Source organism: Stenotrophomonas sp. GD03930, from assembly GCF_029839665.1.
GTDB classification, from domain to species: domain Bacteria; phylum Pseudomonadota; class Gammaproteobacteria; order Xanthomonadales; family Xanthomonadaceae; genus Stenotrophomonas; species Stenotrophomonas forensis.
Window position 1 is genome coordinate 57,454 of record NZ_JAOCAV010000003.1, and the last position, 111,248, is coordinate 168,701.

Below are 111,248 nucleotides of genomic sequence, written 5' to 3' on the forward strand. Positions count from 1 at the left end.
CACCCCACATCGAGAAGTTGCCGTTGGCCACCTGCATCGACGCCAGGCGGCCGAACGCGCCTTCCATGCGCTCGCGGCGGGTCTTGGCGTCCAGGCCGTCGGCGCCAAGCATCGACGACGTGGCCTGATCCAGGATCAGCGCGGCGTAACCCTTGCTGGTGGTCTGCTCGGCACAGCCATACGGGTAGTTCAGCGCGCCCTGCAGCGCACTGGCGAACGGGATCGGTGGCAGCGGGCTGACCAGCAGGCGTGCATTCACCGACTCGGACATCAGGCCATCGGTCAGGCTGTTGTCGAGGCTGACCGCGGCCAGCGGATCGAGCGTGCGCACCTGCGAGCGCAGCACCTGCGGCCACGCCGCACGCACCGGCAGGTCATAGCGGCGATCGGCCTTGAAGCCGTTGCCGTCCACGCGTACCCGCACCCTGGCCACGCTGTGGCCCTCGCGTGCCGACAGCGGGAAGCTCAGCGTGGTCTTGGCATCGGCATTCAGCTGCACGCTGCGGCTGCCCTCGCCCAGGTTGAGCGGCCCCTCGCTTTCCACCTTCACATTGAACTGGCCCGGCTTGCCGGTGAAGTTCTGCACGTCCAGGGTCACGGTGCTGCGGTCGCCCGGCGCCAGCACGCGCGGCATGCTGGCCTCGGCCAGGATCGGCGCACGCACCACGGTTTCCACGTCACGCTTGCCGTACTGGTCATCGCTGTAGACCAGTGCCGACACGCGCAGGGTGCCGTTGAAGTCCGGCACCTTCAGGCGGATGCGGGCGATGCCCTTGGCATCGAGCTGCACCGGGCCGGAGAACAGGTCCACGGTCTGCACGCGGGCGGTGGGGCGCTTGGCCTGCGGCAACGCCTGCAGGGCCATGTCACCGCCGAACTTCAGCTTGCCGGCGCCACCGTCGAAGCTCTCGATCACCCGGCTGTAGATGTCGTAGGCATCAATGCCGAGGCGACGCTGCGCGAAGAAGTGCGCGCCGGCATCCGGCACCGGGAAGCGGGTGATGTTGAGGATGCCCACATCCACCGCCGACACGGTGACGTGTGCGGTCTTGCCCGCCAGCTGCGGTGCGCTGACCGTTACCGGCAGGTCCTGCTCCGGGCGCATCTGCTTGGGCGCGACCAGGCCGACGGCCACGGTGCGGCCCTTGCGGTCCATCGGCACATGCACCACGCCCACGGCACGGGCCGGGGTGATCTTGCTCGGCGCACTGCCGCCGCGGAACACCAGCGCGGTGATGTAGACGTCGTGGCGCTCCCAGTCGGCGGTGACCGGAATCTTGAAGGTCGAACCCGGCTTGGCCTCGATGTCCTGCACGTACAGCATGCGGTCGGTCTCGACCATCAGGATGCCCTTGCCGGCGTGCGGCGGGGTCACCGTCACTTCCAAGGTGTCACCGGCCTTGTAGCCGGTCTTGTCCAGGCCCAGCTTGACCTTGTCCGGGCGCGCGTCCAGGCCGCGGTTGTCATCGCCCCAGCTCCAGCCGGCGCGGAACGGGTAGCGGCTGGTCAGGCCGGTGGACGGATCGAACACGTCCACCCGGTACTCGCCCCACTCCACCGGGAAATCGAAGGCGACCGCGCTGCTGCCGGCATCGACGGTACGGGTTTCCTTGTTCTCGAAGCGGCGGGTGAAATCGTAGTCCCAGCGGTTGTCGTTGAAGGTCCAGTGGTAATCGCGCAGTTCGCGCACCAGGGTGACCTTCAGGCCCTTGGCCGGCTGCGGGTTACCGGCGGCGTCCACGCGCATCAGCTCGAAGCGCGCATTGCCGTTGGAATCGGCACCATCATCGGGGTTGAACAGCGGGCGCACGCCGACCAGCGCGTTGGCCGGCCACATCACCCGCTTCAGGGTACGGGTGACCGTGCGGCCACCGGTCTCGTACAGGCTGCCGGACAGCACCACCGCGATCGGCGCCTTGGCCTTGGCCGCCTCTTCCGGCAACGCCACGTCCTCGCGCAGCTGGCCATTGGCCGGCAGCGTGGTATCGATCACGTCCTTGGCTTCGCGCGGCAGCTGCAGGGTCGGGTCGCCGAAGAAATACCCCGGCAGGCCGTCCACCGGCTTCTGTTCGGCCGCCACCGCCATGCGCGCGGTGAAGCGGTTGCCATCGGCCGGCGCGCCATACAGGTAAGCGCCATTGGCCTGCAGGCGCAGCGCCTCGCCCGGCTTCAGGGTCTTCTGCGCGCTGTCCAGGTCCAGCTTCATGCGCTCGGGCAGGAACTCCTCGATGCGCAGGGTCATGCCCTGGATCGCTTCCTTGCTGGCCGGGTCGGTGCGGAACTCGACCTGCCAGCGCCCGGTCGGCGCCTCGGCCGGAATCACCTGTTCGAAGTTGATGTAACCCTGGTCGCCCGGCTGCAGGCGGGTCTCACGGAAGGTCTTGCCGTCGGGCTGCTTCAGGCGCAGGAATACCGGCTGAGCCTTGACCGGCTTGCCATCGTTGTCGCGCAGCAGTACGGACAGGCGCACGGTCTCGCCCGGGCGATACAGGTCACGCCCCGACCACGCGTAGACGTCGAACCAGGCATTGTCACGACCGGCCACGGCGAATTCGCTCAGGTCCAGCGCCGGCTGGTTGAACGGCAGGAAGCTGGTGTCCTTGCCGCTGCTGGCGACCAGCACGTGGGTCGCATCCAGGGTGTAGTTCAGCAACGCGTTGCCGTTGCCGTCGGTGCTGCCCTTCAGGACCACCTCGCCCTTGGCATCGAGTACGCGCAGGTCGATGCCCTTCAGCGGCGCGCCGTCCTTCAGGCCGGCGGTGTGCACGAACAGCTTGTCCTTGTAGGCACGGGTATGCAGGCCGATGTCACTGACCGAGAAGAACGCGGTATCGAACTCGCCTTCGTAGTCACCGGTGCGCTTGAGCAGGGCGAAGTACAGGCCCGGCTCCTGCAGCTCCTTGATGTCCTGGGTCGGCAGGTAGGTCAGCACCCGCTCGTTCTGCTTGCCACCGAGGATGAAGCGGTTGACGTAGACCGGCTCGGCCAGCTTGTTGATCGGGCTGCGCTCGTAGTCGCTGCTCAGTTCCCAGCTGCCACGGCGGCCGCCGCGCTGGTACTGGCTGAAGAAGGTCGGCAGGTCCTTCTCGCGCACGCGCAGGAACTCGACGTCGACCTCCGGCACGTTCACCGAGACCACCGGCAGGCCGCGGCTGTCCTTGGCCGGCAGCACGCTGCCCTGCGAGGCGAAACCGACCACCGGCTTCAGCTCGCCGCTGAATACCTTCTGCTTCAGCTCCTTGCCCAGCCGGCTGCCATCGGCGGCCAGCAGGTCGGCCGAGACCACCAGGCTGAATTCCTTGCCGGCCTCGACGAACGGATAGCGCAGGGTCAGGCCGTCGTCGGACAGCGTCCAGCTGCTGTCATCGGTGCCGACCTTCTCCTCGAAGCGCACCAGCTTGTCGAAGTCCTGGGTGCCGACCAGCGGGCGCGAGAACTCCAGCGCCAGCGACAGGCCGTCATTCTTCTGGTCCGGGTAAGCGCGCAGCAGGGTGAATTCCTTCACCTGCTCGGACTTGGCGGTGATGGCTTCACCGCTGGTCTTGGGCAACTGCCCACTGTCGTTGCGGCAGCCGGCCAAGCCCAGCAACAGGCCTCCTGCCAGTACCGCCGCCGCCCATCCCCACCGCTTCCGCCGCGCCGGACCGCTCATGTCGTCACTCCTTGATCGAGGTGGCCATTATAGGCGCGCCGCGTCAAGGTGTTGACGCGAATCCGGCAATTGCCCGGGGCGGGTAGTGCCGGCCGCTGGCCGGCAGGACCGGTAGATGCCAACCTTGGTTGGCATTGGCCCCGTGCCAACCAAGGTTGGCACCCACCAACGCGCCCCTACCCCGGCAGGTACAGGTCCACGTAGTCGGTCACCGGCATCGCCGCCAGCGCCACCGGGTCCAGCGACGCTGCCAGGATGCGTTGCTGCTGGACGGTCGGGAAACGGTGGGCCAGGTGCCGGCGGAACTTGTCCATCAGCAGCGGAATGCCTTCCTCGCGGCGCCGGGCATGGCCCAGCGGGTACTCCACCAGCACCTCCGGCAGTTCGCTGCCATCGGTGAAACGCACGCTCAGGCCGTTGGCGATGCTGCGCTTGTCCGGGTCAAGGTAATCGGCGCTGAGCCGTGGGTCTTCATGGCAGGCCATCTTCGCGCGCAGCGCGTCGATGCGCGGATCGGCGGCAACGTCGTCCTCGTAATCCTCGGCCACCAGCCGCCCATGCAGCAGCGCGATGGCGACCATGTACTGCACGCAGTGGTCGCGGTCGGCCGGATTGTGCAGCGGGCCTTGCTTGTCGATGATGCGGATGCAGGCTTCCTGGGTGCGGATCGCGATATGCGCGATGTCTTCGACCCGGCGCCCCGTCGCGCGCAGCTGCTGGTGCAGCGTGATCGCGGCCTCGACCGCGGTCTGGCCGTGGAACTCGGCCGGGTAGCTGATCTTGAACAGCACGTTCTCCATCACATAGCTGCCCAGCGGCCGCCCCAGCGTCAGCTGCTGGCCATGCATCGACACTGCCTCAAAGCCCCAGGTCGGTGCGCTCAGCACGCTTAGGTAACCCATCTCGCCACTGGCCGCCATCAAGGCGAGGCGCACGCCACGGCTGGTCGCATCGCCCGCCGCCCAGCTCTTGCGCGAGCCGGTGTTGGGCGCATGACGGTAGGTCCGCAGCGCCTGGCCATCAACCCAGGCCAGCGACAGCGCATTGAGCATGCGTTCGCGATCCAGCCCGAGCAGGTGCGCGACCACCGCCGTGGTGGCCACCTTGACCAGCACCACATGGTCCAACCCGACCCGGTTGAACGAATTCTGCAGGGCCAGCACGCCTTGGATCTCGTGCGCCTTGATCATCGCCAGCAGCACGTCATGCAGGGTCGGCGGCGCGCGACGCAGGGCCTGTGCGTTTCGCCCCAGCCAATCGCAGACGGCGAGGATGCCACCGAGATTGTCCGAGGGATGACCCCATTCGGCGGCCAGCCAGGTGTCGTTGAAATCCAGCCAGCGCACCATCGCGCCGAGGTTGAAGGCGGCCTGCACCGGGTCCAGCACGTAGTGCGTACCCGGCACGCGCGCGCCGTTGACCACGCTGATGCCCGGCACCAGCGGCCCGAGCAGCTTGCTGCAGGCCGGGAAGGACAACGCTTCCAGCCCGCAGCCCAGCGTATCGAGCAGGCAGTGATGCGCGGTCTGGAACGCCAGCGGTGAGTCGATGCGCGCGTCGCGCACGTAGTCGACAATGTCCACCAGCAGCGCATCCCACGCTGCACGTTCGTTGGATGGAACGGGGTTGCTGGACATCGTCGATCTCCTCGTTGCGGTGCACGGTTGCCCGTGCACCAAGCCAACCAAGGTTGGCAGCTACCAGAGCACTATTCGGCCGGCACCCGCACCTTGCCTTCCATCAATACGCGGGCACTGCGGCTCATGATGGCCTTGGTCACCGTCCACTGGCCGTCAACGCGGCCGGCCTGCGCGCCCACGCGCAGCGTGCCGGAGGGATGGCCGAAGGTCACCGCCTCGCGTTCGCCGCCACCGGCGGCACGATTGACCAGGGTGCCTGGAATCGCCGCCGCGGTGCCGATCGCCACGGCCGCGGTACCCATCATCGCGTGGTGCAGCTTGCCCATCGACAGCGCGCGCGCGTGCAGGTCGATGGCCGAGGCCGCAATGGCCTTGCCGCTGGACGACACGTAGTCCTGTGCCGGCGCCACGAAGGCCACCTTCGGCGTGTGCTGGCGGGTGGCGGCGTCTTCCAGTTTCGAGATCAGGCCCATGCGCAGCGCTCCATGCGCACGGATGGCTTCGAACTTCTGCAGCGCCGCCTTGTCCTCGTTGATCGCCGGCTGCAGTTCGGTGCCGGTGTAGCCCAGGTCGGCGGCGTTGAGGAAGATGGTCGGAATACCGGCGGTGATCATGGTCACCTCGAAGCTGCCCACGCCGGGTACGTCGAGGGTGTCCACCAGATTGCCGGTGGGGAACATCGCGCCGGCATCACCGTCGTCGGAGGGATCGATGAATTCCAGCTGGATTTCGGCGGCCGGGAAGGTCACGCCATCCAGCTCGAAATCGCCGGTCTCCTGCACTTGCCCATCGCGCATCGGCACGTGGGCGATGATGGTCTTGCCGATGTTGGCCTGCCAGATGCGCACGGTGCACAGGCCATCGCGCGGCACGAGGGCGGGATCGATCAGGCCGTTGGCAATCGCGAACGGGCCGACCGCGGTGCTGAGATTGCCGCAGTTGCCGCTCCAATCGACGAAGGCGGTTTCGATCGAGACCTGGCCGTACAGATAATCCACGTCGTGGTCAGGCACCGAAGCGGCGGAAATGATCACGCACTTGCTGGTGCTGGAGGTGGCACCGCCCATGCCGTCGGTCTGCTTGCCATACGGATCGGGCGAACCGATCACGCGCATCAGCAGTGCATCGCGTGCGGCGCCCGGCACCTGCGCGGCTTCAGGCAGATCCTGCAGGCGGAAGAACACGCCCTTGCTGGTGCCACCGCGCATGTAGGTGGCGGGAATACGGAGTTGGGGAAGGAAGGTCATGGATCAGTATCCTGGTTGCGACGAACCAATATCGAGGTTGAGCTCCTCGTCTTCGAACAGTGCTTCCATGCCCCGCGAAGCATTCCAGATGCGCACGATGGAAACGTGCGCAGGTAGCTCCACGTAGTAGACCAGGTAGCCGTCGAAGCGACGAACCGGATGAAAACGCAATGGCGCTGGCAGCGAGGGCAACAGACCCGCATGCAGTGCGGAACCGGCACCGGGGTGGGCCTCGATCAGCTTTACAACAGATTCCACCGCATCGATGAAGCCGATTTCCAGCACTTCCCCGCCTTGATCTGCATACCAGCCTGCTGCCTGGTCAAGATCTCGAACCGCTGCAGGGAACCAATGCGAGGGTTTCACTTGCGGTTCCGTGCACGCTCACGCAGCTTGTCGAAGTGATCCGGCGGCAGAGGCGCCGAAGGCCCCGACGCCAGCCCCTCTGCAATCAGCTGCTTGAGCAGCTCTTCAGCCTTGATGCGCTGACGCTGGCGGATCAGGTCACGCACATAATCCGACGTACTGGAGTAGCCGCCTTCGCGCACTTCTTCGTCCACGAACTGCTTGAGCGGATCGGTCAGCGAAATGTTCATGGTGGCCATGAAACCCTCCATTGGCAGTTTTTGCCAAGTCAGTGTGCGCCCTGCCCAGGTGTCGGACAAGCCCGCCCCCGGTCTCTGGGGGCAGGCATTCAGCCCGGCATCACGCCACCCTGGCGCCTTCCAGGAAATCCTGGGCGAAGCGCTGCAGCACGCCACCGGCCTCGTAGATCGCCACTTCCTCGTCGCTGTCCAGGCGGCAGGTGACCGGCACGATCACGTCCTGGCCGTCGCGGCGGTGGATGACCAGGGTCAGCTCGGCACGCGGAGTACGCTCGCCGACCACGTCGAAGGTCTCGCTGCCGTCGATGCCCAGGGTCAGCCGGGTGGTGCCCGGCTTGAACTCCAGCGGCAGCACGCCCATGCCGATCAGGTTGGTACGGTGAATCCGCTCGAAGCCCTCGGCCACGATCGCTTCCACGCCGGCCAGGCGCACGCCCTTGGCGGCCCAGTCACGCGAGCTGCCCTGGCCGTAGTCGGCGCCGGCGATGATGATCAGCGGCTGCTTGCGGTCCATGTAGGTTTCGATCGCTTCCCACATGCGCATGACCTTGCCTTCCGGCTCCACGCGCGCCAGCGAACCCTGCTTCACGCTGCCGTCGTCGTTGCGCACCATCTCGTTGAACAGCTTCGGATTGGCGAACGTGGCGCGCTGCGCGGTCAGGTGGTCGCCGCGGTGGGTGGCGTACGAATTGAAGTCTTCTTCCGGCAAACCCATCTTCGCCAGGTATTCACCAGCGGCACTCGACGCCATGATCGCGTTGGACGGCGACAGGTGGTCGGTGGTGATGTTGTCCGGCAGCACGGCCAGCGCGCGCATGCCGGCCAGCGTGCGCTCACCGGCCAATGCACCCTCCCAGTACGGCGGGCGGCGGATGTAGGTGCTCTGCGGGCGCCAGTCGTACAGCGGGCTGACTGCGGCACCATGCTCCACGCGCACGTTGAACATCGGGTTGTAGACCTTGCGGAACTGCTCGGGCTTCACCGAAGCCTTCACCACGGCATCGATTTCAGCATCGCTCGGCCAGATGTCCTTCAGGCGCACTTCGTTGCCGTCGGCATCCACACCCAGCACGTCCTTCTCGATATCGAAGCGGACAGTGCCGGCGATGGCGTAGGCGATCACCAGCGGCGGCGAAGCCAGGAAGGCCTGCTTGGCGTACGGATGGATGCGGCCATCGAAGTTGCGGTTGCCCGACAGCACAGCCGTGGCGTACAGGTCACGGTCGATGATTTCCTGCTGGATCTTCGGGTCCAGCGCGCCACTCATGCCGTTGCAGGTGGTGCAGGCAAACGCCACGATGCCGAAGCCCAGCTGTTCCAGGTCCGGCAGCAGGCCGGACTCTTCCAGGTACAGCTGCACGGCCTTCGAGCCCGGCGCCAGCGACGACTTCACCCACGGCTTGCGCTGCAGGCCACGCGCATTGGCATTGCGCGCCAGCAATGCGGCGGCGATCACGTTGCGCGGATTGGAGGTATTGGTGCAGCTGGTGATGGCCGCGATGATCACTGCACCATCGGGCATCAGGCCCTGCGCCTGCTCGGCCTTGCCCGCTTCCAGCTTGGCTTCGTCGGCAATGCCGCGCTCGGCCAGCTCGGCGGTGGCCACGCGCTTGTGCGGGTTGGACGGGCCGGCCATGTTGCGCACCACGCTGGACAGGTCGAAACGCAGCACGCGCTCGTACTGCGTTGTGGCCAGGTCATCGGCCCACAGGCCGGTGGTGCGCGCATAGTTTTCCACCAGCGCCACCTGCGATTCCTCGCGGCCGGTCAGGCGCAGGTAATCGATGGTCTGCGCGTCGATGTAGAACATCGCCGCGGTCGCGCCGTATTCCGGGCACATGTTGGAGATGGTGGCGCGGTCACCGATGGTCAGTGCCGCCGCACCCTCGCCGAAGAATTCCAGCCACGCGCCGACCACGCGCTCCTTGCGCAGGAACTCGGTCAGGGCCAGCACCACGTCGGTGGCGGTGATGCCCGGCTGCGGGCGACCACGCAGTTCGACGCCGACGGTATCGGGCAGGCGCATCCATGAGGCGCGGCCCAGCATCACGTTCTCCGCCTCCAGTCCGCCTACACCGATCGCGATCACACCCAGCGCATCCACGTGCGGGGTATGGCTGTCGGTGCCCACGCAGGTATCGGGGAACGCAACACCGTCCTGCACGTAGACCACCGGCGACATCTTCTCCAGGTTGATCTGATGCATGATGCCGTTGCCGGGCGGAATCACGTCCACGTTCTGGAACGCCAGCTTGGTCCAGTCGATGAAGTGGAAACGGTCTTCGTTGCGGCGATCCTCGATGGCACGGTTCTTCTCGAACGCCTGCGGGTCGTAACCACCACACTCCACCGCCAGCGAGTGATCGACGATCAGCTGCACCGGCACCACCGGATTGACCTTGGCCGGATCACCGCCCTTGTCGGCGATCGCATCGCGCAGACCAGCCAGATCGACCAATGCGGTCTGGCCGAGGATGTCATGGCAGACCACGCGGGCCGGGAACCACGGGAAATCGAGGTCGCGACGGCGCTCGATCAGCTGCTTCAGCGAATCACTGAGCGTGGCCGGATCGCAGCGACGCACCAGGTTCTCGGCCAGCACGCGCGAGGTGTACGGCAGGGTGGCATAGGCGCCGGGCTGGATCGCATCGACGGCGGCACGCGCGTCGAAATAATCCAGCGTGCTGCCGGGAAGGGTCTTGCGGTAATCGGTATTCATGGGCTGGCGGAGTACTTGGGGCGGGCCGGGTGCCGGCGGTGCGGCGGCGAAAGCATCCGGCCGGCGCAAGGCCGGCCGGATGGATACAGCAGGTGGATCAGACGCGCTTGTCGATGGCGACGAAGTCGCGGTCTTCCGGGCCGATGTAGTTGGCGCTCGGGCGGATGATCTTGCCGTCGATGCGCTGCTCGACGATGTGCGCGCTCCAGCCGGCGGTGCGGGCGATCACGAACAGGGGGGTGAACATGGCGGTCGGCACGCCCATCATGTGGTAGCTGACGGCGCTGAACCAGTCCAGGTTCGGGAACATCTTCTTGATGTCCCACATCACCGATTCCAGGCGCTCGGCGATGTCGTACATCTTCATGCTCGACTGTTCCTCGGACAGCTCGCGGGCGACGTCCTTGATCACCTTGTTGCGCGGATCGGAGACGGTGTAGACCGGGTGGCCGAAACCGATCACCACTTCCTTGCGCTCGACGCGGGCCTTGATGTCGTCCTCGGCCTCGTCCGGGTTGTCGTAGCGCTTCTGCACTTCGAACGCCACTTCGTTGGCGCCGCCATGCTTCGGGCCGCGCAGCGCGCCGATGCCACCGCAGATCGCGCTGTACATGTCGCTGCCGGTGCCGGCGATGACGCGGCAGGTGAAGGTCGAGGCGTTGAACTCGTGCTCGGCGTACAGGATCAGCGAGGTGTGCATCGCCTTCACCCACGAATCCTGCGGCTTCTCGCCATGCAGCAGGTGCAGGAAGTGGCCGCCGATCGAGTCATCGTCGGTTTCCACGTCGATGGCGCGGCCGTTGTGGCTCCAGTGGTACCAGTACAGCAGCATCGAACCGAGGCAGGCCATCAGCTTGTCGGCGATGTCACGCGCGCCCGGGTGGTTGTGGTCGTCCTTCTCCGGTGCCACGCAGCCGAGCACCGACACGCCGGTGCGCATCACGTCCATCGGGTGCGCCGACGGCGGCAGTTCCTCCAGCGCGGCCTTGACCGCAGCCGGAATGCCACGCAGCGACTTCAGCTTGGCCTTGTACGAAACCAGCTCGGCGCGGGTCGGCAGCTTGCCGTGCACCAGCAGGTAGGCGATTTCCTCGAACTCGCTGGTGTTGGCCAGGTCCAGGATGTCGTAGCCGCGGTAATGCAGGTCGTTGCCGCTGCGACCGACGCTGCACAGCGCGGTGTTGCCGGCGGCGGTGCCGGACAGGGCGACGGACTTCTTCGGCTTGAAGGTCGGGGTTGCGGTCGTATCGTTCATGTTTTCCCTCCGAAAACTGATGGTGCAGGGTACTGCTTATTTCTTGGCGGCGAACAGGGCATCGAGCTGCTGCTCGAAGGCGTGGTAGCCGATGCGGTCGTAGAGTTCCTCGCGGGTCTGCATGGTCTCCACCACGTTGCGCTGGTGGCCATCGCGGCGGACCGCCTGGTAGACGTTCTCGGCGGCCTTGTTGGCGGCACGGAAGGCCGACAGCGGGAACAGCTGGATGGCGACGCCGGCCGAGGCCAGTTCATCGCGGCTGAACAGCGGGGTGGCACCGAATTCAGTGATGTTGGCCAGCACCGGCACCTTCACCGCATCGACGAAACGGCGGTAGGTGTCCAGGTCGTAGGCGGCCTCGGCGAAGATGCCATCGGCACCGGCCTCGACGCAGGCGATGGCGCGCTCGATGGCCTTGTCCACACCGTCCACCTGGATGGCGTCGGTGCGGGCGATCAGGAAGAAGTCCGGATCGGTCTTGGCGTCGGCCGCGGCCTTCACGCGGTCGACCATTTCACCCTGCGAGACGATTTCCTTGCCCGGGCGGTGGCCACAGCGCTTGGCGCCGACCTGGTCTTCGATATGGCAGGCGGCCGCGCCGGCCTTGATCAGCGACTTCACGGTGCGCGCGATGTTGAACGCGCTCGGGCCGAAGCCGGTGTCGATGTCGACCATCAACGGCAGGTCGCAGACATCGGTGATGCGACGCACGTCCACCAGCACGTCTTCCAGGGTGTTGATGCCCAGGTCCGGCAGGCCCAGCGAGCCGGCGGCAACGCCGCCACCGGACAGGTAGATGGCGCGGAAGCCGGCGCGCTTGGCCAGCAGGGCGTGGTTGGCGTTGATCGCGCCGATCACCTGCAGCGGCGATTCGGCAGCCAGCGCCTCACGGAAGCGGGCACCGGCGGAAAAAGGAGTGGAAGCGGTCATGCGGCAATCCAGGTTGAAGAACGCAGGGGTAGGCGCAAACACCGTGCCAAGCTGCAAGCCGTTGATTTCAAAGGCATGACCATGGCGCAACAATGAAACATATGAAACATATGAAACATTGAAACGGATGTATCATGAAACACCACTCGCCCGTGCCACCGCCATGTACCTGCCCCGCTCGCCCCTGCGCCATGCCGACACCGACCCCGGCCGTCCGGTGATCTGGACGGTCAGCGTCTCGCGCCTGACCGGCCTGCTCGGCGACGTCATTCCCGAGTTCGACCGCCGTGCGCGCATCGAGCAGATCAATCTCGGCTTCGAGGAAGCGGTGGAGGTGATCGGCCAGCGCCTGCGCCGTGAACACTGCGACGTGGTGATTGCCGGGGGCTCCAATGCCGCCTGGCTGCGCGGCCGGCTCGACCTGCCGCTGGTGCCCATCCAGGCCAACGGCTTCGACCTGATGGAGGCACTGGCGCGTGCACGGCGCATCGCCAGCCGCATCGGCCTGGTCACCCACGCCAGTGACGTACCGGTATTCAGCAACTTCCAGCACAGTTTCGGCCTGGATATCGAGCATCGGCGCTTTGTCACCCGCGAGGACGCGCGCGACTGCATCGCAGACCTGCGCGCCAACGGCATCGAGGTGATCGTCGGCACCGGCATGGCCATCGACCACGCCGAGCAGGCCGGCCTGCCGGGCGTGCTGCTGTATTCGGCCGATTCGGTGCGGCAGGCGTTTGAACACGCGCTGGAACTGACCCAGGCGCTGGCCCGCTCCGGTGGCAGCCGGCCGGCAGCGCGCCGGCGCGCCGCCCCGCGCAGTGATGCGCATGCCCTGCTCGGCGACAGCGAGGCAATGGCACAGGTACGCGCGCAGATCGCGCTGTACGCACCACACGACAGCACCGTGCTGGTCACCGGCGAAACCGGTACCGGCAAGGAGCTGGTCGCGCGCCAGCTGCATGCGGCCAGTGGCCGTCGTGGACGCTTCGTGGCGCTGAACTGCGGTGCGATCAGCGAATCATTGCTGGAGGCCGAGCTGTTCGGTTACAGCGATGGCGCCTTCACTGGCGCGCGGCGGGGGGGCCGTGTCGGCCTGGTCGAGGCGGCCGATGGCGGCACCCTGTTCCTGGATGAAATCGGCGAACTGCCACTACCGCTGCAGACCCGCCTGCTGCGGGTGCTGGAAGAACGCGAAGTGCTGCGCGTGGGTGCCACCGAACCGACCCCGGTGGACCTGCGCGTAGTCGCTGCCACCCTGCAGTCACTGGAACAGCGCGCGGCGGCCGGCAGCTTCCGCCGCGATCTGTACTACCGCCTGGCCGCGCTGCGCATCGCCCTGCCCGCGCTGCGTGCGCGGCGCAGTGACATTGCGCTGCTGACCCGGCATTTCTTCCGCCAGCTGCGTGGCATCGACGCGCCGCTGGACGAGGCTGCAATGACCACACTGACCAACGCCGAATGGCCCGGCAACGTGCGTGAGCTTCGCAACCTGGTGGATCGCCTGCGCATCCACTGGCAGCCGGGCGAAGAATTGATCAACACCGCGCGGTTGATGCAGCTGGCACCGGAGCTGATGCGCGAGGGCACCCCTGCCATGCCGGTGGAAAGCAACGGCAAGCGCCCCCCGCGTGCGCAGCTGGAAGCCGTGCTGCAGGAACACCGCAATGACCGCGAAGGCATGGCGCAGGCGCTGGGCGTGTCACGCACCACGCTGTGGCGCTGGCTGCGCGCGGAAGGGCTGTAGAGTCGAGCTTGCTCGACTAGAGAAAATCAGCCGAGCATGGCTCGGCCCCACAGAAAATCAGTCGAGCAAGCTCGACTCTACAGATGGCGCGAGCGCGCCCAGCGTGCCTCGATGGCGAAGCGGCCACTGCCCACTGCCGCTATCCACAGCAACAGCACGCCCAGTGGCACTTCGCTCAGGTAGAAGAACCAGCTCAGCCAGTCCGGCACGCTCAGTCCTGCCGGAATGCGTGCAATGCCATCGGTCAGTGCCGCCACCGCACAGATCGCCGCCAGCAGCAGGGACGAGGGGCGGCTCAACAGGCCCAACACCAGCAGTCCACCCGCAATCCACTCAATCGCGCCGAGCACCGGCGCACTGAACGCCGGGAACGGAATGCCGGCGTCGACCAGCGTATGCACCATGCGCTCGCGCCCGGCCTCGGTGAACACCTTGTTCCAGCCGGATACACAGAACATGACCCCGGCGACGATACGGGCGAGCAGCAGCAGGGACGCTTCCACGCCACGACGCGGTGATGGCACGGCGAACAGGCAGCGCAAGGACGGCATGGCAACTCCGGAAGTCGAGGAAATCCATCGGAGTGTGCCGGCCGGCAGCCTGCTCGCAGATGAAGCGGGCCAGTCCGAACACGACAACCCGCTTTCGTAGAGTCGAGCTTGTTCGACTGGGTATAGAGCAGTCGAGCAAGCTCGACTCTACAAAAGCAGCCGAGCATGGCTCGGCCCTACAGAGGACACGTCAGCCGGGCCGCGTCATTCACGGATACAGCAGCCGCTTGCTCCAGCGCCCTTCGGCACCGGCCTCATAGCACCAGCGCTCGTGCAGGCGGAACTGCGCGCCGTACCAGAATTCGATGCGGTCGGGCACCACGCGCAGGCCGCTCCAACCCTCCGGGCGCGGCACGTCCTTGCCTTCGAAGCGGGCTTCGATCTCGGCCACGCGCGCGTCGAATTCCTCACGCGTCGCCAGGGTCTTCGACTGCTGCGAGGCCCACGCGCCGATCTGGCTCATGCGCGGGCGGCTGGCGAAATAGGCATCGGCCTCGGCGTCGGCCACCTGCTCGACACGGCCTTCGATGCGCACCTGGATGCCGGCTTCGCGCAGGCTGCGCCACAGGAACAGCAGCGCGGCCTGCGGATTGGCCTGCAGTTCCTGGCCCTTGTGGCTGTCCAGGTGGGTGTAGAACACGAAGCCGCGCTCGTCGAACGCCTTCAGCAGCACTGTGCGCGCCGACGGCCGGCCGTTGACATCGGCGGTGGCCACGGTCATCGCGTTCGGCTCGACCTCGCGGCTCTGTTTGGCCTCTTCGAACAGGCCGGCAAACGTGGACAGGGCTTCGGCGTACAGGTCGCTCATGATTGCGTTCTTCTCACACGGTTTGGGCTATTGTGGCTGCATGGTCGCTGCTGCGTATATGCCCCAGGTGAAAGGATTCCCCGAAACATTGGCCGAGCGGGTTCTGGACGATGTGCTGGGCAGCGGCACGGCAGTTCCAGTATTGGCGATCAGCGGCCTGCAGGGGAGCGGCAAATCGACGCTGGCCGCGCAGGTGGTGGCACGCGCCCAGGCACGCGGCCTGAACGCGGCCACGCTGTCGATCGATGACGTCTACCTCACCCGGGTGCAGCGTCAACGGCTAGCCCGCCAGGTACACCCACTGCTGATCACCCGCGGCCCGCCCGGTACCCACGATCTGCCACTGGCCCACGCCGTGCTCGACGCCGTGGCCGCGCGCCAGCCCTTCGCAATGCCACGCTTCGACAAGCTGGCCGATGAGCGCCTGCCCGAGGCGCAGTGGCCTCGCCTGCAACAACCGCTGGACCTGCTGGTATTCGAAGGCTGGTTCCTCGGCACGCCCGCGCAGGATGAAGAGGCACTGGAAAGCCCGCTGAACGCACTGGAACGCGAGGCCGACACCGATGGCCGCTGGCGGCGCTGGTGCAACCAGGCGCTGGCCCGCGACTACCCGGCGCTGTGGCAGCGCTGCCACCGCCTGTGGTTCCTGCAGCCACCCGACTTCTCGGTGGTGCCGCGCTGGCGCTGGCAGCAGGAACAGAATCTACAGGCGGCACAGCCGGGCCGGCACGGCATGAGCCGGCCGCAGCTGGAGCGCTTCGTGCAGTACTACGAGCGGGTCAGCCGTCAGGCGCTGCAGGCCCTGCCCGCCCTGGCCGACCATGTGGTGGTGCTGGACGGGCAGCGCCAGGTCCAGGGCGTGCGCTGAGGCCACCTACTCCACCAGGAACGTCACCCGCAGGTTGACCCGCCATTCGGTGATCTCGCCACTGCCGTTGGTGACCACCTTGGTCTCGTTCACCCAGGCGCCCTGGATGCCCTTGACCGTCTCGGAGACCTTTTTCAGTCCGCTGCGCACGGCGTCCTCCACGCTCTTCGGCGAGGAGGCGGTGATTTCGATGACCTTGGCGACCGTCATGGCCTGTACTCCGGCTGGCGCGGGAGACCCCGCAGGAACGCCTACCCTGACGTGAAGAACGTAAAGGCCGGGGCACGGAGGTGTTAGCATCAGAGGGCATGAATCCTGCTCCGAACCTGATCCTGATCGGCCCGATGGGCGCCGGCAAAACCTGCATCGGCCGCCGCCTGGCCGAGCGCTTCACGCTGGACTTCGTCGATGTCGACCAGGCCATCGTCGATGCCGCCGGCGCCAGCATCCCCACCATTTTCGAGCATTCGGGCGAAGCCGGCTTCCGCAGCCATGAACGCGAGACGCTGGCACGCGTGCTGGAAGGCCGTGGCCAGCTGGTCTCCACCGGCGGCGGTGCAGTGTTGGACCCCGGCAACCGTGCGCTGATCGCCCGGCGTGGTTTCGTGGTCTACCTGCGGGTCAGTGTGGCCGCGCAGCTGGAACGCCTGGCCCGCGACAAGGGCCGGCCGTTGCTGCAGCGCCCGGACCGCGAGCAGGTGCTGCACGATCTGGCCGCACACCGCGACCCGCTGTACCGCGAGCTGGCCGACCTCACCCTCGATACCGACCCATACACCGCTGCCGACGCGACCGCCCATCTGGTGGTCAAGCTGGCCACGCAATGGCAGCGCCAGGACCTGACCGCATGACCTCCCCCGCCCTGCTGCAGGTCGCCGTTGGCGGCGACCGCCCCTACCCCATCACCATCGGCGCCGGTGCCCAGGCCGATGGCGCCGCACTGGCGTCGCACGTTCGCGGCCGCCACGTGCTGCTGCTCAGCGACAGCGAAGTCGCGCCGCGCTATCTGGCGTCGGTGAAGCAGACGCTGCTGGCGGCTCGTCCTGACCTGATCATCGGCGAACACGTGCTGGCTGCGGGCGAAGCCTCCAAGACCCTGGCCGAGTTCGGCCGCGCCATCGAAGCGCTGGCCACGTTGGGTGCCACCCGCGATGCCTGCGTGTTCGCGCTGGGCGGCGGCGTGGTCGGTGACCTGGCGGGCTTCGCTGCGGCGTGCTGGATGCGCGGGGTGGACTGCGTGCAGTTGCCGACCACCCTGCTGGCGATGGTCGATTCGTCGGTGGGCGGCAAGACCGCGGTGGACATCCCGGCTGGCAAGAACCTGGTCGGCGCCTTCCACCCGCCACGCGCGGTGATCGCTGATACCCGCGTGCTGGCCACCCTGCCACCGCGCGAACTGCGTGCCGGCCTGGCCGAAGTGGTGAAGTACGGTGCGCTGGGCGATGCCGCCTTCTTCGACTGGCTGCAGCAGAATGCCGAGGCGCTGGTTGCTGGCGTAGACGGCGTGCTGTCCGAAGCGATCGCACGCAGCTGCCGGCACAAGGCCGCGATTGTCGAACGCGATCCGTTCGAGAAGGGCGAGCGCGCCCTGCTCAACCTCGGCCACACCTTCGGCCATGCCATCGAGACCGAACAGGGCTACTCGGCCCCGGGCCGCGATGCGCTGAACCACGGCGAAGCGGTGGCGGTGGGCATGGTGCTGGCGGCGAAGCTGTCCACCGATCTCGGCTTGGCCGACGATGCCGATCGCGCTCGCCTGCAGGCACTGCTTGAACGGCTCGGCCTGCCGGTGGCGATCCCGGCAGGGCTGGACCCGCAGGCCCTGCTCGGCCGCATGCGGCTGGACAAGAAGAACGTGGCCGGCCGCCTGCGCCTGGTGCTGTGGCGGGGCATGGGCCGTGCCGAAGTGGTGCCGGACGTGGATGAGGCAGCGGTGCTGAAGGTGCTGTCGGCCCGGTAGTGCCGGCCGCTGGCCGGCTTCCCCGTTGCTGACGTTGCCGGCCAGCGGCCGGCACTACCACGTTGCGGCAGGGGTCACCCGTGCCCCGCTACAATCAGCGCCATGCACGTCTACCTGCAACATCCCGATGCCGGTGCGCAGGCGCCGCGCTTCCTGCGCCTGAGCCTGCAGCCGGACCTGTTCGGCGGTTGGGAACTGCTGCGCGAGAGCGGTCGCGTCGGTGGCCGCTCGCAGCTTCGGCGCGAGCTGTTCCTGCAGGCCGATGAAGCACGCCACGCCTTCGAGAAGGCCCGTGATGCCGAACTGCATCGCGGCTTCCAGATCCTTTCGCACGGCGACTGACGCCGCTGCCAACTTTCGCCCAAGGAATGCCCATCGTGACCAGCCCTCTCCGCAACGATCGCCTGCTGCGCGCCCTGCGCCGCGAACCGGTGGACTGCACCCCCGTCTGGTTGATGCGCCAGGCCGGCCGCTACCTGCCGGAATACCGTGCGACCCGGGCCAAGGCCGGCAGCTTCCTGGCCATGGCCAAGACCCCGGAGATCGCCTGCGAAGTCACCCTGCAGCCGCTGCGCCGCTTCCCGCTGGACGCGGCCATCCTGTTCTCGGACATCCTCACCATTCCCGATGCGATGGGCCTGGAGCTGTACTTCGTCGAAGGCGAAGGCCCGAAATTCCGCCATCCGGTGCGCGATGAAGCCGCCATCGCCAGGCTGGCAGTGCCGGACATGGAACAGGACCTGGGCTATGTGATGGACGCGGTGCGGCTGATCCGCCGCGAGCTGGACGGCCAGGTGCCGCTGATCGGCTTCTCCGGCAGCCCATGGACACTGGCCTGCTACATGGTGGAAGGCGGCGGCAGCAAGGACTTCGCGCGCATCAAGGCGATGGCGCTGAACCACCCGCAGGCCCTGCACCGCCTGCTGGAAGTGACCACCGAGGCGGTGATTGCCTATCTCGGCGCGCAGCGCGCGGCCGGTGCGCAGGCCCTGCAGGTGTTCGACACCTGGGGCGGCGTGCTGTCGCCGGCGATGTACCGCGAGTTCTCGCTGCGCTACCTGCAGCGGATTGCCCAGGGCCTGGAGCGCGGCCAAGGCAGCGAGCGTACCCCGCTGATCCTGTTCGGCAAGGGCACGGGCCTGCACCTGGAACCGCTGTCGCAGACCGGCGCCGATGCACTCGGCCTGGACTGGACGCTGGACCTGGACGAGGCCCTGCGCCGCACCGGTGGCCGCGTTGCCCTGCAGGGCAACCTCGACCCGACCACGCTGTACGCCTCGCCCGATGCCATCGCCGCAGCCGCCGCGCGCGTACTCGACACCTACGCCGCCGGCAATGGCGGTTCGCGCGAGGGCCATGTGTTCAACCTCGGCCACGGCATGTCACCGGACATGGACCCGGCGCACGTGCAGGTACTGGTCGACGCGGTGCACGCGCACAGCCAGCGCTGAGCACTGCGCAGGCAACCACGGCGCGATGTTGATCGCGCCGTGACCCGCATTGCGCGATCATGGCGTCCCCCACGCTGCACCGGCCGCACGCCATGTCCACATCGTCATCGAACTACACCCGCCACCGCCCCCTGCTGTGGCTGGTGTCGCTGGCGATCTTCATGCAGATGCTGGATTCGACCATCGTCAACACGGCCTTGCCGGCGATGGCGGCCAGCCTGGGCGAGAGCCCGCTGCAGATGCAGTCGGTGGTGTTCAGCTACGCGCTGGCGGTAGCCACCTTCATCCCTGCCTCCGGCTGGATCGCCGACCGCTACGGCACGCGGCGCACCTTCCTGGTGGCGATCATCCTGTTCACTCTCGGTTCGCTGGCCTGCGCGCTGGCCCAGCACCTGCACCAGCTGGTCGGTGCGCGCGTGCTGCAGGGCATTGGCGGCGCGATGCTGCTGCCGGTCGGTCGCCTGGCGGTGATGCGTTCGGTATCGCGCGAGGATTTCCTGCGCGCGATGAGCTTCATCGCCATCCCCGCCCTGGTCGGCCCGTTGATCGGCCCGACCCTGGGCGGCTGGCTGGTCGAGATCGCATCCTGGCACTGGGTGTTCCTGATCAACCTGCCGATCGGCGTGATCGGTTTCATCGCCGCGATGAAGATCATGCCCGACCACTACGCCAGCCATCGCACCCGCTTCGACCTGCGCGGCTACGTCATGCTGGCCTTTGCGATGGTGGTGTTGTCGCTGGCACTGGACGGCATCTCCGGGCTCGGCACCCCGCACGCGCTGGTGATGCTGATGACCGTTGCCGGCCTGGCGGCGCTGGTGGGTTACTGGCTGCATGCCGCCAACTCCACCGCGCCGTTGTTCTCGCTGGCACTGTTCCGCGTGCCCAGCTACCGCATCGGCATTCTTGGCAACCTGTTCTCGCGCATCGGCAGCAGTGCCATGCCGATGCTGATCCCGCTGCTGCTGCAGGTCGGCCTGGGCCTGGGCCCGATGAACGCCGGCCTGATGATGGTGCCCGTCGCTGCGGCCGGCATGGTGTCGAAGAAGCTGGCGGTGAAGCTGGTCGAGCGTTACGGCTACCGCCGCGTGTTGATGGTCAACACCGTGCTGGTGGGGCTGGCGATGGCCAGCTTCATCCTGATGACGCCGGGCCAGCACCTGGCGTGGCGCCTGCTGCAGCTGGCGTTCTTCGGTGCGGTCAATTCGCTGCAGTTCACCGTGATGAACACCGTGACCCTGCGCGATCTCGACCGCGAGTTCGCCAGTTCCGGCAACAGCCTGCTGTCGATGGTGATGATGCTCGCGGCCGGCTTCGGTGCTGCCGCGGCGGGCAGCCTGCTGGCTGCGTTCGGTACCCACCTGGACAGCAACAGTGCCACCGCTGCGCTGCATGCCACGTTCCTGTGCGTGGGCGCGATCACGCTGACGTCGACGATGATCTTCTGGCAGTTGCCGGACACCAAGCCGGAGCCACGACAGGTCGAGCACGTGGCCGAGTGAGGGGGTCGGCAGGGCCTGCGGCCCTGCACCTGCTGCAGGCAACGGCAACGGCAACGGCAACGTCAACATCAAGAGCGGGCACTCCGTGGGTTGGTGGGGCGGTGTCGGGTCGCGGGGACGCCGTGAACCCGTCCATGGGGGCTTGGCCGCGGCATCCATGCCGCGGACACCCCGCAACCCGACACCGCCCCACCTCTGACAGATGGTCGCTGCTGTTGGTGGGTGTCGACCTTGGTCGACACATCTGTCAGATATCGAAATACATCTGGGGTCAGATCCGACAGATCGCGGAAAACTGTCGAAGGCGGGGTGGGTCCGGTTGCGGGGGCGTGAGCCGCATGGATGCGGCGACCGAGCTTACATGGACGTACTTGCAGCGGCCCCCGCAACCGGACCCACCCCGCCATCCCACGGAATGCACGCTTTTGATGTTGACGTTGATCCGGCGGGTGCAGGGCCGCAGGCCCTGCCGCGTCCCTACCTGCCCATCACCCGGGCAATCGCTTCCACCAGCAGTTCCCCGGTCACCGGCTTGCGCAGGAAGCCACCAATACCTGCCGCTTCCACCTGTTGCTGCAGGTCCGGATCGGTACGCGCGGTCACCGCCAGCAGCGGCAGCATGTAGCCCTGGTTGCGCAGGTGCTGGGCCAGCTCGAATCCGCTCAGGCCCGGCAGGTCCAGATCGAGCAGGCCGACGTCGAAATCGCCGGCACTGATCTCGCGCAGCGCCGCCAGCGCATGGCCGGCATGTACCACTTCGTGGCCTCGTGCGCTCAGCAGGCCGCGCACCACGTCGGCCACGGTCGCGTCGTCCTCGACCAGGAGCACCCGCAGCGGTGGCATGTTCGCAGCCTCCTCGCGATGCGTTCCGCCCTCGGCTTCGGCACTGGCATCCACCACCAGCGGCAACGGCAGGGTAACCCCGAAGCAGGTGCCGCGGCCCAGCTGGCTTTCCACCTGGATGCGCCCCTGCATCGCCTGCGCCAGTTCGCGGCAGATCGCCAGGCCCAGGCCGCTACCGCCGTACTGTGCGGCGGTACGTGCACCGTCGGCCTGCTCGAAGCGCCGGAACAGGCGCTGCTGCTGTTCCTGGCTGATGCCCGGGCCGGTGTCGCGCACCTCGAAATGCAGCGCGCGCAGCTCACCATCGCTTCGCGCGTGCAGCGTGATGGTGCCACGGCTGGTGAACTTGACCGCATTCGAGAGCAGGTTGAGCAGGATCTGCCGCACCCGCATCGCATCGCCGGTGGCCTGCAGGCCGGGCGGCAGCTGGTTGTCGAGGGTGAAGCGCAGGCCCTTCTGCGCGGCCAGCGGTCCCATCAGCGCAGCCAGATCCTGCAGCAGGCAGCTCAGCGCGAAGGGTTTGTGCTGCAGTTCAAGCCGCCCCGATTCGATCCGCGCCAGATCCAGCGCGTCGTTGACCAGGTGCAGCAGATGTTCGCCGGCATGCCGGATCGATTGCGTGTAGCCTCGCTGCTGCGGGTCCAGCGGCGAGGCCAGCAGCAGTTCACTCATGCCCAGCACGCCGGTCATCGGCGTGCGGATCTCGTGGCCGAGGTTGGCCAGGAAACGGGTCTTGGCCGCCGAGGCCTGCTCGGCCAGTTCCTGCTTGTGCAACGCCAGCTGGTAGGCGTGACGACGCTGCAGGCGACGCCGGTACAACCAGGCGAACCAGCTGGTCAGCAGCAACGCGATGGAGGCCAGCACCAGCAGGCCAGACAGGCTGCGCAACCATGGCGGCTGCACGCGGAACTCCAGGCCCTGCACCCGCGACCAGACATGGTCGGCCGAGCGTGCCTGCACTTCCAGCCGATAACTGCCCGGGGGCAGTCGCGAGAACAGGCGCTCACCGGCCGGCCCGACTTCGACCCAATCCGGATCGTAGCCGGCCAGGCGGTAGCGATAGGTATTGGAGGCCGAATCGGCGAACGACAGCAGCCGCGCGACGATGCGCAGGTCGCGATCACCATCGACGATCTGCAGCGGCGTGTCATGGGTCAGGTCGAGCACCTGCTCGTTGCGGCGCACCTCGACCCGTTCGATCACCAGGGGCGCGCGCCGCACCGATGGCCGCACCAGTTCCGGATCGAACACCACCACGCCGGCTGGCGTTCCCGCCACCAGGTGGCCGTCGCCTGACATCACCAGGGTGTGCTCGCGGAATTCCTGGCTGGGCAGGCCATCGTGCACCCCATACAGGCGCACGCTCTGGCCGTCGGCGCCAATCCGCACCAGGCCGCGCGCACTGGTGGCCCACGCCACGCCCTGCGCGTCGACCACCAACCCCGACGCGGAGATCGCCGGATAGCCCTGCTCGGCGCCGACCACCGCCTGCCGTTCCAGCCGCCCCTGGCTCCAGCGATAGCGCGACAGCCGGCCATCCTCGGACAACCACACCTGGCCATCGCGGCCTACGTGCAGCGCATGGATCGCGGTCGCAGGGGCGCCCGGTACCGGCTGGAAGCGCTCGCTTTCCGGCAACCACTGCAGCAGGCCGCGGCTGCTGGCCAGCCAGATGTGGTCCTGCGGCCCGCACTCGACATCCAGGTTGAGCTGCCCCTGCTGCAGGCCGCGCTGGCCATTGTCCAGCTGGCGGCGCAGGCGCCCGTCCAGGTCGCGCTGCTGCAGGCCGGACGGCAGCATCAGCCACAGGCTGTCGCCATCACAGGTCATCATCGATTCGATGACCCCTTCCATGGTGGCATCGGCACCGGCATCACGCCCCCAGCGGCGCAGATCGCGCAGCTTCGGGTCATAGCGCAGCAGTGCATCGTTCGAACCGATCCAGACCTGGCCGCGTCGATCCTCGCGCACCGAGGTCAGCCAGTGCATGCCATTGACCCAGGTGCGGTGCTGTTCGACCTTGCCGGTCTTAGGGTCGAACCGGTCCAGCGCACCATGGCCGCCCACCGTCCAGATGCCGCCATTGCTGGAGGGGCTGGTGCCCAGGACGAAGGCGTTGCGCAGCGAGCTGGGGTCGTCCTCCAAGCGTGACAGCACCGAGAACTGCCACCAGCGGGGCAGCAGGTGCCACAGCCCGGCATTGGTACTGGCCAGCCAGATTCCACCCTCACGATCTTCGTAGGCACCGGTCCAGTTCGGTCGTACCGGCCCACGCGCCACCGCGCTGTACAACGGCACGCCCTGGTACTGGCCGTCGACCGCACGGCCGAGGCCGGTCCGGGTGTCCAGCCAGTAGCCGCCCTGTTCGTCGCGCAGCATCATGCCCAACACCTGCTCCCCTTGCGGAAGCTTCCACGGCGGTGTCTCGAAGCGACCGTCGGGGCGGCGCACGGTGGCACCGGCCATCGTGCTGATCCACAGGCTGCCGTCGGGCTCGGCGGTCAGGCCATTGATCAGCAGGCTGGGGATGACGTCGGTGCCGACACGTTCGAAGTCGGTCCCGGTCCAGCGCGCTACGCCATGCTTGGTACCAATCCACAGGCTGCCGTCGGCCAGGGTTGCCAGATACGGAACCGATGCGGACGGCAGGCTGCGCGGATTGTTGGCCTCCGGCAGGAAGCGCTGCAGCCGATCCTGGTTGTCCAGCCGGTACAACCCTCCCTCGTGGGTACCGAACCAGACCGAACCGTCCGGCGTGGCCGCCAGGCTCCAGACCGTGTTGGTCCCCATCAGCGGCTGGCTGCTGCGGTCGTAGAAGTGCAGCTGGCGGCGGTCGGCGGACATCCGCACCAGGCCGGCATTCTCGGTCCCGATCCAGAGCTGGTTGCGCGCATCGACCAGCACCGTCCAGATCCGGTTGTCGCGCAATCCGTCTTCCGAACGCCAGATCCGGTAGTTGCGCCCGTCGTAGCGGGCCAGGCCGTCGTTGGTGGCGATCCACAGGTAGCCGTAGCGGTCTTCGGCCATGCGGTTGACGGTATTGGACGGCAGGCCGTCGAACACTGTCACCTGGCGCGGACTCGGGGGCACAGGCTGCGCGGCAGCGGGTGACAGGCCGCACAGGAGGATCAGCAGCAGCATCGCTGCCCGCAGATACGCCACCGATTGCCTCCTCACGCTGCCCTGATGATTCCCGCGCTGCGGGCGTCGGCATGGTAAACCGAAAGTCGCGTCGTTCACGCCTGGCTCCGACGCCTTCAGACCATGTCCTGTCGCTTGGCACGAGCCTGCACGATCGCCGCCACCAGCATGTCGCCGGTAACCGGCTTGCGCAGGAAACCATCGAACCCCGCAGCGAGGACCTGCGACTCGGCATAGGCATCGGAACGCGCGGTCACCGCCACCAGCGGCAGCTCATAGCCCAGCGCGCGCAGCTGGCGGGCGATCGCGGTGCCGTCCAATGCCGGCAGATCAAGGTCCAGCAAGCCAACATCGAAGCCGTCGGTGGCGATCTCGGACAAGGCCCCCAGGCCGTGCAGCACGTGCACGACGTCATGCCCCCTGCTGCGCAGCAGGCCGGCGATGACTTCGGCCACGGTGGCATCGTCCTCCACCAGCAGGATGCGCAGCGGCGGCAGTACCGGCAGCGCCGGAACGTCACCTGCGGCAGCGGCCGCCTGCCGCGTCCAGGGCAGCGGCAACCGCACCCGGAAGCGCGCGCCCTTGCCCGGCGAGCTTTCCACGTCGATGCGCCCGCCCATCGCCACCGCCAGCTCCTGGCAGATCGCAAGGCCCAGCCCGCTGCCGCCATAGCGCGAGGCCGTGCGCGGGCCATCGGCCTGCTCGAAACGGTGGAACAGGCGCTCCTGCTGCTCGGCGTTGATGCCCGGCCCGCTGTCGTGCACCTCGAAGCAAACGCCCCCGCCGTTTTCGTCCAGGCGTACGGCCAGGCCGACATGGCCACGCTCGGTGAACTTGATCGCATTGCCCAGCAGGTTGAGCAGGATCTGGCGTACGCGCATCTCGTCACCACTGACGCTGACCGGACCCGGCGGATCGTCGCCACGCTGGAAATCCAGCCTGCGCTGCTTGGCCATCGGCTGCATCAGCACCTGTACCTGGTCGAGCAGGCCGGCCAGATCGAACGGACGCAGGTCCAGCTCCAGCCGGCCGGCCTCGATGCGGGCGAGGTCCAGCGCATCGTTGACCAGTCGCAACAGGTGGCTTCCGGCCTGCTGGATCGAGCCGGCATAGCTGCGCTGCACCGGGTCCAGCGGCGTGGCCAGCAGCAGCTCGCTCATCCCCAGCACGCCGGTCATCGGTGTGCGCACCTCATGGCCCAGCGTGGCCAGGAAGCGACTCTTGGCCTGCGAAGCCTGCTCGGCCAGCTCCTGCTTGTGCACGGTCAACTGCCACTGCTGGCGACGGCGCAGGCGCCCCCTGATCGACCAGGCCAGGGTGAGCAGCAGCAGTGAACCGATCAGGATGTAGCCGAAGATCGCCATGCCACTGCGCCACCACGGCGGCAGCACCTTCACCTTCAACTGCTGCGAAGGCGTCCATGCACCGTTGGCGGTGGCCGCCTGCACTTCGATGACGTAGCTGCCGGTGGGCAGCCGGGACAGCGTACGCTGACCATCCCCGCCCTGCTCCACCCAGTCCTGGTCATAGCCGCGCACCCGGAAGCGGTAGCGGTTGCCCTGTGGATTGGCATACGACAACAGGCGTGCGTCGATCTGCAGGTCACGATCATCCGGCCCAAGCAACAGGGTGCCGGTATCGGGCAGTGGCTGCCAGCCGCGTGCGTCATCGCGGCGCACGCGTACCTCGGCAATCACCAGCGACGACGCCGGCAGCGCGACGTCAACGGCATTCACGTCGAAGGCAACCAGGCCGGTCTGGGCGACGGCGAGCACGCGGCCATCGGCATTCACTGCCGGAGGCCGGCTGGTGAATTCGGCATCGGACAGGCCATCGCGTTCATTGAACAGTTGCAGTCGCCGCGCCTTGGGATCCCAGCGCAACAGGCCGCGCGGCGTGGTCGCCCACACCCGGCCGTCGTCGGCCAATGCCAGGCCGCCCATGCTCACCGGCGGCACGCCGGCACTTCCATCAACGCGCTGGATCAGGCGCAGGCTCATGCCATCCCACTGGTAGCGTTCGAGCGCGCCCTGCCGGGCCAGCCACAGCTGCTGCGGGTCGACCCACACCAGGTCGAAGATCAGCCCGCTGGATACCCCTGGCACCGCCTCGAAGCGCCCCGCCTGCTCGCGCCAGATGCCCATTTCACCCATGACCCACGCCTTGCCATGGGCATCGAAGCGGATCTGTTCGATCGGTGAATCGGCCGCCTTGCGGAAATCATCCAGCGGATAGCTGCGCAGCACCCGGCCATCGGCGCTGCGCTGCTGCAGGCCCAGGTTCATCACCGACAGCCAGACCGTGCCATCGGGGGCCTGCCGCATCAGATCGATACGCTGGCGCAGGTCGGCGCCACCGTCGATCCGCCAATCCTGCAGCGCGCGGCTGGCCGGGTCGTACACACTGATGCGGCCGGCACGGCCCAGCCACAGGCGCCCGTCCGGCCGCGGCAGTACAGACCACACCGCGCCACTGCCAATCTGGCGGTCGCTGGCCAGCAGGCGCAGCGTGCCGTGCGCATCCAGCTGGTACACGCCGTGCGCCGAGCCCACGTAATACGCCTGGCCGTCGCTGGCCGCGCTCAGCAGGTACTGGCTGTCCAACGGCTTGCCATCGAGCTGGTTCCAGATCGAGAAGCGGCGCCAGTCCGGCGGCAGGTAAGCCAGGCCCTGGGTCAGCAGCGCCACCCACACTCCGCCCTCGTGGTCCTGCAGCAGATCGAGCACACCGCTCTGGGCGGTAAGGAAACCACTGCCGCGGTCGCCGTCGAGCCGCCACAACGCACTGGCATCTCCGCGCAGCAGACCGTCGGACGTACCCGCCCAGTAGCCGCCCTGGCGGTCGGCCAGTACCAGTGCCGAACGCAGGCGGGCGCTGTCGGTCCACCGCGGGCGGCTGACCCGGTCCTGCGCATCGATGCGATAGAGTCCGTCGTTCTGGCTGCCGATCCAGATCGAGCCATCCGGATCGCGGCCCATCCGCAGCACGCTCAACGTGCCAAGCTCCCGCGCCGCCACCGGCTCGAACCCATGGCCGTTCCAGCGTGCCACGCCGGCCTCGGTGCCGATCCACAGGCGCCCGCGCGCATCGACCAGGCTGCTGTAGATGGTGTTGCTGGGCAGGCCGTCCGCGCGCGCAGGATCATGCTTGAAGAAGCGCAGGCTGCCGTCCTCTCCGAACCGGCAGATCCCTTGGCTGCTGGTGCCGATCCACAAAGCGTTCTCGGCGTAGGCCAGCGTCCAGAACTGGCCCAGGCACGGGCCATTGACCGCATCGAAGGTCCTGAAGCGCTCACGGTCGGCATCCAGGCGGGCCAGCCCCTTGCCATTGATGCCCACCCAGACGCGGTCCAGCGGATCGACCAGCAGCGTCTCGATCTCATTGCCCGGCAGCGAGCCCGGCTGTTCCGGATCGTGCTCCCAGACCCGCAGGCCATTGCCGTCGTAGCGCACCAGGCCGCCATCGGTGGCGGCCCAGACGTGGCCCTGGCGATCCTCGGCCAGCGCCAGCACCATGCGCGAGGGCATGCCTTCGGCCGCGCCGAAACGGCGCAGGCGTGGTGTTTCCGCCATTTCAAGGGGCGCAGCCGCTGCGGCGAACGCCATCAGCAGCAGCCCCATTCCCGCGATGCCTCGCCACCACAGGCGCCAGCCGCTCGTCATCCTGATCCCCCTGTCCTGGGCCGATTGTCACACAGGCCCGGGTTCATGACTGCAACAGCCTGTTTCCACGGGCAGTGGCACCACGAACTGTTGCAGCCATGCACGCATCGTTGGCAGGGGCCTGTGCGTATGATCGCAACGTCCCCCTTCCGGAGCCCGCCATCGATGCGTCCCTGCCTGGCCCTGCTGCCGATGCTGCTCGCCACCGCCCCCGCTTGGGCGGATGCAGACACCTATCGCCTTGATCCGGTGCATACCCGGGTGTTGTTCAGCATCGATCACGCGGGTTACTCGCAGGCCATGGGCACGGTCTCGGGCAGTGAAGGCCGCCTTCAGTTCGATCCCGACAACTGGCGCGAAGCCACGCTGGACGTCGAGGTGCCCGTATCGCGATTGGACCTCGGCGACGCCAAGTGGAACCAGGCTACGCTGGCCCGCAGCTTGCTCGACGGCGAACGATTCCCGAACGCGCGATTCGTCTCCAGCCGCGTGGAACCGATCGATGCCAGGCGTGCCCACGTGATCGGCACCCTCACCCTGCGCGGGATCAGCCAGGAGATCACGCTGGAGGTGACCCTCAATGCCATCAAGCGCTATCCCCTTCCCCCATTTCGACGCACCGCCGGTTTTTCCGCCAGCACCACGCTGAGCCGGCGCGCGTTCGGCATCACCGCCTGGCCGGGCGTCATCGGTGATGCCGTACAGCTGAGGATCGAGGCTGAGGCCACTCTCGACCGCAGCGACGCCCCGGGAACTCCCGCTCCCGCCCCGCACTCCGCCCCCAAGACGGCCCGCTAGAGGACCTTTCATGACCGCCAAGAACACGCCCGCCGCCTGGGGGAGTGTCAGCCAGATCCTGCATTGGTTGATCGCACTGCTGATCCTCGCCCTGGGCGTGGTCGGCCTTACCATGGGTGAATTGCCCAAGACTCCCAAGTATTTCTGGGTCTACACCGCGCACAAGTCCATCGGCATCACCGTGTTGGCGCTGGTGCTGTTCCGCCTCGGCTGGCGCCTTTATGCCGGCGTGCCCAAGCCGGTGCCGGGTGTGCCCAGCTGGCAGGAGCGCATCGCCAGTGCAACCCACGTGCTGTTGTATGTGCTGATGTTCGCCATTCCGCTGTCGGGCTGGCTGTACGACTCGGCCAGTGGCCTGCGCCCGTTCCGCTGGTTCGGGCTGGTTGACGTACCCAAGCTGAGCGGCCCCGACCCGCAGGTTGTCGCGGTGTCCCATGCCATCCACGAATACGGCTTCTGGCTGTTGATCGCAGTGGTGCTGGCCCATGCCGGCGCGGCTTTCTACCACCACCTGTTCCAGCGCGATGCAACGTTGTCCCGCATGTTGCCGCGCGGCTGGCTCGCCTCCCCTCAGAAGGACTGACCGATGACCCTGAAACTGACCACCCCGGCCGCCGTGGCCGCCGCCCTGGCCGGCATGCTGGCCACTGCCCCGGTGCTCGCCGCCGACTACGCACAGGCCCCCGGTGCCGGTTCGATCCTGGTGTTTGCCACCAAGTACGACGGTGAAGTGTTCACCGGCAGCTTCCCGGGCTTCGCCACCAAGCTCAGCTTCGACCCGGCCAACCCGGCCGCCGGTTCGCTGGACGTGGTGATCCCGCTGGCCGGTGCCAAGAGCGGCAACAGCGACCGCGACTCGACCCTGCAGACCGCCGACTTCTTCAACGTCGGCAAGTTCGCCACCGCACGCTATACCGCCAAGGGCTTCCGCGCGGTGGGCAACGACCAGTTCGCCGCCGATGGCACCCTGGAACTGCGCGGCGTCAGCAAGCCGGTCACCCTCACCTTCACCTGGAAGCCGGGCACCCAGCCGGTGCTGACCGGCAAGGCCACCGTGAAGCGCCTGGACTTCGGCGTCGGCGGCGGTGACTGGGCCGACACCAAGACCATTCCGGACGAGACCGCGATCAGCACGATCGTGAAGTTCAACGCGAAGTAAGACGATCCCGGTAGTGCCGGGCGCTGCCCGGCATTAACGGATATCGGGTGGTTGCCGGCCAGCGGCCGGCACTACCTGATCGCATTCGGCCAGCCAGGCCTGCACGGTGGCCGCATCGAACGGCCAGTCCAGCTCGCGCTGCCCCGCCTCGTCGCGCAGCACCGGTACCCGCGCGCCATAGCGCGTCTCCAGCGCAGGCTGGTCGTCCAGGAACACCGATTCGAACTCCGGTGCCCGCGCCTTGGCCAGTTCGGCCAGGGCCAGGTCGCACAGGTGGCAATCGTCACGCTGGATCAGGGTCAACACCGGTTCGGCTCCCGTGGCGGAAATGCTGCGCCGCAGCCATCGGATGGCCCGGCAAGCCGCTAGAATAGCGGCTTGTCCGGTACCCGCAGTTTGGCATCCATGGCTGTCAGCACGTTCGACGTTTTCAAGATCGGCATTGGTCCGAGTTCCTCGCACACCGTCGGGCCGATGAAGGCCGCCGAGCGATTCATCCATCGCTGGCTGCTCGACCCGGGCCGCCTGCACGAGGTCGCGCGCATCCGCGCCGATGTCTATGGCTCGCTGGCGCTGACCGGCCGCGGCCACGGCACCGACAAGGCGATCCTGCTCGGCCTGGAAGGCCAGCGGCCGAACCTGATCGACCCGGACATCATCCCGGCCACCCTGGAGCGCATCCGCAGCAGCAAGCGCATCCAGCTGATGGGGCAGCACGAGATCGCCTTCGACGAGAAGCGCGACCTCGGCATGAACAAGCGCCAGAAGCTGCCGTACCACACCAACGGCATGCGCTTCACCGCGTACAACGCCGACGACGAAGTGATCGCCACCCGCGATTACTACTCCGTTGGTGGCGGCTTCGTGGTCAACCAGGACGACGCGGCCGATGACCGCATCGTGCCCGACGAGACGCCGCTGCCCTACCCGTTCAAGAGCGGCGACGAGCTGCTGGCGCAGACCGCGCGCAGCGGCCTGAGCATCGCCCAGCTGATGTTCGAGAACGAGAAGTGCTGGCGCAGCGAGGACGAGATCCGCGCCCAGCTGCGCGAGATCTGGAGCGCGATGCAGTCGTGCGTGACGCGCGGCATCCGTGAGGAAGGCGTGCTGCCGGGTGGCCTGAAGGTGGGCCGTCGCGCACCGGCGCTGTACCGCGAACTGTCGTCGAAGCCGGAAGCAGCAATGCGCGACCCGCTGACCACGCTGGACTGGGTCAATCTGTACGCGCTGGCAGTGAATGAGGAAAACGCCGCCGGTGGCCGTGTGGTCACCGCGCCGACCAACGGTGCCGCCGGCGTGCTGCCTGCAGTGCTGCACTACTTCGACCGTTTCTGCCCCGGCGCGAACGAGCAGCGCGTGTTCGACTTCCTGCTGACCTCGGCGGCGATCGGCATCCTGTACAAGGAGAACGCCTCGATTTCCGGTGCCGAAGTGGGCTGCCAGGGCGAAGTGGGCGTGGCCTGCTCGATGGCGGCCGGCGGCCTGGTCGCGGCGCTGGGCGGTAACCCGAGCCAGATCGAGAACGCCGCGGAAATCGGCATGGAACACAACCTGGGCCTGACCTGCGATCCGATCGGCGGCCTGGTGCAGATTCCGTGCATCGAGCGCAACGCGATGGGCGCGGTGAAGGCGATCAACGCCTCGCGCATGGCCATGCGTGGCGACGGCAAGCACAAGGTATCGCTGGACAAGGTCATCAAGACCATGCGCGATACCGGCCGCGACATGCAGGACAAGTACAAGGAAACCAGTCGCGGCGGCCTGGCGGTGAACGTCATCGAGTGTTGAGGTGTAGAGCCGAGCCCATGCTCGGCTTCGCTTGACGGGATGCATTACGCTGGGGGCTCCCTCGCCCCCGAGAACGCCATGCGCCTGCTCGCTGCCGCCCTGCTCGCCTGCCTGCCGATGTCCGCCCTGGCCGCGCCGACCTATGGTCCGCGGCTGGAAGGTTTCGACTACGGCTATCCGGTGAAGACCTTCGCGCTGGAATCGCAGCAGCAGCCGCTGGAAATGGCCTACCTGGATGTCCTGCCCAAACGACGGGCCATCGGGGTGGTGGTGTTGCTGCACGGCAAGAACTTCTGCGCGGCCACCTGGCAGCAGACCATCGCCCCGCTGCTGGCCGCGGGCTACCGGGTGATCGCACCGGACCAGGTGGGCTTCTGCAAATCCAGCAAGCCCGAGCGCTACCAGTACAGTTTCGCTCAGCTCGCCGCCAACACCCACGCCCTGCTGCAGCAGCTGCAGCTGGGTGATGTGCCGGTGCACCTGGTCGGCCATTCGATGGGCGGCATGCTCGCCGTGCGCTATGCGCTGATGTACCCGCAGGACCTGCGCAGCCTGTCGCTGGTCAACCCGATCGGGCTGGAAGACTGGAAGGCGCTGGGCGTGCCGTGGCGCAGCGTCGACGAGTGGTATGCCGGCGAGCTGAAAACCAGCTACGACAGCATCCGGCGCTACCAGTTGGACGTCTATTACGATGGCCAGTGGAAACCCGACTACGAGCCGTGGGCAAGGATGCAGTCGGGCATGTACGAAGGGCCGGGCAAGCAGGCCGTTGCCTGGAGCCAGGCGCTGGCCTCGGACATGGTGTTCAACCAGCCGGTGGTCTACGAACTGAAGCACCTGCAGGTGCCGACCACCCTGTTCATCGGCCAGAAGGACCGCACGGCGATCGGCCGCGACCGCGCATCACCGGCGCTGAAGGCCACGCTGGGCAACTACCCGGTGCTGAGCAAGGCCGCGGCGGCGGCGATCCCCGGCGCAACACTGGTCGAATTCGCCGAGCTGGGCCATTCGCCGCAGGTACAGGATCCGAAACAGTTCAACGCCGCGTTGTTGAAGGCGTTGAAGGCGCGCTGAGGGGGGCGCGCCGGGCGATGCCCGGCGATCCCTTACCGCACGATGCGCAGCACGTCATCCAGCAACGCGGCGGCGGTGACTTCCGCGCCCGCGCCCGGCCCCTGGATCAACAACGGCTGGCGCTGATAGCGATCGCTGTGGATGGCCACGCGGTTGTCGGTGCCCGCGCCCTGCGCCAATGGATGATCGGCAGGCAGCTCGCGCAGGCCCACCTGCGCACCTTGGCCATCGACGCGACCGACAAAACGCAGCACGCGGCCGTTGTCGCGCGCCTGCTGCCAGCGTGCCTGCAGCGGCGCATCCAGCTGTTCCAGCGCGGCTACCGCATCTTCCAGCGGCAACGCGGCGAGCGTTTCAGGCACCAGCGAATCCACCTGCACCTGCGACGCGTCCAGCGCCAACCCGCTGCTGCGGGCCAGGATCAGCAGCTTGCGGCGTACATCCTCGCCGGACAGGTCCAGGCGCGGATCCGGCTCGGTGTAGCCTGCCGCCAGCGCTTCGCGCACTGCGGCCGAGAACGGTGACTGGCCATCGTAGCGATGGAACAGCCACGCCAGTGATCCGGACAGGACGCCCTCGATGGCATGGATATGATCACCGCCGGCCACCAGCGCGCGCAGGCTGCTCAGCAGGGGCAGGCCTGCCCCCACGGTGGCGCTGTCGCCGTAGCGTGCACCGCTGTCGGCGCAGCTTTCGGCAATTGCCTGCGCGCGCGCCAGCTGCGCGCCTCGCCCCAGCTTGTTGGCGGTCACCACGTGCACGCCGCGCGCCAGCCACTGCACGTGGCGTGCAGCCACGTCTTCGCTGGCGGTCGCGTCAACCACCACGTCGCCACGCTCCAGTCCTTCGGCGCTGGCCCACGGCGGAGCGCTGTGGCCATCACGCGGTGCACGCCGTGCCAGCTCCAGCGGCAACGCCAGGTCACGATCGATCGCCAGCGCGGTACGCGAATTGGCCAACCACTGCACGCTGGGCAGTTCCAGCCCGCGTGCCTGCAGCGCCTGGTAGCGCTGCACGAACGCCGAACCCACCGTGCCAGTGCCGAGCAGCGCCAGGCGTCCCGCGCCCAGCGCAGGAATGTCAGCGGCCAGTGCGCTCATGCGTCCACCACCTGTTTGCGGCGTGCAGCGGCATCGATCACCGCTTCGGCGCGCTGCAGCGCCGCGCCGAGATCGGCCAGCAGGTCACGCTCGGCCTCGATGCCCACTGACAGGCGCAGCAGCCCTTCGCTGATGCCGGCCGCCGCACGCGCTTCGGCGGTCATCGCCGCATGGGTCATGGTCGCCGGATGCGCGATCAGGCTCTCGACGCCACCCAGCGATTCGGCCAGGGTGAAACAACGCAGTCCATCAACGAACGCGCGCACCGCCGCATGCGGATCGTCGCCGGCACAGTGCGCCAGCTCGAACGACAGCATCGCGCCGAAGCCATCCTGCTGGCGTGCGGCGATGGCATGGCCCGGGTGATCGGCCAGGCCCGGGTAGTACACCGCGCCAACCGCAGGATGCTGGTCCAGCAGGGCAACGATCGAGGCGGTATTTTCCTGGTGCACGCGCAGGCGCGCATCCAACGTGCGCAGGCCGCGCAGGGTCAGGAACGCATCGAACGGCGAGCCGGTCAGGCCCAGCGCATTGCCCCACCACACCAGCTGCTCGTGCAGTGCCGGATCGCGCGCGACCACTGCGCCACCGACCACGTCGCTGTGGCCGTTGATGTACTTGGTGGTGGAATGCAGCACCAGGTCCGCGCCAAACGACAGCGGCTGCTGCAGGGCCGGCGACAGGAAGGTGTTGTCGACCACCACCAGGGCGCCGGCCTTGTGCGCGGCATCGATGACGAAGCGCAGGTCGGTGATGCGCAGCAGCGGGTTGGATGGGGTTTCCACCAGCACCAGCTTCGGCTGGGTGGCCAGTGCCTGCGCCAGCGCACGCGGATCGGTCAGGTCGGCGGTGACCAGTTCGAAGTGGCCCTTCTTCGCCAGCGCGTTGAACAGCCGCCAACTGCCACCGTAGGCATCGTGCGGCACCACCAGGGTGTCGCCCGGCTGCAGCAGCGCGTTCAGCACCAGATTGATCGCGCCCATGCCGGTGGCGGTAACGACCCCACCTGCGCCGCCCTCCAGTTCCGCAAGTGCTTCACCCAGCAGGTCGCGGGTCGGGTTGCCACTGCGCGTGTAGTCGTACTGGCGCTTGTTGCCGAAGCCTTCAAAGCTGAAGTTCGACGACAACACGATCGGCGGTGTGACCGCACCATGCGCGGTATCACGATCGATGCCGGCACGGACAGCGGCAGTGGTACGGCTACAGGACGGCTCGTTGGCGTGCAGGCTCATGCGGACTCTCCAGAGGTACGGAAGGCGGTGGCGAGGATCGCGTCGATGCGATCGGTTTCTTTGAGGAAGGCGTCGTGGCCATAGGGCGAGCGCAGCACGCGCAGGCTGCCGCGCGGGCCCAGTCCTTCGACCAGTCCGACCAGATCGGCCAGCGGCACCAGGCGATCGCCCTCCACGGCCACCACCACGGTCGGTGGCAGGATCGCGGCAGGATCCACGCGGTGCAGGTCGATCGATTCGGACAGGCGCAGGTAGGCGGTTACCGGCGTGCGCGCGACGTACTGCGCGCCAGCGGCGTCGAGATAGTCTTCGGCGGCCACGCGCACGCGGCCATTGATGACTTCCGGCGCGGCATCGAAGCGCTCGCCGAATTCTTCCGGGGTGCGGTAGCTGAGCATGGCGAACTGGCGGGCCAGGGCGAGGCCGTGGTCTTCGCCGCACTGCAGCTGGCCCAGCGCGACCGCGCGGCGCTGCAGTGCGCGCCAGGCCGCGGCATACGGATGCGGGCGATGCGCGCCGCTGGCCAGCACCAGCTGGCGCACGCGGGCACGATGGCGGATCGCGAACTGCTGGCCGACCAGCGCGCCATACGAATAGCCGACGAACGCCTTCAGCGCGCGGATGCCGAGATGATCCAGCAGCAGTGCCAGCGCATCGGCCTGGTCGGCGGTATCGATCGGAACGTCCAGCGCGCCATCTGCCCCGATGAAGTCGAAGGCCAGCACGCGCAGCTGCTGTGGGTCCAGCGCGCGGCCCTTGCCGACCAGATCCTCGGCCCAGCCCTTCTCGCTGAACTGCGGGTTGGACGCCACATGGCGGTGGGCGGAAATGCCACCGGCCAGCACCACCACCGGCGCATTCGCCGGGCCGACCCACTCATAGCGCAGGCGCACCGGGCTGGGGCCGGCGTGGCGCATCGACAGCACCGCGGCGAACTCACCGCGCTCGGCATGCACGCGGTCATCGACCGGCACGCTGACGGGGACAAAGGGTTCGGGGCGAAGTGCGGTACTGGCAGCGAAGCTCATGGCGGGATCCGGTTGGGGAATCGGCCATCGAGCCTTCGCGGGGCCCGCGTTCGAGATGCACGTGGGGTGCATGGTTCGAACCATCTTTCGGTGGACGCCACGGTCCCCGCAGGATTTGGCACCTACGCAGTCGCTTGCGCGCCTGCGGGCTGCCCCGGCTTCAAAGGGCCTGTCCCTCTGCCGGTCTCGATGGTGGGGCCACGATGCCAGCCCTTTCCAGCACTGTCAATCCCTTCATGCGGATAAAGCGATGGATCTTTGCGGATGAACTCTGCGAAGGCCGTCCCGGTCGTCCCGTTCAGGATCGGATACAGTCCCGGCGGCCCCCTTTGACCGGAACCACGGATGCCACGCCTGCCCCTGACCTGCCTGCTGCTGTGCCTGCTGGCGAGCGCGACGGCCCATGCAGGCGACTGGCGCCAGGGCTGGGGTCTGGTGCCCAAGGCCGCCCCCGCCATTGCTGGGGAATCGGCCCGGGATGCCACGCCGATGGCTCGGCTGCGCCTGCAGCCGGTGGGCGAACACTGGCAGGCGCGGATCGACAACGGGCTGGCGGGGCCGCTGCAGATCGAACTGCGCGCGGCGCCGGGACACCCGGTCGAGGGTCTCCCGGTCGAATCACTGCTGCAGGGTGACAGCAGCCTGGTGGTCGGCCATCTGCCCGCCCCGATCGATGGCCGCATGCTCGATCTGCGCCTGCAGTCGGTGCCGGGCAACCCGGCCGCACAGGCCGAAGATGTCGCCTATCGCCTGCCGTTCGATGCGGCCCGCCTGCGCGTGGACCAGGCGCCGCAGGGCCGGTTCAGCCACGATGACGAGGAGAACCGCGAGGCGGTCGACTTCGCACTGCCGGAGGGCACCCTGGTGCTGGCCGCGCGCGAGGGTACGGTGATGCAGATCCAGGATGGCTTCCGTGGCAACGGGCAGGACCGCGAACGCGATGGTGCCCGTGCCAACTTCATCCGCGTGCTGCACAGCGACGGCAGCATGGCCCTGTATGGCCACCTGCAGGCCGGTGGCATGCGCGTGCGTCGCGGCCAGGCGGTGCAGGCCGGGCAGCCGATCGGCCTGTCCGGCAACAGTGGTTACAGCAGTGCCCCGCACCTGCACTTCGTGGTGCAGGTCAACCGCGGAATGGGCCTGCGCTCGGTGCCGGTGCGCATCTTCGCCGCACAGGGTCAGCTGCAGTTCGCCCGCCAGGCCGGGGCAGACGGCGGCATCGGGCGCTGACCGGCGCCGGCCGGTATAATCGGGCGCTTATCTCTTTGAAAAGCGCCCCGGGCGGGCGCCACTGCCATGTCCGAAGTCGCCAACGAAGCGTCGCGTCGCCGCACCTTCGCCATCATCTCCCACCCTGACGCCGGCAAGACCACGCTGACCGAAAAGCTGCTGCTGTTCGGAGGCGCGATCCAGATGGCCGGTTCGGTCAAGGGCCGCAAGGCCGCCCGCCACGCCACCTCCGACTGGATGGCACTGGAAAAGGAGCGCGGCATCTCCGTCACCTCCTCGGTGATGCAGTTCCCGTACGAAGGCAAGATCGTCAACCTGCTCGACACCCCCGGCCACGCCGACTTCGGCGAGGACACCTACCGCGTGCTGACCGCGGTGGACTCGGCGCTGATGGTGATCGACGTGGCCAAGGGCGTGGAAGAGCGCACCATCAAGCTGATGGAAGTGTGCCGCCTGCGCGACACCCCGATCATGACCTTCATCAACAAGCTCGACCGCGAGGGCAAGGACCCGATCGAGCTGCTGGACGAAGTGGAAACCGTGCTCGGCATCCAGTGCGCCCCGGTCACCTGGCCGATCGGCATGGGCCAGCGCCTGAAGGGCGTGGTGCACCTGCTGACCGGCGAAGTGCACCTGTACGAACCGGGCCGCAACTTCACCCGCCAGGACTCGACCATCTTCCCGTCCATCGATGCCCCCGGCCTGGCCGAGAAGATCGGTGCGCAGATGCTGGCCGACCTGCGCGACGAACTCGAACTGGTGCAGGGCGCCAGCCACCCCTTCGACCTGGACGCGTACCGCGCCGGCAAGCAGACCCCGGTGTTCTTCGGTTCGGGCGTGAACAACTTCGGCGTGCAGCCGCTGCTGGACTTCTTCGTCGAACATGCGCCGTCACCGCAGGCGCGCTCCACCACCGGCCGCGAGATCGCACCGGAAGAAAACAAGCTGACCGGCTTCGTGTTCAAGATCCAGGCCAACATGGACCCGCAGCACCGCGACCGCGTGGCGTTCATGCGCGTCTGCTCGGGCCGTTTCAGCGCCGGCATGAAAACCTTCCACGTGCGTACCGGCAAGGAGATGAAGCTGGCCAACGCCCTGACCTTCATGGCCAGCGACCGCGAGATCGCCGCCGAAGCGTGGCCGGGCGATGTGATCGGCATCCACAACCACGGCACCATCTCCATCGGCGATACCTTCACCGAAGGCGAAGCGGTCACCTTCACCGGTATTCCCAACTTCGCCCCGGAACTGTTCCGCCGTGCACGCCTGCGCGATCCGCTCAAGCTCAAGCAGCTGCAGAAGGGCCTGGCCCAGCTGTCCGAAGAAGGTGCGACCCAGTTCTTCCGTCCGCTCACCAGCAACGACCTGATCCTGGGTGCGGTGGGCGTGCTGCAGTTCGACGTGGCCGCCTATCGCCTGAAGGACGAGTACGGCGTGGAAGCCACCTTCGAGCCGGTCAGCGTGACCACCGCGCGTTGGGTCCACTGCAGCAACGAGAAGAAGCTGGAAGAGTTCCGCGAGAAGAACGCGCTGAACCTGGCGCTGGACGCGGCCGGCCACCTGGTCTACCTGGCGCCGACCCGGGTCAACCTGCAGCTGGCGCAGGAACGTTCTCCGGATGTGCGCTTCTCGGCCACCCGCGAAGCGGCGCATACGGTATCGGCAAGCTGAACCGCAAGGGGCCCCGCGGCGGTTCATCCACGCATGGCGTGGATCTGCTGATCGCGGGCGCATCCGCGCAACGCGGGGATTCACCGACCATACGGTGATGGGCGTGCATGCGCCGCCCATCGCGGCGATGATAGGGGGGTGCGGGTCCCCCTCCCCGCGAACGATGCCTACGCCATGTCCACGACTTCCGTTGCTTCGATCCGCGAAGAAATCGCCAGCGCCCTGACCCACGGCCTGGGCGCCGTGCTCGCCCTCGGCGCGGGCGCGGTACTGATCACCCTGGCCGCCATCTACAGTGATGGCTGGCAGCTGGCCGGCGCCATCGTGTTCGGCATCGCGCTGCTGCTGCTGTATACGGCCTCCACCCTCTATCACGCCATCCAGCACCCGATCGCCAAGGGTCGCCTGAAGGTGTTCGACCACTGCGCGATCTACGTTCTGATCGCCGGCACCTATACCCCGTTCACCCTGATCGGCCTGCGCGGTCCGTGGGGCTGGGGGCTGTTCGCGGCGATCTGGACCCTGGCCCTGGCCGGCGTGGTGTTCAAGCTGTTCTACACCGGCCGCTTCAAGCGCCTGTCCACCGCGATCTACGTGGCCATGGGCTGGCTGGTGATCGTGGCGGTCAAGCCGATGCTGGCCTCGATCGACGGCTGGACGCTGGGCTGGCTGCTGGCCGGCGGCCTGTCATACACCCTGGGCACCTACTTCTACCATCGCGAATCGATCCCCTATTCGCATGCGATCTGGCACCTGTTCGTGATCGGCGGCAGCGTCTGCCACTTCGTCGCGGTCACCATGCAGGTGCTGTAAGACAGGGGCCCGCGCGCGGGTTGTGCACACCGCGCACATGGGTGCTTCGCGCCCCGTCCACGATGAGGGGGCAACCATGGCAGCGTGAATGCTGCCGCCTCCCCCGCCACATCGCGCACCTCCCGCTGGCGCCTCCGCCGACCCGGCCCGCGCGGCCGGCGCTGGCTGACGGTCCTGATCTTCCTGCTGGCGGCGGTCCTGCTGTTGATCGCACTGTGGGACTGGAACTGGTTCAAGGGGCCGGTCGAACGCGCCGTGCAGGCGCGTACCGGCCGGGTACTGCACATCGGCCACCTGGATGTGGATCTCGGCCGCACCAGCACGATCCGCGCCGACGCTATCACCTTCGCCAATGCCAGCTGGGCAAAACAGCCGGACATGGCCAGCGCCGACCGCGTCGAGATCGACGTGCGGGTGTGGCCGCTGCTGCGTGGCAGCGTGCAGTTGCCAGAAGTGCGCCTGACCCGGCCGGACGTCCTGCTGCAAACGGCCCCGCGCAAGGGCGAGCCAGGCAACTGGGATTTCCTCGGTGACAGCGCTGGCGGGCCAGGCCCCCAGCTCAAGCGCCTGCGCATCGACGACGGCCGCCTGCAGTTCCTGGATGCGCTCGGCCGCACCGACATCCGACTGGATGTGCGCAGCGGCCAGCCGAAACAGGCCGATGCCGCACCGCCGCTGCTGGTGCAGGGCAAGGGCCGCTGGCAGGGCAATCCGTTCACCTTGCGCGGCGGCACCGAATCACCGCTGCAGCTGACCGACAGCGACCACCCGTTCCGCATCCACCTCGATGGCCGCGCCGGGGCAACCCACGCGGTGGCCAGCGGCACGCTTACCAATCCGTTCCAGCTGCGCGTGTTCGACCTGCAGTTCGCACTCAGTGGCCAGGACCTGGCCGACCTGTACCCGCTGCTCGGCATCGCCATTCCGTCCTCGCCGCCATACGCATTGAATGGCCGCCTCAAGCGCGACCACGACACCTGGCGCTACGAGCAGTTCACCGGCAAGGTCGGCGACAGCGATCTCGGTGGCAACCTGCAGTTCGACGTCAGCGGTGCACGCCCGCGGCTGACGGCCACGCTCGAATCCCGGCGATTGGACTTCGACGATCTGGCCGGCTTCGTCGGTGCACCACCGAAGACCGGCAGCGGCGAGACCGCGAACGCCGAGCAGAAGGCCGAGGCCGCGCGTATCGCCGCCCGTGCCCGGATACTGCCCGACACGCCCTACAACCTCGGCAAGCTGCGTGCGATGGACGCCGACGTGCGCTGGAAGGCCCATCGCATCAACGCACCCTCGCTGCCGCTGGACGACATGGATGCGCACCTGCTGCTGGATGACGGCGTGCTGCGGCTGGACCCGCTGAACTTCGGCGTGGCCGGCGGCGATATCCGCAGCACGATCCGCATGGATGCACGCCAGGCGCAGATCAGCACCGCGCTGAAAGCCAGCGTGCGCGGCGTGCAGCTGGGCCAGCTGTTCCCGGATGCAAAACTGGCCGAGCAGGCCAAGGGCGGCATCGGCGGCGAAGTCGACCTGAGCGGCCGTGGCAACTCGATCGCCGCGATGCTGGGCAGCAGCAGCGGCAAGGTCGGCCTGGCGATGGGTCGCGGCCATGTCGGCAACCTGGTGATGGAACTGGCCGGGCTGGATGTCACCGAGTCGTTGAAGTTCCTGGTGTCCGGTGACAAGCAGATTCCCCTGCGCTGCGCCTTCGCCGACTTCGGCGTGCGCGACGGCCTGATGACCAGCCAGGCGCTGGCGGTGGATACCACCGATACGATCATCATCGGCGAGGGCACGGTCAGCCTGCGCGATGAGACCCTCGACCTGCTGCTGAAGCCGCGCCCGAAGGACAAGAGCATCCTGGTGCTGCGCTCGCCGCTGCACATCACCGGCACATTCAAGGACCCGTCGTTCCGGCCGGACTTCAAGGCGCTGGGCATTCGTGGCGCGGTGGCCCTGGCGCTGGGCAGCATCGCCCCGCCGGCGGCGCTGCTGGCGACCATCGAACTGGGGCCGGGCAAGGATGCCGACTGCGGTGGGCAGTATGCGAAGTAGGCTAACAGCGTTGTTCACGGCGCCTGCATTGATCGTGGCTTAAGGGGGATGGGTGACCCAGGCAGGACACGCCGTGAACCCATCCATGGGGGCTCGATGGCGCCATCCATGGCGCCAACGGTCCTGCCTGGGCCACCCATCCCCCTCCTGACAGTTTCCTGCGCGCGCGGAACGAGAGCGAAAATTCAAAGTCAAAAGAAAAAAGCAAAGTCAAAAGCTGTTGCCAACCAAGGTTGGCAGCTACCAAAAGCAGATCGTCTGCGGCGAATCTCACCGCGCTCGCTGCAATGTATCAAGAGGTAGAGGGCATGGGCGTGCAGGACCGTTGGCGCCATGGATGGCGCCATCGAGCCTACAGGGACGTACTTGCGGCGTGTCCTGCACGCCCATGCCCTCAGCCTCCCGGCGTACCAGGAAGGCGCTGCTCTTGCGCTCTGACTCTGGCTCTGGTTTGAAAAGCGGGCCGGCGGGCCGCAGGCCCGCCAGCGAACAACTCATCCCGCGACGATGTACTGCTGCAGCTGATCCAGCTCCCTGCGCTGTGCATCGATCACCGACTTCACCAGGTCACCGATGGAAATCACCCCCAGCACCTGCGCGCCGTCCACCACCGGCAGGTGGCGGATACGGAAATCGGTCACCAGCTGCAGGCAGTGCTCCACCTGCTCGCCCGACGACACCGTCACCACCTGCGCCGTCATGATCTCGGCCACCGCCGTATCGCGCGACGAACGATCCCGCAGCACGATCTTGCGTGCGTAGTCGCGCTCGGACAGGATCCCGACCAGTCGCGGCCCATCCATCACCAGCACCGCGCCGATACCCTTTTCCGCCATCAACCGGATCGCATCGATCACCGCCGCATCCGGTGCGACTGCGTGTACTTCAGGAGACTTGCCGTCCAACAGTTGCCGTACCGTGGTCATCCGCCTGCCCTCCGAGGGTGGGTTGCAGGGCCGAGTCTGCCACGGTGGATGCTAGCCATGCGTCAACCAGGTACAGCGGGCGCTGCTTGGACTCTTCATACAGCCGCCCCAGGTACTCGCCGATCAGGCCCAGCGCGATCAGCTGCACCCCGCCCAGGAACAGGATCACCGCCATCATCGTCGGCCAGCCCGCCACCCGGTCGCCATACAGCGCCGCCTTGACGATCACCCACAGGCCGAACACGAAGGCCACCGCCGCCGTTGCCAGCCCCAGATAGGTGGCGGCCCGCAGCGGCACGGTAGAGAAGCCGGTGATGCCCTCCAGGGCGAAGTTCCACAGCCGCCACAGGCTGAACTTGCTGGTGCCGGCCACGCGCGCGTGGCGGTGATAGGGCACGGCCACCCGCTTGAACCCGACCCAGCTGAAGAGGCCCTTCATGAACCGATGGCGCTCGCGCATCTCGCGCAGTGCGCTCAGCGCGCGAGGCGACAACAGGCGGAAGTCACCGGTGTCGGCGGGGATCGGCGTGCGCGACAGGCGCCCCATCACCCGGTAGAACATCGCCGCCGTGGCGCGCTTGACCCAAGCCTCGCCATCGCGGGCCATGCGCGTGCCATAGACGTTGTCGTGCCCCTCGCGCCAGCGCGCGACGAACTGCGGCACCAGCTCCGGTGGGTCCTGGCCGTCCGCATCGAGGATCATCGCCGCCCCCTCGCGCACCAGGTCCAGGCCGGCCGTCAGCGCGGCCTCCTTGCCGAAGTTGCGCGAGAGCTTCAGCGCCGAGACCCGCGCATCGGCCTCGGCCAGGCCGGCGATCACCGGCCAGGTGTCGTCGTGGCTGCCGTCGTCCACATACAGGATGTGGCCTTCGATGTCGGGCATGCCATCCAGCACCGCGCACAACCGCGGATGCAGCAACGGCAGTGCCAGGGCCTCGTTGTAGGCGGCGATGACAAAAGTAAGCCGTTCACGGGTCATGCCCGGATTGTACGTTGCCGGCACGCATGCGGGCCGCCGCCTGCAGACCCGGCAGGCCGCCTCCTCACTCCTCCGACAGGTACGCCGCCCCACCCAGCTGCCGCGCCTGGCGCTGGATCCATGCCGCACGCCGCTGTACATAGGGCCCCGGCGCCGCCGCGTTGTAGCGCCGAGGTGCCGGCAGCACCGCCGCCAGCCGTGCGCTTTCGGCCGGGCTCAGCCGAGCCGCGTCCTTGCCCCAGAACTTCTGCGCCGCTGCCTGTGCACCGTACACACCATCACCGAACTCGGCGATGTTGGCGTACATCTCCAGGATGCGCTCCTTCGGCCACAGCGCTTCGATCAGCACCGTGTACCAGACCTCAAGGCCCTTGCGGACCCAGCTGCGGCCCTGCCAGAGGAACAGGTTCTTGGCCACCTGCTGGCTGATCGTGCTGGCACCGCGCAGGCGGCCCCCCTTTGCGTTGTGGTCGCGCGCCTTCTCGATGGCCTGCAGGTCGAAACCATTGTGGTCGGGAAAGCGCTGGTCCTCGGCCGCCACCAGCGAGATCGGCAGGCTGGGCGCCATCTGGTCCAGGTCGCGCCACTGGTAGTGCAGCCGATAGGACCAGTCCGCCTCGCCCAGCGCCTCGCCGTAGCGCCACAGCATCACCATGGACCCGGGCGGATCGATGAACCGCAGTACCAGTACCTGCAGGCAGCTGAAGGCGGCCAGCAGCACCGGCAGCCACAGCAGCCGCTTCCAGCGCCAGCGCCTGCGCCGAGGCACGTCCGCCCCGGCCTCGACCTTGTGCTGCTCTCCCGCTGCCCCCATTACTGGTGCATCCTTCTTCTGTCTGGTTGTCGGCGCATTATCCGGCAACCGCCTCCGTTTACGCGCGATGTGAGCCGATGACCGCCAACTCCGATTCCCTGATCCGCTTCCTGCTGCCCGACGCTGGCGTCCGTGGCGTCCACGTGCGCCTGCAGGCCACCTGGCAGGAGATCCTGTCCCACGCCCAGTACCCGGATACCGCTGCCGAACTGCTCGGCGAGGCCTGCGTGGCCTCGGCGCTGTTCACCGGCCACACCAAGATCGATGGCCGCCTGTCGATCCAGCTGCGCAGCAGCACCGCCCTGCGCACCCTGTTCGCCGAATGCACCGCCTCCGGTACCCTGCGCGGCATCGCCCAGCTCAGCGACGGTGCCGACGCGCCGCGCGACCTGTCCAGCCTGGGCGATGACGCCCTGCTCGCGATCACCATCGAGAACCCGGGCCTGGACCCGCGCGAACCGCAGCGCTACCAGAGCCTGGTCGGCCTGACCGCACCGGAACTGGACGAAGCCTTCGAGGACTACTTCCGCCAGTCCGAACAGCTGCCCACCCGCCTGCTGCTGGCCGCCGACCGCACCGGCGCCGCCGGCCTGCTGCTGCAGAAGCTGCCGGGCGACGAAGGTGACGAGGACGGCTGGGCCCGCGCCAGCGCCCTGTTCGAGACCCTGGGCAAGGCCGAACTGCTGGCCACCCCGGCCGAGCAGTTGCTGCACCGCCTGTTCCACGAAGAGAAGCCCGAGCTGATGGGCAGCAAGCCGCTGTCCTTCGCCTGCTCCTGCTCGCGTGAACGGGTCGCATCGATGCTGCAGTCGCTGGGCGAGGACGAAGCCCGTGCCGCCGCCGAAGCCACCAACGCAGTCGAGGTTCGCTGCGAATTCTGCGGGCGCGAGTATCACTTTCCTTTGACGGAGTTCGGCATACTGTTCCACGGTGCCGAGGGGACTGTGCCGGCACCAGAACGGCTTCAGTAATCGGCTGGTCTTGCATCTGGGGGGATCAAGGCTTGTTAAGAATTCATAAACGCCCTACGATCAAGTTCCCGTTTCCGCGGGAACTTCCGTTGTCCATCCCTGTCTGAACTGGTCCGATGCGTACCTTCCTGCGTCTACCGCTGGCCCTGCTGATCGCCCTTGGCGCGATTGCGGGCGCGCATGCGCAGAGCAAGGACACCCGTACCGTACTGCCGGTGTGGAACAAGGGCAGCGGCAAGGTCGAGGCCCTGCTGTATCTGGAACCTACCGGCGAACAGGCGGCCGGCGCCCGCTGGCACTTTGGGCGCAACTCGCTGGATGCGGCCTTCGGCCTGTCCTCCGGCGATTCGCTGGGCCTGCTCTGCAGCAGCAGCAGTGGAACCAGCATCAGCGGCCTGGCCAGTCACTGCATGCTGGCCAGCCTCGGCGACGATGACGACCTCAACAGCCGCCGCTTCACCGGCACCGCCGCACTGAACCGTGGCAACAGCCGCCTGGGCATCACCGCCGGTACCGGCCGTGAAACCCTGCCGGCCTGGCTGTCAGGCCCGAACAAGACCCCTTCGCTGCGCGCCGAGCAGAACGACCTGACCGTGTTCGCGCAGAAGAACATCGGCCGCGAGGGCTTCGTCTCCATCGCCGGCACCTATGCCAAGGCCCGCCTGGTACCGCTGGCCGATGCCTCACCGGCCATCGTCGATCGCTGGGACAGCAAGAGCCTGAGCATCGGCGCCGGCTACGGCAATTTCACCGGCAGCATCATCGGGCGTGTCGTCGACGTTCCGGGCAAGCCCGGCAAATGGGAAGGCCTGGGAATCGGGCTGACCTGGCGTACTCCCTGGTCCGGCCAGCTCACCGTGGGCGCCGAGAACGTGATCAGCCGCGGCAAGAATCCGTTCTCGCCGCGCAATGAAAGCAACGATGACGGCACCGTGCCGTACGTCCGCTACGAGCAGGATCTCTGACCGGACAGCACCGGCGGAGCTCACAATCCGGGTGTTGAATGGGAACGGATGCCGCAGGGCGCCCGTTCTTTTTTTTGCGCCGCAGCAACCCTGAATGGACGATGGACGGACAGAATTCTTTCGCCTGCGCACTGCAACAACCGAAATATTTTCTTTCACATGAAACTAACGAAGGGCTGCCGAGCTGGACTGGAACGACGTCAAGTCATTGAATTCAATGACGTCATCACCTCAGATCCCGCGTATTCAGCCCTGCCACGACCTGTATTAACACACCTTTAATTTTTGAGAACGCACCAGTACTATCGGCTCAGCCTCGCGTTTTTTGGAGCGCCTTTTCGCTCCGTACGCAGGCAATCACCCAGCCAAGATTTCTTGGAGAGAGAGAGCCAATGAACTTCAAGTCCAACAAGCTGCGCGACGCCGTCCTGGTCGCGCTCGTTGCCGGTGTGGCGTCCACTGCCACCGCCCAGGCTCAGGAAGCGACCAACCTTGACCGCATCTCGGTCACCGGTTCGCGCATCAAGAGCACCGACATCGAAACCTCGCAGCCGGTGCTCAGCCTGACCCGCGCCGACATCGAAAAGCAGGGCGTGACCTCGGTCGCCGACATCCTGCAGCGCGTCGCCGCCAACGGCGCCGCCCTGAACCGTACGTTCAACAACGGCGGTGACGGCTCGGCCGGCGTCAGCCTGCGCAACCTCGGTGCCGAGCGCACCCTGGTGCTGGTCAATGGCCGCCGCTGGACCACCGGCCTGGACGGCAGCGTCGACCTGAACACCATCCCGACCGCGATGATCGAGCGCATCGACATCCTGAAGGACGGCGCCTCGACCATCTACGGTTCGGACGCCATCGCCGGCGTGGTGAACATCATCACCAAGCAGAACTTCGATGGTGCTGAAGTCAACGCCTACAAGGGCCAGTACAGCGACGGCGACGGCGAGCGTGAAGCGTATGACTTCACCCTGGGCACCGTGACCGACCGCGCCTCGATCACCGTCGGCGCGTCCTACGTCAACGAAAAGTCCGTGATGGCCGGCGATCGCAAGATCTCCGCCGGTGGCCCGCCGTTCTTCAGTGGCCAGAGCGCAACCGGTATCCCGGGCAGCTATGTTCGCAACGGCAACCAGTACATCATCATCAATGGCGTTGAAACCCCGTTCGATGCGAACGTCCACGGTTACAACACCGCGCCGGACAACTACCTGCTGACCCCGAACGAGCGCACTTCGCTGTTCGTGCTGGGTTCGTACAACGTGACCGACAACATCACCTTCCGTACCGAGGCGATGTACAACGAGCGCAAGTCGGAACAGCTGCTGGCCTCCATGCCGGTGACCGGCCAGCGCCTGAGCGCGGCTAGCATGTACAACCCGTATGGTGTCGAACTGACCGGCGTCAATCGTCGCTTCAATGAATCCGGCGGTCGTTCGTTCAACCAGAACGTCAAGAACTGGCACTTCTATGGTGGCTTCGAAGGCTTCTTCGAGTTCGCCGATCGCAACTTCGACTGGGACGTCGGCTACCGCTACGACAAGACCGACCAGAACGACCTGACCTACGGCCTGTTCAACAGGCAGCGTCTGGCCGAGGCCTATGGCCCGTCGGCTCTGCGCGATGGCAAGCCGGTCTGCTTGAATTCGGCGGGTGCCGTCATTGCCGGCTGCGTGCCGATCAATCCGCTGGGCGGCCTGGGTTCGATCTCGCAGGAAGCTCTGGACTACACCTCGTTCACCGCACACGACTCGGCGAGCCTGGTGTCGAAGGGCTACTACGCCAACATCTCCGGTGAGATCGTGCAGCTGCCGGCCGGTGCGCTGGGCTTCGCTGCCGGTTACGAGTACCGCAAGGAAACCGGCCAGTTCGATCCGGACGCCTTCATTGCTTCCGGCCTGAGCACCGGCAACGGTGCGGCGCCGACCAAGGGCGGCTACGATCTGAACGAGTTCTTCGTGGAACTGTCGATTCCGGTGCTGGCGGACCTGCCGGGCGCCAAGCTGCTGGACTTCAGCGTGGCATCGCGCTACTCCGACTACAGCAACTTCGGCAACACCACCAACAACAAGTTCGGCTTCCGCTGGAAGCCGATCGACGACCTGATGATCCGCGGTAACTACTCCGAGGGCTTCCGCGCGCCGAGCATCAACAACCTGTATCGCGGCGACACGGACTCCTTCGAGACCTACATCGATCCCTGCTCGTCCAACGCAGGCCTGCGTACCGGTGCGGTTGCCGCACAGTGTGCCGCACAGGGCGTCCCGGCCAACTTCATTCAGCCGGGCGCCGGTGCGGGCCGCAAGCAGACGGTTGTGCCGTTCACCTGGCAGGCCAATCCGAACCTGAAGCCGGAAACCTCGACCAGCAAGACGCTGGGCCTGGTGTGGAGCCCGAGCTTCGTCACCGGCCTGAACGTCACCCTGGACTGGTGGCAGATCAAGGTTGAAGACGCGATCACCCGCCCGGCGATCCAGGACATCATGAGCTACTGCTACGGCGGCACCCCGCAGCAGCAGGCAGCCTACTGCGGCCTGATCACGCGTGATCCGAACTACGGCACCGTCAACCAGCGCTACACCATCACCAACGTCAACATGCCGCTGCAGAACCTGGCATCGTACAAGGTGGAAGGTTGGGATCTGGGCCTGGCCTACCGCCTGCCGGAGACCTCGTTCGGCCAGTTCACCATCAGCTGGGACAGCACCTATCTGTCCAAGTGGGACACCAAGTCGACCCAGGATTCGCCGGTTGAAGGCCGTCAGGGCCGTTACCGCGACCAGGATCCGTACTGGCGCATCCGCTCCAACCTGTATGTGGATTGGAGCTACGGTGATTTCGGCGTCAACTGGGGCCTGCGCTACAAGTCCGGCATGCGCGAAGAATGCCCGTTCAGCCCGACCCAGGACCCGGAGACCTTCCCGTACTGCTCCGACGGTGCGAAGGGCGAGAACCACATCGCATCGACCACCTACCACGACATCCAGGTGCGCTACAACACCCCGTGGAAGGGCACCATCATGCTGGGTCTGAACAACGCGTTCGACAAGGATCCGCCGGTGTCCTACTCGGTGCGTGCCAACATGTTCGACCCGCAGTACGACCTGCCGGGCCGCTACATGTACATGCAGTACAAGCAGAAGTTCTGATCGATCCACTGATCGGCTGATGCAGCAACGGCCCCGCAAGGGGCCGTTGTTCTTTGTGCCGCCGGCAATACGTGGATGGCACGCAAGAAAAAAGCCGCGGCAGTGCCGCGGCTTGCTCGTGATCAATACGGCGAGCTTCAACCGTTCGGAATCAGCGTCTCGATGAGGTGCTCGACATAGGCCTCGAAATCCTCGCGGGCCTGCTTGGGCTGCTGCAGCTGCAGCGACAGCTGCAGGAAGCCGACATACGCGGCATAGGCCAGGCGCGCACGATGCCGCGCATCGGTGGAGCTGAGCCCGGCCTGGCGGAACGAAGCAATCAGATAGTCCAGCCGGCGCTGCGACACGCGGTCGATCACCGGGCGCACCATCGGATGATCCAGCGCCTTCAGCAGTTCGCTGTAGATGATGTGCGGCTGCACTTCGTGCGCCACCATCTGGAACAGCTGGCGCAGGCGTACGCGCGGATCGGGCACATCCTCGAGGCTGCCGAACACCTGTTCCTGTTCGAACAGTTCCCAGCGTTCCAGCGCCGCCTGCAGCAGGGCATCGCGCGAGGGGAAATGCCAGTAGAAACTGCCCTTGGTCACACCCAGGCGCCGTGCCAACGGTTCCACCGCGACGGCACCTACACCTTGTTCAGCAATCAGGTCGAGGGCCGCCTGGGCCCAGTCTTCGGCACTCAGGCGGCTGTTGCGGCCGGCGCGCGGTTCGCCGGCGGAAGCGTCAGGTTGATTCATGGGCTGATTTAACCATACGCCGGGGTTCGTTGCAGTACGCCGTTGCGGTGGAAACCGTTACGGGCCCTGCCGGCCCCCCTGCCGCAGTGCACCATACCCTGCAGTATTGACTTCCCCCTCAAGCAATCCATACTATCCGGTATGGTTACGTCCCCTACTCCCGCTGCGTTCCATGACCTGCGCCTGGACGCTGCCCATGGCGCGCGTTTGGCAGCGACCGCCAGTGACCACGGCCGTCGCGGCCGGGTGCTGTTCGCGCATGGGTTTGGCCAGACCCGCCACGCCTGGAATGCCACTGCGCGCGCGCTGAACGCGGCCGGCCTGCAGACCCTGGCCTACGATGCCCGCGGCCATGGCGATTCGGACTGGAATGCCGCCGACCTGCCGTATCACGGCGAACAGTTCGCCGATGACCTGATCGTCCTGGCCGGCGAGCAACCGCGCCCGCCGGTGCTGGTTGCCGCGTCGATGGGCGGCCTGTTCGGCCTGCTGGCCGAATCGCGCTGGCCCGGCCTGTTCTCGGCAATGGTGCTGGTCGACATCACCCCGCGCTGGGACACCGCTGGTGTCGAACGCATCCTTGCGTTCATGACCGCCCATCCCGATGGCTTCGCGTCGCTGACCGAGGCCGCCGACGTGATCTCGGCCTACATGCCGCACCGGCCACGCAAGTCCGAGCAGTCGCTGCGTGCACTGCTGCGCGAGGACGGCAACGGCCGCTGGCGCTGGCATTGGGATCCGCGCCTGGTGGCCGAGCTGGCCCGCGACAGCGAGCAGCACCAGGATGCGCTGGCCGAAGCCGCACGCCAGGTGAAATGCCCGCTGCTGCTGGTCAGCGGCGGCCGCAGTGACCTGGTCACGCCGCAGACCGTGGCCGAATTCCTGGCGCTGGCGCCGCACGCGCGCCATGTACAGCTGCCGCAGGCCACGCATATGGTCGCCGGCGATGACAACGACGCCTTTACCGCTACTGTGTTGGACTATCTGGACGTGTTGCCCGCAGCGGATGCTGCAGCTTCGTCCGCCACAAACGAGCACGTCACCGGAGCACGCTCATGAGCATCGTTCTTCCCTTCCTCGCCCTGCTGCTGGCAGGCGCGTTCGTCGCCTACCACCGCATGCGGCTGGTTACCTGGACGCTGATCAGCGTGGCCCTGCTGGCCGCCTGCTGGTTCATTCCCTACGTCAACCAGACCGCCACGATCGTCGCGGCCGCGGTGCTGGCGGTGATCGCCGTGCCGCTGCTGCTGCCGTTCATCCGCAAGCCGCTGCTGACCGCCCCGATGATGAAGGTGTTCCGCAAGGTGCTGCCGCCGCTGTCGCAGACCGAGCGAATCGCGCTGGAAACCGGCTCGGTCGGTTTCGAAGGCGAGCTGTTCACCGGTGACCCGGACTGGAACATCCTGCTGAACTACCCCAAGCCGCAGCTGACCGCTGAAGAGCAGGCCTTCCTCGATGGCCCGGTCGAAGAGCTGTGCACCATGGTCAACGACTGGGAAATCACCCATGTCCATGCCGACCTGCCGCCGGAACTGTGGGCCTTCATCAAGAAGAACAAGTTCTTCGGCATGATCATTCCCAAGGAATACGGCGGCCTGGGCTTCTCCGCGCTGGCCCACCACAAGGTGATCCAGAAGCTGGCCTCGGTGTCCTCGGTGGTCAGCTCCACCGTTGGCGTGCCGAATTCGCTGGGCCCGGGTGAACTGCTGGTGCATTACGGCACCCAGGAACAGAAGGACCAGTACCTGCCGCGCCTGGCGGATGGCCGCGAGGTTCCGTGCTTCGGCCTGACCGGTCCGTTCGCCGGCTCCGACGCCACCTCGATTCCCGACTACGGCATCGTCTGCAAGGGCGAATGGAACGGTGAGCAGGTGCTCGGCGTGCGCCTGACCTTCGACAAGCGCTACATCACCCTGGCCCCGGTCGCGAGCCTGATCGGCATGGCCTTCCGCATGTACGACCCGGATGGCCTGATCGGCGACACCCGCGACATCGGCATCACCCTGGGCCTGCTGCCGCGCGACACCGCCGGCGTGGAAATCGGCCGTCGCCACTTCCCGCTCAACTCGACCTTCCAGAACGGTCCGATCAAGGGCAAGGATGTGTTCATCCCGCTGACCCAGCTGATCGGTGGCGCCGCGATGGCCGGCAAGGGCTGGAACATGCTCAACGAGTGCCTGGCCGTGGGCCGTTCGATCACCCTGCCGTCCACCGCCAGCGGCGGCGCCAAGGCCGGTGCCGCCGTGACCGGCGCCTATGCCCGCATCCGCAAGCAGTTCGGCCTGTCGGTCGGCCGCTTCGAGGGCGTTGAAGAGGCGCTGGCCCGCATCGGCGGCAAGGCGTACAAGATCAGCGCGCTGTCGCAGGCTACCGCTGCGGCGGTTGATCGTGGCGACGTGCCGTCGGTGCCGTCGGCGATCGCCAAGTACCACTGCACCACCATGAGCCGCGAAGTGATCTCGGACATGATGGACGTGATCGGCGGCAAGGGCATCATCCTGGGGCCGCGCAACTTCGCCGGCCGCAGCTGGCAAGCCGCGCCGATCGCGATCACCGTGGAAGGCGCCAACATCATGACCCGCAGCCTGCTGATCTTCGGCCAGGGTGCGATCCTCTGCCACCCGTGGGTGCTGAAGGAAATGAAGGCGGCGCAGGATCCGGACACCCGTGCCGGCCTGCAGGAGTTCGACCGCAGCCTGTTCGGCCACATCCGCTTCGGCATCTCCAATGCCGTGCGTTCGTTCTGGTTCGGCCTGACCGGCGCGCGCTTCGGCGCCGCCCCGGGCGACGCCTACACGCGCCGCTACTTCCGCAAGCTGGACCGTTACTCGGCCAACCTGGCGCTGATGGCCGACATCTCGATGATGACGCTCGGCGGCAAGCTGAAGTTCAAGGAATCGCTGTCCGGCCGCCTGGGCGACGTGCTGAGCCATGTCTACATGACCAGCGCCATGCTCAAGCGCTACCACGACGAAGGCGCACCGCAGGCCGACCAGCCGCTGCTGGCCTGGGCCTTCCATGACAGCGTGCACAAGATCGAGGAATCGCTGTCGGCCGCCCTGCGCAACTTCCCGATCCGTCCGATCGGCTGGCTGATGTGGGCGCTGATCTTCCCGCTGGGCCGTCGTGCCGAGGCTCCGGGCGACCGCCTGAGCCGTCGCGTCGCCGCCCTGCTGATGGCGCCGAACGAAGCCCGCGACCGCCTGGCCAATGGCGTGTTCCTGACCCCGTGCGAGAACAACCCGGGTGGCCGCATCAACAGCTACCTGAGCAAGGCGATCATGGCCGAGCCGGTGGAGCGCAAGTTCCTGAAGGCGCTGAAGAGCAAGGGCATCGAGGCGCTGGACTTCAAGGCGCAGCTGGACGAAGCCGTGGCCGAAGGCGTGATCACCCAGGACGAGCGCAGCCTGCTGGAAGAGCTGCGCACGCTGACCCTGGACACGATCACCGTGGACGACTTCGACACCCACGAACTGCGCGCGGCCAGTTACTACGACCGCCAGCACAAGGACCCGCATTCGCAGGCGGCCTGACCGCCCGCGACACGCGTTGCCTTCGACGGCGGGCCTCGGCCCGCCGTCGCTTTATCCGCCGACCGGAATACCCACCATGTCCACGCCCCTGCTCTCGCTCTACCACCGCCTGCAGCGCTGGCCCGCCGGCAGCTGGCTGTTCTCGCGCGCGGTGTGTTTCAAGGCGCCCTACTTCGCCAGCATCGCGCCGCGCATCACCCGCCTGGAGCATGGCCGCTGCGAAGGCACGCTGGCCGACCGCCGCAGCGTGCGCAACCACATCGGCACGGTGCACGCGATCGCGATGTGCAACCTGGCCGAGCTGACCGCCGGGCTGATGGTGGATGCCTCGCTGCCCAAGGGCATGCGCTGGATTCCGAAGGGCATGCAGGTGCAGTACCTGGCCAAGGCACGTGGCACGCTGCAGGCGGTGGCGTTGCCGGCACAGCCGATCGTGGCGGCCGCTGAAGGCTACGCACTGCCGGTGACGGTGAGCGTGCGCGATCGTGCGGGGACGGAGGTGTTCAGCGCGGTGATCGACATGTGGATGTCGCCGGCGAAATAGGGTTCCCGCGAACGGCGCAGCCCCTCGTGGTTGGACGCTGAAAGCGGTTTATCGGTTGGACCGGAGGGGTGAAGCCGGGCGGGGACGCCGTGAACCCATCCCTGGGGGCTTAGCCGCGCCATCCATGGCGCGGATACCCCGCCCGGCCCCACCCCTCCGGCCTCTGACAGATCTCTGCGGCGTCCAGCCACGGAAGAGAAAAAAGAAGAGCAAAAGCAAAAGCGGCCCACCGGCCGCTTTTTGCTATTGCTGTTGCTGTTGCTGTTGCTGTTGATCTTCTTTTTTTTCTCCGTGGGCTGGCCGCGCACGGAAACTGTCAGAGGTGTGGCGGGTGGGCCGTGCAGGGGCGTTGGCGCCATGGATAGCGCCATCGAGCTTACATGGACGTACTTGCAGCGTCCCCTGCACGGCCCACCCGCCACACCCAACACATGACCCGCTCTACGCGACCAGCCCACGAGGGGCTGCGCCGTTGGCTGGAAACTCACGCCACCGCGCGAAGAACCAACGCCAGGATCGCCGGCACCGCCTGGATCATGAAAATGCGCCGGCTCACGCTGTACGCGCCATAGCACCCGGCCACCACCACGCAGGCCAGCGAGAACGTCACCAGCACCGGCTGATCGATCACCAGCCCCACCCCGATGCCCGCCGCCAGGAAGCCGTTGTACAGGCCCTGGTTGGCCGCCAGCACGCGCGTGGTCTCTGCCTTCTCCGGCGTGTTGCGGAAGGTCTTCAGGCCCAGCGGGCGCGTCCACAGGAACATTTCCAGCACGAGGAAATAGACGTGCAGCAGGGCGACCAGCAGGGTCAGGGCGAGTGCGATCCAGTACATGGGCGGTTCCTTGGATAGATGGATGGGGTGATGGGGTCAGAGCCCTCTCCGTGGGAGAGGGAGCCGACCCCGCGCGGCTCAGCGGTCGCGCGGCAGCTTCTTTTCTTCGCGCAGCACACCGAATGCAGCGGCGGTCATGCACGCGGCAACCACCACGCCGCCGATGAACACCACGTGTGAACCAAACAGCGACAAGCCCTTGTGCACCCACGCAAAGCTCAGGTCCGCGCCGCGGTACACCACGGTATCGATGGCCGCACCGGCCTTGTAGCGCCACTGCCGGTCCACGCGGGTATAGATGGTTTCGCGTGCCGGCTTGGCCAATGCGAACTCGCTGGCGCGGGTCATCACCTGCACCACTGCGACCATCAACGGCATGGGTGAAGCGGCAAGCACCGAAAAGCCGATCAGGATCGCAAAGCCAGGGACCAACAGGGCCGGCGCAATACCGTGACGCGACAGCAGCCACCGGGTCAGGCCAAGCTGCATCAGCAGCGCCAGTGCGTTCACCGCCAGGTCGATACGCGAGAAGAAGGCCGTGGCAGCGCCTGCATCGTTGAACGCCGCACGCACGATGCTGGCCTGCTGGTTGTACAGCAGGGTGCCCACGCCCACACCGAACACCACCATGATCGCCAGCCAGCGCAGCAACGGCTCACGCACGATCAGTTTCAGACCGTCCAGCACGCTGCCACCCATCGGCTGCTCGCCGGATACCAGCTGCTGCTCCTGCTCACGCAGCACCGCCCAGTGCCGCAGTCGCCTGATGCTCAACAGGCAGATGGCGAGGAATCCGGCCGAGACCAGCATCAGGTTGGCGATGCCCACACGCTGCACCAGTGCACCGGTGATGATCGGCCCGAGAAAGGCACCGATGGTGCCTGCCGCGCCGATGTAACCGTAGAAGGCACGTGCCTGCGCGTTGGAAAACACATCGGCCATGAAGCTCCAGAACACCGCCACCGCGAACAGGTTGAAGACAGTGATCCAGAAAAAGAACGCCATGCCGCGGCCCGGCACACCGCTGTCGAACAGTACGTAGAAACCCAGCAAGGTGACGATGAAGAACCCATACACCGCCGGCAGAAATACCCGCCGCGGAAAGCGACTGACCAGCCAGCCATACACCGGCTGCAGCACCAGCATGATCACGAACACGCAGGAGAACAGGAACTGCAGGACGAAATCCTTCAGCGCGATGCCATGGCTGGCGAACCAGGCGATCAGCATCGGCGGGAACACCGTTTCCAGGTCGGCCGAGGCGGCCATGGCCTCACGCACCGGGCGCAGCACGTAGTAGCCGCTGAGCAGGCAGAAGAAGTACAGGAACGACCACCACAACGCCGGCGACTCACGCAGTGCCGCCGTCAGCCCACGCAACGGCCCCTTGCCCTTCACCGCGCTCACGCGGTGTCCCTCGCCAGAAGACGGCGGTTGGACAGCGGCATGGCAGGCTCCGGGGGCGGTGAAGCGCGTACGTTAGCCAATGCACTGCAACATCGCCAGCAGCAGCCACGCAGAAGGCCGCAACGCAGTGTCACGGCCCCGCCCGGACGACACGTTCCGATACATGCTTTCGGGGCGTCAAAATTCCAACTTTTTCAACAAGATGCGCATTCATCTTCGCTTTGTTTGTGCACAGGGGAAAAGCGGCGCTAGAATCGCCATCAGCAGTCGCGCACGGGTCCAACCGATGAAAAAGAACAGCCTGCGCCGTCCGATCCGTTCGGCGGCCACCGGTTTGCTGGGCATGTTGATGCCCGTTGCCTTGTCCACCACCGCGCAGACCCCGCCGGCATTGCCACCGATGCCGGCCAACATCGAATCGACCGCCGCCACCGCCGTCGCCCACACCCAGCCGGCGGCCTACCGCACTGGACTGGTGCCGCAGGTGCAGGCCCCGGCCGCAGGCTTCAACGTCGCCAACATCGAGTCGATGGCACAGCAGCTCACCTATGGCGAGCGCGTGCCGGGCATGGCGGTGGCGATCGTGCAGGGCGGCCGCGTCCTCAGCGCGCGCGGCTACGGCGTCACCGACGTCAACAACCCGCTGCCGGTCGATGCGCATACCGTGTTCCGCCTGGCCTCGCTGTCCAAGGCATTCGCCGGCACCATGGCCGGCCTGCTGGTCAACGACGGCACCCTGCGCTGGGACAGCAAGGTCACCGACTATGTGCCGGGCTTCCGCCTGAACTCACCGGAGGCCACCGACCGCCTGACCGTCGCCGACGTGCTCAGCCATCGCGTCGGCCTGCCCTACAACGCCTACGACCGCGACATCGAAGGCAACGCCGAGTACTACGCGCTGACCCAGAAGCTGGCCAACACCAGCCTGAAGTGCCTGCCGGGCGACTGCTACGCGTACCAGAACGTGGCCTTCAGCCTGATCGGCGACGTGGTCTATGCCGCCTCGGGCAGCTTCTACGAACAATCGGTCGAACGCCGCATCTTCAAGCCGCTGGGCATGAACGATGCCAGCCTCGGCCTGGCCGGCATCCAGGCCAGCTCGCGCTGGGCGCGTCCGCACGTGCGCAGCCGCAACGGCTGGGTATCGCTGACGCCGAAGCCGACCTACTACCGCGTCGCGCCGGCCGCTGGCGTCAATGCCAGCGCCAGCGACATGGCGCAGTGGCTGCTGGCCCATACCGGGCACCGCCCGGACGTGCTGCCGGCACCGCTGCTGGCGACGCTGCATTCCAGCCTGATCAACACCCCCGGCGAGATGCGTTCGGGCTGGCGCCGCGAGCGCCTGCATTCTGCCGGCTACGCACTGGGCTGGCGCACCTTCGACTACGCCGGCCACGACGTGGTGTTCCATGCCGGCGCGGTGCAGGGCTATCGCGGCCTGGTCGCGCTGGTGCCGGAACGCGATCTCGGCATCGCCATCATGTGGAACGGCGAAAGCGGCCTGCCCAGTGGCCTGCTGCCGACCGTGCTCGATTCCGCGCTCGGCCTGCCGGCGCAGCGCTGGCTGGACGTGGACACCGACTTCGGCAGCGACAACCTGATGGCCGAGGGCGCGAGCCCCGCGCAGCAGGACAAGCGCAAGGGCAAGGGGGCTTCGAGCAACCGCGCGGTGGCGTCGCCGCGCTGATCTGGCGAGCTGTGCCGTAAGCATGAGGGGCGGCCTGCGGGCCGCCCTTTTTGTTCGTCTGCACAGCGCCGTGCTCGACCGCCGGTGATCGATGGAGTCGAGCGTGCTCGACCCTACAAGGGCGGTGAAGCAGTCGACTGGCAGTCGACTCTACCGTTGCCCATGGCGGCGAGCGCCCATAAAAAACTGCTCGTGTCAAGCCCTGAGCGCAAATCGCCCAGGGCTTGAAACTCTATATGGGACGCGAGGTTAGCTCTGTTTCGGGCAGTTTGGATTGACTGCTGCGTTGTGGGCTAGGTGCCACATAAGAGCGATGAGGAAGAAAGCCGGAGCGCGTTGCATCGGGGGACGTTTCCCAACAGCAGGCCGACTTGCCTTTCTCCTTTCTCTATAGTAGCCCAACTGCCCCCGGAACGACAAAGCGCAGCCTCAGGCTGCGCTTTGTCGTTGAAGTGGCGGCAAGGTCGTCAGGTCTGTTTCTGCGGAACGACCTTGGCGGTCGTTCCTTTCCTGAATCCACGATCCCCCGCCATGAATGCCTCCAGCATGTGCGGGATCAGCGTCGCCGCATCGACCGTTTCGCCGTAGGTCTGCGCATGTAGCGCGGCATAGCGGTCAAGGTCTGTCTTCAAGCCAGCGGGACATGCGAAGGTCAGCTTGACACTCTCGGTCTTCGGCAGCGGCCCCAGCCGCAGCTTCTTGGTCGTGCTCATCGCATCGCTCCCCGGTTGAAGAACAACGGTTGGTACGGCCGAAGCACGAGATCGCGGTTCACGATGATGCGAACCGGCAGGCCCGGCCGCTCGGTCAACGTCGGCTGGATGTTCATGTTGCGCCGGGTCATCTCCTGGCCTACCTGGTTCACGCTGTCCTGCAAACTGCCCTGTCCGGCGATGATGACGCGGTTGCCGTCCTGCCGGTTCTGCGGCGCGGCCAGCTCGGCGCCCACGCCCAGCAGCGTGGTCAGAGCCGCGCCGGCAAAAACGCGATCCCAATGCCAATCGACCCCATCCTCCAGGCCGGCATAGCCGGCCGGGTCGGTACCCGCCAGGTTGTCGAGCGTCAGCGAAGACGTGTCCGGCAGGATGATGCGGTTCCACACCACCTGCACGCGGCTCTGCCCGTAGCTCACCTGGCTGTTGTACTTGCCCATGAGGCGCGAACCCTGCGGGATCAGCAGGAACTTACCCGTGGCCGAGTCGTAGACAGGCTCCGTCACCGTGCCGATCACGTCGCCCGGCAGGTCGGACTTGATACCCGTCACCAGCGCGCCAGCGATCACCGTTCCGGCCATGACCTGGTACGGCGAAGCCGGCAGGGTCAGTTGGCCGGAATTGCGGGTTTCCGTAGAAGCGCCTTTCAGGAAAGCCTCTTTCTGGTCTTGTCGGTTCTGCACGGCGGTCGGGTCGGACGCGGATTGTTGAGTTTGTGCCGCCGTCGAGGCCGGCCCGGCGGCGAGCGGATCAAAGCCCGCCAAGGCCGATGCCGGGCCCGCCGCAGCGGCTTGCGCAGTCGCCGGTGCAGCGGTCTTGCCTGGATTGCCCGAGCGGAAGAACACCGTCGAGGCCGCAGCGGCATCGGCTTCCTTGCGCCGAGCATCCTCCGGGTCGTGGCCTGGCGGCGCATAGGCCGGTGTCACCGGCTGCTGTGACTTCACGATGGCCGGGCCGAGGTCGCCCGGCAGCGGTGGCCCCAGCTCCGGCACCTTCGCCGGCAGCTTGGAATAGTCGGAAGGCAGGCCGTCCAGCCCTTCGGACTTCGAGACGCGATCCACGTTGTACAGCTCGGTTTGCTCGCCCGCGCCGCGCCGATGCGGCTGCAACGACCAGATCGTGGCCCCAAGCACGGCGACCGACAGGCCGCCGGTGAGGATGGCTAGCGTGCGCCGATTCAACCGAGTCACCGGACGCGGCTGCGCGCGCAGCGCCATTGCCTCGGGCGCCACCTTGCCGGTCTGCGGCGCGGCATGGTCGGGAATGTCGTCCTGGCTCATGGTCAGTTCCTCCGCGTGCCATCCGTGCGCTCGATCCGCACCACGTCGCCCTTGTCCCCGCCCAGGCGCAGTTCGGCCGCGCCAAACAGCCGATCCACGATGTAGTACGGTGAGCGGAATCGGTAGTTGACGAGCTGGCCGTCGCCCTGCGCGCCGATCACGAACAGCGGCGGCAGCTCGCCTTGGGCAATGCCCGGCGGAAACTGGATGTAGACCTTCTCACCGTCATCGAAGGCACGCAGGGGCTTCCACGGCGGATTGCTGCCGCTGACCGCGTAGCGGAAACGGATCTTCTCCAGCGACAGGCCCGCATCGACCGGCGCAGCGGCGCTGGCCGCCTGCGCCTGGCGCTGCAGGGCCAGCATCTTGTCCTTGGGGTACTCCCAGGACACCGACGCCATCCACGTCTTCTCGGTCGAGGTCAGCTCCAGCAGGTAGGTGCGTCGGCTTGTGGTGATGACGAGATTCGTCTTCAGGCCCGAGCGGATCGGCTTGACCATCACGTTGACGCGCAACGCCTCACCGCTGCCGCTCGATGTGTCGCCCACGATCCAGCGCACCGTGTCGCCAGCGGCGACCGTCACCAGTTCCTCGCCGGGCTGGAGCGCGATCACCGTCACACGGCCCACGGCCGCATAGACCTGGTACAGCGCGCCATCAGTGAAGGGCCACACCTGAATCGCATTGACGTAGCCCTCGCGCGTGGGCGCGATGCGCGCCTCGGCATTGGCGCGGGCCACGCGCACGGTTTCATCGGCGGGTTCCACCGCAGACTTGGCATCCGGTACGGGCTTCATCTGCGCCGGCATCGGCAACACCTCGGGCACGGTCACGACCTCCACCGGCTTCGGCGCCTCGGGCAGCGGCTGGGCTTGCACCGGCTCGTCGAGCGAGATGACCGGCGGCGGCTTGCCCTGCGTGGCGCAGCCCGAGAACAAGACGCTGGATGCCAGCAAGATCAGCGGCAAGGCGGATTTACGGAAAATCGCATTCATGGTTTTGCTCCTTCGTTTCCTTCCAGTTCGCGGCTCCACGACAGTCCGTTGACGTAGATGCCTAAGGGGTTCTTACGCAGGCGCTGCTCGGTGCGCGGGGTCTGCTGCACGATGGAAATCACCGCGTTCCAGCGCTCGGTGCGATCCAGGGCGCCGTTGACGTAGCGCGTCTCCGTCCAGCGCACGTTGAAAGACGTGTCGCTGGCGCGGGTCACGCTGGTGATCTGCACCGTCACCGACTCCTTGCCGATGCGCGCGAACGGATCGTTCACGCGGGCGTAGTCGTTTAGCACCACGGCGCCCTTGTCGGTGGTGTAGTTGTAGGCATCGAGCCAGTTCTGCCGAACCACGATGGGGTCGATGGACAGCGAGCGCACCAGGCCGATGAAGCGGCCCAGGTGGTAGGCCACCTGCGCATCGCTGGGCCGGTACGGCGTGGCGGCTTCGCCCACGGTACGCACCTGCCCAGCCTGATCGACCTCGATCACATAGGGCGTCACGATGGACTGCGCCGAGCGCCAGACCAGGCCACCGGCCATCAGCAATGCGAGAGCGAGGCAGCCGAAGGCCATCAGGCGCCAGTTCTTCGCCTGCACGCGCGGCGAGCCGATGCGCTCGTCCCAGACCTGGCCTGCGGCTTGGTACGGCGTGGCGGGCTGCGACGTGTCGGCGTAGCGCACCTGGGGTCTTTTGAATCGCATGGTCTATCTCCTTATGAGTCGGAATCGCGCAGGCTGGGGCCTTGGCTGGAGCTGCCGCCATCGCCACCGCGCAGCGTGTGGGCGGCAGTCGTCGCGGCATGGGTCAGTTGCTGCCTGCGATGCAGGCGCTTGGCCCAGGCGGGCTGTTCGGCAGCGGTAGGCGCTGCCGAATCGGCTGCGCTCTGCGGGCCACTGGATGCAGGGGCGTCATCCGGCCGGAAGGCAGCGGCGACACGCTCCTTCATCGAGCGCGCGCCATCGGCCACCTTCTGCCCGGCGGCCTGCGCGCCGGTCTTGGCGACATTGCCCACGCCGGCGGCTGCGCCTTTGAAGCCACCGCCAGCGGACGCGGAGCCGGCCTGAAACGCCGACTTCGCGCTGCTGGCGGCCCCGACGGCGGCACGTGCACCGCTGCCGGCCAGCTTGGCCGCAGCCGGAGCCATGCGCGCGCCGGCTGCGACAGCACCGCCGACGCCCGTGGCCGCTGCACCCACGGCAACCGCAGCGCCGGCCGCGCCCAGCGCGGCACCGGCCATCGCGCCCGCGCCGAGCTGCGGGCCACCCGACACCAGCCCGGCCGCAATGCCTGGCCCGAAGATGCCCAGCGCCAGCAGGGTCAGCGAGGCCAGCATGACAACGACCGAATGGTCGATGGATGGCTCGGCCGGCTGCACCTGGAACTCGGCGAACAGGCCCGAGCCAATGCCCACGATGACGGCCAGCACCAGCACCTTGATGCCCGAGGACACCACGTTGCCCAGCACCTTTTCTGCCAGGAACGCGGTCTTGTTCCACAGCGCGAACGGCACCAGCACGAAGCCCGCGAGCGTGGTCAGCTTGAACTCGATCAGCGTGATGAAAAGCTGGATCGCCAGCACGAAGAAGCACAGCAGGACGATCAGCCAGGCGAGGAACATCACGACGATGGGCGTGATGTTCACGAACACCTCAGGAAATCCCGCCATGTCGCCGATCTGCTTGAGGATCGGCGCCCCGGCGTCGATGCCGACCTTGGCCAGCCTGCCCGGTTGCAGGAAGTTCTCCATGCTCAGGGTCGAGCCGCTGGCGGTCAGGCCCAGGCCCGCGAACGAACGGAACACGATGCCGGCCAGCCAGTTGAAGTTGCCGATGATGTAGGCGAAGGCGCCGACGTACAGCACCTTGCGGATCAGCTTGGCGATCACGTCCTCGCCCTGGCCGGTGGCATGTCCCATCGCCCAGAAGAGCCCGGCGATGGTCATGTCGATGACGATCAGCGTGGCAGTGAGAAAGGCCACCTCGCCATGCAGCAGGCCAAAGCCCGAGTCGATGTAGCGCGAGAACGTATCGAGAAAACGGTCGATGATGGTCACGTCGTTCATGGCGAGTCCTCCTGCCCTGGCCCGTTGCCATCGGCGGGCTCATCGAAGCTGGGCGGAATCGGCGGCAGGTCGGCGGGCGTCTGGTACTCGCCGGGGCCGGCCTTGCCGGAGAGAAAGCGGCGCAGGTCGGCTTGCGCCACCTGCGCGCAGAACGCGCCGCCGTGCTCGCCCGCACGGCATTGCGCGCGCAGCGTGTGCAGCCGGGACGGGTCAGCGGCCAGTGCATCCACCGCGGGCGGCCGGTCGCAGCCGGCCAACAGGGACGTGAGAGCGAACAGGACGGGCGCGTTCTTCATGGCCGTCCCCGTCAGCGGTTGTAGAAATGGACGGGCTGCGGCGTGTACGGCGTGCCTTCGCCCAGGAAGCGGCGCGTCACCTCGCGCCCGCGCTCCGTGGCCGCGGCCTGCCTCGCCAGCTCCAGCGAGGCGGCCCGGTCTTGCGTGATCTGGAGCCGCTGCGTCTGGATCGACTGCTTGGCCTGCAGGGCGAGCAACTGGTTCATGGCCTGCATCGCCTGCAACGCGCCCTCCGCCGACTGGCTCTTGCCCACGAGGTCGGCCAGCACGCTTTCGTCGTCGCTCAGGTTCTGCGACGCTTGGGCCTGCATCTGCATGGTGGTCTGCAGGCCGTTGAGCGTGTTCTTCCAGCGCTCCTGCGCATCGAGGTACATCTGATTGCCGCTCACCGTGGCGGCGTACTTCTCGGGGTACAGGCGCGAAAACTCGCGGTCGATGTTCGTCACGTCGTAGGCCAGGCCTTTGGCCTGCGCGATGAGGCGCTGGGTGGTCGCCAGGTTCGCGCGCAACTGGCCCACCACGCTGGACGGCAGGCTGGCCAAGTTGCGCGCCTGGTTGATGAGCATCTGCGCTTCGTTCTGGAGCTGGCGGATCTGGTTGTTGATCTGCTCCAGCGTGCGAACGGCGGTGAGCGTGTTCTGCACCAGATTGGTCGGGTCGAGCACGATGTCGCCGACGCCGAACAGCGCGTGCGCGGGCTGCGCGATGCCGAAGGCGAGCACGCAGGCGGCGGTCAACGCGGCGAGCTTGGGAGCATGGGTTTTCATGGGTGGTTCTCCTGCGGATGGGTGGGAACAAAGGCGGCGCCCGGCGGCGTGCCGGGGAAGTCACGCAGCAGCTCGGCCGCCCAATCGAGGCTGCGGTGGCGCAGCCATGCGGCTGCGAACGTGGAAGAAGCGGTGGAAGCCACGGTGAGCACCGCGTCGATGTCGCGCTGGTCTTGCGGCGTGGAAGCGCCCGCGAAGGCCAGCACCGCCGGCCCCAGGTCAAGGTCGAACAGGCGATTGCCGAGACGGGATTGGTAGTAGTAGTCGCGCTTGGGCTGCGCGGTGGCGACGATCTCGATCTGCCGGCTGTTGAGGCCGAAGCCTTCGTAGATCGTGCGAATCTGCGGTTCTGTCGCCTGCGGATTGGCCAGGAAGATGCGGCTGGCGCAGCTCTCAATGATGGCCGGCGCGATGCTCGAATCCTTGATGTCCGCGAGCGACTGCGTGGAGAAGATGACGCTGACGTTCTTCTTGCGCAGCGTCTTGAGCCACTGGCGAATGCGCGCGGCAAACGCGGGCTCGTCGAGGAACAGCCACGCCTCATCGAGGATCAGCAGCGTCGGCGCCCCGTCGAAGCGCTCATCGAAGCGGGCGAACAGATAGCGCAGCACCGCCTGCACCGCAGCCTTGCTGTGCATTAGCTCTTCCATCTCGAAGCCTTGCACGTCGGCCATGCCCAGTCGGTCGCGGTCGGCGTCCAGCAGCTTGCCGTGGGCACCGCCCAGCACATAGGGCGCGAGCGCCTGGCGCAGCGCGTTCGATTGCAGCAGCACCGACAGGCCGGTCATGGTGCGCTGTTCCACCGGCGCACCGGCAAGGCTGCCAAGTGCCGACCAGACCGCCGCCTTTTCTTCGGGGCCGACGGCGACACCTTCGTGCAGCAAGCGGCCCTCGATCCATTCGGCGGCCCAGGTTCGGTAGCCATCGCGGTCGATGCGCGCCAAGGGCTGGAAAGCGATCTCGCCATCCAGCCCGAGGTCGTAGTGCTCGCCGCCGAGGCCCAGGATCGTGGCGCGCATCGAGCGCCCCATGTCGAACGCGAAGATGCGCGAGCCGCGATAGCGGCGGAACTGCATCGCCAGGGTGGCGAGCAAGACCGACTTGCCCATGCCGGTCGGGCCGGCCACCAGCGTGTGGCCCACGTCGCCGATGTGCGTCACCAGCCGGAACGGTGTCGCGCCTTCGGTGCGCGTGACGATCAACGGCGGGCCGTCGAGGTGTTCGTTCTTCTCCGGCCCGGCCCACACGGCGGACACCGGCATCAGGTGCGCCAAATTCAGCGTCGAGACGATGGGCTGGCGCACGTTCGCGTAGGCATGCCCCGGAATCGAGGACAGCCACGCATCCACGGCGTTGAGCGTTTCGGGGATGGTGACGAAGCCGCGCCCCTGGATGACGCGCTCCACCATGCGCAGCTTTTCATCTGCCACGGCGGGATCGGCATCGAGCACCGTTACCGTGGCGGTGAGGTAGCCGAAGGCCACTTGATCGCTGCCCAGCTCCTGCAAGGCGGCGTTCGCGTCGGCGGCCTTGTTGCTGGCATCCGTGTCCACCAGCGGGCTTTCCTGCTGGAAGATCGTTTCGCGCAGCAGCGCGATGACGTTCTTGCGCTTGGCGAACCACTGGCGGCGCAGGCGGGCGAGTTCTTTTTCCGCCTCGGATTTGTCGAGGCAGAGAAAGCGCGTGCTCCAGCGGTACGCAAACCCCAGGCGGTTGAGGTCGTCCAGAATCCCCGGCCAGGTCGAGGTCGGGAAGCCCCGCACTGTCGCAATACGCAGGTGCTGGTCGCCCAGCATCGGCGCGAGGCCGCCGACCAGCGGGGCATCGGCCAGCAGCGCATCGAGGTGAAACGGCACTTCAGGTACGCCCACACGGTAGCGCCGCGTCGAGATAGCCGCGTGCAGGTAGGTCAGCGTCTGGCTGTCGTCCAGCCAGGCAATCTCCGGCATCACGCCATCAAGCAGGTCAAAGACGCGATCTGTTTCCGCGATGAAGGCGGTCAGTCGCTCGCGCCAGTCCACGCCTTCGGTGGGACGGTTCTCGTACAACATGCCCGCCGCGCGGGCGCGGGATTCCTCGGGCGGCAGGTACACCAGCGTCAGGTGGTAGCCGCTCTCGAAATGGTTGCCCGATTCCTCGAACGCTGCCCGGCGTTCCTCGTCCACTAGCCAAGACAACGGTTCGGGAAAGTCGGAATGTGGGTAGTCGGCCGCAGCGCGGCGCTCGGCCTCGATGAACAGCGCCCAGCCCGAGCCCATCCGGCGCAGCGCGTTGTTCAAGCGGGCCGACGTGGCGATCAGCTCGCCTTGCGTGGCGCTGTCGAGGTCAGGCCCGCGAAACCGCGCCGTGCGCTGGAAACTGCCGTCCTTGTTCAAGACGACGCCCGGCGCGATCAGCCCGGCCCAGGGCAGCCAGTCGGCCAGCAGCGCGGGCCGCTGGCGGTATTCGGCAAGGTTCAGCATGGCGGCGTCCCCTCACACGTCCAGCAGCGGGCGGTGCTTGATGTGCCGGGCCAACACGGCCATGAACTGCGGATCGACACGCGCACCCCAGACCGCCAGCGCGTGGCCGACGATCCAGAGCACCACGCCCGGAATCCACAGTTGCAGGCCCAGCCCGACGGCGGCGGCCAGCGTGCCGTTGGCAATCGCCACGGTGCGCGGTGCACCGCCCATCAAGATCGGCTCGGTCAGCGAGCGATGCAGCGGCACCTCGAACCCGGCCGCGAAGGTGTCAGACCCGCTCATACGACAGCTCCGCCGGAGAAGCTGAAGAAGGACAGGAAGAAGCTCGAAGCCGCGAAGGCGATGCTCAAGCCGAACACGATCTGGATCAGCTTGCGAAAACCGCCCGACGTGTCGCCAAAGGCGAGCGCCAGGCCCGTCGCGATGATGATGATGACCGCGACGATGCGCGCCACCGGCCCTTGAATCGACTCCAAAATCGACTGCAACGGGCCTTCCCAGGGCATCGAGGAGCCGGCGGCCTGCGCGGTGCCGGCCAGAAACAGCAGCAGCGCGGACAGCAGCAGCCCTTGCGCCGCAGGGCGACCCAGGCTGTGCAGCCGCGACCGTGTGGGCAGGCGCAAAGCCGGATTTGCAGAAAAACGGAAAGCAGGAACGATCATCTGCGTCATGGCAGTTCTCCAGGTTGGTCAGGGGACGGGGAAATCGCCGCAGCGGGTGCGGCATCGGGAAGTGGCAGCAGCTCGGGGAACGGCGTCTCCAGTGCGTCCGCCAGTTGGTAGCCCACGCCGTCGAAGCCGACGACGCGGGCGATGCTCTCGATGCGGCGCTTGCGCCCACGCCCAGCGATGTGGATCACCACGTTGACCGCCTCGGCGATCAGCGCACGCGGCGGGTTCACCGCCACTTCGAGAATCAGTTGCTCCAGGCGCAGCAGCGCGCCCAGTGCGGAGCCGGCGTGGATCGTGGCGATGCCGCCGGGGTGGCCCGTGCCCCATACCTTGATGAGATCCAGCGCCTCGGCGCCGCGCACCTCGCCAACGACCACGCGATCCGGGCGCAGGCGCATGGATGAGCGCACCAGCTCGGTCATGGACACCACGCCAGCGCGGGTGCGCAGCGGTACGTGGTCGCGGGCCGCGCATTGCAGTTCCACCGTGTCTTCGAGCACCAGCACGCGGTCGCCCGTGGCGGCTATCTCGGCGAGCAGAGCATTGGCAAGGGTCGTCTTGCCGCTGCTGGTGGCCCCGGCGATCAGGATGTTCTTGCGCTCGCGCACAGCGCGAACCAGAAAGCCCGCCTGTGCGGCCGTCATCATTCCCTCCACGACGTACCGCTCCAGCGGAATGACGCCGATGGCGCGCTTGCGCAGCGCGAAGGCCGGCCCCGGTGCAGCGGGCGGCAAGATGCCCTCGAAGCGTTCGCCGGTTTCGGGCAACTCGGCCGATAGCAGCGGCTGGCCGCGATGCACTTCCGCACCGACATGGGCCGCGACGAGGCGGATGATTCGCTCGCCATCGGCTTCGGGCATCTCCACGCCCATCGGGGCGCGACCCGAGGACAGGCGATCCACCCAGAGGGTGCGATCCGGGTTGAGCATGATTTCCACCACGTCCGGGTCTTCGAGCGCGGCGGCGATCAGCGGCCCCATTGCCGTGCGCAGCATCTGGATACGTCGGTCAAGCGCCGCAGTGGTCATGGATTGGGGAGTGGTGCTCATGACGCACGCTCCTGGGCCTGGGCGGCTGCCGCCGTGCCCCCCATTCGCATCGGGTCGGGATGCAGTTCCTCCACCACGTCACGCACGAGGCTGCGCCCGCGCAGCAGGTGGCGGCCGAGCTGTTCGACGAACTGCTCGAAGCGCGCCTTGCCCTGGGCGCGGGCCGCGTCTTGGTGGGCCTCGGGAACCGGCGTGCTGACCGTGAGGTAGTAGCGGATGAACAGCGCCAGCGTCTCGATGGCGATGTTCTGGTCACGCTCCATGCGCTCGGCTTGGCGCGACAGCCGATCCAGCCGCTTGGCGATGGCCGCTTCGCGCTGGTCGGCCGCGTCCGGCGACAGCCAAGACGCTAAGGCGGCAGCGACGATGCTGGACTTGGACACGCCTTTCTTGGCGGCCAGTTCATCGAGCCGCTGGGCGTGCTCGGGCTGGATAAAGAGGTTCAGGCGGTAGTGGCTCATAGCTCGATTCCGTCGTTGGGGTCGAGGGATGCCAGCCGGGCCGTGCGCTGCATGGCCGGATCAAGCTGGCGCGGAAGGGGAAGCGGCAGGTCGTCGTCGTCATCGAGCAGGCCGAGGTCGGCCGCGGGCGCGGCGCTCTCGGGGTCGTAGGCGACGGCCTCAGTTAGCTCTGGCTGGCGGCGCGGGCAGCCGTCGTCGGCCGTACCCAGGTGTTCCAGGCCATCGGCGGATGACGTAGCCGGTGCGGCAGGCGTCGGCGGAATCGCCAGTCCGCTCCAGTCGTCGGGGCGTACCGGAGGAACATCGGCATAGCGCCCGGCAGCGAGCACAGGCGGTGACAGCACGCGCCGCTTGAAATTGCTGTCTGCGTAGTAGCGCAGCTTCTTGGCCTTGATCGGCGCGACGCTGGAGACCATCACCACGGCCTCGTCGGGCGGAAGCTGCATGACTTCGCCCGGCGTCAGCAGCGGGCGGGCCGTCTCCTGCCGCGACACCATCAGGTGGCCCAGCCACGGCGCGAGCCGATGACCAGCGTAGTTGCGCTGCGCGCGTAGCTCGGTAGCGGTGCCAAGCGTTTCGGAAATGCGCTTGGCGGTGCGTTCGTCGTTGGTGGCGAACGTCACGCGCACATGGCAGTTGTCCAGAATCGAATGGTTCTGCCCATACGCCTTGTCGATCTGGTTGAGCGACTGCGCGATGAGAAAACTGCGGATGCCGTAGCCCGCCATGAAGGCCAGTGCCGTCTCGAAGAAGTCGAGCCGGCCCAAGGCCGGGAATTCGTCGAGCATCAGCAGCAACTTGTGGCGGCGCTCGATGCCATCGCTGCCGTCGAGTGATTCGGTGAGCCGCCGGCCGATCTGGTTGAGGATCAGGCGGATGAGCGGTTTGGTGCGCGAAATGTCCGAAGGCGGCACCACGAGGTACAGCGATACGGGGTGCTCGACGGAAATGAGATCGGCGATGCGCCAGTCGCAGCGCGAGGTGACTTCGGCCACCGTCGGGTCGCGGTACAGGCCGAGGAACGACATGGCCGTGGACAAGACGCCCGAGCGCTCGTTGTCCGACTTGTTGAGCACTTCGCGCGCCGCAGAGGCAACCACCGGATGCGGGCCATCGCCCAGATGGGGCGTGGTCATCATCCGGTGCAAGGTCAGCTCGAATGGGCTGGCCGGATCGGAGAGGAAGTTGGCGACGCCGCGCAGCGTCTTGTCCTCGCCCGCGTAGAGCACATGCAAGATGGCCCCGACCAGCAGCGCGTGCGAAGTCTTCTCCCAATGGTTGCGCCGCTCCAGCGCGCCTTCGGGATCGACCAGAATGTCCGCGATGTTCTGCACGTCGCGCACTTCATGCGCGCCGCGTCGCACCTCCAGCAGCGGGTTGTAGGCCGCCGACTTCGCATCCGTGGGGTTGAACAACAGGCAATGCGAGAAGCGCGAGCGCCAGCCGGCGGTGATCTGCCAGTTCTCGCCCTTGATGTCGTGGATGACGGCGGACGCGGGCCAGGAAAGCAGTGTCGGCACCACCAGGCCAACGCCTTTGCCGCTGCGCGTGGGCGCAAAGGTCAAGACGTGTTCTGGGCCTTCATGGCGCAGGTACTGCCGGTTATGCTGGCCGAGGAACACGCCGGCTGGCTGCGTTAGACCCGCCTTGCGAATGTCCTCCGCGTTCGCCCAGCGGGCCGAGCCGTAGGTGGTGACGAGGCGTGATTGGCGCGAGCGCCAGATCGACATGCCGATGGCAACCAGCACGGCGACAAGGCCGCTGCCGCCGGCAATCGCGCCGCCAATGTCGAAGACACGCGGTGCGTAGGCGTCGAAGAAGAACCACCACTCGAACAGCCGCCACGGGTGATAGACCGGCGTGCCCAGGAAGTCGAACCAGGGCGAGCCAAGGCGTACTTGATAGCCAAGGGCTGCTGCCGTCCATTGTGTGGCTGCCCACACGCCGGCGATCACGATGCCGAATACGACGGCAATCTGACCGAACAGCACGTTCGTCCCTTGCATGACCTTGTCTCCAATCACGGCACACGGAGGTGCCGCAGCACTGAGGATCAAGGCGCGTGCGCAGGTCGGTCAAAGGCCGTTCTGGCGGCAATTCAGGCTGAAAAGGCCAGATTTCTTGCAAGGGCGAAGACAATAAAAACGCCGCGAACGCGAGCGCGTTGCGGCGTGATGAGGTAACGGCGCGAATTCTGTCGCGGCGTAGCGACTGCGAGGGGCGCTACTTGGATTTCTGCTCGGGTCGATCACCGAAGAAGCGCCGATTGGCGGCTTCGGCCGCGCGCACGCAGAGTTCGTCGCCGACCTTCGCGCGATCCTCCTTGCATTGGCGCTGGAGTTCCTTGATGCGCTCAGGATGGGCCACAAGGTAGTCCACAGTTTCCGAAGGTTGGGATTGACCGCATGCCGCCAATGCGGCGGCGATCATCAGCAGCGGTAGCAATTTGTTCATGGCTCCAGTCCTTTCATCGCAGTTCTGGAAATCTTAGGCAGTGCCAATGTCATCTGTTGAATCGAGGCAAGCAACTCGTTCAATGAAGCGAGTCAACATCTCGCATGGCTCCATGTCGCGGCGAAGTAGATAGGTTGTCAACATCGGTGGTTGTCCCGCTAACGGCCGACCTATGACGCCAGGCTCGCGGCTGCCTGTGATGTGCGCCGTGCCGGCCAACCCCAATGCAATTCCAGCAGAAACGAGTGTCATCATCAGATCGAAGCTGGCGACGTGCTGGACGATCAACGGCTCTTGTTCATGTTTGCGCAGGATACGTTCGACCTGCCGTGCATGGCCCTCGCATACGGCTGGATCGCCCAGAACCAGCGGATGGCGCAATACTTCCTCCAACGGAACGCGCTTATAGGCCAGCACCGGATGGCGTGCCGGCACCGCCAGCATCAATTCATCTTCCCAGGCGGGAGCAACCAAGATGCCATCACCCACGTCATCTGCCATCGAAAATCCAGCATCGTATAGGTCATCGTGAAGACCCTTGATCTGCTGGGCTAGTGGCACTTCAAACAGCCGTATCTCTACTTCGGGATCTTCTTCACGGCATCGTGCCAGCAAGGCCGGCAAGCGCGAAGGCGTCACACCATCGGACAAGGCGATGCGCAACTGACCGTGAAAGCCGTTGGCAGCGGATTTGACGCTATCGCGCGCTTGCTCCAATGCAGCGAAGATGCGCGGCACGTGCTCCAAGAGTAGTCGGCCAGCGCGGGTCAATTGCGTGCTGCGGGTGGTGCGAACGAAAAGGCGTGCGCTAAGTTCTTCCTCTAGTTCCTTGATGGTACGGGATAGCGGCGACTGGTCAATGTGCAGTCGTTCGGCGGCACGAGCGAAGTGGAGTTCCTCCGCAACCGCAAGAAAGCATCGTAGATGACGTAGCTCCATGTTCGTGGATCGAGCTACAGCAGCGACTTGCGCTCGTTGCGAACCCGAATGGCTTCCATTAGTCCCGCGAGCCAGCAGGCGGGACACCCGCGCATAAGATAGATGGCCAAACCAAATAGCCCTGCCGCAGGCCAAAAGTTAGGGGTTAAAACGATGGCGCCCGCAATGGATGTCACGGCCAATGCGCCACGAACCAATTGCGCTTTAACAGAAGTGCTGCAATACATGATGCGCTCCTATCACCTGGGAACGGTGCGACGGGAAGAACTGAGAGATGCTGAGGACGCCCCCCTTGGGCGGCCGCACTACTCCCTCCTGCCAATAAGAGGGGCGCAACCGCCAAAACGGTTCGCCGCATGTGCAAAAAAGCTGGCCCTGCCAAAAGCGGGGACAGATTCCGCAGTGCGGCCTCGCAGATTTTTTTCGCTCGGATGCGAACCATCTTGACGACTCCCCGCCTCTTAGGAAGAGGCCGTCACTCTTGGCGACCGTGTTCGCCCGCGCGAGTCATCGCCTTGGGCGGTTCTCCCCTTATTCAGGATTACGCCCATGAAACTACGTATGACCGCCGCCTTTCTCGCTCTTGCCACGTTCGCCAGCATCGCCAGCGCCGGGGAGATCAAACCGTTCAGCCAAGCCGAGTTCGACCGTCTGACGCAGGCTGGCCAGCCCGTGGTAGTGGACGTCAGCGCGACGTGGTGCCCGACCTGCAAGGCGCAGAAGCCGATCTTGGAAACCCTAATGAAGCAGCCCGCCTACAAGGACGTGACCTTGCTGACCGTGGACTTCGACAGCGAAAAGAGCACCGTCCGGGCCTTCAAGGTCAGCATGCAAAGTACGCTGGTAGGCTTCAAAGGCACCCAGGAAGTGGCCCGCTCCGTGGGCGACACCACCGAGGCCGGCATCGAGGGCCTGATTCAGAAGACCACGCGCTGATGACGCTCGGCCTCGGTTCCTACGGCCTCGGACTGCTCGCGGGGGTGCTTTCCACGCTGTCGCCTTGCGTCCTGCCCATCGTACCGATCCTGATTGGCTCGGCGGTCAACGCCCATCGGCACGCGCCGTTGGCCCTGGCGGGCGGCCTCGCTCTGTCCTATGCCATTGTCGGCACGGCGCTGGCCTGGGCAGGCGCCTCGCTCGGCATCGACACAACGATCTTCCGGGGCGTGGGCGCGGCCGTCCTGGGACTGTTAGGCGTGGTGCTCATGTCCAGCGCCCTCCAGCAGCTGTTTGCGTCGCTGACGGCCGGCATCGGCAATGCCGGGAACGACCTGCTTGCGCGTGTCCAACTGGACGGGCTGACGGGGCAGTTCGTGGTGGGCCTAGTGCTGGGGCTGGTCTGGAGTCCCTGCGTGGGGCCGACGCTTGGCGCGGCCATCGTTCTGGCCAGCCAGGGTACGAACCTGGCGCAAGCAGGCTCGATGATGGCGGTGTTCGGTATCGGCGCGGCATTGCCCCTGGTTGCACTGGCCTATGTGTCGCGCAGCGCGATCGGCCGCACGCGATCCAAGCTCCTGCACGCCGGCAAGGCCGGGAAAGTCCTGTTGGGCGCGATCATGCTTGCCCTGGCCGCCCTGATCCTGACAGGCGCCGACAAGCCGATGGAAGCATGGCTTGTGGAACATTCACCGGCCTGGCTCACACAACTGACGACGAGGTTCTGAGCCATGCCGCGCCCGAATTTCACCTTCGTTTCGACAGGGTGACGCCGTGGGAAACATCTTGGACAGCATCGCGCGCCGCTGTGGAGAAGGACTGAGCCGCTACCTCAGTCGGCCCCACCATGTGCATAGCGTGGCCCCGCCGACCGATCCAGACCTTCTCATGGCGTGCCTGCAGCCCGGCGACGTGCTGCTGGTCGAAGGTCAGAGCCGGGTCAGCGTGGCCATCAAGTACCTGACCCAATCCACCTGGTCGCACGCGGCACTGTTTGTCGGCACGGCCGGCAGGCCGACCGATGCCGAAGGGCGGCCCCGTTGCTTTCTTGAAGCCGATCTACGCGAAGGCGTGCGTCTGGTCAGCGTGGCCGAGTTCGCCGATCTGCATACCCGAGTGTGCCGGCCCGTGGGCCTGACCGCTGCCGAGATTGACACCCTGGTCGGCACGGCGGTGGCTCGGCTGGGCCATCAGTACGACTTGAAGAACGTGATCGACCTGGCCCGATATCTGTTGCCCACGCCGCCGGTGCCGGTGCGTTGGCGCCGTCGCATGCTCGGCCTGGGCAGCGGCGACCCCACCCGCGCCATCTGCTCGACGCTGATCGCCCAAGCTTTCCAGTCGATTCGCTATCCGATCCTGCCGCTGATCGAGACCGTGCCGTCGCAGGACCCGATGTGCCCCGGCTGTGTGGCCGAGATTCTTCATGTGCGGCACCACAGCCTGTTCGCCCCGCGCGACTTCGACGTCTCGCCCAACTTCGCCATCATCAAACCCAATCTGGAAGCCGGAATATTTCCACTTAGGAGCACTCCATGAACGCCAAGCTGACACTGCCTCTTCTTACCGAAGACACCGCCCCTGAAAGGAGCCGCGAGTTCCTGAGTAACACGCGCAGGAAGCAGGGATTTGTTCCCAACATGTATGGAGAAATGGCCCACGCCCCTGGCGCGCTCTCGACCTACCTCCATGGGTATGACTGGTTCCGCAAGGAATCCGGCTTCACGCCGGCCGAGCAGGAAGTCGTGCTGCTGGTCATCAGTCGGGAAAACGGCTGCCACTACTGCGTGGCCGCTCACAGCATGATCGCCGAGAAGGTATCGAAGGTGCCGCCGCAGGCGCTCCAGGCAATCCGTGAGGGCACGCCGATGGATGACCCGAAGCTGCACGCCCTTACCGCCTTCGTCAAGGACATGGTGCAGACGCGGGGCAATCCGTCGCAGGCGAGTTTGCAGACCTTCACCGACGCGGGCTACAGCGAGCAGCAGGCTCTACAGGTGGTGCTCGCCATCGCCGTCAAGACGATCTCGAACTACACCAATCACCTGTTCGACACACCCGTGGACGCGGCCTTTGCGTCCTACGCTCTGCCGATAGGGACGAAATAAGTACGGCGCCCCACCTTGGAGTCAACCATCACTTGCCCGAGGTGGGCCTTCAAGAAAATGGATGTCGTGGATGGAAGGCATGAGATTGTTTGGTATACGGCGATCGTCGCTGCCGTGGGGATTCTTTGGGGAGTTGCTGACGGCGCTCTACATGGGTGTCATCGCGTGGATCGCGGCGGCCACGCATGTTCACTACATTCTTTTTCCCGAACTAGGCGCCCTGGCCCATGACATCATCAAGCGACCGCACGGCACCTGGGCCAAAGCGCCGGGGATGCTGGTTCTCACACCGCTTCTTACCGGGCTGGTAGGCACGATCTTCGCCCGAAGCATGGGCAGCGGGATCGTGCCGATCCTGCTGGCGACCGCAGCCGCGATGCTCATCATCCGCATATTGAAGTCATCGATTGCCCCGGCCATTTCGGCGGGCGTGCTGCCAATCTCACTCAACATCACAAGCTGGTACTACCCGGCATCGTTGCTGGTCGGCCTGATATTGCTCGCCGCGATCTCCCTTGTCTGGCCTCGCTTCGTCCCGCTACCGCCGGTGCGAACCGCCTCCGATGTGGCCGATGACGTTACCGAGGAAACTCCAAGCACCTACTCGTGGCTCCCGTTCTTTCTGGTGTTTCTGGTAGGCACGGCGATTCTGGCCGAAGCCACGGGTTGGCGGTTGATCCTGTTCCCGCCGCTTATCGTGATCGGCTTTGAAATGTTTGCCCATGCGGACGTTTGCCCTTGGGTCAAGAAGCCGCTGCTGCTGCCGGTCGCGTGTACCCTGAGCGCATTGATCGGGGTTGCACTGGTCACGACGTTCGGGGGCGCCCCGCTGGCGGTGATCTCCAGCGCGGCATGCGGCATCCTAATCTTGCGATTATTCGATCTGCACGTGCCGCCGGCGCTCGCCGTGGGCCTGCTGCCGTTTATCATCCCAGCCGTCGATTACCGATTCGCGGCCTCCGTGGGCATTGGCACCTTAACTCTGACCATGCTGTTCCTCGTATGGGGCAGGCTGAGAAGGATGCGCCTTTCACCGTCCTGAGGGGGCGCAACCTTCTTAGCTTTTGCTATCCAGCGCAGCACGATAGCTGCTTCACGTCCTTGCTGAAGGTCTGCGCGGCGAGCTTCAGGCCCTCGACCATCGTCAGATACGGGAACAACTGGTCGGCCAGTTCCTGCACCGTCATGCGCGCGCGGATCGCCAGCGCCGCTGCCTGGATCAACTCGCCCGCTTCTGGGGCCACCGCCTGCACGCCGATCAAACGGTGGCTGCCTTCCTCGATCACCAGCTTGATGAAGCCGCGCGTATCGAAGTTGGCGAGCGCGCGCGGCACGTTGTCGAGGGTGAGCGTGCGGCTGTCGGTCTCGATGCCGGCGTGGTGCGCCTCCTGCTCGCTCAAGCCCACGGTAGAGACCTGTGGGTCGGTGAACACCACCGCTGGCATGGCGGTCAGGTCCAGCGACGCGTCGCCGCCGGTCATGTTGATCGCGGCGCGGGTACCAGCCGCCGCCGCGACGTAGACGAACTGCGGCTGGTCGGTGCAGTCGCCGCCGGCGTAGATGTCCGGGGCGCTGGTGCGCATGCTGAGGTCGATCTCGATGGCCCCTTGCTTGTTCACCGCCACCCGGGCGGCTTCGAGGTTGAGGCTGCGCGTATTAGGTGTGCGGCCCGTCGCCACCAGCAGCCGGTCGGCACACAGTTCGCCATGGTTGGTGGTCAACACAAACTCGCCGTCCACGTGCGCGACCTGGCTGGCTTGCGTATGTTCCAGCACCTCGATGCCCTCCAAGCGAAACGCCACCGTCACGGCTTCGCCGATGGCCGGGTCTTCGCGAAAGAACAGCGTGCTGCGCGCCAGGATCGTGACCTTGGCCCCAAGCCGGGCGAAGGCTTGCGCCAGCTCAACAGCCACTACCGATGAGCCGATCACGGCTAGGCGTGCGGGAATCGTGTCGCTCACCAGCGCCTCGGTTGAAGTCCAGTAGGGCGTGTCCTTGAGGCCTGGGATCGGCGGCACCGCCGCGCTCGCGCCGGTGGCGATCAGGCAGCGGTCGAACGAAACCACGCGCTCGCCGCCCTCGTTCAGCCGCACGGTGAGGTTGCGGCCGTCCTTGAAACGGGCTTCGCCCGCTAGCCGCATGATGGCTGGGTTGCCGTCCAGGATGCTTTCGTACTTGGCATGGCGCAACTCATCGACGCGCGCCTGCTGCTGGGCCAGCAGCCGTTCGCGCAGGATCAGCGGCGGGTTCGCCTGGATGCCGCCATCGAACGGGCTTTCGCGGCGCAGGTGGGCGATGTGGGCGGCGCGGATCATGATCTTCGAGGGCACGCAGCCGACATTGACGCAGGTGCCGCCGATGGTGCCGCGCTCGATTAGCGTCACCCGTGCGCCGCGTTCGACGGCCTTCAGCGCCGCCGCCATCGCGGCCCCACCGCTGCCGATGACGACAATATGCAGGCCGCCGTCGTGGCTGGCCTTGTCGCCGCCGTCGACCCAATCGCGCATGCGGTCGAGCAGTCCGCCTTTGGGAAGCGCGTTCGACGCATCGGCCAGCGCCGCGCGGTAGCCGAGTCCGGCGACAGCCGCGATCAGGGCATCGGGTGAAGTGCCGGCCGCGATGGCGAGCTGGGCGCTGCCCTTGGTGTAGGACACTTCGGCCGATTGCACGCCAGGCACGTTTTCCAGTGCTTCCTTGACGTGGACCGCGCAGGAGTCGCAGGTCATGCCGGTGATCTTCAACTGTGTCATGAAGTCATTCCTTTCAATTCGTTGTGGCGCAAGCCAGTCAGCCGTGTTTCGCGGGCAGTTCGCAGCCGTCAGGACCGCAGCGGCGGTTGGCCTGAGATACCAAATCCCAGACCGAAACGACGGCCATCAAGGCGATCCCCGTATAGACCAGGGGCCGCATCCAAGCGGTGCCAAGCAGCCAGACCGCGCCCACGATAACGATGGCGGGACCGACCATACCCAGCAGACTCCGGTGCCATTGCCGGTGGCGTAGCCAACCGAGCGCGTTGGCCGCAAGCGCCAATGCAGCAAACAATGGCAACAGCCTGGAAATGAACAAGCCTTCGTATTGCTGGAGAAAACCCAGCCCGATGGCCGCGCCTAGGCTGGCGAGTGCGGGAAAGCACATTGCGCAGCCCATCGCGGAGACGAGGGTGCCCAATGCCCCGGCTTTGTCGGCGATACGCGCAATCGGTTTCATGGCATCGCTCCCGGTTTAGCGCTTGACGCTGGACGGATAGCCCGCGTCTTCGGTGGCTTTGGTCAGCTTCTGGACGCTGGCCTTGGCATCATCAAAGGTGACGACCGCTTCGCGCTTCTCGAAGGTCACATCGACTTGGCTGACGCCCTCGACCTTGGAGAGCGCCTTCTTGACGGTGATCGGGCAAGCGGCGCAGGTCATGCCGGGCACGGCCAGCGTGACGGTCTGGGTAGCGGCCCACACTGGAACGGTGACGGCAACGAGCGCAAGGGAGGCAAGCAGTTTTTTCATGGTGAACTCCCGATCAATAGAAGAAAGGCAACACGTAGGGAAATCCGAGCGCGACCAGAACGAGCGCTGCCACGATCCAGAAAATCAGCTTGTAGGTGGTGCGAACCTGCGGGATCGCACACACCTCGCCCGGCTTGCAGGCAGTTGCCGGCCGGTAGATGTGTCGCCAGGCGAAGAACAACGCCACCAGCGCCGCGCCGATGAAGATCGGGCGATACGGTTCCAGTGCGGTCAAGTTGCCGATCCAGGCACCGCTGAAGCCCAGAGCGACCAGAACCAGTGGCCCCAGGCAGCAGGTCGAAGCGAGGATGGCGGCCAGCCCGCCGGCGGCGAGGGCGCCGCGCCCGTCTTGCGATTCCGACATCAGGTTCTCCTTTCGAGGATTTGCTCGTTGGAGTAACGTTACTTCCGTAGTCAACTACGGAGTCAAGCGGAATGGAAAACACCTTGGAAAGCCTGACCATCGGCGCCTTCGCCAAGGCAGCCGGGGTCAACGTGGAGACGATCCGCTTCTATCAGCACAAAGGGCTGCTGCCGACGCCGAACCGGCCCTACGGCAGCATTCGACGCTACTGCAGCGCCGACGTGGCGCGGGTGAAGTTCGTGAAGGCGGCGCAGCGGCTGGGATTCAGCCTCGATGAAATCGGGGAGTTGCTGAAGCTGGAGGACGGCACCCATTGCAGTGAAGCAGCCGACCTTGCCGCACTGCGGCTGGCCGATGTTCGCACCCGCCTGAACGACCTTATGCGGATGGAACAGGCGCTGTCAAAATTGGTGAACGAATGCTGTGCGCATGAGGGCCATGTGTCCTGCCCGTTGATTGACGCGCTGCATGGCGGTTGAACTGGCATATGGACGGCTGCTGACACTACGGCGTGATCGCAGCGTTCGTCAGTACCGCCCTCGATTGCCGATTCGCAGGCTCTGTGGACATTGGCGCCTTGTCTCTGAACATGCTGCCCCCAGTATGGCGCAGGCGGAGCAAAACAGGCGCTTCACTGCCCTGACGGTGAGGCCAAGACGGACGAGCGCGCTCACTTCCGAATCGCCTCCTGCGTCATGCCGCCCAGCGCCTTGGAGATGTTTTCCACGACGGGGCCGCAGTTGTCGGCGCCATGGCGCGATGCGAGATACTTCGGATCGTTGTAGCCAAGCCACACTTGCCCAGTCGCGTCCTGCCAGGCCAAGGCCTTGAGCGGAAGGTCGATACCGGCAGTCTGCGCGCATTCCATCAAGGGGGTGCCGCCCTGGGGATTGCCGAACACCAGAAGCTCGGTCGACCGCAAGTCCTTGCCGACCTTCTTCGCGCCCTGCGCGTGATCGAGGCGCAGGAAGATATAGATGCCCCGAGACTTGGCGGCCGTCTCGAAACGGTCAATCGTTTCCTTGACACTGTACGGGCTTTGTACCGCAATCAGCCCATCGGCAGCTCCGGCCCCCGAAGCAAAGAAACCTGCCATCACGAGGGATATGGCGCGCAATGCAAGCATGCTGACCTCCTTGTCAGGCCGAAGCCTCGCAATGCTCCAAGAAGCCGCGAATCCCATGGTCGAGTGAAAGCCGGCCCGGCCCGATAGCGATCAGGGCAATCGCCATCGTCGCCCAGGGCAAATGAAAGTTCGCCCACCCGTCCGGCACGATGAGCTGGATCACCGCCGTCATGCCGAGCAAGCCCAGGGCACTCATGCGCGTGCCAAGTCCGAGAATCAGCAGGATCGGAAAGATGATCTCGGCCGATCCACTGGCGAAGGCGAGTACGTCCGGCGCAGGCAGGTCATAGACCTTCCCCAGGATGTGCAGCTTGAATTCATCTTCAAACAGAAAACTCGCCGCTGGCGACAGCGACAGGAGACCGTCCCATTTGGTGAGGCCCGACTTGAAGAAGGGCAAGGCCAGCGCCACCCGAAGGAACAGCGGCGCGGCCATGCCGGCGATCTTTGCCAGCCAGTGCAATGCACAGTTCGCCGCGCCAAGTATTCCGGGCCAACCTTTCGGCACTTGGAAGTTACTCATGATCGTTCTCCCCGGCTTCCAACGCGAAGCCGACAAAGGCGCCCATCTGGATCAATTCCCGCAAGTTCTCCGACAGGTCAAAATCGCCGTCGGTGGCGAGGGCCGTTTCCATGGCCTGCGATAGCGTCAGGCCCTGGCCGAGCGCGGCTACGAAGTCATGGCTCGCGGGAAGTATCTTGCGCACGTCCACCTCGGCGTCGGGGCGTAGCACCATCGTGTCCTGCGCTTCGGAGAGGTCAACGGGTGCTGGCGTGCCATCCGAGGTGTTCATCCTCCAGATGGTGAAGGCTGGGAATGGCGAACGCACCAGGCGCACGGAAGGGTGGAGCCGAAACCGCAGCATGGAAGCTTGGTCAGGCGGTACTCCTGCAAGCACGCTGGGCGCCAAGGGTTCTGCCTCGTGCGCGTGGTACGCCTCGGTCGCGGCGCGCTCGATGCGGGCCACGTCGGCGAGATAGGGTAAGGGTTCCGCGGGTGGAAAGGACGCGATGAAGTCCGGGAACTCGGCGCCGTAGTGCAGCAGCACCGGCGAGCTGGGCGGCGTGGCGGCCGCGAAGACGCGGGCCATCGCCGCGAAGAATTCGTCGCCCACCAGCTTGACGACGCAGGGAAAGCCCGCGCGCAGCGCGTCCGTCAGGCCAACGAACACATTGTTCCGATAGACGGCAAAGCGCCGTGCGCTCGGCTCGCCGTCGGGGCCGACCAGCCCCTCGGGCACCGCGCGTTCCGGGTCGAGCAGCGCCGAGGCGAATTCCTCCAGGCGTTCAGCCAAGCGTGCCATGGCGTCGCTCCTGTACGTTGGACATGCCCATCAGCACATCGGCCATCACGGCCTCTGTTTGCAGCTCGGGCCATGCGGGAATGTTGGAATCCCACTCGATCAGCGTAGGGACTGGCCCGATGCATTGGATGACCTGCCTAAAGAGGTTCCACACCCGCTCATCCACTCTTTGGTCGTGTGAGTCGATCAGCAAAGGGCGTCCCTTCTCGTCCGTCTGAAGGGAGTGGCCGGCCAAGTGGATTTGCTGCACATGGTCGAGGGGGAAATCGTTGATGTAGGCGCGCGCGTCCCATTGCTGATTCGTGCTCGCCACGTGGACGTTGTTCACGTCCAGCAGCAGACCGCACCCGGTTCTCCGGGTGATCTCCCTGATGAAATCCGTCTCGCGCCATGTGCTCTCCTTGAACCAGATGTAGGTCGCGGGGTTCTCCAGCAGCATTTGCCGGGCCATAGCTGTTTGCACCTGGTCGATGTGCTCGCAGATGCGGTTCAGCGTGTCGTCGGTGTACGGCACCGGCAACAGATCATCGAGGTAGCTGGTGCCATGTGAAGACCATGCCAGGTGTTCGGAAAGCAGGCCGGGTTCGTACCGCTCGTTCAGCGCCTTGAGACGCAGCAAATGCGCTTGGTCGAGTGGCCTGTCGGCACCGATGGACAGGCCCACGCCGTGCAACGACAGGGGATAGTGTTCTCGGATGGCCGTCAGGTAGCGATGGGGCGGGCCGCCAGCGCCCATGTAGTTTTCCGCATGAACTTCAAAGAAGCCCATATCCGGCCGCGTTTCGATGATGGTTCGGTAGTGGTCGGCCTTAAGGCCTACGCCGGCTCGCGCAGGGATTCCCCGCCCGGCGGCGTGCGCAGTTTGGTGAATGCCCATGTTGATCCTCGTTGTCACAAGCTGGCGGGCGGGGCGACAGGCCACCGCCCACCAAGGTGAATGCTCGCGTCAGGACTTGGCGCTGAGACTGCCGTGCCCGTTGGGCGTCGAGATCGTGGTGCAGGTGCCCTTGGCGACCAGCTTCCAGGCGTTCCCCTGGTAGTCGGCGGTGCTGGTACCCGCGCAACTTGTGCCGGCGCCGGCGAAGCAGTCGTTCTGCCCCTTCAGGGCAACGCCATAGCACTTGTCGAACTTGCCGGTCTTCATCATCTCCATGCTCTTGGCTTGGTTCTCCTGCATCTTCTTCTGCATGTCGGCCTGGCTCATGCCCTGCGAAAAGGCGGGGGCGGCGAAGGCTGCGACAAACGCCGTGGCGACGGCGGCGGACAACATACGGTTTGACATTGTGATCTCCTGATAGGAAAGAAGCAGCCGAGTGAGCTGCGGGTAATCGGCCAGCAATCGCCAGCCTCATTTCCTAAGAGGCGACCGCCGTGCAAAACGGTTCGGTAGAAAGCAAAAAAACCTCAATCACTGGCCTGGGCCTAGCAATTGAGGGTTATCCATGACAATGCGCAAGAAATTGCCGCCTCGCTTGGCGAGGCGGCCCGGACGAGGACTCAGCTTGGCTATTTCGTCGGTGTGCGGTGTCCGTGCCCCGAGGATGGTTCTGAACTGAGCATGTATTCGCGCACTAGCTCGCGGGCACGATGGAGCCGACTCTTGATCGCGCCGGGCTGCTCACCCAACTGAGCAGCGATCTCGGCAATGGTCAATTCCTCGAAGTCGCGCAGAAGTACCACTTCGAGGTAATGGGCAGGCAACGACTCCAGGGCATTGGCAAGATCGATTCTCAATTCATCGTCGGGACGATGAAGCAGCAGCTCCTCGGCTACTTCATCAGGCAGTGGCTCGTGCTTGAACATCATCCGCGCGAGCTTGCGGCATTCGTGCTTGATGACCGTGAACAGCCACGATGAAAAGGCCGCAGCCGCTTTTAGCCCGCTGACCTTGCGAGAAATGATGAGTAGTGATTCTTGAACCGCATCATCAACGTCGCTCGCATGGCAGTGCTTGTACGCATAGCGGCGTGCATCGGCTTGGCACACTGCCAGCAGACGGGAAAGGGCGGCCGCGTCTCCAGTCTGTGCCGCCATGATTAAATTGTTGCGGTCGCCAACAGGGGTGCCCATGCTGATCTCCTGTGCTGACTCGATGATTGGTTAATTCAGCGAGCCTTTATTTGTATTTCGCTCCGATTCTCGGGTCTTCGGCTACGATTCCTAATTTTCTGATAAACACCTGTCGCAAGCAAAGCGGGAGCTGCTACAACGCAAACCGGGCAGACAAAGCCTGCTAAAACGCTGGTGGCTGTCACATAGCTACCCAGTCCAAGGCCCAACCCGACGTAGAGCGTACTGTTATCCGGCGGAATCTCGCGTTCCGCCGTAGCCTCTGTGTCCTTCATCATTTTCGTATCCTCAATATGGCAATTTCTGCTCATTAAGAAGTTGCAGTCCGAACAGCGCACGAATTGGCATTGAGCCGACCATAGGTGTAGCCCAGCACTGCGCCCCAAATGAGGTGCATCATCAGGGTCATCATCGGCGCCATCATCCCCAGGTTCATCCCGAACAGGCCTGCGTCGGCCATTGGCATCGGACCGATCATCATCATGAGCCAAGCTAGCAAGGAAAACGACATTCCCTTGAGCAGCGCACTGCGCCCTGGCAGCCTGCCATACAGCAGTTGGAACAGGATGCCCCACACGACGGTGCCAATCATGAAGTGCGCCACCCATCCGACCATGGGCGAAGCCGGCATACCCATTTTTGCGTGCGCCATCTCCGTGAGCATGGCGATTGGATTCAATTCGGGCATCAAGCCCATGGCGCCCTTCATCAGCATCAGCAGCGACAGCGCTACAGTGGCGACAAATCCAGCCACCATCGAACGAACGTAACAAGACATGGTTACAAGCTCCTCAAGGTTGGGGATCGTTGATCCCGGATTGGATGGAGGCACCGACTGCTCCCATTTTTCCTATAAGAGGCGCCGAACTGGAAAAACGATTCGGTTGATCCGCTAAATTGTTGGGCCGAGTTGCCGTCCCCACCTCCAGGACACCTGCCCGCCGCGCACCGTTGCGGCGATTTGCTGCCCCAAGCGCTGCTCGATCACCGGCCGCCACGGCACGAGGCTAAATCCCATGCCGTCATCCAGCATCGCGTAGCGCCCGCTGGCAAGCATGACGCTGCGCCGGTAGATGCCGGCCACGCGCTGCCCGTCGGCCACGGGTCGATGCTCCAGGCCGGTGTCGGCGGCAATGTCCTTGGCGGACTGCGCCAGTTCCCGGTTGCGCAGCGTGCCCAGCAGGTTGCGCGCCAGGATCACGCGCTGCCCGCGCCGCTCGGCCAGCCCCTGTTCGGCCAGGAAGTCGGCGCGCTGCTGCATCGCCTGCTTGGCCTCACCGCCAAAGCCCAGGTCGCCCAGGCCGGAGCCGCCGCCGATCAACTGCTGGTCGAGCCAGGTGGCCCCGATCACGCGGGCCTGCCGCTCGATGGGCAGGTGCGATTTCAGCTCCACGGCTACGCCGCCCAGGCGTTGCGCGTCGTAGCGGCGGCCCTGCTCGGGCAGGTCGCCCGGCACCTTCCATAGCCCCTCGGCCACCCGCTCCACGATGCCCGCCCGGCGCAGGGCTTCCAGCCTGCGGACGTGGGCCGCCACGACCTCCTGCGGGTCGCGGCCGGGCACGGCCTGGCCCTGCGCGATGGCGAGGTGATGGTCGGTGCGGTACAGGCCATCGCTCGCCAGCGCGGCGATGTTCTTGTCGGCCGCGCGCACGTCGGCCGATCCCTTGACCTCCACCACGGCGCCGGTCGGGTAATTCGCCAGCTCGTCGTGGGCGTTGAGCGCGACGTAGTGCGCCTTGCCGTCCACGCCGTCGATGACCAGATAGCCCCGATCACGCAGTTCGTCGGCCAGTCCTTTCGCGGCCACGCGCCCGAGGATGCTGCGGCCACTTCCATCCGCGTCCTGCCCTGGCTCGAACACCGCCAGCTCGCGCGGCTCGCCGCGCATGGCCCGCTGCATGGTGCGGATGATGTCGCCGCGCTCGCCCAGGGCGCGCAGGGTCTTTTCCGCATCGGCATGCACGGCCCAGGTGCCGGGCTGCGTCTCGTCGGCCAGGCCCAGGCGCTGCAAGCGTTGCAGGCGGCCGATCAGCAGCAGGCGCTGGCGTTGCAGGCGGGGTTCGTTGAGCCGTTCGACATGCACCAGGCCATCGTCGCCGGCCTCGCGCTTCAAGGTGCGATCCAGGCTCGTCCACCGCTCTTGCTCTACCTCGTGCTGCAAGGTCTGCTGGATCTCCAGCTCGGTGCGCGGCCCCAGCCATTCGGTCGCCAGTTCGGCGGCGCGATGGCGGAAGCCATCGGCAATGTAGTCGCCCGCGATGATGAGGTCTTTGCCCGTGTCGTCGCGCCCGCGCACGACGATGTGCGTGTGCGGGTTGTCGGTGTTCCAGTGGTTGACCGCCACCCAATCGAGGTCCGTGCCCAGGTCGGCCTCCATGCGGCCCATGAGATGCCGCGTGTAGGTACGCAGGTCTTCCAGCTCCGCGCCATCCTCGGGCGAGAGGATGAAGCGGAAATGGTGCCGGTCGTCGGCGCAGCGTTCCTTGAAGGCGTCGAGGTCGGCCACGTCGGTCTGCGGCCCGTAGGCTTGGCCCGGCTCGCCGTCGCGGCCCACGCCGTCGCGCTCGATGTAGTGCAGGTGCTTGGCGAGCGACTGCGGGCTGGCCCGCTGGTGATTCACCAACAGCGTCTTGATGGTCACGCGCCGAGACATGGGCGTCAGCTTCGCCCCGGCGAAGCGCGCCGCTGTGTAGCCGCGCCCCAGTCGCGAGCCGGGCCGCTGGCCCGTGCCACCCGTCGCGCCAGGACGGCGCATCGTGGACTTGCCGCTGCTGGCCTTGCCTGCCTGCTTGAGCACCTTGGAAACGAAGCTCTGGCCTTGGCCCTTGCCCCGGTTCTTCGGGGCGCTGGGGCGCACGCGGAAATCGTCATCGCGGCGGTCAGTCATGGTCGTTCTCCCTGCAAGCTCTGGCGTGTCTGATCGTGCGAAGCACGCGGACATGCCCGTATTGGCGCGGGCCTCGCGCCACAAGCGGCACGGCGGCAAAGCCGCGCCGTGCTGCGCCAACCCCACGTGCAGACTGGCTTTCGACGCGGCCCGGTGCCGCGTCCTTTTGTCTTGCCTTCCGCCTTTGCCCCTCGCTGGCGCTCCGGGCAGCGGCGGCCCGGCGGCGCTGCTGCGCGAGCAGCCAGCACGCCGGCGAACGCGGCGACGGCCACAGGCCGGGCGCGTTCGAGGCAAGACGCCTGCACACGGGAAGGCAGCGCGAAGTGCGGCGCCCGATACGCAGGATCGGCGCTCGCACGACATGCGCGACGGCACGAAGAAAGCCACCGGATCGACATGCCCGATGGCACGATGAGATGCACGGCGACGTGCATCTCATCGGCAGCCATCATGGACGCTTCTCCAGCCAGACCGGGTGCGCGATGCCGATCACGGCGGACGTGCGCACCGGCCCGAAATACCGGCCATCGAACGATGCCGGATTGGTCACGCTCAACAGGAGCAACTCGCCCGGTTCGAGGCGGCGGCACTGCTGCCAGGATGGCAGCGGCCGGCCCCAGCGGTCGGCGCGCAGCACGGCGGCCGAAGGCACGCCGTCGATGCGGACGATGCCGCCAGCGATGCACACCTCCTGCGGCGCGATCGCGCCCACGCGCTTGAGCAGCGGCACGCCCGCCGGCAGGTAGCGGCGTTGCGCGGCCAGCGCTGCGGCATCTGGCGGCAGCGAGGCCAAGACGATGCTGCCCACGGACAAGGGACGTGGCAGCGAGCCGGGCCGATGGTTCAGCGGATCGACGCGATACCAACCCATGGGAACGCTGTCGGACGGGTTGTAGATCAGGCGCGGCAGCGGATGCACGAAGGACGCCCAGGCCAGCGCAGCGAGGCCGCAGGCGGACAAGCCCGCCAGGACGAGGCGCGCGCGAGAACGCGGCGCAGTGCCGATGGTGGAAGCGGCGGTCATGGCAGCGCCCTCCCGGCTAGCCAGGCGGCGTGCCGCTCGGCGCTGTAGTCCGGCAGCGGCAAGCGCGCAGCGAGCCGATTGCCCAGCGTGCGCCAGTACGCGGGGGAGGCGTCTGCGGGCGCGATGCCCAGCGCCTCGACGCCGTCGATGCGTTCCAGCACGGCGCGCACGTTGGCGTCGCCTTCGGCGTGTAGCAGCAGGCGCGCGCCCGGCTGCACGCCGGGGATGCGCTGCGCGCCGGCCAGCGGCGTGCAAGTCTGCATCACCATGAGTTGCCAGCGGATCGTGCCGTAGGCGTTGGCCTGCCAGCGGATGCGGCAAAGCATCGCGCCGGGCAGGAACAACGCGCATCGCCGCCAGTGGTCGAGGCGAAGGATGCGCGACGGCTCGCCGAAGCGCAGATAGAGGTCGAAACGCTGGTCGATGTAGGCGAGCGCCACGCGCGTCATCGGCGCACTGGCAGGCTGGCCGATAGGCGCAGCCAGTGCAGCCGTGGCCGCGACAGCGGCAGGCGAAACGGATGCGGTCATGGTGTGTTCTCCCTGCGGTTCTCGGGAAACTCTCGCTCTAGCAGGCCGCGCAGCAGGTCGGCCACGGTCACGCCTTGCGTGAAGGCCGATACCTTGATGCGCGCCCGCATGGCGGGCGTGATGTCGAGAGTGAGGCGAGCCGTGTAGAGGTCGCCCTTGCCCAACGCATCGGCGTCGCCCTGGCGAATCCACGCTTCAGCGTGCGGATTCGCAGGCGGACGCGCGCCGATGCCGACGCGCTTTGCCGTGCGTTTGCTGTTGGGTGGCGGCTTCGCTGTCATGTCGTCCACCGCAGCAATTCGTCCACTAGGGCGGTGATTTCGCGGGCGGCGGCGCTGCCCGGCGCCGTCTCGCGTGAAAGGCGGCCAGCGGCCACGCTGTCGGCGAACACGATGCGCTGATGCACTTCCGCGCGCAGCGCAGGAAGCGGCTGGTCGGCGAGCGCCTGGCGCGCTTCGCGCCCGATCACGGTGGTGCTGACGCGCCGGTTGATGACGAAGGCCGCGCGCAGCGCAGGCCGGAACACTTGGGCCTCACGGATCAGTGCGACCATCTCGGCACTGGCCCACAGGTCGTAGGGGCTGGGCTGCACCGGGATCAGCACGCGCTCGGCCGCGAGTAGCGCGGAGCGCGCGAGGGCGGCGATGCGCGGCGGGCCGTCGATGACGACGTGATCGGCCCGCCTGGCGAGTTCTGGCGCTTCCTGATGCAGCGTTTCGCGTGCGAGGCCCACGGCGCTGAACAGCCGAGGCAAGCCTTGCTGGCTGCGTCGTTGCGTCCAGTCCAGTGAAGAACCCTGCGGGTCGGCGTCCAGCAGCACGACATGCTGGCCGCGCATCGCCAGCTCGCCGGCGATATGGGTGGCGAGCGTGGTCTTGCCCACGCCGCCTTTCTGGTTGAGCAGCGCGACGATCATGGCCTGGCCCTCCATGCTGGAAGAGCAGGCTTTGTCTGCTGCGTTTGTGGCCGCGCAGCGGTTGTCCACCGCGACGGCGTTTCCCTACTACAAGTTAGAGAATTTAAGTTAGGTAAGTTAAGGGAGGTCGAAACCCGCGCCGTTATTGGCTTTGCGGACGATCCGTACTCCTGATAGCACGATAGTCGTACTCCCGATAGCACGATACCCCGTACTCCTGATAGCACGAGCCCGTCCACCGCTTTTCCCGAAGTTATCCCCGTGCCGTGAACGGCACGGGCCGAAACATCAGCAACTCGACTCCATCGCCCGGCATCCGCTCGATGCTCAGGACATAGCCGGGCAGCGACTGCCGCGCGACGAGCGCGCGCAGGTCGTAGGCAAAGTCCGAGAAGCGCGTGACGCTGCCCGATTTCCGGTACAGGTGCCGGAAATCGAATTGCCAGCCGCCTTCCTGCCGCCCGCCGTGCTTGCGCACCAGGCGGTACAGCCACCGTTCGATGCCGCCCGTCAGCCGGAAATACGCCGGGTCGATGGTCAGCACCAGAGCGGCATCCATCACCCCACCAAAGAACCAATCCGGCAGGATCAGCTCCAGCCCCAAGGGCGTGCCCTTGGCATCGGCCAGTTCCTTCCACTCGTTGATCCACGAAAACCGATGCAGGCGTCGCCCGGTTGTCTCGCGGATCGACGTGGCCACGGTCGTGGATTGCAGCCGATCCAACGCGGCTTTGAGGCGCTGGTAGTCGCGCAGCGACGTACCGCGCCCGATGAAGCGCAGGATCTCGTAGGGCGTGGCCTGCATCAGCCGCGACGGGCGTAAGCCTGCGTCGCGCGCCTCCACGATCTGCGAAGCAGCCCAGATCAGCACGTCCGCGTCCCAGATCGTGGCGATGCCGTGCTCCTGTGTGCCTTCCACGCGGATCGTGACGTTGCCCGCCCGGAAGTCGATGGGCGCCGTGCGCCGCGACTTCGCCAGCGAGAAGAACGGAAAGGCCATCAAGTCCTGGCTGTCGCGCGGCGCCATGTCGCCCGGCAAGGCACGGAACAGGTCGAGCTGTTCGCGTTCTTGCGAGGGCCGCTGCCGGGACGGCAGCGCGGGGCTGGGCATGGCGGTGGCCTGGCGCGTGCCAGCGATCAGCGCGCACGGCTGTCCGCCGAGTGCTGTTCGGCGTACTCAGGATCGGAAGTCGTCTCGAAGCTGCGGTCGGCGGCCCAGGCGTCGAGGTCGGCCACGGCGTACATGACGCGCCGGCCGAACTTGCGAAAGCGCGGGCCACCGCCGATCACGCGCTGCTTCTCCAGCGTGCGCGGCGACAGGCGCAGGTACTCGGCGGCTTCGTCGTTGGTGAGGTAACGCTGCGGTTGTGCGGCAGCGGTCGGGACAGTGGCGGCAGGCCGCAAGGGAGCGGGACGCATGGTGTGAACCTCCATAGCTTTCAAAGCTCCGGCCACACAGCGCAACCGGATGGAGGCAGTCTCAGAAAACGAAGCTCCGCTGCTCAGGGACGTTTTGCGTCCCCATCAAAACGTCCCTTCTCAAGCGGCGGCAGTTGTGCTAGCCGGCGATAACCGCCGCGCATCAGTGCATCGCCGCGCCGCACCAGGCGGCGCACGCGGGCGCGCAGGTCGCCGTCGGCGTGCCAGTCCGCCGCCACGGCATCGGCACCGAACAGCCCTTCGGCCACGTCGCGCAAGGACGCACCCGCCAGGGTCGCGTCGAGCGCCTGCAGGGTGTGCAACTCCAGCATCGCGGCCGGTGTAGGCCGGGGCCTGGCCGCGGCCAGCGTCGCGCTGCGCGTAGGCGCAGGTGCGGCAGCGCCGCCGCCACCTCCGCGATTGGCATAGGCGACCGCCATGCCATCTTCCAGGCCGGGCGCCAGCGCGAAGCGCGCGCAATGGCCGGGGTTGTGCGCGATCAGCGCCAGCCCTTTACCGTCGTGCAGCAGTTGCTTGTGACCGGGGATGTGCCAGAACGCGAAGGCCGCCGCATCGGGCGGCGGATCGGCATCGGGATGGAGTTGCACCACGGCATCGTGGCCGGGCAGCCAGGCCGGATGCGCGTCGCGCGCATCCAGGGCCGGGTCTTCCAGCAGACGCAAGCCCCAGCGAAGCGCCGCCTGTTGCGCCGCTTGCGGTCGGCGCTGGTGGCGCTGCCAGTCGAGCCGGTAATCGGGGTGGCGGCGCAGGTACTCCCAGGCCAGTGCGAGCGTGTCCAGGCACAAGATGTAGAGGTACGCGGCGGTCGGATACCAATGCGCGATATGGTGAGGATTGACCATGACTCAAGCTCCCGTCGAACAGCAGGAACGTCGTCACGGGCGTTCAAGAACGGAGCCACCGCATCCACATCAAAACATCATCCGAACCTGTTTAAGCTGTACATCAAGTGTCAAGACCGATTGGCTCCGGGGTATTGCGCAATGCGTCCGAATACGACGGCCGCGCAGTCCAAAAAAGTCACGCGGCACAAATCAAGGTGCCGTAACTCGCGCCAAAGATCGTGGCCGTTTCCGTCTCAAAGGCCCTGTTTTGGTGCAAGAGTGCGAATTGAGACCGGACAAATCCGAATTCCGACGGAAATAGTCTCAATACGTCCGGCTGCGCCGGAACGCGATTGGCTTAATCGACAATGCCGCCGTTCTCCTGGGCCAGCCGGACATATTCCGACAGGGGCCGCGCCGCCTGGAAATACCGATCCCGCATCACAGGCTGCTTGCGCGGCCCGACGATGGATGCCAGATCGGACAGCTTCACGGTGCCCAGCTCAGGCATCCCCAGGCCCAGGTCGATCAGGCCGTAGGCCGTATCGCCGTCGGCCGGGTCGAGCGAAGCGAGCAGCCAGGTGAGGTGTGCGTCCGGTGTGAACAGGCGCACCACGGGCAGCGGGTCGCCGGCCTGACCGTCAGCACGTGCCTGGCCGTGGGTCAGCAGGCGTTGGCGCTCGTCCTCGGTGATGAGTGAGTTCATGGCGATCTATTCCCAATTCACAAATCCGCCCAAGCGTGAAAACGCAAAGCCGCATCGGCGGATTTGGGAAAAAGCACGATTGTGATTCCGTGGCTATGCGCCTTTGTGGAAATCCGCAGAGGCACAAATGCGGATTCCCGTAAAAACGCAAAACAGTGAGGTTTCACTGAAAGAGTTAAAGATAACGTGGTTTTAATTGTGCTGCGACTTGACGCTTCTGTCTATGCAGAAGCGACCCATTCAGCGCGGCCGACCGGCCGGCGCCACCACCTACGATGCCGAGTTGGCGCAAGCCTTCGGCGCGGCGGTGCGCGCGTTGCGGACGGAGCGCGGCATTGCGCAGGAATCGCTGGCGCACCTGGCTGGCGTCGAGCGCTCGCACATGGGCAAGGTCGAGCGCGGCGAGCACATGCCCACGCTGGCGATCATCTTCAAGATCGCCGGCGCGCTCGAATGCAGCACGGCAGTGCTGATGAGCGAGGCTGAAAGCCAGCTCGCAGCGGCGGCCCATCCGTAGGCTCCGGCTGCATCGAGGGGCGCCAAGCTGTGCGCGGCGGGGATAGCTCGTAGGGCTTTCCCTCGGAGGCAAGCGAAGTGCGCAGCGCCGCAGGCGCGAAGGCGTGAGGGATTGGAGCCGGATGGCCGTGACGGCAAAGACGGCACGGGGCGTAGCCCGTAAAAGTCCGGCGGCGGGTCGCGCCGACACGCCATGCCCTGATTGCAACGGCAAGCACCGCGTCCCCGCATAGAAGTGCAGCCCACACTATGGGCCACCGCCTGCCACCAGGTTCGGTACGAACCAACACAACAGCGCAGCGCCCCGCCATGTGGCGGGGCGCTGCGGGCGGCGGTCACGCCGCCTGGGGCTTGCTGCGCGACCAGATCAAGTCGTGCGTGCCGTCTTCGCCTTCGATCAGGCGGGCGTAGACCGTGGCCGGGAACGATGGATCGTCGAGGGTCACGGAGATGTACTCCCGCCCGGCCTCGCTGGTCTTCTTCCACGCTGCGCCGATGTCGTGGCTGGCGGCCTGCAGGCGGAAGTCGGGGGCCTTCTCGTTGTCGCCCTTGTCGTTGGGCACCAGCTTGACCTTGACGTTGAGCGTCAGGGTGCGAAGCGTGCCGGTGAAGCCGTCTTTGTCTGCGGTGAAGGTGCCGATGTTGGCCATAGTGAAATCTCCGTTCGGTGGAACAAGGTTCGCGCCCATCGCGTCCTTGTTGTGATCCGGCCGGCGGGGGACGGGCTGGCTGCACCGCTTGCGGTCGAAACGCAGTGGAGAGCCGGGAGGCGAAAAGAATTTGTCCCGCGAGGAATGCACCGAACGCAGTGACAAAGCAGGGGAAATTGTTTTCGCCGGACGGTTGCAGCCATGAAGCCCGAGGCGCAGCCGCGCCACCGCCAGGATTCACAACAACACAAGGACGCCTTGGGCCGAACCGCACCGCAAGGAGATGTGGCCGGCTCGGCATCCCCGCATGAAGACTGCTCCGGCTCGCCCACTGACGCAGGCCAGGTCAACCACCCGATGACAGGCAAGAACGCCTCCGCCGCAACTTGCGGCGCCGGTCTAGTGGCGTGGCATAGAAACTCCATAGCGATGCTGGGCGGGTTGTCCGTGAACAGTCCTTCATGGACGTGATGGGCAAGAACCGCCAGCGTTGAGGACGGCACGCATTTGCACAACCCGCCGCAGCAAACGCCAGCGTGTTCGCCAGCGCCCCGTCCATCGTGGCGGAGCGCTGGCCGGGCCGATCCGGCGAAGCCGGTTCGGCGGCATCGAGGGGCGCCAAGCTGTGCGCGGCGGGGATAGCCCGCAGGGCTTTCCCCTGGAGGCAAGCGGAGCGCGCAGGTGTGGGCCGGGCGGATGCTCGGCTGCTTTAACGCCGCCACCTGAGCCACCGCGAGGGCGGCGGCGTTCTGATTCGGCAGTTGGCCTTGAACACCGGGCGCGGCCACTGCCGCGCCCGGATTTTGCTTTCACCGCGCCCAGGACGGAACGGCATGGGCGCGGTGCTGATCGGGTTATTCCTTCGTCTCGATGAGCCACCATACGGCACGCGGCAAGGCGCGGCCCGTGATGGGGTGAATGTCGGTCAGGTCGGCGCGGGCTGACCAGCCCGAGGGCGGGCGGTAGCCGCGCACGTCGCCATCGCCGTGCCAGCGGCGGGCGCGTACCGTGCCGGGGGCGTAGATCGCCGCCATGCGTGGGCGGCTGGTGGTGGTACGTGTCATGGGGTGTTCTCCTTCCAGCAAGCGCCCCGGTCGAGACCGGGGCGCTTGCTGTCGGCGCGGGTCAAGCGGCTAGCGCCACGGCGGTTTCATTCGCCATTGCCTCGGCATCCTCCGGGGCGTTGTCCTGGGCCTGCGGCGCCGCCGGCGTGGTTTCCTGCGTGCCTTCGGCCTTGAAGATGGCAGGCATCCAGCCAGTGCCATCGGCCAGCCGCTCCGCTTCGCTGGCAATGTCGGCCTTCTTCAGCTTCGCCAGCCGGGTGACGTGCGACGGGGCGAACTGCTCCACGGCTTCCAGAATCGCGGCCTTCGGCACATGCCGGAAATAACCCTCATTGGTGGGCTTCCACCATGCGGCCATGTCCAGCCCCACGGCCTGCGCCAGTTCCTCGCCCGGCTGCTGCCGCATGGTGCGGGGTGTCACCACGTCCACCGTGACGGCCACGCATACCGCCAGCAGTCGCACCAGTTCGTCTTGCGAATTCGCCAGCAACGCGGCGAACAGTTCGGCGCTGTCCTGCGGCAAGGCTTCGCCCGCCACCTGTTGCAGTTCGCGCAGCGCCACGGCAGCGGGCGATTCCGGCCAGTCCGGTGCCATGCCTTCCAGCCGGTCTTGCACTTTCAGGCTCACGCCCAGCGGCAGGTCGTGGCCGTAGTGGCTGCCGTGCAAAACGGTCTGCACCATGCCATGCACCAGCGCGGCCAGCGCCACTTGCGGATGCTGCGCCACTTCGATTTGTAGCGCGGCGGTGCGGTGGGCACTCAACCGCTGCGCCAGTCGGTCGGACATGGCGGCGGTCTTGGGCTGGTCGTCGTCCTCGCCTTCGTCGCCGTTCTCGGCATCCTCACCGCTGAAACCTTGGCGCAGGCGTTCCAGCGTGCGCAGGGCCTTGGCCTCGGCTTCGCGCATCAGGCCGTGATGGATCACGGCCTGCCCGTTGCGGTCGATGGTGACGATGGCACCGGCTGCGGCCTTCACGGTCGGGCTGTAGTCCTGCAAACCATCTTCCAACGCCTGCAACTGCTCGCCCACGGCTTCGCCTTCCTCTTGCAGCGCGTCGGCCTTGTCCTCGTCCTCGGCTTCCAGCGCACCATCGAGGGCTTCGCCAATGGCCTGCACCTTGGCTTGCAGCTTTTCGATGCGCTGCGCTTCGCGCTTGGTCGGTTCGCGCCGCTCCCTCGGCGCACGCTGGAAAGCGTGCAGGTCGGCATGGGTCACGCCCGGCGTGGCATCCACCCATGCCCAGCCTTCGGCCTTCACCTCGGCGGCGATGCCCGCCAGCCGGTCTTGCGCCAGCCTGTCCAGCAGCGCGGCATCGGTCAGATACACGCCCGCGTCACCTTCCGCGAACAGGTCACGGCGCACGCCACCGCCTGCGGCCTCGTAGGTTTCCAGCCCGACGAACCGCACCAGCGGATGCCGGTAGGCGTCGATTTCCCTTTCGGTGAGGCGGTCGCGCAGCGCGGACGGCTGGCGCTGCCACGTTGGCGCATCGTAGAAGGCGGCTTCCTGCGCGGTGTGGTCATCGGTGATGGCAAGGGCCATCAACTGGTCAAGGCTCACGGCATCGGCGCGGTAGTCGGCCATGAGGCGCGGCGAGACGTTCGCAAGCTTCAAGCGGCGCTGCACCACCAGCGGCGTGACGGAAAAATCCGCTGCGATGTCCTCGATGGGTCGGCCTTCGGCCACCAGCGCGGCGAAGGCTTCAAACTGGTCTGCCGGGTGCATGGCTTCACGCTGCACGTTCTCGGTGAGACTGGCAGTGCGGGCCGTGCCATCGGCCACTTGCAAGCAAGGCACCTCCCAATCCTTGGCGATGCGGTGCTTTTTCGCCAGCAGCTTCAGCGCAGCAAGGCGACGACCACCGGCGACCACCTCGTAATGCTCGCCATCGGCGGATGCGATCACGATCAGGTTTTGCAGCAGGCCCACGCGCTGGATGCTTGCAGCCAGTTCGGGGATGGACATGCGCGGGGTCTTGCGCACGTTGCGGCCCGTGGGGCGCAGCACCAGCCGCGACAGCGGAACCAGAATCAGGTTCTTGGTCGGGTCGGCGGCTTCCAGCGGGATAGCGGCGGCGGCATTGACGGCGCGGGCTTCGGTGGTGGTGATGGCGTTCATGGTGGTTCTCCAATCGAGTGAAACAAGGAATGGAGGGGAAACCGCCCCTCCTGCGGGGGACGGGTCAGGCTTTCAACTGGCGCAGGCCATCGGCCAGCATCCACAAGGCGCGATTGAGGCGCACATCGGAATCAATGCCCTGTATCGGACGGGTCTGCTGGCGGCGTCCGTTGGCGCTGCGACCATGCAATCCGCCTTTGGTCAGGTTCTCTTGGGTGCGGTTGAACACGCTCCACAAGTCGGGGCGGCGGTCTTCAAACCGGCGCGGCATCAGAATCTGGCTTTCGGTGATGGGCGCGGGCTTGTTCGGGTCGTCGTACTTGAGGGTCAGCGCGGCGCGGGCGAACACTTCGGCTTCGCCTTCATCGAGCGTGATAGCGCGCATGGCGTCGCGGGAATCGCGCACAAGGTCGAAACCGCGCAGCACCTCGAAAGCGCCTTCGATGACTTGGCCCGCCACGTCGCCTTTATGGGGGACGCGCACATCGGCCACGGTGTCGCCGCACACAAGGCCATTGCTGCAAACAAATCGGAACTGGCCCGCCAGCATCTGATAGCTGCTGGTGCCATCGTGCGAGTTCAGCAGGATGATTTCATTGGCTTCCGCGCCGTTGATCTGGCTGGCGTGGCGCAGGCGCAGCATGTGTTTCGTGTGCTCGCGCTTGCCTTCATCGCGCACGCGGGTTTGCGTCACCATGAAAGGCTGAAACCCTTCTTTGCGAAGCTCGGTCAAAACCGCCGCCGTAGGGATATAGGCGTATCGCTGCGAACGACTTTCATGCGGGGCATCCGCAAAGATGGACGGCGCTACACGGTGAATCTGGTCATCGGACAGCGGGTAGTCGCTGCGCAGTGCGGGGGAATGGGAAGCGAAACGGGTTGCAAGCATGTCGTTCTCCTGACTTGGCTGTTGAAGAAAGCGCACACCGGATTCCTAGATTCGGAGCCCAGCCTTTCGGCTGTTCGGTGCGGTCGGCACGAGGAACCCGGTTGGCCCTGTTGCCACCGTCTTTCCTGAGTTCATCGCCCGCGACGGTCAGGAGCGCGCGGACGGGGGCCGTCAAGGAAAAAAGCGCAGGGTTGGTGCGGCCCGCAGGCGAAGCCGAGGACACGGCCCTGCGCGCCTTGATGGCACACGGGAGCGGGCTACAGTCGCGGACAAGGTGATGGAGTCAGGGAAGACGGCTGGACATGGCAACGGGCACCTTCCACGCCGACCGCACGGCAAGCGCAAGCGCGCAGGCCCGAAGCTGGAAGCTGGGCCGGAGGCGTCAGCCGAGCGGAGCGAGGGAACGATGGAAGCCCGACAGGGGCGAGACGCCGCAGGCGGCTCGATGCGCAGCACGACAGCGCGACCGGCCATCTCCCAGGTGGCCGGGGACGCCCAGACTTCAAAACCGAATGGACAACAGGGTCAGGACGAGCACGCGCAGGGCATCGTGGATCTGCTGTGGATGCTGTCTGGCCGATCCGGCGCAGCCGGGTCGGCGATGTTCAGGGGCGCCAAGTCTGCGCGGCGGGGATAGCCCGCAGGGCTTTCCCCTGGAGGCAAGCGAAGCGCGTAGCGCGCCGCAAGGGGCGCGAAGGCATCAGGCCGAGTCGTCAGGACGCAGGCTGGATTGCGCAACCGGCACCCACGGCGAAGTCGAGTTCAGCAGATAGCGCGCTCCGCGCGCATAGTGACCACAAAGCCCGCTGGGCTGGTAGAAACCGGTGACGCGGCGACGGAACTGCACGCCGAACTGGTTGGTGTAGATCACCGCGTCGCCGATCTTGAAGCGCAGCGGCTGGCCGTTCTCCGGCGCGAAGGGCTTGAGCGCATCGTGCTGCGCCGTGATTTCGATGATGTAGTCGTGATGGCTGCTCATGGCATTGATCTCCTGAAATGATCGAGAAAGCGCAAGGAGCGCCTTGAGGCGCTCCAAGGGCGAGGTCAGACGACGATCCGCCCCGCCAGCCGCGCATCGCGCACGTAGGCGCTCAACCGCTTTTCGCCACGGAAAGACAGGTCGCGCTCGATCGGCAGGCCCAGCCCGCCGCGCACGCTCGCCAGCTCGTTCAAGCTGACCCAGCCGAGTTCCGGCATCCCCAGCCCCAGGTCACAAAGACCGAAAGCGTGGTCATGGTCGTCGGGGTCAATCTCGGTCAGCAGCCAGGTCGCGCCGCCGTCCGGCGTGAACAGCTTGACCACCGGGGCTGGGTCGAAGTCCGGGTTCTCCAGCGATGTGCTGCCGTTGGCCAGCAGCACGACGCGCTGCTCGGCAGTGATAAGTACGTTGTTCATGGTGAACTCCTGAAAGGTTGCCGGGCGGAATTGCCCGACCCTTCCGGGGCACGGCGCAGCGCAAGCAGTCAGGGGTCGTAGACGGCCGCCAGGACGCAAGCGCCATTGGCGCGCAGCCCTTGACGGCGAGAACGCCGTGGCACGATGAGGGGAACAGCAAGACCGCCTCCCTCACAACCTCCACGCACCTCCGGCTTTGGGGCAAGTGCGTAGCACGCGCAGGCCCGCGAGGGCCGGAGTTGCGCCAGCAGGCGCAGCAAAAAGGGGGCCGAAGCCCCCTCGGTCAGATCAAGCCACGTTCGGCGAAGGACGTAGTGAGGCTGCCCGCCACGATGATGTGATCCAACGTGCGAACGTCCACCAGCGCCAGCGCGCTCTTGAGTTGCAACGTCAATGCCCTGTCGGCCGCACTTGGCTCTGGATTGCCGCTCGGGTGGTTGTGCGAAACGATGACCGCTGCCGCGTTGAGCCGCAGCGCTTCCTTCACCACTTCGCGCGGATACACCGATGCGCTGTCGATGGTGCCGTGGAACATCTCGGCATACTCGATAAGGCGATGCTGCGAATCGAGGAACAGCACCGCGAACACCTCATGCTCGAAGCCGGCCAGTTTGGCGCGCAGGTACTCCTTGACTTCCGACGGTGAACTGAATGAGGCACCGCGCTGCATCTTGTGCTCGATGGCCTGGCGCGCGGCCTCCAGAATCTGGTCGGCCGTCGCCGGCAGGTAATGACCTTGGGAGTCGCGCACCATCAGCGCGGCATCGAACGAGGAAAAGGACAGTTGCGACATGATCGTGCTCCGGTTGCTCGGGCGGAATTGCCCGGAACCGTGTCCAGCACGGCGCAGCGCAAGCAGTCAGGGGTCGCAGACGGCCGCCAGGACGCAAGCGCGCAACAGCGCGCGCCGCCCTTGACGGCGAGAACGCCGTGATACGGTGAAGGGAACAGCAAGACCGCCTACACCCCGCCCACTGCACACCCTCGGCTTTTGGGGCAAGCGGAGCGCGCAGGCCCGTCAGGGCCGAAGGCGTCAGCCGAGCAAAGCGAGGGAACGATGGAAGCCCGCAAGGGGCGAGACTCGCGCAGCGAGGCTCGATGCGCAGCACGACAGCGCGACGGCGGAACGCCGGGATGCCCGACTGCTTGGGACAGGACTACTCGGTGTCCGTCTTGCGCTGCTCGATCTGCAACTGCGCCCGCTCTGCTGCCTGTTGCAGCCGTTCCACCAGCACGCCCCTCGGCGGCAAGGCAGTCAGGTACTCGGCGACGTGGATGCCTGACTTGTCCAGCTCCAGCAATTCGATCTGCTCGCGCTTCTTGCCGGTGCAAAGGATGATGCCCAGCGGCGAGGCTTCCTCCGGCTCGCGTTCGTGCTTGTCCAGCCAGCGAAGGTAAAGCTCCATCTGCCCCTTGTAGGCCGCCTTGAACTCGCCGACCTTCAACTCCACCGCCACCAGCCGCCGCAACTTGCGGTTGTAGAACAGCAGGTCGAGGTGGAAATCCTCGTCGTCAATCGGGATGCGCTTTTGCCGGGCGACGAAGGAGAAACCGGCCCCCAGCTCCAGCAGGAAGGATTCCATTTCGCGGATGATGGCCGCTTCCAAGTCGCTTTCCTGCCAGGTGTCACGCAGCCCGAGAAAGTCGAGAATGTAGGGATCGCGCATGACCAGCGCCGGCGTCATGCGCTGCGCATCGCGCATCGTCGCCAGCTCCTGCGCGATCGTCTCGCCCGGCTTCTGCGACAGCGCCGTGCGCTCGTACAGCATCGAGTCGATGCGCTCGCGCAGCGTCCGCACGCTCCAGCGTTCGGCGCTCGCCATCTGCACGTAGTATTGCCGTTGGAGCGGGTCTTTCAGCGGCAGCAGCGCCAGGAAATGCGACCAGCTCAATTGTCGTGACAGCGTCACGACAATTGGCTCGTCCGGGTAGGTGGCGGCGAACTGCACCATGCGGCGCAGGTTCTTGTCCGCGAAGCTGCGCCCGTAGTCGCGCACAAGCTGCGCCGCCAGGGTCGGCAGGATTTCCTCGCCGTACCCGGCCCGCTGGCCGGCCAGCACCTCCGTATGGATGCGCTGGCCGATACGCCAGAACAGCAGGGTCAGTTCGGCATTGACCGCCAAGACGGCGCGCTGCCGCGCCGCCTCAATCAATGCCCGAATGTCGCCCAGCAGCGCCGAAGGCGCTGCGGAGGACGCCACGGATACTTTGCGCCGGTTCATGCTGCTACTCCCTCGGCCTGCCGCGCACCCGTGATCGCCTGACGACGGCTCGCCACCAGCTCGGCCGCCTCGCGTACCGGCTTGTCCTCGGTGTGGACGTAGTGCATGAACATCGCCACGGTCTTGTGCCCGGTCAGCTTCATGCCTACCTTGGTCGGCACGCCCGAATTGGCAATGTCGGTCGTCGAACGATGGCGGATGCCGTGCGTGCCGACGTGCGGCACGCCGGCGGCCTTAAGCGCCCGGCACCATCCGCCATAGTGCTCGCCAAAGGTCAGGTGCTTGTCCGGGTCGTTGGGCGATGGCAGGACATACGGGCAGCCTTCCCGACGTGGCGCCGTCGAGAGCAGCCGATAGGCTTCCGCGCTCATGGGCTTGGACATGCCGCCCGTCTTGCTGTCGGGCCACACCACTCGCCGGTTCTCGAAGTCCAGCCAGCTCCATTCGAGCGGACAGATTTCGGAGCGACGCGCGGCGAACTCGAATTGCAGGCGGATTGCCAAGGGGATGACGTAGTTCTCCAGACCTTCCGCTTCCAGCTTGTCCAGGTGGCGGAAGATCAACGCCAGTTCGTCATCAATGATGAGCCGGGTTTCCTTCCCAGGTGGGTACATCGGGACGTGACGGCACGGGTTCGTGCCGTCGGGACGGTAGCCCCACACTTCGGCCAGGTTGAACATCTTGCGCAACACGCCGAAAGCCTTGTTCGCTTCGGTCGGCTTGTAGGCCAGCTTTTGCATCAGGCCGGCAATGTCGGGCCGCTTCACGTCCTGCACCTTCTTGCGGCCCAACAGTGGAATGATGCAGCGGTCGATGACGCCCTGATAGCCCTCCTGCGTGCTGGGCTTGTTGCGCTTCTTGGAGTATTCCTCCATGAACTTTTTGCACAGCTCCGTGACGGTGGGCGCCTTGCGCGCATCGGCCTTGGCGCCGCCAGGATCGCCGCCCCGGCGAACCTCGGCCAACCAGTCCTGAGCCATGACGCGGGCCTGTTCAACGGTCAGTTCCCCGAACAGGCCCAGGGCGGGCTTGCGTCGCTCGCCCGCGTTCGTGCGGTACTGGAGCATGAACACGCGGCGGCCCGCCGGGGTAATCTTGCACAGGAAGCCAGGCACCACGGTATCCCGTAGTTCGACGGCCTGCGGCTGGGGTTGCGCCGCCTCCACGGCGGTCTTGGTGAGCTTGATCTTGGCCATGATGACTCCTCGGAAAGACCCGTTTCCAAGAGCCACATGGGAGCCATGAGAGCGGAAGCCGGGTCAGGTTTCAGAAAGCACCGGCATATGATGGACGCGCGTAAGTTATTGATAAACCTTCTGTATCGGGTTCTAGCGCAGTCCAGCAAAGTTCGGTGCTGGAGTCATCGTGAAATAAAAAAACCCCCTCCCTGCTGGGCAACAGGGAAGGGGTTTCAGGATGCGGCTATCGGGAAATACTTAGATCAGCGGCGCCGGCGTTGCCGGCAGAGCGACCGGAGCGGCCTTCTTCTTGCGGGCGGCCGGCTTGCGCTTGGCAACCTTCTTCGCTGCCTTCTTCGGGGCAGCCTTCTTGGTCGCCTTCTTCGCGGTCTTCTTGACTGCCTTCTTGGCGGTCTTCTTCACCGCCTTCTTTGCAGTCTTCTTTACTGCCTTCTTGGCGACCTTCTTGGCCGGCTTGCGGGCAGTGGCCTTCTTGGCAGTCTTCTTGGCTACCTTCTTGACGGCCTTCTTCGCGGTCTTCTTGACGGCCTTCTTGGCAGTGGACTTCTTGGCTACCTTCTTCGCCGCCTTCTTCACTGCCTTCTTCGCAGTGGTCTTCTTGGCGACCTTCTTCGCAGCCTTCTTCACTGCCTTCTTGGCGGTCGCCTTCTTCGCGACCTTCTTCACTGCCTTCTTGGCAGCGGCCTTCTTCGCGACCTTCTTCACCGCTTTCTTGGCGGCGGGCTTCTTCTTCGCAGCTTTCTTGGTTGCCATGGGATGGCTCCTCGTCAGTGATAGGGAGTTGAAACGCCCAGGTGGATCAAACCCGCAGGTGCTGCGTGCGGGGACCGCCGGCGCGTCAGGCGCGCCGTTACGGATGCGGCAATGCCCGCCTCGATCGGCGGAGCGGGCATCGGAACGGGAGGTGCCTTGCATTTCTCCGGGGGAAGCGGGGCCATGTCCACCGTCATCAGGGTCGCGGTGGTCTTGAAGGGGCTGCTTCGCATCGGACGATTGATTCTGCGCACTCGGTTGGGCAGGCAAGGTCTGCTGAGGCGAAACCTAATCACGGTTTTTTTTACTGTCAACAACCCCCGCGAAAAATTTTCACATCCGCGCCATTCCCGGTGGCGCCTGCACGGCCGTTGCGCTCCGCCCGCAACGACCCTCAAAGCACAACGCACGCACGCTGGCGACAACACCAGCAATGCATGCGTTGAACAAAAAACACTTGAAATAAGCACTCCGCGCAGATGCATGGATGCGACTCGCAGTGACGGGTGTGCATCGCCAACGGCGGTCGTCGCCAGTGCCAACGCCAGCACAACGGCACCGCAACGGGGGGCGAAAAGTTTTCACATCCGGACGCGCCGACGCAGGGTGGAAACGCGGATTTGCGCAAAACTGCGCACGCCCATCGGCACCGCCCGCAGGTCGGCTGATGCCGCGTCGAGGGTGTGCAGCGAACCCTGCGTCATGAGTCCGGCGCGTTCGCCAAAACAAAAACGGCCACCCGAAGGTGGCCGTGTCCGAACCCGGGAACGACGACTCAGTGGTCTTCGTTTTCCAGGGCTTCGGCGTATGCGTCCGGGTCCAGCAGCTCGTTGAGCTCTTCGGCGTTGGTCAGTTCGACCACGAACATCCAGCCTTCGCCGTAGGCATCTTCGTTGATGGTTTCCGGCTTGTCGGACAGGTCCGAGTTGACCTCGACGACCTTGCCGCTGATCGGGCTGTAGACGTCCGAAGCGGCCTTGACCGATTCGACGACGGCGATCTGCTCGCCGGCCTTGGCGGTCGCGCCGACTTCCGGCAGCTCGACGTACACCAGGTCACCGAGCAGGCCCTGGGCGTGGTCGGAAATACCGACGGTGACGCGGCCGTTGCCTTCGACACGGGCCCACTCATGGGACTTGAGGAACTTGAGGTCGCCGGGGATCTCGCTCATGGGACTGCTCCAGAGATATGCAGGGGTGGAAAAAACGGGGCTAGTGTAACCAACCGGCCGCCACTGCTGTCAGTGACGGCCGGCATGTTCGGATCAGGCGTCGGCAAGCACGCCGGGCTGGGCCTGGCCTTCGCGCACGAAGGGGAACTTGACCACGCGCACCGGCACCTGCCGGCCACGGATATCGACGGTAACCTCGCCGAGTTCGCCGGCCGGCACGCGGGCAAACGCGATGCCCTTGGCCAGGCTTGGCGAGAAGGTGCCGGACAGGATCTCGCCCTGGCCGCTGGCGGTGGTCACCGCCTGGCCGTGGCGCAGCACGCCCTTCTCGTCCATCACCAGGCCGATCATCTGGCGCGCGGTGCCGGCAGCCTTCTGCGCTTCCAGCACGTCGCGGCCGATGAAGTCGCGGCCTTCGTCCAGCGACACGGTCCAGGCCAGTGCCGCTTCATAAGGGCTGATGTCCTCGTCCATGTCCTGGCCGTACAGGTTCATGCCGGCTTCCAGGCGCAGGGTGTCACGCGCACCGAGGCCCGCCGGCTTCACGCCCGCGGCCAGCAGGCGGTTCCAGAACGCGACCACGGCATCCTGCGGCAGCAGGATCTCGAAGCCGTCTTCGCCGGTGTAACCGGTGCGGGCGACGAACAGCTCGACACCATCGTCAGCCTTGACCTGCAGGGCAGCGAAACGTCCGAGCTTGGCCAGCGCGTCGCGGTCGGCGCCGCCGACCAGACCGACCACGATGTCGCGTGCCTGCGGTCCCTGCACGGCGAGGATGGCCAGGTCCGGGCGCTGCTCGACGCTGACGCCGAACGGCGCGGCCTGCTCGCGCAGCCAGGCCAGGTCCTTCTCGCGGGTGGAGGCGTTGACCACCATGCGGAAGAAATCGTCGCCCAGGTAGTAGACGATCAGGTCGTCGATGACGCCGCCGCGCGGATTCAGCATGCACGAGTACAGGGCCTTGCCCGGCACCTTCAGCTTGTCCACCGAGTTGGCCAGCAGGCGGCGCAGGAACGGCTTGACCTGGTCACCGCGAAGGTCGACCACGGTCATGTGGCTGACGTCGAACACACCCGACTCGCGGCGCACCAGATGGTGCTCGTCGAGCTGCGAGCCGTAGTGGATGGGCATGTCCCAACCCCCGAAATCGACCATCTTGGCGCCGAGGGCGCGGTGGGTATCGTTGAGCAGCGTCTTCTGGGTCATGACCGGGTCCGGCAGCAGAGGAAACAAGAATCCCCATTATCCCAGATCGGTCGCCCGCAGGCGTGCCGCAGCGCAGCGGCTCTACAGGGGGCGGTCTGCCGGCTCGACCTGCAGCGTGCTGCCCTGTACCGCCACCACCCGCACCAGGCTGCCGGCCTGCAGTTCCGGGCCGCTGACCTGCCAGTACGCGTCGTCGATGCTGACCCGGCCCTGCCCACCGACGATGCCCTGCTGCAACGGCACCACGCGCCCGACCAGCTGCTCGGCACGGCGGTTGAGCAACGGCGCATCGCTGGGCCGCGCCCTCGTCCTGCCCCAGCGCCGGTAGCACTGGATCGAAACAATGCTCAGCAACACGAACGCCACCACCTGCCACAACAGGGGAATGCCACTGAACACGGCCACCAGCACGAACACGGCCGCCGCACCGATGCCGATCCACAACATGAACGCGCCTGGCGCCAGTGCCTCGGCGGCAAACAGCAGCAATGCCAGTGCGCCCCAGCCTACGACTTCCCAACGCATGTCAGCCCCCGATCGGCGGGGGTCGCTTGCCCGCCGGTGCATTGCCCTGGGACGCCAGCGCCTGCTTGGCCAGCTCGGCCACGCCGGCGATGGAACCGATCACGCCACTGGCTTCCATCGGCATCAGCACCAGCTTCTGGTTCGGCGAACTCGCCAGTTCCTTGAACGCCTCCACGTACTTCTGCGCAACGAAGTAGTTGATCGCCTGCACGTCGCCTTCAGCGATCGCTGCCGACACCACCTTGGTGGCCATGGCCTCGGCCTCGGCCAGGCGTTCGCGCGCCTCGGCATCGCGGAACGCGGCCTCGCGGCGACCTTCGGCTTCCAGCACGGTAGCCTGCTTCTCGCCATCGGCGCGCAGGATCTCCGACTGCCGCGAACCTTCTGCCTCGAGGATCTGCGCGCGCTTCTCACGCTCGGCCTTCATCTGCCGGGCCATCGCATCCAGCAGGTCGCGCGGTGGCTGGATGTCGCGGATCTCGATGCGGTTGACCTTCACGCCCCAGGGGTTGGTGGCATGATCGACCACGCTCAACAGCTGGGCGTTGATCACCTCGCGCTGGCTCAGCGATTCGTCCAGGTCCATCGAACCGATCACGGTACGGATGTTGGTCTGCACCAGGGCGATCATCGCCACTTCCAGATTGGCCACCTCGTAGGCGGCCTTGGCCGCATCCAGTACCTGGAAGAACACCACGCCATCCACGCGAACGGCTGCGTTGTCCTTGGTGATCACTTCCTGGCTGGGTACGTCCAGCACCTGCTCCATCATGTTCACTTTGCGCCCCACCCCGTAGACGATCGGGATCAGGAAGTGCAGGCCAGGGGTCATGGTGTGGGTATAGCGCCCGAAGCGCTCGACGGTCCATTCGTATCCCTGCGGCACCATCCGCACTGCCTTGAACAGGATGACCACGGCCACGAAGGCCAGTACTACGGTAAAGAACATGGTGGGGAACATCGCGCTTTCCTTATCTATGACGTCCAGGCCCCAGCATAGCGCGTGAAGGCGGCATGCACAGCCTGGGCTACCAGGGAACCCGTCGGCGCAGGATGTCCACGAACATCACCCAGTCACCCATGAATGAGTACAGCGGGTGGCGGAAGGTAGCCGGGCGGTTCTTCTCGAAGAAGAAATGGCCGATCCAGGCGAATCCATAACCGCAGGCCAAGGCGGCCAGCAGAAGCACCGGCTGTCCACGCAGGATTGCCGCCGCGAGCAGCAGCAGGACGCCGCAGCTGCCGATGAAGTGCAGCCGGCGCGACACCGGATGGCGGTGCTCGCTGAGGTAGAACGGATAGAACTCGCGGAAGCTGGCGAATCGCGACATACGGATGCTCCGGGGGCCGTGCTCACCGCCATCATGCGCCTTCCCGGGAGGCAAAGCGGCAGTGCATGATCCGGTGGCGCTGCCTTAGCAGCGTCGAGCCATGCTCGACTGGCCCTCACAGATGCAGTCGAGCATGGCTCGACTCTACAGAAGGCCGGAGCAGTCGAGCGCGCTCGACGCTACACAGAGGGCGTGCGCGGCCCGAACATGATCACCGCCATGCCTGCCAGGCACAGGGCTGCGCCGATCAGATCCCAGCGGCTGGGGCGGATGCCGTCGACCAGCCACAGCCAGAACAGCGCGGTGCCGATGTAGACGCCACCGTAAGCGGCATAGACGCGGCCGCTGGCGGTCGGATGCAGGGTCAGCAGCCACGCGAACAGGGCCAGGCTGGCCGCCGCCGGCAGCAGCAACCAGATGCTCCCACCCTTGCGCAGCCACAACCAGGGCAGGTAACAGCCCACGATCTCGGCCAGCGCGGTCAGCAGGAACAGGGCGAGTGTCTTCACGCCTTTTCCGCCGCCTTGGCGCGCTGCCACAAGCCTTCCTGCGCATCCAGGTCCATCGTTGCCAACGTGCTGCCCTGGGCTTCGGCCTGCGCTTCCATCGAACGGAAGCGACGCTCGAACTTGTGATTGGCCCCGCGCAGCGCGGCGCCCAGGTCGATCTCGGCGTGGCGGGCCAGGTTGGCGCAGACGAACAGCAGGTCGCCCAGTTCTTCCTGCAGCCGCACCTTGTTGCCGGCAAGGTCACCGCGCTCGAACTCCTCGCGCAGTTCCTGCAGCTCCTCGGCCGCCTTGTCCAGCACCGGCAGCGGGCCCGGCCAGTCGAAACCGACCTTGGCCGCACGCGACTGCAGCTTCACCGCCCGCTGCCATTCCGGCAGGCCGCGCGAGATGCCGGCCAGCGCGGAGGTATCCTGCTCGCCCTTGGCGGCGCGCTCGGCGCGCTTGATCGCCTCCCAGTTGCGCATCACCCCGTCGGCATCATCGACGCTGACGTCGGCGAACACATGCGGATGGCGACGCTGCATCTTGTCGCTGATCGCGCGGGCGACATCGGCAAAGGCGAAAGCGCCCTGCTCCTCGGCCATGCGCGCATGGAATACCACCTGCAGCAGCAGGTCGCCCAGCTCGTCACAGAGATCGTCGAGGTCGCCACGGTCGATCGCATCGGCGACCTCGTAGGCTTCCTCGATGGTGTACGGCGCGATGGTCGCGAAGTTCTGCTCCAGGTCCCACGGGCAGCCGCCCTGCGGATCGCGCAGGCGCGCCATGATCGACAGCAGGCGCTCCAGCTCGGTGCTGGCTGCGCTGCGCTGGGTGGGGGTGTCATGCGCGCTCATGCGGCCTCCAGGGTCAATCGGACAACCAGTCGCGCCACGGCAGGCTGGTGTCGCCAAGGGCAATGAAATCGCCGTTCAACAGGGTTTCGCGGCGGTTGTAGCGGAAGGGCTTGCCGGTCGCTGCCGACAGTACCGCACCGCCCGCGGCGTGCAGCACGCACTGGCCGGCGGCGGTATCCCATTCGGAGGTCGGGCCGAGCCGCGGGTAGACGTCCAGGCCGCCTTCGGCGATCCGGCAGAACTTCAGCGACGAGCCCTGGGCAATGGTCTCGATGCGGCCCATGCGGGCCAGCAGCGCCTCGGTCTGCGGTGAGCGGTGCGAGCGGCTGGCGGCGACCCGCAGCGGCGCGGTGGCCGGCGTACGCGTGCGCAGCACGGTGTCGTGCAGGCCCTGGCGCCGGTAGGCCAGCTCGCCACGCATGGCATGCCAGACGATGCCGGTGACCGGGGCCAGTACCACGCCGAAGGCGGGCGCGCCCTGGTAGATCAAGGCGATGTTGACGCTGAACTCGCCGTTGCGCTTGACGAACTCGCGGGTGCCGTCCAGCGGGTCGACCAGCCAGTACGCGCCCCAGTGGCGACGCTGCTCCCATGGCACCTGCGCCGATTCCTCGGACAGGACCGGAAGCTCCGGGGTCAGCTGCTGCAGGCCCTGTTCGATCACCTGGTTGGCGGCCAGGTCGGCCGCGGTGACCGGGCTGTTGTCATCCTTGATCCGCACGTCGAAGCCACCGGCATACACCTGCATGATGGCCTGTCCGGCTTCCTGGGCGATGGCGATGGCCGTCTCGCGCAGGTCCGTGGTCAGCTTGATCATCGCGCTCCCTGCAGCCACTGGCGGGCGATGAACAGCGCTGCCAGCGAGCGACCCTCGGAGAAGTCCTCGCGCAGCATCAGCTGGTCCAGCTCGGCCAGCTTCCACGGCACGACCTCCAGCTCTTCCGGTTCATCGCCGGGGAGCTTCTCCGGGTAAAGATCGCGTGCCACCACCAGCCACGACTGATGGCTCATGTAGGTCGGGGCCAGGGTCATCGCGCGCAGCACGTCGACCCGGCGCGCACCGTAGCCGGCCTCTTCCTTCAGCTCGCGGTCGGCCGCCTGCTCGGGGGTCTCGCCGGCGTCGATGCGGCCCTTGACCAGGCCCAGCTCGTAGCGATGCATGCCAGCCGCGTATTCACGTACCAGCAGCACGGTTTCCTCGTCGAGCATCGGCACCACCACCACCGCACCATGACCACGGCTGACCAGGCGCTCGAAGCGGCGGTGCTCGCCGTTGGAGAACTCCAGGTCCAGATGCTGGCGCTGGAAGGGGCCGTTTTCCTCATCGGTGATCCGATGGATGATCGGCAAGCGACGGCCGGCACGGTCATCGTTCATGCGGAATCTCCGCGGCGGCCGGCGTTTGCGCCGGGGCCGATAGAATGTGCAGGCAGCAACATGTTCATGAGCCCGAAATGCTAGCAGACCCAACCCCCTCCCCGCTGGCCCGCCAATGGCGGCAGCGCGACCTGCAGGTGCTGTGGCACCCGTGCACGCAGATGCGCGAGCATCCGCACACCCTGCCGCTGGTGCCGATCGCCCGCGGCGAAGGTGCCTGGCTGATCGACCACGACGGCAATCGCTACCTGGACGCGGTCAGCAGCTGGTGGACCAACCTGTTCGGCCACGCCGAGCCGCGCATCGGCGGCGCCATCGCTGCCCAGGCCGGGCAACTGGAACAGGTGATGCTGGCCGGATTCGGCCACGAGCCGGCCATCATCCTGGCCGAGCGCCTGCTGGCACTGGCGCCGCGCCAACCCGGCCGCGAGCCGCTGGCGAAGGTGTTCTACGCCGACAACGGTTCAGCCGGCGTGGAAGTGGCGCTGAAAATGGCCTTCCAGTACTTCCAGAACCGCG

General features: G+C 66.3%; 109 protein-coding genes and 1 riboswitch (2 of these 110 only partly in view). Of the genes, 31 read left to right on the forward strand and 78 right to left on the reverse strand.

The window, feature by feature from the left end; all coding sequences use genetic code 11:
* The 8 genes from N5C18_RS15950 to prpB form a co-directional block, all read right to left on the reverse strand.
* A protein-coding gene (locus N5C18_RS15950; protein ID WP_279945097.1) for an alpha-2-macroglobulin crosses the window boundary here: on the reverse strand, window positions 1-3,652 show its 5' portion. Its footprint begins 1,256 nt before the window's first position; 3,652 of the gene's 4,908 nt are visible here — the first part of the coding sequence; it begins with the start codon at window positions 3,650-3,652; its stop codon lies beyond the left edge, outside the window.
* A gap of 176 nt (window positions 3,653-3,828) precedes the next feature.
* On the reverse strand, window positions 3,829-5,289 hold the full coding sequence (locus N5C18_RS15955; RefSeq protein ID WP_279945099.1) for a bifunctional 2-methylcitrate dehydratase/aconitate hydratase: 1,461 nt from the start codon (window positions 5,287-5,289) through the stop codon (window positions 3,829-3,831).
* A gap of 71 nt (window positions 5,290-5,360) precedes the next feature.
* Window positions 5,361-6,539 (reverse strand): 2-methylaconitate cis-trans isomerase PrpF, encoded by a 1,179-nt coding sequence (gene prpF / locus N5C18_RS15960; protein WP_279945100.1) that lies wholly within the window; start codon window positions 6,537-6,539, stop codon window positions 5,361-5,363.
* 3 nt (window positions 6,540-6,542) lie between these two features.
* Window positions 6,543-6,905, reverse strand: a complete 363-nt coding sequence (locus N5C18_RS15965) for a type II toxin-antitoxin system RelE/ParE family toxin (RefSeq protein ID WP_006463488.1) — start codon at window positions 6,903-6,905, stop codon at window positions 6,543-6,545.
* Window positions 6,902-7,144, reverse strand: coding sequence for a type II toxin-antitoxin system ParD family antitoxin (locus N5C18_RS15970; RefSeq protein ID WP_279945101.1), 243 nt, complete (start codon window positions 7,142-7,144; stop codon window positions 6,902-6,904). Before N5C18_RS15970 ends, N5C18_RS15965 begins: the two co-directional genes overlap by 4 nt.
* Window positions 7,145-7,244: 100 nt before the next feature.
* Entirely contained in the window at window positions 7,245-9,863 is a 2,619-nt protein-coding gene (acnD, locus tag N5C18_RS15975) for a Fe/S-dependent 2-methylisocitrate dehydratase AcnD (protein ID WP_279945102.1), read from the reverse strand.
* A 97-nt stretch (window positions 9,864-9,960) separates the two neighbouring features.
* The gene (gene prpC, locus N5C18_RS15980; protein WP_279945103.1) at window positions 9,961-11,118 is read right to left on the reverse strand and encodes a 2-methylcitrate synthase; all 1,158 of its coding nucleotides are present in this window, start codon (window positions 11,116-11,118) and stop codon (window positions 9,961-9,963) included.
* A 36-nt stretch (window positions 11,119-11,154) separates the two neighbouring features.
* A complete protein-coding gene (gene prpB / locus N5C18_RS15985) occupies window positions 11,155-12,048 on the reverse strand; it encodes a methylisocitrate lyase (RefSeq protein ID WP_010482769.1) in 894 nt (297 codons plus the stop codon).
* Window positions 12,049-12,211: 163 nt separating this feature from the next.
* On the opposite strand from prpB, the gene prpR reads away from it, so the two are divergent.
* Complete coding sequence (gene prpR, locus N5C18_RS15990) at window positions 12,212-13,795, forward strand: propionate catabolism operon regulatory protein PrpR (RefSeq protein WP_279945104.1); 1,584 nt, start codon at window positions 12,212-12,214, stop codon at window positions 13,793-13,795.
* A 77-nt stretch (window positions 13,796-13,872) separates the two neighbouring features.
* Here the strand turns inward: prpR and N5C18_RS15995 are convergent, their stop codons facing one another.
* Window positions 13,873-14,346 (reverse strand): DoxX family protein, encoded by a 474-nt coding sequence (locus N5C18_RS15995; protein WP_279945106.1) that lies wholly within the window; start codon window positions 14,344-14,346, stop codon window positions 13,873-13,875.
* Between the two features lie 208 nt (window positions 14,347-14,554).
* Window positions 14,555-15,154: a pyridoxamine 5'-phosphate oxidase gene (pdxH, locus tag N5C18_RS16000; RefSeq protein WP_049457955.1), complete on the reverse strand. Its 600-nt coding sequence runs from the start codon at window positions 15,152-15,154 to the stop codon at window positions 14,555-14,557.
* 40 nt (window positions 15,155-15,194) lie between these two features.
* On the opposite strand from pdxH, the gene N5C18_RS16005 reads away from it, so the two are divergent.
* Window positions 15,195-16,022, forward strand: a complete 828-nt coding sequence (locus N5C18_RS16005; RefSeq protein ID WP_271260446.1) for a kinase — start codon at window positions 15,195-15,197, stop codon at window positions 16,020-16,022.
* A gap of 6 nt (window positions 16,023-16,028) precedes the next feature.
* On the opposite strand, the gene N5C18_RS16010 is transcribed toward N5C18_RS16005, so the two are convergent.
* Window positions 16,029-16,232 (reverse strand): dodecin family protein, encoded by a 204-nt coding sequence (locus N5C18_RS16010; RefSeq protein ID WP_005410663.1) that lies wholly within the window; start codon window positions 16,230-16,232, stop codon window positions 16,029-16,031.
* A gap of 98 nt (window positions 16,233-16,330) precedes the next feature.
* Here N5C18_RS16010 and N5C18_RS16015 point away from each other — a divergent pair, with 98 nt between their 5' ends.
* The 5 genes from N5C18_RS16015 (at window position 16,331) to mdtD (ending at window position 20,935) form a co-directional block, all read left to right on the forward strand.
* Window positions 16,331-16,873, forward strand: a complete 543-nt coding sequence (locus N5C18_RS16015) for a shikimate kinase (RefSeq protein WP_279945109.1) — start codon at window positions 16,331-16,333, stop codon at window positions 16,871-16,873.
* The gene (gene aroB / locus N5C18_RS16020) at window positions 16,870-17,982 is read left to right on the forward strand and encodes a 3-dehydroquinate synthase (protein WP_279945110.1); all 1,113 of its coding nucleotides are present in this window, start codon (window positions 16,870-16,872) and stop codon (window positions 17,980-17,982) included. The genes N5C18_RS16015 and aroB overlap by 4 nt, the downstream gene beginning before the upstream one ends.
* A 102-nt stretch (window positions 17,983-18,084) precedes the next feature.
* Window positions 18,085-18,324, forward strand: coding sequence for a WGR domain-containing protein (locus tag N5C18_RS16025; protein WP_019660053.1), 240 nt, complete (start codon window positions 18,085-18,087; stop codon window positions 18,322-18,324).
* Between the two features lie 26 nt (window positions 18,325-18,350).
* Window positions 18,351-19,433, forward strand: coding sequence for a uroporphyrinogen decarboxylase (hemE, locus tag N5C18_RS16030; protein ID WP_271262362.1), 1,083 nt, complete (start codon window positions 18,351-18,353; stop codon window positions 19,431-19,433).
* 92 nt (window positions 19,434-19,525) lie between these two features.
* Window positions 19,526-20,935 carry a multidrug transporter subunit MdtD gene (gene mdtD / locus N5C18_RS16035; protein ID WP_053450517.1) on the forward strand — a complete coding sequence of 470 codons (1,410 nt, stop codon included), beginning with the start codon at window positions 19,526-19,528 and terminating at the stop codon, window positions 20,933-20,935.
* A gap of 477 nt (window positions 20,936-21,412) precedes the next feature.
* Here mdtD and N5C18_RS16040 read toward each other — a convergent pair whose 3' ends face one another.
* Window positions 21,413-24,940 carry a hybrid sensor histidine kinase/response regulator gene (locus N5C18_RS16040; RefSeq protein WP_279945115.1) on the reverse strand — a complete coding sequence of 1,176 codons (3,528 nt, stop codon included), beginning with the start codon at window positions 24,938-24,940 and terminating at the stop codon, window positions 21,413-21,415.
* Window positions 24,941-25,035: 95 nt separating this feature from the next.
* Window positions 25,036-28,581 carry an ATP-binding protein gene (locus N5C18_RS16045; protein ID WP_279945116.1) on the reverse strand — a complete coding sequence of 1,182 codons (3,546 nt, stop codon included), beginning with the start codon at window positions 28,579-28,581 and terminating at the stop codon, window positions 25,036-25,038.
* A gap of 165 nt (window positions 28,582-28,746) precedes the next feature.
* Between N5C18_RS16045 and N5C18_RS16050 the strand changes: the two genes are divergently transcribed.
* From N5C18_RS16050 to N5C18_RS16060, 3 genes are read left to right on the forward strand one after another with little or no spacing between them, the layout of a single operon-like run.
* Entirely contained in the window at window positions 28,747-29,379 is a 633-nt protein-coding gene (locus N5C18_RS16050) for a YceI family protein (protein WP_053511957.1), read from the forward strand.
* Window positions 29,380-29,389: 10 nt separating this feature from the next.
* The gene (locus tag N5C18_RS16055) at window positions 29,390-29,962 is read left to right on the forward strand and encodes a cytochrome b (RefSeq protein WP_053511958.1); all 573 of its coding nucleotides are present in this window, start codon (window positions 29,390-29,392) and stop codon (window positions 29,960-29,962) included.
* Between the two features lie 3 nt (window positions 29,963-29,965).
* Complete coding sequence (locus tag N5C18_RS16060) at window positions 29,966-30,538, forward strand: YceI family protein (RefSeq protein ID WP_008268387.1); 573 nt, start codon at window positions 29,966-29,968, stop codon at window positions 30,536-30,538.
* Between the two features lie 33 nt (window positions 30,539-30,571).
* Here N5C18_RS16060 and N5C18_RS16065 read toward each other — a convergent pair whose 3' ends face one another.
* Window positions 30,572-30,844 (reverse strand): glutaredoxin family protein, encoded by a 273-nt coding sequence (locus N5C18_RS16065; protein ID WP_053451366.1) that lies wholly within the window; start codon window positions 30,842-30,844, stop codon window positions 30,572-30,574.
* Window positions 30,845-30,943: 99 nt separating this feature from the next.
* On the opposite strand from N5C18_RS16065, the gene N5C18_RS16070 reads away from it, so the two are divergent.
* Together N5C18_RS16070 and N5C18_RS16075 are read left to right on the forward strand one after the other, a co-directional pair.
* Window positions 30,944-32,326, forward strand: a complete 1,383-nt coding sequence (locus N5C18_RS16070) for an L-serine ammonia-lyase (RefSeq protein ID WP_006464040.1) — start codon at window positions 30,944-30,946, stop codon at window positions 32,324-32,326.
* 78 nt (window positions 32,327-32,404) lie between these two features.
* Window positions 32,405-33,400, forward strand: a complete 996-nt coding sequence (locus N5C18_RS16075) for an alpha/beta hydrolase (protein ID WP_279945118.1) — start codon at window positions 32,405-32,407, stop codon at window positions 33,398-33,400.
* A 32-nt stretch (window positions 33,401-33,432) separates the two neighbouring features.
* Here the strand turns inward: N5C18_RS16075 and N5C18_RS16080 are convergent, their stop codons facing one another.
* From N5C18_RS16080 to N5C18_RS16090, 3 genes are read right to left on the reverse strand one after another with little or no spacing between them, the layout of a single operon-like run.
* Complete coding sequence (locus N5C18_RS16080; RefSeq protein WP_053511846.1) at window positions 33,433-34,500, reverse strand: homoserine dehydrogenase; 1,068 nt, start codon at window positions 34,498-34,500, stop codon at window positions 33,433-33,435.
* Window positions 34,497-35,732: an O-succinylhomoserine (thiol)-lyase gene (locus tag N5C18_RS16085; protein WP_053511845.1), complete on the reverse strand. Its 1,236-nt coding sequence runs from the start codon at window positions 35,730-35,732 to the stop codon at window positions 34,497-34,499. The genes N5C18_RS16080 and N5C18_RS16085 overlap by 4 nt, the downstream gene beginning before the upstream one ends.
* Window positions 35,729-36,760, reverse strand: coding sequence for a homoserine O-succinyltransferase (locus N5C18_RS16090; RefSeq protein ID WP_053511844.1), 1,032 nt, complete (start codon window positions 36,758-36,760; stop codon window positions 35,729-35,731). The genes N5C18_RS16085 and N5C18_RS16090 overlap by 4 nt, the downstream gene beginning before the upstream one ends.
* A 77-nt stretch (window positions 36,761-36,837) precedes the next feature.
* A riboswitch (SAM riboswitch) is annotated at window positions 36,838-36,956 on the reverse strand.
* Between the two features lie 149 nt (window positions 36,957-37,105).
* Between N5C18_RS16090 and N5C18_RS16095 the strand changes: the two genes are divergently transcribed.
* The 4 genes from N5C18_RS16095 (at window position 37,106) to N5C18_RS16110 (ending at window position 42,532) form a co-directional block, all read left to right on the forward strand.
* Window positions 37,106-37,990 carry a M23 family metallopeptidase gene (locus N5C18_RS16095; RefSeq protein ID WP_053511843.1) on the forward strand — a complete coding sequence of 295 codons (885 nt, stop codon included), beginning with the start codon at window positions 37,106-37,108 and terminating at the stop codon, window positions 37,988-37,990.
* A 66-nt stretch (window positions 37,991-38,056) separates the two neighbouring features.
* Entirely contained in the window at window positions 38,057-39,661 is a 1,605-nt protein-coding gene (locus N5C18_RS16100; protein ID WP_053511842.1) for a peptide chain release factor 3, read from the forward strand.
* A gap of 174 nt (window positions 39,662-39,835) precedes the next feature.
* Window positions 39,836-40,474: a hemolysin III family protein gene (locus N5C18_RS16105; RefSeq protein ID WP_053511841.1), complete on the forward strand. Its 639-nt coding sequence runs from the start codon at window positions 39,836-39,838 to the stop codon at window positions 40,472-40,474.
* 84 nt (window positions 40,475-40,558) lie between these two features.
* A complete protein-coding gene (locus N5C18_RS16110; RefSeq protein WP_279945119.1) occupies window positions 40,559-42,532 on the forward strand; it encodes an AsmA family protein in 1,974 nt (657 codons plus the stop codon).
* Between the two features lie 494 nt (window positions 42,533-43,026).
* Here the strand turns inward: N5C18_RS16110 and N5C18_RS16115 are convergent, their stop codons facing one another.
* The 3 genes from N5C18_RS16115 to mtgA all read right to left on the reverse strand — a co-directional run bounded on the left by N5C18_RS16115 (window position 43,027) and on the right by mtgA (window position 45,251).
* Complete coding sequence (locus N5C18_RS16115; protein ID WP_053511802.1) at window positions 43,027-43,458, reverse strand: CBS domain-containing protein; 432 nt, start codon at window positions 43,456-43,458, stop codon at window positions 43,027-43,029.
* Window positions 43,418-44,437, reverse strand: coding sequence for a glycosyltransferase family 2 protein (locus N5C18_RS16120; protein ID WP_279945120.1), 1,020 nt, complete (start codon window positions 44,435-44,437; stop codon window positions 43,418-43,420). Before N5C18_RS16120 ends, N5C18_RS16115 begins: the two co-directional genes overlap by 41 nt.
* A 64-nt stretch (window positions 44,438-44,501) precedes the next feature.
* Window positions 44,502-45,251, reverse strand: a complete 750-nt coding sequence (mtgA, locus tag N5C18_RS16125) for a monofunctional biosynthetic peptidoglycan transglycosylase (RefSeq protein ID WP_006464101.1) — start codon at window positions 45,249-45,251, stop codon at window positions 44,502-44,504.
* A 77-nt stretch (window positions 45,252-45,328) separates the two neighbouring features.
* Here mtgA and N5C18_RS16130 point away from each other — a divergent pair, with 77 nt between their 5' ends.
* The 3 genes from N5C18_RS16130 (at window position 45,329) to N5C18_RS16140 (ending at window position 50,333) form a co-directional block, all read left to right on the forward strand.
* Window positions 45,329-46,222 (forward strand): Hsp33 family molecular chaperone HslO, encoded by an 894-nt coding sequence (locus N5C18_RS16130; protein WP_279945122.1) that lies wholly within the window; start codon window positions 45,329-45,331, stop codon window positions 46,220-46,222.
* A gap of 116 nt (window positions 46,223-46,338) precedes the next feature.
* Window positions 46,339-47,187, forward strand: coding sequence for a hypothetical protein (locus N5C18_RS16135; RefSeq protein WP_279945124.1), 849 nt, complete (start codon window positions 46,339-46,341; stop codon window positions 47,185-47,187).
* A gap of 392 nt (window positions 47,188-47,579) precedes the next feature.
* The gene (locus N5C18_RS16140) at window positions 47,580-50,333 is read left to right on the forward strand and encodes a TonB-dependent receptor (RefSeq protein WP_279935167.1); all 2,754 of its coding nucleotides are present in this window, start codon (window positions 47,580-47,582) and stop codon (window positions 50,331-50,333) included.
* Window positions 50,334-50,470: 137 nt separating this feature from the next.
* Here the strand turns inward: N5C18_RS16140 and N5C18_RS16145 are convergent, their stop codons facing one another.
* The gene (locus N5C18_RS16145) at window positions 50,471-51,073 is read right to left on the reverse strand and encodes a TetR/AcrR family transcriptional regulator (protein WP_006464233.1); all 603 of its coding nucleotides are present in this window, start codon (window positions 51,071-51,073) and stop codon (window positions 50,471-50,473) included.
* A gap of 141 nt (window positions 51,074-51,214) precedes the next feature.
* Here N5C18_RS16145 and N5C18_RS16150 point away from each other — a divergent pair, with 141 nt between their 5' ends.
* The 3 genes from N5C18_RS16150 to N5C18_RS16160 all read left to right on the forward strand — a co-directional run bounded on the left by N5C18_RS16150 (window position 51,215) and on the right by N5C18_RS16160 (window position 55,150).
* Entirely contained in the window at window positions 51,215-52,132 is a 918-nt protein-coding gene (locus tag N5C18_RS16150) for an alpha/beta fold hydrolase (protein ID WP_053511807.1), read from the forward strand.
* Window positions 52,129-54,606 (forward strand): acyl-CoA dehydrogenase, encoded by a 2,478-nt coding sequence (locus N5C18_RS16155; RefSeq protein WP_053450533.1) that lies wholly within the window; start codon window positions 52,129-52,131, stop codon window positions 54,604-54,606. The genes N5C18_RS16150 and N5C18_RS16155 overlap by 4 nt, the downstream gene beginning before the upstream one ends.
* 76 nt (window positions 54,607-54,682) lie before the next feature.
* Window positions 54,683-55,150 carry a hotdog fold domain-containing protein gene (locus N5C18_RS16160; protein ID WP_053511808.1) on the forward strand — a complete coding sequence of 156 codons (468 nt, stop codon included), beginning with the start codon at window positions 54,683-54,685 and terminating at the stop codon, window positions 55,148-55,150.
* Between the two features lie 484 nt (window positions 55,151-55,634).
* On the opposite strand, the gene N5C18_RS16165 is transcribed toward N5C18_RS16160, so the two are convergent.
* Together N5C18_RS16165 and N5C18_RS16170 are read right to left on the reverse strand one after the other, a co-directional pair.
* On the reverse strand, window positions 55,635-55,985 hold the full coding sequence (locus N5C18_RS16165; RefSeq protein ID WP_053511028.1) for a DUF1304 domain-containing protein: 351 nt from the start codon (window positions 55,983-55,985) through the stop codon (window positions 55,635-55,637).
* A 78-nt stretch (window positions 55,986-56,063) separates the two neighbouring features.
* Complete coding sequence (locus N5C18_RS16170) at window positions 56,064-57,392, reverse strand: MFS transporter (protein WP_279945126.1); 1,329 nt, start codon at window positions 57,390-57,392, stop codon at window positions 56,064-56,066.
* Between the two features lie 286 nt (window positions 57,393-57,678).
* On the opposite strand from N5C18_RS16170, the gene N5C18_RS16175 reads away from it, so the two are divergent.
* A complete protein-coding gene (locus tag N5C18_RS16175) occupies window positions 57,679-59,079 on the forward strand; it encodes a serine hydrolase (RefSeq protein WP_279945127.1) in 1,401 nt (466 codons plus the stop codon).
* A 467-nt stretch (window positions 59,080-59,546) separates the two neighbouring features.
* On the opposite strand, the gene N5C18_RS16180 is transcribed toward N5C18_RS16175, so the two are convergent.
* From N5C18_RS16180 to N5C18_RS16250, 15 genes are all read right to left on the reverse strand, one after another.
* Complete coding sequence (locus N5C18_RS16180; RefSeq protein WP_019726312.1) at window positions 59,547-59,792, reverse strand: DUF2274 domain-containing protein; 246 nt, start codon at window positions 59,790-59,792, stop codon at window positions 59,547-59,549.
* Window positions 59,789-61,072 carry a TrbI/VirB10 family protein gene (locus N5C18_RS16185; RefSeq protein WP_019726311.1) on the reverse strand — a complete coding sequence of 428 codons (1,284 nt, stop codon included), beginning with the start codon at window positions 61,070-61,072 and terminating at the stop codon, window positions 59,789-59,791. Before N5C18_RS16185 ends, N5C18_RS16180 begins: the two co-directional genes overlap by 4 nt.
* A gap of 2 nt (window positions 61,073-61,074) precedes the next feature.
* Window positions 61,075-62,067 (reverse strand): P-type conjugative transfer protein TrbG, encoded by a 993-nt coding sequence (trbG, locus tag N5C18_RS16190; RefSeq protein WP_019726310.1) that lies wholly within the window; start codon window positions 62,065-62,067, stop codon window positions 61,075-61,077.
* Window positions 62,064-62,768 carry a conjugal transfer protein TrbF gene (gene trbF / locus N5C18_RS16195; protein WP_019726309.1) on the reverse strand — a complete coding sequence of 235 codons (705 nt, stop codon included), beginning with the start codon at window positions 62,766-62,768 and terminating at the stop codon, window positions 62,064-62,066. Before trbF ends, trbG begins: the two co-directional genes overlap by 4 nt.
* An 11-nt stretch (window positions 62,769-62,779) precedes the next feature.
* Window positions 62,780-64,129, reverse strand: coding sequence for a P-type conjugative transfer protein TrbL (gene trbL / locus N5C18_RS16200; RefSeq protein ID WP_019726308.1), 1,350 nt, complete (start codon window positions 64,127-64,129; stop codon window positions 62,780-62,782).
* Complete coding sequence (locus N5C18_RS16205) at window positions 64,126-64,425, reverse strand: hypothetical protein (protein WP_019726307.1); 300 nt, start codon at window positions 64,423-64,425, stop codon at window positions 64,126-64,128. The genes trbL and N5C18_RS16205 overlap by 4 nt, the downstream gene beginning before the upstream one ends.
* 11 nt (window positions 64,426-64,436) lie before the next feature.
* On the reverse strand, window positions 64,437-65,192 hold the full coding sequence (gene trbJ / locus N5C18_RS16210; protein WP_019726306.1) for a P-type conjugative transfer protein TrbJ: 756 nt from the start codon (window positions 65,190-65,192) through the stop codon (window positions 64,437-64,439).
* Window positions 65,189-67,654: a conjugal transfer protein TrbE gene (trbE, locus tag N5C18_RS16215; protein ID WP_034112274.1), complete on the reverse strand. Its 2,466-nt coding sequence runs from the start codon at window positions 67,652-67,654 to the stop codon at window positions 65,189-65,191. The genes trbJ and trbE overlap by 4 nt, the downstream gene beginning before the upstream one ends.
* Window positions 67,655-67,666: 12 nt before the next feature.
* Window positions 67,667-67,939, reverse strand: coding sequence for a VirB3 family type IV secretion system protein (locus tag N5C18_RS16220; RefSeq protein WP_279945130.1), 273 nt, complete (start codon window positions 67,937-67,939; stop codon window positions 67,667-67,669).
* Entirely contained in the window at window positions 67,936-68,328 is a 393-nt protein-coding gene (locus N5C18_RS16225) for a TrbC/VirB2 family protein (protein ID WP_034112278.1), read from the reverse strand. The genes N5C18_RS16220 and N5C18_RS16225 overlap by 4 nt, the downstream gene beginning before the upstream one ends.
* Window positions 68,325-69,377: a P-type conjugative transfer ATPase TrbB gene (gene trbB, locus N5C18_RS16230; RefSeq protein ID WP_034112280.1), complete on the reverse strand. Its 1,053-nt coding sequence runs from the start codon at window positions 69,375-69,377 to the stop codon at window positions 68,325-68,327. The genes N5C18_RS16225 and trbB overlap by 4 nt, the downstream gene beginning before the upstream one ends.
* A complete protein-coding gene (locus tag N5C18_RS16235; RefSeq protein WP_034112282.1) occupies window positions 69,374-69,838 on the reverse strand; it encodes a CopG family transcriptional regulator in 465 nt (154 codons plus the stop codon). The genes trbB and N5C18_RS16235 overlap by 4 nt, the downstream gene beginning before the upstream one ends.
* Entirely contained in the window at window positions 69,835-71,844 is a 2,010-nt protein-coding gene (locus N5C18_RS16240) for a conjugal transfer protein TraG (RefSeq protein ID WP_034112285.1), read from the reverse strand. The genes N5C18_RS16235 and N5C18_RS16240 overlap by 4 nt, the downstream gene beginning before the upstream one ends.
* Before the next feature lie 217 nt (window positions 71,845-72,061).
* Window positions 72,062-72,292 carry an EexN family lipoprotein gene (locus tag N5C18_RS16245; protein ID WP_034112288.1) on the reverse strand — a complete coding sequence of 77 codons (231 nt, stop codon included), beginning with the start codon at window positions 72,290-72,292 and terminating at the stop codon, window positions 72,062-72,064.
* A 33-nt stretch (window positions 72,293-72,325) separates the two neighbouring features.
* Entirely contained in the window at window positions 72,326-73,231 is a 906-nt protein-coding gene (locus N5C18_RS16250; RefSeq protein WP_034112290.1) for a LysR substrate-binding domain-containing protein, read from the reverse strand.
* 549 nt (window positions 73,232-73,780) lie between these two features.
* Between N5C18_RS16250 and N5C18_RS16255 the strand changes: the two genes are divergently transcribed.
* The 5 genes from N5C18_RS16255 to N5C18_RS16275 all read left to right on the forward strand — a co-directional run bounded on the left by N5C18_RS16255 (window position 73,781) and on the right by N5C18_RS16275 (window position 77,317).
* A complete protein-coding gene (locus tag N5C18_RS16255) occupies window positions 73,781-74,167 on the forward strand; it encodes a thioredoxin family protein (protein ID WP_034112292.1) in 387 nt (128 codons plus the stop codon).
* Window positions 74,167-74,895, forward strand: coding sequence for a cytochrome c biogenesis CcdA family protein (locus N5C18_RS16260; RefSeq protein WP_034112294.1), 729 nt, complete (start codon window positions 74,167-74,169; stop codon window positions 74,893-74,895). Before N5C18_RS16255 ends, N5C18_RS16260 begins: the two co-directional genes overlap by 1 nt.
* 130 nt (window positions 74,896-75,025) lie before the next feature.
* Window positions 75,026-75,706: a YiiX/YebB-like N1pC/P60 family cysteine hydrolase gene (locus N5C18_RS16265; RefSeq protein WP_200997041.1), complete on the forward strand. Its 681-nt coding sequence runs from the start codon at window positions 75,026-75,028 to the stop codon at window positions 75,704-75,706.
* On the forward strand, window positions 75,703-76,275 hold the full coding sequence (locus N5C18_RS16270; RefSeq protein WP_034112296.1) for a carboxymuconolactone decarboxylase family protein: 573 nt from the start codon (window positions 75,703-75,705) through the stop codon (window positions 76,273-76,275). The genes N5C18_RS16265 and N5C18_RS16270 overlap by 4 nt, the downstream gene beginning before the upstream one ends.
* A gap of 61 nt (window positions 76,276-76,336) precedes the next feature.
* Window positions 76,337-77,317, forward strand: coding sequence for an HPP family protein (locus N5C18_RS16275; protein WP_196680222.1), 981 nt, complete (start codon window positions 76,337-76,339; stop codon window positions 77,315-77,317).
* 25 nt (window positions 77,318-77,342) lie between these two features.
* On the opposite strand, the gene merA is transcribed toward N5C18_RS16275, so the two are convergent.
* Genes merA through merT form a run of 4 tightly spaced genes read right to left on the reverse strand, consistent with a single transcriptional unit; the run spans window position 77,343 to window position 80,140 of the window.
* Window positions 77,343-79,025 (reverse strand): mercury(II) reductase, encoded by a 1,683-nt coding sequence (merA, locus tag N5C18_RS16280; protein WP_034112300.1) that lies wholly within the window; start codon window positions 79,023-79,025, stop codon window positions 77,343-77,345.
* 37 nt (window positions 79,026-79,062) lie between these two features.
* The gene (gene merC, locus N5C18_RS16285; protein ID WP_034112301.1) at window positions 79,063-79,485 is read right to left on the reverse strand and encodes an organomercurial transporter MerC; all 423 of its coding nucleotides are present in this window, start codon (window positions 79,483-79,485) and stop codon (window positions 79,063-79,065) included.
* A gap of 15 nt (window positions 79,486-79,500) precedes the next feature.
* Complete coding sequence (merP, locus tag N5C18_RS16290) at window positions 79,501-79,776, reverse strand: mercury resistance system periplasmic binding protein MerP (protein WP_034112302.1); 276 nt, start codon at window positions 79,774-79,776, stop codon at window positions 79,501-79,503.
* A 13-nt stretch (window positions 79,777-79,789) separates the two neighbouring features.
* Window positions 79,790-80,140: a mercuric ion transporter MerT gene (merT, locus tag N5C18_RS16295; protein WP_034112303.1), complete on the reverse strand. Its 351-nt coding sequence runs from the start codon at window positions 80,138-80,140 to the stop codon at window positions 79,790-79,792.
* Window positions 80,141-80,211: 71 nt separating this feature from the next.
* Here merT and merR point away from each other — a divergent pair, with 71 nt between their 5' ends.
* Window positions 80,212-80,619 (forward strand): Hg(II)-responsive transcriptional regulator, encoded by a 408-nt coding sequence (gene merR / locus N5C18_RS16300; RefSeq protein WP_034112304.1) that lies wholly within the window; start codon window positions 80,212-80,214, stop codon window positions 80,617-80,619.
* Between the two features lie 191 nt (window positions 80,620-80,810).
* Here merR and N5C18_RS16305 read toward each other — a convergent pair whose 3' ends face one another.
* From N5C18_RS16305 to N5C18_RS16380, 16 genes are all read right to left on the reverse strand, one after another.
* Window positions 80,811-81,266: a DUF302 domain-containing protein gene (locus tag N5C18_RS16305; RefSeq protein ID WP_034112305.1), complete on the reverse strand. Its 456-nt coding sequence runs from the start codon at window positions 81,264-81,266 to the stop codon at window positions 80,811-80,813.
* A 13-nt stretch (window positions 81,267-81,279) separates the two neighbouring features.
* A complete protein-coding gene (locus tag N5C18_RS16310) occupies window positions 81,280-81,789 on the reverse strand; it encodes a DoxX family protein (RefSeq protein WP_052229528.1) in 510 nt (169 codons plus the stop codon).
* A complete protein-coding gene (locus tag N5C18_RS16315) occupies window positions 81,782-82,570 on the reverse strand; it encodes a DNA-binding domain-containing protein (RefSeq protein WP_034112307.1) in 789 nt (262 codons plus the stop codon). The genes N5C18_RS16310 and N5C18_RS16315 overlap by 8 nt, the downstream gene beginning before the upstream one ends.
* Window positions 82,554-83,447: a DUF692 domain-containing protein gene (locus tag N5C18_RS16320; RefSeq protein ID WP_052229529.1), complete on the reverse strand. Its 894-nt coding sequence runs from the start codon at window positions 83,445-83,447 to the stop codon at window positions 82,554-82,556. Before N5C18_RS16320 ends, N5C18_RS16315 begins: the two co-directional genes overlap by 17 nt.
* 69 nt (window positions 83,448-83,516) lie before the next feature.
* Window positions 83,517-83,909 carry a DUF2282 domain-containing protein gene (locus N5C18_RS16325; protein WP_236253122.1) on the reverse strand — a complete coding sequence of 131 codons (393 nt, stop codon included), beginning with the start codon at window positions 83,907-83,909 and terminating at the stop codon, window positions 83,517-83,519.
* A 167-nt stretch (window positions 83,910-84,076) separates the two neighbouring features.
* Complete coding sequence (locus N5C18_RS16330) at window positions 84,077-84,640, reverse strand: sigma-70 family RNA polymerase sigma factor (RefSeq protein ID WP_034112311.1); 564 nt, start codon at window positions 84,638-84,640, stop codon at window positions 84,077-84,079.
* A gap of 310 nt (window positions 84,641-84,950) precedes the next feature.
* On the reverse strand, window positions 84,951-85,418 hold the full coding sequence (locus tag N5C18_RS16335; RefSeq protein WP_034112313.1) for a DUF6789 family protein: 468 nt from the start codon (window positions 85,416-85,418) through the stop codon (window positions 84,951-84,953).
* Between the two features lie 114 nt (window positions 85,419-85,532).
* Window positions 85,533-87,527 carry a relaxase/mobilization nuclease and DUF3363 domain-containing protein gene (locus N5C18_RS16340; protein WP_034112315.1) on the reverse strand — a complete coding sequence of 665 codons (1,995 nt, stop codon included), beginning with the start codon at window positions 87,525-87,527 and terminating at the stop codon, window positions 85,533-85,535.
* Between the two features lie 448 nt (window positions 87,528-87,975).
* Window positions 87,976-88,551 carry a S26 family signal peptidase gene (locus N5C18_RS16345; RefSeq protein ID WP_019726289.1) on the reverse strand — a complete coding sequence of 192 codons (576 nt, stop codon included), beginning with the start codon at window positions 88,549-88,551 and terminating at the stop codon, window positions 87,976-87,978.
* Window positions 88,548-89,081, reverse strand: coding sequence for a DUF2840 domain-containing protein (locus tag N5C18_RS16350; RefSeq protein WP_025981541.1), 534 nt, complete (start codon window positions 89,079-89,081; stop codon window positions 88,548-88,550). The genes N5C18_RS16345 and N5C18_RS16350 overlap by 4 nt, the downstream gene beginning before the upstream one ends.
* On the reverse strand, window positions 89,078-89,362 hold the full coding sequence (locus tag N5C18_RS16355; protein WP_025981540.1) for a hypothetical protein: 285 nt from the start codon (window positions 89,360-89,362) through the stop codon (window positions 89,078-89,080). Before N5C18_RS16355 ends, N5C18_RS16350 begins: the two co-directional genes overlap by 4 nt.
* The gene (parA, locus tag N5C18_RS16360; protein ID WP_019726286.1) at window positions 89,359-89,997 is read right to left on the reverse strand and encodes a ParA family partition ATPase; all 639 of its coding nucleotides are present in this window, start codon (window positions 89,995-89,997) and stop codon (window positions 89,359-89,361) included. Before parA ends, N5C18_RS16355 begins: the two co-directional genes overlap by 4 nt.
* Before the next feature lie 253 nt (window positions 89,998-90,250).
* Window positions 90,251-91,108, reverse strand: coding sequence for a replication initiator protein A (locus tag N5C18_RS16365; protein WP_019726285.1), 858 nt, complete (start codon window positions 91,106-91,108; stop codon window positions 90,251-90,253).
* Between the two features lie 26 nt (window positions 91,109-91,134).
* Entirely contained in the window at window positions 91,135-91,416 is a 282-nt protein-coding gene (locus N5C18_RS16370; RefSeq protein ID WP_019726284.1) for a helix-turn-helix domain-containing protein, read from the reverse strand.
* An 83-nt stretch (window positions 91,417-91,499) separates the two neighbouring features.
* The gene (locus N5C18_RS16375; protein WP_019726283.1) at window positions 91,500-92,279 is read right to left on the reverse strand and encodes a DUF2285 domain-containing protein; all 780 of its coding nucleotides are present in this window, start codon (window positions 92,277-92,279) and stop codon (window positions 91,500-91,502) included.
* 340 nt (window positions 92,280-92,619) lie between these two features.
* Window positions 92,620-92,967, reverse strand: coding sequence for a DUF2958 domain-containing protein (locus N5C18_RS16380; protein WP_019726280.1), 348 nt, complete (start codon window positions 92,965-92,967; stop codon window positions 92,620-92,622).
* A 223-nt stretch (window positions 92,968-93,190) separates the two neighbouring features.
* On the opposite strand from N5C18_RS16380, the gene N5C18_RS16385 reads away from it, so the two are divergent.
* The gene (locus tag N5C18_RS16385; protein WP_019726279.1) at window positions 93,191-93,484 is read left to right on the forward strand and encodes a helix-turn-helix transcriptional regulator; all 294 of its coding nucleotides are present in this window, start codon (window positions 93,191-93,193) and stop codon (window positions 93,482-93,484) included.
* A gap of 334 nt (window positions 93,485-93,818) precedes the next feature.
* On the opposite strand, the gene N5C18_RS16390 is transcribed toward N5C18_RS16385, so the two are convergent.
* From N5C18_RS16390 to nudE, 20 genes are all read right to left on the reverse strand, one after another.
* Window positions 93,819-94,133 (reverse strand): DUF736 domain-containing protein, encoded by a 315-nt coding sequence (locus tag N5C18_RS16390; protein WP_019726278.1) that lies wholly within the window; start codon window positions 94,131-94,133, stop codon window positions 93,819-93,821.
* Between the two features lie 854 nt (window positions 94,134-94,987).
* Complete coding sequence (locus N5C18_RS16395; RefSeq protein ID WP_019726277.1) at window positions 94,988-95,197, reverse strand: hypothetical protein; 210 nt, start codon at window positions 95,195-95,197, stop codon at window positions 94,988-94,990.
* Between the two features lie 61 nt (window positions 95,198-95,258).
* On the reverse strand, window positions 95,259-97,316 hold the full coding sequence (locus N5C18_RS16400) for a ParB/RepB/Spo0J family partition protein (protein WP_019726276.1): 2,058 nt from the start codon (window positions 97,314-97,316) through the stop codon (window positions 95,259-95,261).
* Between the two features lie 64 nt (window positions 97,317-97,380).
* Entirely contained in the window at window positions 97,381-98,205 is an 825-nt protein-coding gene (locus tag N5C18_RS16405) for a DUF932 domain-containing protein (RefSeq protein WP_025981539.1), read from the reverse strand.
* Between the two features lie 700 nt (window positions 98,206-98,905).
* Complete coding sequence (locus N5C18_RS16410; protein WP_019726273.1) at window positions 98,906-99,184, reverse strand: hypothetical protein; 279 nt, start codon at window positions 99,182-99,184, stop codon at window positions 98,906-98,908.
* A gap of 65 nt (window positions 99,185-99,249) precedes the next feature.
* Window positions 99,250-99,600, reverse strand: a complete 351-nt coding sequence (locus tag N5C18_RS16415) for a DUF2958 domain-containing protein (protein WP_019726272.1) — start codon at window positions 99,598-99,600, stop codon at window positions 99,250-99,252.
* 283 nt (window positions 99,601-99,883) lie between these two features.
* Window positions 99,884-100,393: a DNA repair protein RadC gene (gene radC, locus N5C18_RS16420; RefSeq protein WP_019726271.1), complete on the reverse strand. Its 510-nt coding sequence runs from the start codon at window positions 100,391-100,393 to the stop codon at window positions 99,884-99,886.
* A 364-nt stretch (window positions 100,394-100,757) separates the two neighbouring features.
* Window positions 100,758-101,822 carry a PDDEXK nuclease domain-containing protein gene (locus N5C18_RS16425; RefSeq protein ID WP_019726270.1) on the reverse strand — a complete coding sequence of 355 codons (1,065 nt, stop codon included), beginning with the start codon at window positions 101,820-101,822 and terminating at the stop codon, window positions 100,758-100,760.
* Complete coding sequence (locus N5C18_RS16430) at window positions 101,819-103,018, reverse strand: site-specific integrase (RefSeq protein ID WP_019726269.1); 1,200 nt, start codon at window positions 103,016-103,018, stop codon at window positions 101,819-101,821. Before N5C18_RS16430 ends, N5C18_RS16425 begins: the two co-directional genes overlap by 4 nt.
* A 240-nt stretch (window positions 103,019-103,258) precedes the next feature.
* Window positions 103,259-103,774, reverse strand: coding sequence for a hypothetical protein (locus tag N5C18_RS16435; RefSeq protein ID WP_053511034.1), 516 nt, complete (start codon window positions 103,772-103,774; stop codon window positions 103,259-103,261).
* Between the two features lie 581 nt (window positions 103,775-104,355).
* Window positions 104,356-104,478: a hypothetical protein gene (locus N5C18_RS16440; protein WP_268243423.1), complete on the reverse strand. Its 123-nt coding sequence runs from the start codon at window positions 104,476-104,478 to the stop codon at window positions 104,356-104,358.
* Between the two features lie 71 nt (window positions 104,479-104,549).
* Window positions 104,550-104,945 (reverse strand): glycine cleavage system protein GcvH, encoded by a 396-nt coding sequence (gene gcvH, locus N5C18_RS16445; protein ID WP_053450537.1) that lies wholly within the window; start codon window positions 104,943-104,945, stop codon window positions 104,550-104,552.
* Window positions 104,946-105,038: 93 nt separating this feature from the next.
* Window positions 105,039-106,151, reverse strand: a complete 1,113-nt coding sequence (gene gcvT / locus N5C18_RS16450; protein ID WP_164241739.1) for a glycine cleavage system aminomethyltransferase GcvT — start codon at window positions 106,149-106,151, stop codon at window positions 105,039-105,041.
* 81 nt (window positions 106,152-106,232) lie between these two features.
* On the reverse strand, window positions 106,233-106,676 hold the full coding sequence (locus tag N5C18_RS16455) for an NfeD family protein (protein ID WP_164087789.1): 444 nt from the start codon (window positions 106,674-106,676) through the stop codon (window positions 106,233-106,235).
* 1 nt (window position 106,677) lies between these two features.
* On the reverse strand, window positions 106,678-107,637 hold the full coding sequence (locus tag N5C18_RS16460) for an SPFH domain-containing protein (RefSeq protein WP_008268117.1): 960 nt from the start codon (window positions 107,635-107,637) through the stop codon (window positions 106,678-106,680).
* A 67-nt stretch (window positions 107,638-107,704) separates the two neighbouring features.
* Window positions 107,705-108,007 carry a DUF962 domain-containing protein gene (locus tag N5C18_RS16465; RefSeq protein WP_053511037.1) on the reverse strand — a complete coding sequence of 101 codons (303 nt, stop codon included), beginning with the start codon at window positions 108,005-108,007 and terminating at the stop codon, window positions 107,705-107,707.
* A 179-nt stretch (window positions 108,008-108,186) separates the two neighbouring features.
* Window positions 108,187-108,516: a YnfA family protein gene (locus N5C18_RS16470; RefSeq protein ID WP_053451368.1), complete on the reverse strand. Its 330-nt coding sequence runs from the start codon at window positions 108,514-108,516 to the stop codon at window positions 108,187-108,189.
* On the reverse strand, window positions 108,513-109,352 hold the full coding sequence (mazG, locus tag N5C18_RS16475) for a nucleoside triphosphate pyrophosphohydrolase (protein WP_279945136.1): 840 nt from the start codon (window positions 109,350-109,352) through the stop codon (window positions 108,513-108,515). Before mazG ends, N5C18_RS16470 begins: the two co-directional genes overlap by 4 nt.
* A 13-nt stretch (window positions 109,353-109,365) precedes the next feature.
* Complete coding sequence (gene cysQ / locus N5C18_RS16480) at window positions 109,366-110,169, reverse strand: 3'(2'),5'-bisphosphate nucleotidase CysQ (RefSeq protein WP_053450542.1); 804 nt, start codon at window positions 110,167-110,169, stop codon at window positions 109,366-109,368.
* Complete coding sequence (gene nudE, locus N5C18_RS16485) at window positions 110,166-110,729, reverse strand: ADP compounds hydrolase NudE (protein ID WP_006464605.1); 564 nt, start codon at window positions 110,727-110,729, stop codon at window positions 110,166-110,168. Before nudE ends, cysQ begins: the two co-directional genes overlap by 4 nt.
* 77 nt (window positions 110,730-110,806) lie before the next feature.
* On the opposite strand from nudE, the gene bioA reads away from it, so the two are divergent.
* Window positions 110,807-111,248, forward strand: partial view of an adenosylmethionine--8-amino-7-oxononanoate transaminase gene (gene bioA / locus N5C18_RS16490; RefSeq protein ID WP_279945138.1) — the beginning only. Its footprint extends 950 nt past the window's final position; only the first 442 of its 1,392 coding nucleotides appear in the window; it begins with the start codon at window positions 110,807-110,809; its stop codon lies beyond the right edge, outside the window.

Excerpts from the sequence above, each read along its gene's own strand:
- N5C18_RS15955 (WP_279945099.1), bottom strand. The coding sequence starts at position 5,289 with ATGTCCAGCAACCCCGTTCCATCCAACGAACGTGCAGCGTGGGATGCG.
- prpF (WP_279945100.1), bottom strand. The coding sequence starts at position 6,539 with ATGACCTTCCTTCCCCAACTCCGTATTCCCGCCACCTACATGCGCGGT.
- N5C18_RS15970 (WP_279945101.1), bottom strand. The coding sequence starts at position 7,144 with ATGGCCACCATGAACATTTCGCTGACCGATCCGCTCAAGCAGTTCGTG.
- acnD (WP_279945102.1), bottom strand. The coding sequence starts at position 9,863 with ATGAATACCGATTACCGCAAGACCCTTCCCGGCAGCACGCTGGATTAT.
- prpC (WP_279945103.1), bottom strand. The coding sequence starts at position 11,118 with ATGAACGATACGACCGCAACCCCGACCTTCAAGCCGAAGAAGTCCGTC.
- prpB (WP_010482769.1), bottom strand. The coding sequence starts at position 12,048 with ATGACCGCTTCCACTCCTTTTTCCGCCGGTGCCCGCTTCCGTGAGGCG.
- prpR (WP_279945104.1), top strand. The coding sequence starts at position 12,212 with ATGTACCTGCCCCGCTCGCCCCTGCGCCATGCCGACACCGACCCCGGC.
- N5C18_RS15995 (WP_279945106.1), bottom strand. The coding sequence starts at position 14,346 with ATGCCGTCCTTGCGCTGCCTGTTCGCCGTGCCATCACCGCGTCGTGGC.
- pdxH (WP_049457955.1), bottom strand. The coding sequence starts at position 15,154 with ATGAGCGACCTGTACGCCGAAGCCCTGTCCACGTTTGCCGGCCTGTTC.
- N5C18_RS16005 (WP_271260446.1), top strand. The coding sequence starts at position 15,195 with ATGGTCGCTGCTGCGTATATGCCCCAGGTGAAAGGATTCCCCGAAACA.
- N5C18_RS16010 (WP_005410663.1), bottom strand. The coding sequence starts at position 16,232 with ATGACGGTCGCCAAGGTCATCGAAATCACCGCCTCCTCGCCGAAGAGC.
- N5C18_RS16015 (WP_279945109.1), top strand. The coding sequence starts at position 16,331 with ATGAATCCTGCTCCGAACCTGATCCTGATCGGCCCGATGGGCGCCGGC.
- aroB (WP_279945110.1), top strand. The coding sequence starts at position 16,870 with ATGACCTCCCCCGCCCTGCTGCAGGTCGCCGTTGGCGGCGACCGCCCC.
- N5C18_RS16025 (WP_019660053.1), top strand. The coding sequence starts at position 18,085 with ATGCACGTCTACCTGCAACATCCCGATGCCGGTGCGCAGGCGCCGCGC.
- hemE (WP_271262362.1), top strand. The coding sequence starts at position 18,351 with ATGCCCATCGTGACCAGCCCTCTCCGCAACGATCGCCTGCTGCGCGCC.
- mdtD (WP_053450517.1), top strand. The coding sequence starts at position 19,526 with ATGTCCACATCGTCATCGAACTACACCCGCCACCGCCCCCTGCTGTGG.
- N5C18_RS16045 (WP_279945116.1), bottom strand. The coding sequence starts at position 28,581 with ATGACGAGCGGCTGGCGCCTGTGGTGGCGAGGCATCGCGGGAATGGGG.
- N5C18_RS16050 (WP_053511957.1), top strand. The coding sequence starts at position 28,747 with ATGCGTCCCTGCCTGGCCCTGCTGCCGATGCTGCTCGCCACCGCCCCC.
- N5C18_RS16055 (WP_053511958.1), top strand. The coding sequence starts at position 29,390 with ATGACCGCCAAGAACACGCCCGCCGCCTGGGGGAGTGTCAGCCAGATC.
- N5C18_RS16060 (WP_008268387.1), top strand. The coding sequence starts at position 29,966 with ATGACCCTGAAACTGACCACCCCGGCCGCCGTGGCCGCCGCCCTGGCC.
- N5C18_RS16070 (WP_006464040.1), top strand. The coding sequence starts at position 30,944 with ATGGCTGTCAGCACGTTCGACGTTTTCAAGATCGGCATTGGTCCGAGT.
- N5C18_RS16075 (WP_279945118.1), top strand. The coding sequence starts at position 32,405 with ATGCGCCTGCTCGCTGCCGCCCTGCTCGCCTGCCTGCCGATGTCCGCC.
- N5C18_RS16080 (WP_053511846.1), bottom strand. The coding sequence starts at position 34,500 with ATGAGCGCACTGGCCGCTGACATTCCTGCGCTGGGCGCGGGACGCCTG.
- N5C18_RS16085 (WP_053511845.1), bottom strand. The coding sequence starts at position 35,732 with ATGAGCCTGCACGCCAACGAGCCGTCCTGTAGCCGTACCACTGCCGCT.
- N5C18_RS16090 (WP_053511844.1), bottom strand. The coding sequence starts at position 36,760 with ATGAGCTTCGCTGCCAGTACCGCACTTCGCCCCGAACCCTTTGTCCCC.
- N5C18_RS16095 (WP_053511843.1), top strand. The coding sequence starts at position 37,106 with ATGCCACGCCTGCCCCTGACCTGCCTGCTGCTGTGCCTGCTGGCGAGC.
- N5C18_RS16100 (WP_053511842.1), top strand. The coding sequence starts at position 38,057 with ATGTCCGAAGTCGCCAACGAAGCGTCGCGTCGCCGCACCTTCGCCATC.
- N5C18_RS16105 (WP_053511841.1), top strand. The coding sequence starts at position 39,836 with ATGTCCACGACTTCCGTTGCTTCGATCCGCGAAGAAATCGCCAGCGCC.
- N5C18_RS16115 (WP_053511802.1), bottom strand. The coding sequence starts at position 43,458 with ATGACCACGGTACGGCAACTGTTGGACGGCAAGTCTCCTGAAGTACAC.
- N5C18_RS16120 (WP_279945120.1), bottom strand. The coding sequence starts at position 44,437 with ATGACCCGTGAACGGCTTACTTTTGTCATCGCCGCCTACAACGAGGCC.
- mtgA (WP_006464101.1), bottom strand. The coding sequence starts at position 45,251 with ATGGGGGCAGCGGGAGAGCAGCACAAGGTCGAGGCCGGGGCGGACGTG.
- N5C18_RS16130 (WP_279945122.1), top strand. The coding sequence starts at position 45,329 with ATGACCGCCAACTCCGATTCCCTGATCCGCTTCCTGCTGCCCGACGCT.
- N5C18_RS16135 (WP_279945124.1), top strand. The coding sequence starts at position 46,339 with ATGCGTACCTTCCTGCGTCTACCGCTGGCCCTGCTGATCGCCCTTGGC.
- N5C18_RS16140 (WP_279935167.1), top strand. The coding sequence starts at position 47,580 with ATGAACTTCAAGTCCAACAAGCTGCGCGACGCCGTCCTGGTCGCGCTC.
- N5C18_RS16145 (WP_006464233.1), bottom strand. The coding sequence starts at position 51,073 with ATGAATCAACCTGACGCTTCCGCCGGCGAACCGCGCGCCGGCCGCAAC.
- N5C18_RS16150 (WP_053511807.1), top strand. The coding sequence starts at position 51,215 with ATGGTTACGTCCCCTACTCCCGCTGCGTTCCATGACCTGCGCCTGGAC.
- N5C18_RS16155 (WP_053450533.1), top strand. The coding sequence starts at position 52,129 with ATGAGCATCGTTCTTCCCTTCCTCGCCCTGCTGCTGGCAGGCGCGTTC.
- N5C18_RS16160 (WP_053511808.1), top strand. The coding sequence starts at position 54,683 with ATGTCCACGCCCCTGCTCTCGCTCTACCACCGCCTGCAGCGCTGGCCC.
- N5C18_RS16165 (WP_053511028.1), bottom strand. The coding sequence starts at position 55,985 with ATGTACTGGATCGCACTCGCCCTGACCCTGCTGGTCGCCCTGCTGCAC.
- N5C18_RS16175 (WP_279945127.1), top strand. The coding sequence starts at position 57,679 with ATGAAAAAGAACAGCCTGCGCCGTCCGATCCGTTCGGCGGCCACCGGT.
- N5C18_RS16180 (WP_019726312.1), bottom strand. The coding sequence starts at position 59,792 with ATGAGCACGACCAAGAAGCTGCGGCTGGGGCCGCTGCCGAAGACCGAG.
- N5C18_RS16185 (WP_019726311.1), bottom strand. The coding sequence starts at position 61,072 with ATGAGCCAGGACGACATTCCCGACCATGCCGCGCCGCAGACCGGCAAG.
- trbG (WP_019726310.1), bottom strand. The coding sequence starts at position 62,067 with ATGAATGCGATTTTCCGTAAATCCGCCTTGCCGCTGATCTTGCTGGCA.
- trbF (WP_019726309.1), bottom strand. The coding sequence starts at position 62,768 with ATGCGATTCAAAAGACCCCAGGTGCGCTACGCCGACACGTCGCAGCCC.
- trbL (WP_019726308.1), bottom strand. The coding sequence starts at position 64,129 with ATGAACGACGTGACCATCATCGACCGTTTTCTCGATACGTTCTCGCGC.
- N5C18_RS16205 (WP_019726307.1), bottom strand. The coding sequence starts at position 64,425 with ATGAAGAACGCGCCCGTCCTGTTCGCTCTCACGTCCCTGTTGGCCGGC.
- trbJ (WP_019726306.1), bottom strand. The coding sequence starts at position 65,192 with ATGAAAACCCATGCTCCCAAGCTCGCCGCGTTGACCGCCGCCTGCGTG.
- trbE (WP_034112274.1), bottom strand. The coding sequence starts at position 67,654 with ATGCTGAACCTTGCCGAATACCGCCAGCGGCCCGCGCTGCTGGCCGAC.
- N5C18_RS16220 (WP_279945130.1), bottom strand. The coding sequence starts at position 67,939 with ATGAGCGGGTCTGACACCTTCGCGGCCGGGTTCGAGGTGCCGCTGCAT.
- N5C18_RS16225 (WP_034112278.1), bottom strand. The coding sequence starts at position 68,328 with ATGACGCAGATGATCGTTCCTGCTTTCCGTTTTTCTGCAAATCCGGCT.
- trbB (WP_034112280.1), bottom strand. The coding sequence starts at position 69,377 with ATGAGCACCACTCCCCAATCCATGACCACTGCGGCGCTTGACCGACGT.
- N5C18_RS16235 (WP_034112282.1), bottom strand. The coding sequence starts at position 69,838 with ATGAGCCACTACCGCCTGAACCTCTTTATCCAGCCCGAGCACGCCCAG.
- N5C18_RS16240 (WP_034112285.1), bottom strand. The coding sequence starts at position 71,844 with ATGCAAGGGACGAACGTGCTGTTCGGTCAGATTGCCGTCGTATTCGGC.
- N5C18_RS16245 (WP_034112288.1), bottom strand. The coding sequence starts at position 72,292 with ATGAACAAATTGCTACCGCTGCTGATGATCGCCGCCGCATTGGCGGCA.
- N5C18_RS16250 (WP_034112290.1), bottom strand. The coding sequence starts at position 73,231 with ATGGAGCTACGTCATCTACGATGCTTTCTTGCGGTTGCGGAGGAACTC.
- N5C18_RS16255 (WP_034112292.1), top strand. The coding sequence starts at position 73,781 with ATGAAACTACGTATGACCGCCGCCTTTCTCGCTCTTGCCACGTTCGCC.
- N5C18_RS16260 (WP_034112294.1), top strand. The coding sequence starts at position 74,167 with ATGACGCTCGGCCTCGGTTCCTACGGCCTCGGACTGCTCGCGGGGGTG.
- N5C18_RS16270 (WP_034112296.1), top strand. The coding sequence starts at position 75,703 with ATGAACGCCAAGCTGACACTGCCTCTTCTTACCGAAGACACCGCCCCT.
- N5C18_RS16275 (WP_196680222.1), top strand. The coding sequence starts at position 76,337 with ATGTCGTGGATGGAAGGCATGAGATTGTTTGGTATACGGCGATCGTCG.
- merA (WP_034112300.1), bottom strand. The coding sequence starts at position 79,025 with ATGACACAGTTGAAGATCACCGGCATGACCTGCGACTCCTGCGCGGTC.
- merC (WP_034112301.1), bottom strand. The coding sequence starts at position 79,485 with ATGAAACCGATTGCGCGTATCGCCGACAAAGCCGGGGCATTGGGCACC.
- merP (WP_034112302.1), bottom strand. The coding sequence starts at position 79,776 with ATGAAAAAACTGCTTGCCTCCCTTGCGCTCGTTGCCGTCACCGTTCCA.
- merT (WP_034112303.1), bottom strand. The coding sequence starts at position 80,140 with ATGTCGGAATCGCAAGACGGGCGCGGCGCCCTCGCCGCCGGCGGGCTG.
- merR (WP_034112304.1), top strand. The coding sequence starts at position 80,212 with ATGGAAAACACCTTGGAAAGCCTGACCATCGGCGCCTTCGCCAAGGCA.
- N5C18_RS16305 (WP_034112305.1), bottom strand. The coding sequence starts at position 81,266 with ATGCTTGCATTGCGCGCCATATCCCTCGTGATGGCAGGTTTCTTTGCT.
- N5C18_RS16310 (WP_052229528.1), bottom strand. The coding sequence starts at position 81,789 with ATGAGTAACTTCCAAGTGCCGAAAGGTTGGCCCGGAATACTTGGCGCG.
- N5C18_RS16315 (WP_034112307.1), bottom strand. The coding sequence starts at position 82,570 with ATGGCACGCTTGGCTGAACGCCTGGAGGAATTCGCCTCGGCGCTGCTC.
- N5C18_RS16320 (WP_052229529.1), bottom strand. The coding sequence starts at position 83,447 with ATGGGCATTCACCAAACTGCGCACGCCGCCGGGCGGGGAATCCCTGCG.
- N5C18_RS16330 (WP_034112311.1), bottom strand. The coding sequence starts at position 84,640 with ATGGGCACCCCTGTTGGCGACCGCAACAATTTAATCATGGCGGCACAG.
- N5C18_RS16335 (WP_034112313.1), bottom strand. The coding sequence starts at position 85,418 with ATGTCTTGTTACGTTCGTTCGATGGTGGCTGGATTTGTCGCCACTGTA.
- N5C18_RS16340 (WP_034112315.1), bottom strand. The coding sequence starts at position 87,527 with ATGACTGACCGCCGCGATGACGATTTCCGCGTGCGCCCCAGCGCCCCG.
- N5C18_RS16345 (WP_019726289.1), bottom strand. The coding sequence starts at position 88,551 with ATGACCGCCGCTTCCACCATCGGCACTGCGCCGCGTTCTCGCGCGCGC.
- N5C18_RS16350 (WP_025981541.1), bottom strand. The coding sequence starts at position 89,081 with ATGACCGCATCCGTTTCGCCTGCCGCTGTCGCGGCCACGGCTGCACTG.
- N5C18_RS16355 (WP_025981540.1), bottom strand. The coding sequence starts at position 89,362 with ATGACAGCGAAGCCGCCACCCAACAGCAAACGCACGGCAAAGCGCGTC.
- parA (WP_019726286.1), bottom strand. The coding sequence starts at position 89,997 with ATGATCGTCGCGCTGCTCAACCAGAAAGGCGGCGTGGGCAAGACCACG.
- N5C18_RS16365 (WP_019726285.1), bottom strand. The coding sequence starts at position 91,108 with ATGCCCAGCCCCGCGCTGCCGTCCCGGCAGCGGCCCTCGCAAGAACGC.
- N5C18_RS16370 (WP_019726284.1), bottom strand. The coding sequence starts at position 91,416 with ATGCGTCCCGCTCCCTTGCGGCCTGCCGCCACTGTCCCGACCGCTGCC.
- N5C18_RS16375 (WP_019726283.1), bottom strand. The coding sequence starts at position 92,279 with ATGGTCAATCCTCACCATATCGCGCATTGGTATCCGACCGCCGCGTAC.
- N5C18_RS16380 (WP_019726280.1), bottom strand. The coding sequence starts at position 92,967 with ATGAACTCACTCATCACCGAGGACGAGCGCCAACGCCTGCTGACCCAC.
- N5C18_RS16385 (WP_019726279.1), top strand. The coding sequence starts at position 93,191 with ATGCAGAAGCGACCCATTCAGCGCGGCCGACCGGCCGGCGCCACCACC.
- N5C18_RS16390 (WP_019726278.1), bottom strand. The coding sequence starts at position 94,133 with ATGGCCAACATCGGCACCTTCACCGCAGACAAAGACGGCTTCACCGGC.
- N5C18_RS16395 (WP_019726277.1), bottom strand. The coding sequence starts at position 95,197 with ATGACACGTACCACCACCAGCCGCCCACGCATGGCGGCGATCTACGCC.
- N5C18_RS16400 (WP_019726276.1), bottom strand. The coding sequence starts at position 97,316 with ATGAACGCCATCACCACCACCGAAGCCCGCGCCGTCAATGCCGCCGCC.
- N5C18_RS16405 (WP_025981539.1), bottom strand. The coding sequence starts at position 98,205 with ATGCTTGCAACCCGTTTCGCTTCCCATTCCCCCGCACTGCGCAGCGAC.
- N5C18_RS16410 (WP_019726273.1), bottom strand. The coding sequence starts at position 99,184 with ATGAGCAGCCATCACGACTACATCATCGAAATCACGGCGCAGCACGAT.
- N5C18_RS16415 (WP_019726272.1), bottom strand. The coding sequence starts at position 99,600 with ATGAACAACGTACTTATCACTGCCGAGCAGCGCGTCGTGCTGCTGGCC.
- radC (WP_019726271.1), bottom strand. The coding sequence starts at position 100,393 with ATGTCGCAACTGTCCTTTTCCTCGTTCGATGCCGCGCTGATGGTGCGC.
- N5C18_RS16425 (WP_019726270.1), bottom strand. The coding sequence starts at position 101,822 with ATGAACCGGCGCAAAGTATCCGTGGCGTCCTCCGCAGCGCCTTCGGCG.
- N5C18_RS16430 (WP_019726269.1), bottom strand. The coding sequence starts at position 103,018 with ATGGCCAAGATCAAGCTCACCAAGACCGCCGTGGAGGCGGCGCAACCC.
- N5C18_RS16435 (WP_053511034.1), bottom strand. The coding sequence starts at position 103,774 with ATGGCAACCAAGAAAGCTGCGAAGAAGAAGCCCGCCGCCAAGAAAGCG.
- N5C18_RS16440 (WP_268243423.1), bottom strand. The coding sequence starts at position 104,478 with ATGACGCAGGGTTCGCTGCACACCCTCGACGCGGCATCAGCCGACCTG.
- gcvH (WP_053450537.1), bottom strand. The coding sequence starts at position 104,945 with ATGAGCGAGATCCCCGGCGACCTCAAGTTCCTCAAGTCCCATGAGTGG.
- gcvT (WP_164241739.1), bottom strand. The coding sequence starts at position 106,151 with ATGACCCAGAAGACGCTGCTCAACGATACCCACCGCGCCCTCGGCGCC.
- N5C18_RS16455 (WP_164087789.1), bottom strand. The coding sequence starts at position 106,676 with ATGCGTTGGGAAGTCGTAGGCTGGGGCGCACTGGCATTGCTGCTGTTT.
- N5C18_RS16460 (WP_008268117.1), bottom strand. The coding sequence starts at position 107,637 with ATGTTCCCCACCATGTTCTTTACCGTAGTACTGGCCTTCGTGGCCGTG.
- N5C18_RS16465 (WP_053511037.1), bottom strand. The coding sequence starts at position 108,007 with ATGTCGCGATTCGCCAGCTTCCGCGAGTTCTATCCGTTCTACCTCAGC.
- mazG (WP_279945136.1), bottom strand. The coding sequence starts at position 109,352 with ATGAGCGCGCATGACACCCCCACCCAGCGCAGCGCAGCCAGCACCGAG.
- cysQ (WP_053450542.1), bottom strand. The coding sequence starts at position 110,169 with ATGATCAAGCTGACCACGGACCTGCGCGAGACGGCCATCGCCATCGCC.
- nudE (WP_006464605.1), bottom strand. The coding sequence starts at position 110,729 with ATGAACGATGACCGTGCCGGCCGTCGCTTGCCGATCATCCATCGGATC.